This window comes from Nocardia sp. NPDC004168 (genome assembly GCF_040610355.1).
In the GTDB taxonomy this organism is placed as follows: domain Bacteria; phylum Actinomycetota; class Actinomycetes; order Mycobacteriales; family Mycobacteriaceae; genus Nocardia; species Nocardia sichangensis.
The window spans coordinates 1-114,315 of the sequence record NZ_JBEXME010000010.1 but is presented as its reverse complement, the minus strand read 5'-3'; the positions used below and the strand labels follow the sequence as shown (position 1 = coordinate 114,315).

At 68.6% G+C, this 114,315-nt stretch carries 106 protein-coding genes and 1 pseudogene (1 of these 107 only partly in view); 39 read left to right on the top strand and 68 right to left on the bottom strand.

Annotation, left to right across the window (positions count from 1 at the left end):
* The 4 genes from ABZW96_RS19760 to ABZW96_RS19745 form a co-directional block, all read left to right on the top strand.
* Window positions 1-288, top strand: the 3' portion of a protein-coding gene (locus ABZW96_RS19760; RefSeq protein ID WP_355076497.1) for a hypothetical protein. The gene continues 42 nt to the left of window position 1, outside the view; the window shows 288 of its 330 coding nt (coding positions 43-330); its start codon lies off the left edge, out of view; it ends in the stop codon at window positions 286-288.
* The gene (locus tag ABZW96_RS19755) at window positions 285-599 is read left to right on the top strand and encodes a hypothetical protein (RefSeq protein ID WP_355076495.1); all 315 of its coding nucleotides are present in this window, start codon (window positions 285-287) and stop codon (window positions 597-599) included. Before ABZW96_RS19760 ends, ABZW96_RS19755 begins: the two co-directional genes overlap by 4 nt.
* A gap of 578 nt (window positions 600-1,177) precedes the next feature.
* Window positions 1,178-1,657 (top strand): hypothetical protein, encoded by a 480-nt coding sequence (locus ABZW96_RS19750; protein WP_355076493.1) that lies wholly within the window; start codon window positions 1,178-1,180, stop codon window positions 1,655-1,657.
* Between the two features lie 24 nt (window positions 1,658-1,681).
* Window positions 1,682-2,764, top strand: coding sequence for a hypothetical protein (locus ABZW96_RS19745; protein WP_355076491.1), 1,083 nt, complete (start codon window positions 1,682-1,684; stop codon window positions 2,762-2,764).
* 174 nt (window positions 2,765-2,938) lie between these two features.
* Here the strand turns inward: ABZW96_RS19745 and ABZW96_RS19740 are convergent, their stop codons facing one another.
* The 3 genes from ABZW96_RS19740 to ABZW96_RS19730 all read right to left on the bottom strand — a co-directional run bounded on the left by ABZW96_RS19740 (window position 2,939) and on the right by ABZW96_RS19730 (window position 5,756).
* The gene (locus ABZW96_RS19740) at window positions 2,939-3,709 is read right to left on the bottom strand and encodes a glucose 1-dehydrogenase (RefSeq protein WP_355076489.1); all 771 of its coding nucleotides are present in this window, start codon (window positions 3,707-3,709) and stop codon (window positions 2,939-2,941) included.
* A gap of 75 nt (window positions 3,710-3,784) precedes the next feature.
* The gene (locus ABZW96_RS19735; RefSeq protein ID WP_355076708.1) at window positions 3,785-4,486 is read right to left on the bottom strand and encodes a helix-turn-helix transcriptional regulator; all 702 of its coding nucleotides are present in this window, start codon (window positions 4,484-4,486) and stop codon (window positions 3,785-3,787) included.
* 88 nt (window positions 4,487-4,574) lie between these two features.
* Window positions 4,575-5,756, bottom strand: a complete 1,182-nt coding sequence (locus tag ABZW96_RS19730; protein WP_355076487.1) for a hypothetical protein — start codon at window positions 5,754-5,756, stop codon at window positions 4,575-4,577.
* A gap of 247 nt (window positions 5,757-6,003) precedes the next feature.
* On the opposite strand from ABZW96_RS19730, the gene ABZW96_RS19725 reads away from it, so the two are divergent.
* Window positions 6,004-6,150 (top strand): hypothetical protein, encoded by a 147-nt coding sequence (locus ABZW96_RS19725; protein WP_355076486.1) that lies wholly within the window; start codon window positions 6,004-6,006, stop codon window positions 6,148-6,150.
* 204 nt (window positions 6,151-6,354) lie between these two features.
* Here the strand turns inward: ABZW96_RS19725 and ABZW96_RS19720 are convergent, their stop codons facing one another.
* From ABZW96_RS19720 to ABZW96_RS19685, 8 genes are all read right to left on the bottom strand, one after another.
* Complete coding sequence (locus tag ABZW96_RS19720; RefSeq protein WP_355076484.1) at window positions 6,355-8,118, bottom strand: AAA family ATPase; 1,764 nt, start codon at window positions 8,116-8,118, stop codon at window positions 6,355-6,357.
* A 358-nt stretch (window positions 8,119-8,476) separates the two neighbouring features.
* Complete coding sequence (locus ABZW96_RS19715) at window positions 8,477-9,667, bottom strand: cytochrome P450 (protein ID WP_355076482.1); 1,191 nt, start codon at window positions 9,665-9,667, stop codon at window positions 8,477-8,479.
* A 41-nt stretch (window positions 9,668-9,708) separates the two neighbouring features.
* The gene (locus ABZW96_RS19710) at window positions 9,709-10,980 is read right to left on the bottom strand and encodes a cytochrome P450 (protein WP_355076481.1); all 1,272 of its coding nucleotides are present in this window, start codon (window positions 10,978-10,980) and stop codon (window positions 9,709-9,711) included.
* Complete coding sequence (locus ABZW96_RS19705) at window positions 10,977-11,549, bottom strand: ATP/GTP-binding protein (RefSeq protein WP_355076707.1); 573 nt, start codon at window positions 11,547-11,549, stop codon at window positions 10,977-10,979. The genes ABZW96_RS19710 and ABZW96_RS19705 overlap by 4 nt, the downstream gene beginning before the upstream one ends.
* A gap of 52 nt (window positions 11,550-11,601) precedes the next feature.
* Window positions 11,602-11,967: a DUF742 domain-containing protein gene (locus tag ABZW96_RS19700; protein WP_355076479.1), complete on the bottom strand. Its 366-nt coding sequence runs from the start codon at window positions 11,965-11,967 to the stop codon at window positions 11,602-11,604.
* Window positions 11,964-12,380: a roadblock/LC7 domain-containing protein gene (locus ABZW96_RS19695; protein ID WP_355076477.1), complete on the bottom strand. Its 417-nt coding sequence runs from the start codon at window positions 12,378-12,380 to the stop codon at window positions 11,964-11,966. Before ABZW96_RS19695 ends, ABZW96_RS19700 begins: the two co-directional genes overlap by 4 nt.
* The gene (locus ABZW96_RS19690; protein ID WP_355076475.1) at window positions 12,377-13,759 is read right to left on the bottom strand and encodes an ATP-binding protein; all 1,383 of its coding nucleotides are present in this window, start codon (window positions 13,757-13,759) and stop codon (window positions 12,377-12,379) included. Before ABZW96_RS19690 ends, ABZW96_RS19695 begins: the two co-directional genes overlap by 4 nt.
* A gap of 483 nt (window positions 13,760-14,242) precedes the next feature.
* Window positions 14,243-14,659, bottom strand: coding sequence for a hypothetical protein (locus ABZW96_RS19685; RefSeq protein WP_355076474.1), 417 nt, complete (start codon window positions 14,657-14,659; stop codon window positions 14,243-14,245).
* A 175-nt stretch (window positions 14,660-14,834) separates the two neighbouring features.
* On the opposite strand from ABZW96_RS19685, the gene ABZW96_RS19680 reads away from it, so the two are divergent.
* Window positions 14,835-15,242: a TIGR03668 family PPOX class F420-dependent oxidoreductase gene (locus tag ABZW96_RS19680; protein WP_355076705.1), complete on the top strand. Its 408-nt coding sequence runs from the start codon at window positions 14,835-14,837 to the stop codon at window positions 15,240-15,242.
* Window positions 15,243-15,337: 95 nt separating this feature from the next.
* Complete coding sequence (locus tag ABZW96_RS19675) at window positions 15,338-15,769, top strand: nitroreductase/quinone reductase family protein (RefSeq protein WP_355076472.1); 432 nt, start codon at window positions 15,338-15,340, stop codon at window positions 15,767-15,769.
* A 25-nt stretch (window positions 15,770-15,794) separates the two neighbouring features.
* Here the strand turns inward: ABZW96_RS19675 and ABZW96_RS19670 are convergent, their stop codons facing one another.
* From ABZW96_RS19670 to pruA, 6 genes are all read right to left on the bottom strand, one after another.
* Window positions 15,795-17,012 (bottom strand): MFS transporter, encoded by a 1,218-nt coding sequence (locus ABZW96_RS19670; protein ID WP_355076471.1) that lies wholly within the window; start codon window positions 17,010-17,012, stop codon window positions 15,795-15,797.
* Window positions 17,012-17,653: a GntR family transcriptional regulator gene (locus ABZW96_RS19665; protein ID WP_355076469.1), complete on the bottom strand. Its 642-nt coding sequence runs from the start codon at window positions 17,651-17,653 to the stop codon at window positions 17,012-17,014. Before ABZW96_RS19665 ends, ABZW96_RS19670 begins: the two co-directional genes overlap by 1 nt.
* Window positions 17,654-17,950: 297 nt before the next feature.
* Window positions 17,951-19,360: an amidase gene (locus ABZW96_RS19660; RefSeq protein ID WP_355076468.1), complete on the bottom strand. Its 1,410-nt coding sequence runs from the start codon at window positions 19,358-19,360 to the stop codon at window positions 17,951-17,953.
* A 117-nt stretch (window positions 19,361-19,477) separates the two neighbouring features.
* A complete protein-coding gene (locus ABZW96_RS19655) occupies window positions 19,478-20,923 on the bottom strand; it encodes an amino acid permease (protein ID WP_355076466.1) in 1,446 nt (481 codons plus the stop codon).
* A gap of 163 nt (window positions 20,924-21,086) precedes the next feature.
* Window positions 21,087-22,043, bottom strand: a complete 957-nt coding sequence (locus ABZW96_RS19650) for a proline dehydrogenase family protein (protein WP_355076465.1) — start codon at window positions 22,041-22,043, stop codon at window positions 21,087-21,089.
* Window positions 22,043-23,680 carry an L-glutamate gamma-semialdehyde dehydrogenase gene (gene pruA / locus ABZW96_RS19645; protein ID WP_355076463.1) on the bottom strand — a complete coding sequence of 546 codons (1,638 nt, stop codon included), beginning with the start codon at window positions 23,678-23,680 and terminating at the stop codon, window positions 22,043-22,045. The genes ABZW96_RS19650 and pruA overlap by 1 nt, the downstream gene beginning before the upstream one ends.
* A gap of 125 nt (window positions 23,681-23,805) precedes the next feature.
* On the opposite strand from pruA, the gene ABZW96_RS19640 reads away from it, so the two are divergent.
* The 13 genes from ABZW96_RS19640 (at window position 23,806) to ABZW96_RS19580 (ending at window position 46,721) form a co-directional block, all read left to right on the top strand.
* A complete protein-coding gene (locus ABZW96_RS19640; RefSeq protein WP_355076462.1) occupies window positions 23,806-25,053 on the top strand; it encodes a helix-turn-helix domain-containing protein in 1,248 nt (415 codons plus the stop codon).
* Between the two features lie 251 nt (window positions 25,054-25,304).
* Window positions 25,305-27,299, top strand: a complete 1,995-nt coding sequence (locus ABZW96_RS19635) for a serine/threonine-protein kinase (RefSeq protein ID WP_355076460.1) — start codon at window positions 25,305-25,307, stop codon at window positions 27,297-27,299.
* 244 nt (window positions 27,300-27,543) lie between these two features.
* On the top strand, window positions 27,544-28,476 hold the full coding sequence (locus tag ABZW96_RS19630) for a LysR substrate-binding domain-containing protein (RefSeq protein WP_355076459.1): 933 nt from the start codon (window positions 27,544-27,546) through the stop codon (window positions 28,474-28,476).
* A gap of 97 nt (window positions 28,477-28,573) precedes the next feature.
* Window positions 28,574-30,256, top strand: coding sequence for an AMP-dependent synthetase/ligase (locus ABZW96_RS19625; protein ID WP_355076458.1), 1,683 nt, complete (start codon window positions 28,574-28,576; stop codon window positions 30,254-30,256).
* A 95-nt stretch (window positions 30,257-30,351) separates the two neighbouring features.
* Entirely contained in the window at window positions 30,352-31,611 is a 1,260-nt protein-coding gene (locus ABZW96_RS19620; RefSeq protein ID WP_355076456.1) for an NAD(P)/FAD-dependent oxidoreductase, read from the top strand.
* Window positions 31,608-32,213 (top strand): SGNH/GDSL hydrolase family protein, encoded by a 606-nt coding sequence (locus tag ABZW96_RS19615; RefSeq protein ID WP_355076454.1) that lies wholly within the window; start codon window positions 31,608-31,610, stop codon window positions 32,211-32,213. Before ABZW96_RS19620 ends, ABZW96_RS19615 begins: the two co-directional genes overlap by 4 nt.
* Window positions 32,214-32,241: 28 nt before the next feature.
* Complete coding sequence (locus ABZW96_RS19610) at window positions 32,242-38,802, top strand: SDR family NAD(P)-dependent oxidoreductase (RefSeq protein WP_355076452.1); 6,561 nt, start codon at window positions 32,242-32,244, stop codon at window positions 38,800-38,802.
* Entirely contained in the window at window positions 38,799-40,847 is a 2,049-nt protein-coding gene (locus tag ABZW96_RS19605) for a beta-hydroxydecanoyl-ACP dehydratase (protein WP_355076451.1), read from the top strand. Before ABZW96_RS19610 ends, ABZW96_RS19605 begins: the two co-directional genes overlap by 4 nt.
* Window positions 40,847-42,415: a PfaD family polyunsaturated fatty acid/polyketide biosynthesis protein gene (locus tag ABZW96_RS19600; RefSeq protein ID WP_355076449.1), complete on the top strand. Its 1,569-nt coding sequence runs from the start codon at window positions 40,847-40,849 to the stop codon at window positions 42,413-42,415. The genes ABZW96_RS19605 and ABZW96_RS19600 overlap by 1 nt, the downstream gene beginning before the upstream one ends.
* Entirely contained in the window at window positions 42,412-44,094 is a 1,683-nt protein-coding gene (gene accD, locus ABZW96_RS19595; protein WP_355076447.1) for an acetyl-CoA carboxylase, carboxyltransferase subunit beta, read from the top strand. The genes ABZW96_RS19600 and accD overlap by 4 nt, the downstream gene beginning before the upstream one ends.
* Window positions 44,094-44,612 (top strand): biotin/lipoyl-containing protein, encoded by a 519-nt coding sequence (locus tag ABZW96_RS19590; RefSeq protein WP_355076446.1) that lies wholly within the window; start codon window positions 44,094-44,096, stop codon window positions 44,610-44,612. Before accD ends, ABZW96_RS19590 begins: the two co-directional genes overlap by 1 nt.
* Window positions 44,609-45,985, top strand: a complete 1,377-nt coding sequence (locus tag ABZW96_RS19585; protein WP_355076444.1) for an acetyl-CoA carboxylase biotin carboxylase subunit — start codon at window positions 44,609-44,611, stop codon at window positions 45,983-45,985. The genes ABZW96_RS19590 and ABZW96_RS19585 overlap by 4 nt, the downstream gene beginning before the upstream one ends.
* Window positions 45,986-46,118: 133 nt before the next feature.
* Window positions 46,119-46,721, top strand: a complete 603-nt coding sequence (locus ABZW96_RS19580) for a hypothetical protein (protein WP_355076442.1) — start codon at window positions 46,119-46,121, stop codon at window positions 46,719-46,721.
* A 112-nt stretch (window positions 46,722-46,833) separates the two neighbouring features.
* Here ABZW96_RS19580 and ABZW96_RS19575 read toward each other — a convergent pair whose 3' ends face one another.
* The 8 genes from ABZW96_RS19575 to ABZW96_RS19540 are packed head-to-tail and all read right to left on the bottom strand — an operon-like array spanning window position 46,834 to window position 54,581.
* Complete coding sequence (locus tag ABZW96_RS19575; RefSeq protein WP_355076440.1) at window positions 46,834-47,646, bottom strand: carbohydrate ABC transporter permease; 813 nt, start codon at window positions 47,644-47,646, stop codon at window positions 46,834-46,836.
* Window positions 47,636-48,586, bottom strand: coding sequence for a sugar ABC transporter permease (locus tag ABZW96_RS19570; protein WP_355076438.1), 951 nt, complete (start codon window positions 48,584-48,586; stop codon window positions 47,636-47,638). Before ABZW96_RS19570 ends, ABZW96_RS19575 begins: the two co-directional genes overlap by 11 nt.
* A 4-nt stretch (window positions 48,587-48,590) precedes the next feature.
* Window positions 48,591-49,448 (bottom strand): metallophosphoesterase, encoded by an 858-nt coding sequence (locus tag ABZW96_RS19565; RefSeq protein WP_355076437.1) that lies wholly within the window; start codon window positions 49,446-49,448, stop codon window positions 48,591-48,593.
* Window positions 49,445-50,818 carry an ABC transporter substrate-binding protein gene (locus ABZW96_RS19560; RefSeq protein ID WP_355076435.1) on the bottom strand — a complete coding sequence of 458 codons (1,374 nt, stop codon included), beginning with the start codon at window positions 50,816-50,818 and terminating at the stop codon, window positions 49,445-49,447. Before ABZW96_RS19560 ends, ABZW96_RS19565 begins: the two co-directional genes overlap by 4 nt.
* Before the next feature lie 34 nt (window positions 50,819-50,852).
* Window positions 50,853-51,986, bottom strand: coding sequence for an ABC transporter ATP-binding protein (locus ABZW96_RS19555; protein WP_355076433.1), 1,134 nt, complete (start codon window positions 51,984-51,986; stop codon window positions 50,853-50,855).
* A 9-nt stretch (window positions 51,987-51,995) separates the two neighbouring features.
* Window positions 51,996-52,889, bottom strand: a complete 894-nt coding sequence (locus tag ABZW96_RS19550; protein ID WP_355076431.1) for an alpha/beta fold hydrolase — start codon at window positions 52,887-52,889, stop codon at window positions 51,996-51,998.
* On the bottom strand, window positions 52,886-53,410 hold the full coding sequence (locus tag ABZW96_RS19545; protein ID WP_355076429.1) for a YiiD C-terminal domain-containing protein: 525 nt from the start codon (window positions 53,408-53,410) through the stop codon (window positions 52,886-52,888). Before ABZW96_RS19545 ends, ABZW96_RS19550 begins: the two co-directional genes overlap by 4 nt.
* A gap of 10 nt (window positions 53,411-53,420) precedes the next feature.
* On the bottom strand, window positions 53,421-54,581 hold the full coding sequence (locus ABZW96_RS19540; RefSeq protein WP_355076427.1) for an acyl-CoA dehydrogenase family protein: 1,161 nt from the start codon (window positions 54,579-54,581) through the stop codon (window positions 53,421-53,423).
* Between the two features lie 146 nt (window positions 54,582-54,727).
* On the opposite strand from ABZW96_RS19540, the gene ABZW96_RS19535 reads away from it, so the two are divergent.
* Window positions 54,728-55,660: a PDR/VanB family oxidoreductase gene (locus tag ABZW96_RS19535; RefSeq protein WP_355076426.1), complete on the top strand. Its 933-nt coding sequence runs from the start codon at window positions 54,728-54,730 to the stop codon at window positions 55,658-55,660.
* 82 nt (window positions 55,661-55,742) lie between these two features.
* Window positions 55,743-56,438 (top strand): hypothetical protein, encoded by a 696-nt coding sequence (locus tag ABZW96_RS19530; RefSeq protein ID WP_355076424.1) that lies wholly within the window; start codon window positions 55,743-55,745, stop codon window positions 56,436-56,438.
* Window positions 56,439-56,592: 154 nt separating this feature from the next.
* On the opposite strand, the gene ABZW96_RS19525 is transcribed toward ABZW96_RS19530, so the two are convergent.
* Window positions 56,593-56,901 (bottom strand): hypothetical protein, encoded by a 309-nt coding sequence (locus tag ABZW96_RS19525; protein ID WP_355076422.1) that lies wholly within the window; start codon window positions 56,899-56,901, stop codon window positions 56,593-56,595.
* Between the two features lie 356 nt (window positions 56,902-57,257).
* On the opposite strand from ABZW96_RS19525, the gene ABZW96_RS19520 reads away from it, so the two are divergent.
* Window positions 57,258-57,800 (top strand): hypothetical protein, encoded by a 543-nt coding sequence (locus tag ABZW96_RS19520; protein WP_355076421.1) that lies wholly within the window; start codon window positions 57,258-57,260, stop codon window positions 57,798-57,800.
* A gap of 142 nt (window positions 57,801-57,942) precedes the next feature.
* Here the strand turns inward: ABZW96_RS19520 and ABZW96_RS19515 are convergent, their stop codons facing one another.
* The 5 genes from ABZW96_RS19515 to ABZW96_RS19495 all read right to left on the bottom strand — a co-directional run bounded on the left by ABZW96_RS19515 (window position 57,943) and on the right by ABZW96_RS19495 (window position 61,092).
* Window positions 57,943-59,331: an MFS transporter gene (locus ABZW96_RS19515; protein WP_355076419.1), complete on the bottom strand. Its 1,389-nt coding sequence runs from the start codon at window positions 59,329-59,331 to the stop codon at window positions 57,943-57,945.
* An 80-nt stretch (window positions 59,332-59,411) separates the two neighbouring features.
* Window positions 59,412-60,083 carry an SGNH/GDSL hydrolase family protein gene (locus ABZW96_RS19510; RefSeq protein ID WP_355076418.1) on the bottom strand — a complete coding sequence of 224 codons (672 nt, stop codon included), beginning with the start codon at window positions 60,081-60,083 and terminating at the stop codon, window positions 59,412-59,414.
* Between the two features lie 60 nt (window positions 60,084-60,143).
* Entirely contained in the window at window positions 60,144-60,314 is a 171-nt protein-coding gene (locus tag ABZW96_RS19505; RefSeq protein ID WP_355076416.1) for a hypothetical protein, read from the bottom strand.
* A gap of 229 nt (window positions 60,315-60,543) precedes the next feature.
* Window positions 60,544-60,858, bottom strand: coding sequence for a hypothetical protein (locus ABZW96_RS19500; protein ID WP_355076414.1), 315 nt, complete (start codon window positions 60,856-60,858; stop codon window positions 60,544-60,546).
* Between the two features lie 57 nt (window positions 60,859-60,915).
* Window positions 60,916-61,092: a hypothetical protein gene (locus ABZW96_RS19495; RefSeq protein ID WP_355076412.1), complete on the bottom strand. Its 177-nt coding sequence runs from the start codon at window positions 61,090-61,092 to the stop codon at window positions 60,916-60,918.
* 546 nt (window positions 61,093-61,638) lie between these two features.
* On the opposite strand from ABZW96_RS19495, the gene ABZW96_RS19490 reads away from it, so the two are divergent.
* Window positions 61,639-62,829 (top strand): helix-turn-helix transcriptional regulator, encoded by a 1,191-nt coding sequence (locus tag ABZW96_RS19490; RefSeq protein WP_355076411.1) that lies wholly within the window; start codon window positions 61,639-61,641, stop codon window positions 62,827-62,829.
* 129 nt (window positions 62,830-62,958) lie between these two features.
* On the opposite strand, the gene ABZW96_RS19485 is transcribed toward ABZW96_RS19490, so the two are convergent.
* The 5 genes from ABZW96_RS19485 to ABZW96_RS19465 all read right to left on the bottom strand — a co-directional run bounded on the left by ABZW96_RS19485 (window position 62,959) and on the right by ABZW96_RS19465 (window position 66,328).
* A complete protein-coding gene (locus ABZW96_RS19485; protein ID WP_039804574.1) occupies window positions 62,959-63,180 on the bottom strand; it encodes a hypothetical protein in 222 nt (73 codons plus the stop codon).
* 204 nt (window positions 63,181-63,384) lie between these two features.
* A complete protein-coding gene (locus tag ABZW96_RS19480; RefSeq protein WP_355076409.1) occupies window positions 63,385-63,993 on the bottom strand; it encodes a hypothetical protein in 609 nt (202 codons plus the stop codon).
* A 347-nt stretch (window positions 63,994-64,340) separates the two neighbouring features.
* On the bottom strand, window positions 64,341-64,943 hold the full coding sequence (locus ABZW96_RS19475; protein WP_355076408.1) for a hypothetical protein: 603 nt from the start codon (window positions 64,941-64,943) through the stop codon (window positions 64,341-64,343).
* 184 nt (window positions 64,944-65,127) lie between these two features.
* Complete coding sequence (locus ABZW96_RS19470) at window positions 65,128-65,562, bottom strand: VOC family protein (RefSeq protein WP_355076703.1); 435 nt, start codon at window positions 65,560-65,562, stop codon at window positions 65,128-65,130.
* 82 nt (window positions 65,563-65,644) lie between these two features.
* A complete protein-coding gene (locus tag ABZW96_RS19465; RefSeq protein ID WP_355076407.1) occupies window positions 65,645-66,328 on the bottom strand; it encodes a 2-phosphosulfolactate phosphatase in 684 nt (227 codons plus the stop codon).
* Between the two features lie 129 nt (window positions 66,329-66,457).
* Between ABZW96_RS19465 and ABZW96_RS19460 the strand changes: the two genes are divergently transcribed.
* The gene (locus ABZW96_RS19460; protein ID WP_355076405.1) at window positions 66,458-67,285 is read left to right on the top strand and encodes a class I SAM-dependent methyltransferase; all 828 of its coding nucleotides are present in this window, start codon (window positions 66,458-66,460) and stop codon (window positions 67,283-67,285) included.
* Between the two features lie 74 nt (window positions 67,286-67,359).
* On the opposite strand, the gene ABZW96_RS19455 is transcribed toward ABZW96_RS19460, so the two are convergent.
* Together ABZW96_RS19455 and ABZW96_RS19450 are read right to left on the bottom strand one after the other, a co-directional pair.
* Window positions 67,360-68,004: an alpha/beta hydrolase gene (locus tag ABZW96_RS19455; RefSeq protein ID WP_355076702.1), complete on the bottom strand. Its 645-nt coding sequence runs from the start codon at window positions 68,002-68,004 to the stop codon at window positions 67,360-67,362.
* The gene (locus ABZW96_RS19450) at window positions 67,910-69,172 is read right to left on the bottom strand and encodes a YbfB/YjiJ family MFS transporter (RefSeq protein WP_355076404.1); all 1,263 of its coding nucleotides are present in this window, start codon (window positions 69,170-69,172) and stop codon (window positions 67,910-67,912) included. Before ABZW96_RS19450 ends, ABZW96_RS19455 begins: the two co-directional genes overlap by 95 nt.
* 83 nt (window positions 69,173-69,255) lie before the next feature.
* Here ABZW96_RS19450 and ABZW96_RS19445 point away from each other — a divergent pair, with 83 nt between their 5' ends.
* Window positions 69,256-69,837 (top strand): TetR/AcrR family transcriptional regulator, encoded by a 582-nt coding sequence (locus ABZW96_RS19445; RefSeq protein WP_355076402.1) that lies wholly within the window; start codon window positions 69,256-69,258, stop codon window positions 69,835-69,837.
* 127 nt (window positions 69,838-69,964) lie between these two features.
* Here ABZW96_RS19445 and ABZW96_RS19440 read toward each other — a convergent pair whose 3' ends face one another.
* Complete coding sequence (locus tag ABZW96_RS19440) at window positions 69,965-70,924, bottom strand: zinc-binding alcohol dehydrogenase family protein (protein ID WP_355076401.1); 960 nt, start codon at window positions 70,922-70,924, stop codon at window positions 69,965-69,967.
* Between the two features lie 70 nt (window positions 70,925-70,994).
* On the opposite strand from ABZW96_RS19440, the gene ABZW96_RS19435 reads away from it, so the two are divergent.
* Both ABZW96_RS19435 and ABZW96_RS19430 read left to right on the top strand, forming a co-directional pair.
* Window positions 70,995-71,630 (top strand): TetR/AcrR family transcriptional regulator C-terminal domain-containing protein, encoded by a 636-nt coding sequence (locus ABZW96_RS19435; protein ID WP_355076399.1) that lies wholly within the window; start codon window positions 70,995-70,997, stop codon window positions 71,628-71,630.
* Between the two features lie 79 nt (window positions 71,631-71,709).
* Entirely contained in the window at window positions 71,710-73,269 is a 1,560-nt protein-coding gene (locus ABZW96_RS19430; protein WP_355076397.1) for an NAD(P)/FAD-dependent oxidoreductase, read from the top strand.
* On the opposite strand, the gene ABZW96_RS19425 is transcribed toward ABZW96_RS19430, so the two are convergent.
* From ABZW96_RS19425 to ABZW96_RS19405, 5 genes are all read right to left on the bottom strand, one after another.
* The gene (locus ABZW96_RS19425; RefSeq protein WP_355076395.1) at window positions 73,257-74,243 is read right to left on the bottom strand and encodes a zinc-binding dehydrogenase; all 987 of its coding nucleotides are present in this window, start codon (window positions 74,241-74,243) and stop codon (window positions 73,257-73,259) included. The two genes, ABZW96_RS19430 and ABZW96_RS19425, sit on opposite strands and share 13 nt — an antisense overlap.
* 16 nt (window positions 74,244-74,259) lie before the next feature.
* On the bottom strand, window positions 74,260-74,682 hold the full coding sequence (locus tag ABZW96_RS19420) for an organic hydroperoxide resistance protein (RefSeq protein WP_355076393.1): 423 nt from the start codon (window positions 74,680-74,682) through the stop codon (window positions 74,260-74,262).
* A 2-nt stretch (window positions 74,683-74,684) separates the two neighbouring features.
* Window positions 74,685-75,131, bottom strand: a complete 447-nt coding sequence (locus ABZW96_RS19415) for a MarR family transcriptional regulator (RefSeq protein WP_355076391.1) — start codon at window positions 75,129-75,131, stop codon at window positions 74,685-74,687.
* A gap of 81 nt (window positions 75,132-75,212) precedes the next feature.
* Window positions 75,213-76,322, bottom strand: coding sequence for a PQQ-dependent sugar dehydrogenase (locus ABZW96_RS19410; RefSeq protein ID WP_355076389.1), 1,110 nt, complete (start codon window positions 76,320-76,322; stop codon window positions 75,213-75,215).
* Between the two features lie 113 nt (window positions 76,323-76,435).
* Window positions 76,436-77,332 (bottom strand): dienelactone hydrolase family protein, encoded by an 897-nt coding sequence (locus ABZW96_RS19405; protein ID WP_355076388.1) that lies wholly within the window; start codon window positions 77,330-77,332, stop codon window positions 76,436-76,438.
* 185 nt (window positions 77,333-77,517) lie between these two features.
* Between ABZW96_RS19405 and ABZW96_RS19400 the strand changes: the two genes are divergently transcribed.
* Window positions 77,518-79,551, top strand: coding sequence for a CocE/NonD family hydrolase (locus tag ABZW96_RS19400; RefSeq protein ID WP_355076386.1), 2,034 nt, complete (start codon window positions 77,518-77,520; stop codon window positions 79,549-79,551).
* A 3-nt stretch (window positions 79,552-79,554) separates the two neighbouring features.
* Here ABZW96_RS19400 and ABZW96_RS19395 read toward each other — a convergent pair whose 3' ends face one another.
* Together ABZW96_RS19395 and ABZW96_RS19390 are read right to left on the bottom strand one after the other, a co-directional pair.
* Window positions 79,555-80,478 carry an LLM class F420-dependent oxidoreductase gene (locus tag ABZW96_RS19395; protein ID WP_355076384.1) on the bottom strand — a complete coding sequence of 308 codons (924 nt, stop codon included), beginning with the start codon at window positions 80,476-80,478 and terminating at the stop codon, window positions 79,555-79,557.
* A gap of 82 nt (window positions 80,479-80,560) precedes the next feature.
* Window positions 80,561-81,724, bottom strand: coding sequence for a helix-turn-helix domain-containing protein (locus tag ABZW96_RS19390; RefSeq protein WP_355076383.1), 1,164 nt, complete (start codon window positions 81,722-81,724; stop codon window positions 80,561-80,563).
* 355 nt (window positions 81,725-82,079) lie between these two features.
* On the opposite strand from ABZW96_RS19390, the gene ABZW96_RS19385 reads away from it, so the two are divergent.
* The gene (locus ABZW96_RS19385) at window positions 82,080-82,553 is read left to right on the top strand and encodes a gluconokinase (RefSeq protein WP_355076381.1); all 474 of its coding nucleotides are present in this window, start codon (window positions 82,080-82,082) and stop codon (window positions 82,551-82,553) included.
* Here ABZW96_RS19385 and ABZW96_RS19380 read toward each other — a convergent pair whose 3' ends face one another.
* The 7 genes from ABZW96_RS19380 to ABZW96_RS19350 form a co-directional block, all read right to left on the bottom strand.
* The gene (locus ABZW96_RS19380) at window positions 82,554-83,477 is read right to left on the bottom strand and encodes a DUF5995 family protein (protein WP_355076379.1); all 924 of its coding nucleotides are present in this window, start codon (window positions 83,475-83,477) and stop codon (window positions 82,554-82,556) included. It lies immediately after the preceding gene.
* 146 nt (window positions 83,478-83,623) lie between these two features.
* Window positions 83,624-84,418 carry a M50 family metallopeptidase gene (locus ABZW96_RS19375; RefSeq protein ID WP_355076378.1) on the bottom strand — a complete coding sequence of 265 codons (795 nt, stop codon included), beginning with the start codon at window positions 84,416-84,418 and terminating at the stop codon, window positions 83,624-83,626.
* A gap of 152 nt (window positions 84,419-84,570) precedes the next feature.
* Window positions 84,571-86,283 carry a protein kinase gene (locus ABZW96_RS19370; RefSeq protein ID WP_355076376.1) on the bottom strand — a complete coding sequence of 571 codons (1,713 nt, stop codon included), beginning with the start codon at window positions 86,281-86,283 and terminating at the stop codon, window positions 84,571-84,573.
* Between the two features lie 41 nt (window positions 86,284-86,324).
* A complete protein-coding gene (locus tag ABZW96_RS19365) occupies window positions 86,325-87,260 on the bottom strand; it encodes a bile acid:sodium symporter family protein (RefSeq protein ID WP_355076374.1) in 936 nt (311 codons plus the stop codon).
* A gap of 85 nt (window positions 87,261-87,345) precedes the next feature.
* A complete protein-coding gene (locus ABZW96_RS19360; RefSeq protein ID WP_355076372.1) occupies window positions 87,346-88,398 on the bottom strand; it encodes a Gfo/Idh/MocA family oxidoreductase in 1,053 nt (350 codons plus the stop codon).
* 365 nt (window positions 88,399-88,763) lie between these two features.
* Window positions 88,764-89,435: a response regulator gene (locus ABZW96_RS19355; protein ID WP_355076370.1), complete on the bottom strand. Its 672-nt coding sequence runs from the start codon at window positions 89,433-89,435 to the stop codon at window positions 88,764-88,766.
* Complete coding sequence (locus ABZW96_RS19350) at window positions 89,417-91,099, bottom strand: sensor histidine kinase (protein WP_355076368.1); 1,683 nt, start codon at window positions 91,097-91,099, stop codon at window positions 89,417-89,419. Before ABZW96_RS19350 ends, ABZW96_RS19355 begins: the two co-directional genes overlap by 19 nt.
* 155 nt (window positions 91,100-91,254) lie before the next feature.
* Between ABZW96_RS19350 and ABZW96_RS19345 the strand changes: the two genes are divergently transcribed.
* The 4 genes from ABZW96_RS19345 to ABZW96_RS19330 all read left to right on the top strand — a co-directional run bounded on the left by ABZW96_RS19345 (window position 91,255) and on the right by ABZW96_RS19330 (window position 95,368).
* Window positions 91,255-92,061 carry an ABC transporter ATP-binding protein gene (locus tag ABZW96_RS19345; protein ID WP_355076366.1) on the top strand — a complete coding sequence of 269 codons (807 nt, stop codon included), beginning with the start codon at window positions 91,255-91,257 and terminating at the stop codon, window positions 92,059-92,061.
* Window positions 92,051-92,938: an ABC transporter permease gene (locus ABZW96_RS19340; protein WP_355076364.1), complete on the top strand. Its 888-nt coding sequence runs from the start codon at window positions 92,051-92,053 to the stop codon at window positions 92,936-92,938. The genes ABZW96_RS19345 and ABZW96_RS19340 overlap by 11 nt, the downstream gene beginning before the upstream one ends.
* A 2-nt stretch (window positions 92,939-92,940) precedes the next feature.
* On the top strand, window positions 92,941-93,990 hold the full coding sequence (locus tag ABZW96_RS19335) for an ABC transporter substrate-binding protein (protein WP_355076362.1): 1,050 nt from the start codon (window positions 92,941-92,943) through the stop codon (window positions 93,988-93,990).
* A gap of 166 nt (window positions 93,991-94,156) precedes the next feature.
* Window positions 94,157-95,368 carry a nucleoside transporter C-terminal domain-containing protein gene (locus tag ABZW96_RS19330; protein ID WP_355076360.1) on the top strand — a complete coding sequence of 404 codons (1,212 nt, stop codon included), beginning with the start codon at window positions 94,157-94,159 and terminating at the stop codon, window positions 95,366-95,368.
* Between the two features lie 4 nt (window positions 95,369-95,372).
* Here the strand turns inward: ABZW96_RS19330 and ABZW96_RS19325 are convergent, their stop codons facing one another.
* Window positions 95,373-96,128 (bottom strand): siderophore-interacting protein, encoded by a 756-nt coding sequence (locus ABZW96_RS19325; RefSeq protein ID WP_355076359.1) that lies wholly within the window; start codon window positions 96,126-96,128, stop codon window positions 95,373-95,375.
* Between the two features lie 110 nt (window positions 96,129-96,238).
* Here ABZW96_RS19325 and ABZW96_RS19320 point away from each other — a divergent pair, with 110 nt between their 5' ends.
* The gene (locus tag ABZW96_RS19320) at window positions 96,239-97,066 is read left to right on the top strand and encodes an NADPH-dependent oxidoreductase (protein WP_355076358.1); all 828 of its coding nucleotides are present in this window, start codon (window positions 96,239-96,241) and stop codon (window positions 97,064-97,066) included.
* Window positions 97,067-97,072: 6 nt separating this feature from the next.
* On the opposite strand, the gene ABZW96_RS19315 is transcribed toward ABZW96_RS19320, so the two are convergent.
* Window positions 97,073-98,065 carry an LLM class flavin-dependent oxidoreductase gene (locus ABZW96_RS19315; RefSeq protein ID WP_355076357.1) on the bottom strand — a complete coding sequence of 331 codons (993 nt, stop codon included), beginning with the start codon at window positions 98,063-98,065 and terminating at the stop codon, window positions 97,073-97,075.
* A gap of 67 nt (window positions 98,066-98,132) precedes the next feature.
* A complete protein-coding gene (locus tag ABZW96_RS19310; protein ID WP_355076356.1) occupies window positions 98,133-99,317 on the bottom strand; it encodes a serine hydrolase in 1,185 nt (394 codons plus the stop codon).
* 209 nt (window positions 99,318-99,526) lie between these two features.
* Between ABZW96_RS19310 and ABZW96_RS19305 the strand changes: the two genes are divergently transcribed.
* Window positions 99,527-100,963 carry an amino acid permease gene (locus ABZW96_RS19305; protein WP_355076354.1) on the top strand — a complete coding sequence of 479 codons (1,437 nt, stop codon included), beginning with the start codon at window positions 99,527-99,529 and terminating at the stop codon, window positions 100,961-100,963.
* A 14-nt stretch (window positions 100,964-100,977) separates the two neighbouring features.
* Here ABZW96_RS19305 and ABZW96_RS19300 read toward each other — a convergent pair whose 3' ends face one another.
* From ABZW96_RS19300 to ABZW96_RS19265, 8 genes are all read right to left on the bottom strand, one after another.
* Entirely contained in the window at window positions 100,978-101,343 is a 366-nt protein-coding gene (locus ABZW96_RS19300) for a DUF4345 family protein (protein ID WP_355076352.1), read from the bottom strand.
* An 84-nt stretch (window positions 101,344-101,427) separates the two neighbouring features.
* Entirely contained in the window at window positions 101,428-102,837 is a 1,410-nt protein-coding gene (locus ABZW96_RS19295) for an MDR family MFS transporter (RefSeq protein ID WP_355076351.1), read from the bottom strand.
* A gap of 143 nt (window positions 102,838-102,980) precedes the next feature.
* Window positions 102,981-103,382: a DUF779 domain-containing protein gene (locus ABZW96_RS19290; RefSeq protein ID WP_355076349.1), complete on the bottom strand. Its 402-nt coding sequence runs from the start codon at window positions 103,380-103,382 to the stop codon at window positions 102,981-102,983.
* Window positions 103,382-104,899, bottom strand: a complete 1,518-nt coding sequence (locus tag ABZW96_RS19285) for an aldehyde dehydrogenase family protein (RefSeq protein WP_355076347.1) — start codon at window positions 104,897-104,899, stop codon at window positions 103,382-103,384. Before ABZW96_RS19285 ends, ABZW96_RS19290 begins: the two co-directional genes overlap by 1 nt.
* Window positions 104,900-105,005: 106 nt before the next feature.
* A complete protein-coding gene (locus tag ABZW96_RS19280; protein ID WP_355076346.1) occupies window positions 105,006-105,818 on the bottom strand; it encodes a hypothetical protein in 813 nt (270 codons plus the stop codon).
* A gap of 12 nt (window positions 105,819-105,830) precedes the next feature.
* Entirely contained in the window at window positions 105,831-106,208 is a 378-nt protein-coding gene (locus tag ABZW96_RS19275; RefSeq protein WP_355076344.1) for a hypothetical protein, read from the bottom strand.
* Between the two features lie 238 nt (window positions 106,209-106,446).
* The gene (locus tag ABZW96_RS19270) at window positions 106,447-107,001 is read right to left on the bottom strand and encodes a hypothetical protein (protein ID WP_355076342.1); all 555 of its coding nucleotides are present in this window, start codon (window positions 106,999-107,001) and stop codon (window positions 106,447-106,449) included.
* A gap of 568 nt (window positions 107,002-107,569) precedes the next feature.
* The gene (locus ABZW96_RS19265) at window positions 107,570-107,914 is read right to left on the bottom strand and encodes a hypothetical protein (protein WP_355076340.1); all 345 of its coding nucleotides are present in this window, start codon (window positions 107,912-107,914) and stop codon (window positions 107,570-107,572) included.
* A gap of 213 nt (window positions 107,915-108,127) precedes the next feature.
* Between ABZW96_RS19265 and ABZW96_RS19260 the strand changes: the two genes are divergently transcribed.
* Both ABZW96_RS19260 and ABZW96_RS19255 read left to right on the top strand, forming a co-directional pair.
* Window positions 108,128-108,640 (top strand): DUF664 domain-containing protein, encoded by a 513-nt coding sequence (locus ABZW96_RS19260; RefSeq protein ID WP_355076339.1) that lies wholly within the window; start codon window positions 108,128-108,130, stop codon window positions 108,638-108,640.
* 1,058 nt (window positions 108,641-109,698) lie between these two features.
* Entirely contained in the window at window positions 109,699-110,523 is an 825-nt protein-coding gene (locus tag ABZW96_RS19255) for a metallophosphoesterase (RefSeq protein ID WP_355076337.1), read from the top strand.
* A 16-nt stretch (window positions 110,524-110,539) separates the two neighbouring features.
* Here ABZW96_RS19255 and ABZW96_RS19250 read toward each other — a convergent pair whose 3' ends face one another.
* Together ABZW96_RS19250 and ABZW96_RS19245 are read right to left on the bottom strand one after the other, a co-directional pair.
* Complete coding sequence (locus ABZW96_RS19250) at window positions 110,540-111,970, bottom strand: AIM24 family protein (RefSeq protein WP_355076335.1); 1,431 nt, start codon at window positions 111,968-111,970, stop codon at window positions 110,540-110,542.
* 430 nt (window positions 111,971-112,400) lie between these two features.
* The gene (locus ABZW96_RS19245) at window positions 112,401-112,697 is read right to left on the bottom strand and encodes a hypothetical protein (RefSeq protein ID WP_355076333.1); all 297 of its coding nucleotides are present in this window, start codon (window positions 112,695-112,697) and stop codon (window positions 112,401-112,403) included.
* Between the two features lie 408 nt (window positions 112,698-113,105).
* On the opposite strand from ABZW96_RS19245, the gene ABZW96_RS19240 reads away from it, so the two are divergent.
* Window positions 113,106-113,300, top strand: coding sequence for a hypothetical protein (locus tag ABZW96_RS19240; protein WP_355076330.1), 195 nt, complete (start codon window positions 113,106-113,108; stop codon window positions 113,298-113,300).
* 106 nt (window positions 113,301-113,406) lie between these two features.
* Here ABZW96_RS19240 and ABZW96_RS19235 read toward each other — a convergent pair whose 3' ends face one another.
* Together ABZW96_RS19235 and ABZW96_RS19230 are read right to left on the bottom strand one after the other, a co-directional pair.
* Window positions 113,407-114,111 (bottom strand): DUF6081 family protein, encoded by a 705-nt coding sequence (locus tag ABZW96_RS19235; RefSeq protein ID WP_355076328.1) that lies wholly within the window; start codon window positions 114,109-114,111, stop codon window positions 113,407-113,409.
* A gap of 15 nt (window positions 114,112-114,126) precedes the next feature.
* A pseudogene (locus tag ABZW96_RS19230) lies at window positions 114,127-114,315 on the bottom strand (hypothetical protein); the annotation flags it as partial.

The following is a 114,315-nucleotide window of genomic DNA, read 5'->3' as shown; positions in this document are numbered from 1 at the left end:
CCAGCGTGTGGGCCGTGGATCACCGTCGAACAATGCGGCCTGTTCACCTTCCACCACCAGACCGGCGAAATGCTGTCGGTCAAATGCCCGTCGATGAACTGCTTCGGGCAGATGGTGACGGTGGTTCGCGGTCGCATGGCCGACCACGATTCCCCGATGGACATCGCGCTCGGCGGGCAGAAATGCCCGTGGATCGGTATCCGCGTGGTGTTCGATCCCACCCGCTATCCCGACCCCGCCGCCCAGCCTGCGCCGCCGCCAACCCAGCCGCCGCAGGCCGGTCGGTGACCGGGGACCAGGACGCCGAGCGCGCCGACGCCGAACTCGACGTTCTTACCGACGTGATCGGCACGCTGGTAGCCGCCACCACAGACGCGGTGCCCGACGGGATGAGCGACACGACCCGTGTCCGTGTGATGGCGATGGTGGTCTATGAACTGATCAGCAGCGCCCGCGCTGCCGCCGCACCGCACACCGGACGCCTGTATGCCGCACCGGTACTCGATCCGATCATCGACAACATTCCCGCCGCCGACGACATCACCTTTCTGGACCTGTTGATCCCCGCCATCATCGGCCAGCACCTCAACAACACCTGAACCACCCAGACCGCCCCGCACGAAAGGCGCGTCCCCCTGGCCCCTTTGCACCACAGGGAAGCGCGCCACGCGCCGGGGCACCCAAAGGGGAAGGCTGCGCGGACGGGACTCCATCGGTGTGCCCAACCGAACCCGCCCGCCAGCCTTCCCCCGACACGCCGAATTTATTGCGCTACAGCAGCATTCAAACCAGGGTGATCCCTTCACGAAAGGCTCCCATGCAACCCGCAGACGAACCGCACCACTCCATGCACGGCATGACCTCACCTTTGCCGGACGAACCCGACGTGCACCTGATCGTGCGAATGCGCGGCCACCAGCTGCACTACGTGGCGTGCCTGACTGCGGCCCTGGTGTTCCTGTAAGACCAGAGTGTCCGCCGTTGCACCGACGCCGCAGCCGTCGCCAGCGGCGCAACCGACCGGCTGCCCCGGATGCCCTGTGAGCGGCTGTATGTCGAGCGATGATGGCGACACCCCGCCTCCGCACACCGCTTGCCCGGCGACACGTACCGACGTGACACTGTAGTGCTCGAAACCGCGACACGAGACAGCTCGCATGAGGGGAAGGCTTCGCCAGTGGACGACGACCAAATGGGTTTTGATATCGAATTCGACGCCGCAACGGAGGCGTACTTGGATTGGGTTGCGCCGGAACGCATGGAATCGGCCATTCGGAAATTCTTATCCGACACAGTTCCCGGAGTCGCCGCATACACGGATTCGTGGTGGAAACCGCCGTTGACGTTGCAAATCTTGGAAGCCACACAGAGTCGCTTCCACGACCGCGCAAGATTTTTTTCACCGGAGAACCGGGAAGTCGCAGATGAATTCATTCGATTTTTGGGTGAAGCTTGCGTGCGGCGGCATGCTGGGATGACATGGACGAATAGCCCGGACTCCGGTGCTCCTTTGTATTCCGATTTCGGACCCGCTGTGCACTTTTCTGACAGTGGTCTCGGCTGTGAGCTGATATCACTGGCGGAAGAGTTGTTCATGGAGAATTTCGGCCCCAAAGGGGTTGAATACAGTATTCGCATGGCCGGTAGACCTGCCTGATTCGACTGTAAGTGGGGGGCGACAGTGCCCGATGAGTACGATGCCATCCGGCGGCGATTGACCAACTATGAAAAGGGCCTGTACTTCGAACTGGGACGAGCGCAGATCCGGGGCGAGACTCGCGAACGCGGCTGGGTCCGTCAATTCGCAATCAGAATCGGAAAGAGTGTTCGCGTACTAGATTCCGCACGCACTCAGGGCAGGGGCGCAAACGGTGTCGAACGGAAATCGGGACGCGTCAACGAGCGAGAAACGCTCAGGCAACTGAAGACTGAACGCACGGCACTTCAGGCAGGAATACTTACCCAAAGCCGATGGGAGACTGTTTCTGGGGAAAAGGTGCCACGCTCCGTCCTCGAATACATGCGCGAAATAGCCCAGGAGTTCCCGGGCAGGTTTCAGCACGAAGTAGTTTCGAGGTCGGATGCACTTCGCGCGATGCAGCTCGGGCAGTCGCTGGTATCTCAACAATTGGAACTGATCCGGCCGTACGAGCTGCAACGGGCCGATCGGGCGCGGGAACGGCTGGCGAAGATTCGCCAGATCGTGCGGGCGCAAGAACGAGCCGAAAAATTCCGGAAGATCCAGCAATTCCGCGAAGCTGCCGCGCGTGGCCGGGCGGATGCCCCGCATCAGGTCGAACGCGACCGGCAAGCCCGTGTAGAGGCCGAGCGATCCCGGCAGGCACGCCAGACGCCGGAAACCGAGCGGGCACGCATCGAACGAGAAGCCGCCGAACGGGTGGCGCAGGAATTCCCGGTACCCAGCCAGTACCAGGAACGCGAAACCGCCGACACCGCAGAACAAGCGGCCCGCGAAGCGGCCGACGCCGCCACGGTGGAGCGCGAAGCGGCCGAGGCACGCGCGGCAGCAGCCGAGAAGGAACGCGAAGCGGCGTTCAAGGCGCTGGACGAGGCGAGGAACGCCGCGTTCAAGGAGCTGGACGAGAAAGGCCGTCTGTCGGAGGTCGAACGACTTCTGTGGTTGGGACAGGCGCAGCACCCACAAGCGGCGGTGCGGCAGCCGCCCGGTCACGCGCCGGGCGTGGCGCGTGGCGGCACCGGACACGGACAAGACCGCGCACGCGGAATAACTCGTGACCGATAACGTGGGCAGACCGATGCCCGACGTGCGCCGAACCTGGCGGGGTACGCCTGACCACCGCCACGCCGACCCACGCACCCCGGCAGAACTCGGCCTGCTCTGGCGGCCCATCCGGAAAGCCATCATCGAGTCAATGCGACGCGAACGGGTTCCCGCCCGTGACGGGGTTCGGTCCGGTCAGATCACTTCCCGGGAAATGGCCGCGACCAAACCGCCATCGATGATCAGATCCTGCCCGTTGACGTAGGACGCCTCGGCGGACGCGAGGAATGCCACGGCGTCGGCCACGTCCTCGGCGGTGCCGAGTCGGCGGCTCGCCACTTCGGCGAGCACGGCGGTGTGCGCGTCGGGGCTGACGTTGTCGTGGAACATCGGAGTCTCGATATAGCCGGGGCTCACCGAGTTCACCCGGATCCCTCGGGGGCCCAGCTCCGCCGCGAGGCTGCGGGCCAGGTTGTGCACGGCCGCCTTGGTGGCCGCGTACAGCGACGCGCCAGGCAGGCCGCGGTGCAGGGTCCACGACGCGTTGATGACGATCGCCGCGTGCACCGAAAGCAGCGGCAGCGCCTTCTGGACGGTGAAGAACACGCCCTTGAAGTTGATGTCCACGACGCGCGCGAACTCGTCTTCGCTGATCTCGGCGTTCGCCCGGAAGGACGCGACGCCCGCGTTGGCGAACACGACGTCCAATCGGCCGTGCCGGTCGCGGACGGCGGCGGTGAGCGCGTCGAGATCGGCCGAGCGCGCCGCGTCGGCCTGGACCGCGAGGACCCGGTCGCCGCCGCGCAGTGCGTCGACCGCCGCGTCCAGTCTGGCCTTGTCCCGGCCGGTGATGACCACCTGTGCGCCTTCGGCGAGCAGCCGTCGTGCGGTGGCCAGCCCCATGCCGCTCGAGCCGCCGGTGACGAGTGCGATCTTGCCGCCGAATCGGGAGATGTTGTGCGTCATGGGAATCAGCGTGCCGAAGGTCCGGGCGGGCGAACAGTGTCCAGTCCACCTAGGTGTGGCGCCACCAGGCTGCGGTCACCCTGGGGCGGTGAGCGCGACGCGCATCAGATCCTCCACCCGCTCCGCGCTCTCCGGCTGCGGGTTGTAGAGCACCAGGAACCAGCCGGGGTGGTCGGCCACCGCGAGGGTGGTCGTGTCGAACACCAGGTCGCCGGCGTCGGGATGGCGTACCGCCTTCACGGCCTGGACGGCGGCGTCCACGTCGTGGCGGGCCCACAACCGGGCGAATTCTGGGCTCGCGGCGCTGAGTTCGCCGAACACCCGGCCGAATTCCGGATCGTCGGGAGCGTAGGCGGCGTCGGCGCGGAAAGCGGCCACGACGGCGGGCGCGATCGCGGTCCAAGCCACGTGCATGCCGCGATACCGGGGGTTGCGGAAGAAGGAGACCAGGCAGTTGTGGTCGGCGGCGGTGAATCCGAAGACGGTGCGCGCCATGTCGTTGACCGCGAGCAGATTCCAGTAGCGGTCCCGCAGCACGGCGGGCCGCGCTCCCCAAGCGTCGAGCAGTCGGCGCAACTGTGGGGTGACCTCGGCGTCACGCGCCGGGCCCGGCGGCGGCGGATTGAGACCGGCGAGCAGATACAGATGCCGTCGCTCCGGGCCCGACAGGCGCAGCGCCGCGCCGACGGCGTCCAGCACCTCCGCCGACACCGTGATGTCGCGTCCCTGCTCCAGCCACGTGTACCAGGAGACGCCGACCCCGGCGAGTCGTGCCAGCTCTGCACTCCTACCGACTCGAGCTGGCGGCGATCCGCTTGTCCACGAATCGTCAGCGTCTTGCGGTCGAGCCGGTCGCGCCTCCGTGTCATCCTGGAGGTACCGGACGCGGCCGAGTAGCTAGGTATAAGTCAGGATTCTCCTCCAACAGCTTCAGCCAAGTAAGGTTCATCCCTGGGCGCTCTCCAGCATCCGCCAAGCCGCCCAGGAGATCGCGATCATCCAAAGTAGCTGCCACAGAGCCGTTCCCGGCCTGCTGTAAGGGCACCGATATCTCATCGAAGCGGACCAAGTACGCGTAGCCGCGGCCGATATCGTTGGCCATCTGACGCGTGCGCTCAACCCAAGAGTCGCTTACCGCACCCGACCCCTCGACGACGACCCCGCTGTAACCGATGACCTTCCCGTTCTCGATCAATTGGTAGCGGACCTCCCGTGCACTGCCCGGCGGATTGCGGTCCTTCGCCTGCTGCAGAATCCCCACTTTTCTTTTCCTGACGGCGGTGTCCCACGCGGGCCACTGGGCCGAGCGGCGCTCCGATGGGCGACAAGCAATTTCCGAGAGAAACACCTCATACCGGTCCGTACCCATCGGCCGGTACACCAGGTGCCCGGTGGGCAGCTCCGTCTGCGGATCGGTATCGGGAACTTCGACTAAGGACTCAAGCCCGGTGGACTCCGCGAACGCCCACCGAACGACCGGAGGCGCTTCCGCTATCAACTGGGAGTCCAACTGATGGAAGAAGTTCACCGCATCGAAGATCGTGTCGATGACCGGCCGCCCCTCAACCTGCTTGCGGTAGGCATCCCGCGCTTCGGCCCGCGCTCGCTTCGCGCGCTCAGTCGCGGAAGAATCGATGCGAACGTATCCGTCAGGCATGTCTGAGTACTTCGCCCACTCGTAGACCACCCGCATGCGCGTCGGCGCCATGGACAGAGGGACGCCGAACTGAGCTCCGGGCACGAGGAGGTCGTCGAAGACGATAGGTGAGTGCTCCTCGCAGTTGCGAATCAGCTCCAGCCCCATGACAACTCTGCCCAATGCATTTCCCGCTCGGTGGCTCCGGTAAGCGTCTCCGTGAGCGTTGAGGAAAACGGACTCGTCGAGGATGTTAACGGCCGACGCGACTCGGCGTGCTTCTAAAGCCGCAGCCTCCGGATCCTCCATGGTCGCGTACCAGTACGCCTCGATCGCGCGGCGCAACTCCCGCATGTAGCGAAGCCCTTTGGCAACGTGGCCACCCTCAAGGTGGAACTGCGCTTCGGTCACCACGACAGTCTCTCAGCGCAATTGCGGAACTGCCAGCGACTTTCCACCCGAGCACACCAGCCGAGTTGAATCAACTGAGGAGTTACTCGTCTCCACCCCTGACCACCGGCAGGCCCTTGGGTCGCAAAGGAGTGCGTAACCTCCGCGAGCTTCACAAGCCCTCGCCGCTCACGACGGAAAGGCCGTCAGATACGAATCCGCTGTGCGAACCCAGCTGACACCAGATACCCGGGCAGGATCAGCCGGTGTGAATGCCGTGGGGCAACCAGGAACGTCGAGCGCCGAGTTCGCGCAGCGTGCCGAACGAAAGGGGCTGCCGCTTGAAGCACACGAACGTATCGATCGCTCGGCATCGCTCAAAGGTATCGCCGTTGAGGAACAAGCCGGGCGTTGATCCACCGACCCGCCCACACCGCAACATCGACAAGAGCCGCGGACCCGAACTCGGAACAGGCAGCGAACGATAGTGACGTGTGCACCGGCTACGGCAAGCCTGAACAACCGCGGCCGGGTGGGTACCATCGCGCGCTTGGAGTTAAATCCTCCTGTAAAACAGCATCCCTGCGCGGCGCGATTTGTACGCCTATTGACTTCGGGTCTAATACCGCTGGACGCTTCTCACGGCCTCTTCGACCTTCAGGAGTGCGGCACGCATTTCGGTGGGAATTTCATACTCCTGCAGCGCTCCCGCAAGCCGTTCCATAGATATTGCTTTATGCTTCTTCGCCTGGAGTTGACTGTTGATTTTACTAATCAACTCCTTCGGAGGTACAACGCCAACCCTATTTTTAGGATCTCCCCATAAAGCATCAAACTCCGGTTTGAAAAGTTTTGTAACGGAAACCTGATGCTGGTGTGCCGACTTCTGCTCCCGAACCCGCTCATCAAGCATTCTCGCGAAGACATCATTCTGGAGGCTGGCGATCTCGTTATCGAGTATCTTCTGGACCTCTTGCGGATTCGCACCCGAAACCCTCGCCATAGCATCGACAGACAGGAGATAGCTCTCCAACTCCTTCCGACGCCAGACATGGCAGTCGATTCCTACTGCGCGGAAATCCTTCTCGATCTTGGTCGACATGGAGGTGGAACGGTAATCGCTATCCAAAATTAAGAAACATTCGACAGAATTATCTAAGAACTCCTTTACAACCCATTGAAACGGCTCTACAAGGTTTATCTTACTGTAACCCCCCAACGTTATAATGGATACTCCATCCTCCATCGCAAGTCGATTTGCACCGATAGTGCGACAAAGACGACGAAGAATCCGCATATCACGCCCTTCTACCATAAGGATGACTTTGGACCGCATCGCTTTTGCAAGACGCAGATTAAATTGGCTCCCGAGCGATGAACTCAACTTTTCCAGCAACGACTCGTCGCGAATCGATTTTGCCGCACGCTTACCGCGTTCGATCCACAATATGCTGGACTGCGGCATCTCCGAAATTATTTCTGCTGAATGTGTTGCTATGATAGTTTGACCGTGCACTGTCTCCAGCAGCTGAACTAGGCGCCGTTGCAGGTCTGCATGGAGGTACACATCCGGCTCATCGAGAACGACCGTAGCTCGGTCCCGCAACCTATAGATGTGATAAAGAATCTGTAGCCAAACCTGCACACCATCACCTGCCCAGTTCAACTCCTTTGGGATCTTACTTCCGACCTCGGCTAAAAAGACGTCCAGCGCGGTATCGCGCCCCGCTTCATGCTTGTCGATATCGGTTATCGTGATCTCCGGTAACCAAGGAGACGCAAACTGTTTGAAATCTTCGAGCTCGCCCGCTTCCCGAAGCTGATACAGCTGGTTCCTGAAATGACGGCTGCTAAGCCGAGACGCCTGGTTTCGACGAACGTAATCAGTGGTAAGCAGCATTTCAGTATGCTCGGTTGGATTTAGAATTGGGATAATTCCGAGCCTGGGAAAATTCGCTCGGACATCCGCTACGCTCATTGGTCGCTTTCTCGCGCCAGACATCAGATAAAAAGCACCCGCAGATTCGTCCGAGTCATCATGCTCCACAGCAGGCCAGATCGCTACTAGCTTGTTCCCATTTTCCCACAGTAGCTCAAGGCGGACCTCCAACTCGGTATGGAATTCGTGTCGCAGGCTTTCTTTCAGGGTGGGAAATTCCGCAAAACTTACCAGATATCCTTTGCTGCTACCCATCCCATCAATAACCTTCAGATCAGCCTTCCTGGCCCAAGCGGTTGCCAGTAGTGAATCTGCAAGTCTGATGGCAGTTAGAATTGTAGATTTTCCCGCATTGTTTGGACCGACAAGGCAAGCGCTGCCAGAGAATTTTATAGTGAAGTTTTGGAATGACCTAAAATTCTTCAAGCGCATTTCCTTGATCACATCCGACCCCTCAATATCAACAACTCCGGCAAGGAAGCTTGAAGCCTACACCGCTGAGAGGCGAGGATCGCCTAAATTTAGGCGAGGCTCCGCCTCACGGCATTGACGGTCGCGCCGGGCGCGCTCGGTCCTGCCCAGGCGACAAACACGGAGTGTGTAACGAACATGTCACCCCGGCGAGCATCGCGACCTCCTCCCGCCGCAGGCCGGGCGTCCGCCGCTTGCCCACGGTCGGCAGACCGACGTCGCGCGGCGTGAGCGTGGCTCTGCGGGTGCGGAGGAAGTCGCGCAGCTGCGCGCGCCGGTGCGGCGCCGGGGAATCACTGGCCATGGGCACGGTAACAACCCGTGCGCCGAATCAGTTCCCCAGATACACCGGGAACGCTTCGAGGTCGTTCTGGGTGAGCACCGGCAGGTTGCGGATCTGTTCGACCGGCACGGCGAAGCGCAGGCCGGGGAAGCGGGCGAACAAGGCGGGCAGCGCGATGCCCGCTTCCATGCGGGCGAGCGCGGCGCCGGGGCAGATATGCGGGCCGTAGCCGAAAGCCAAGTGCCGGTTGGCCGTCGGGCGGGAGATGTCGAAGTCGTCGGCGTCGTCGCCGTGCACGGCGAAGTCCCGGCCGATCGCACGGTAGGACATGACCACACCCTCGCCCTTTTCGATGACGGTGTCGCCGACGGCGATGTCCTCGGTGGCGAAACGCATGAGCAGATGGGTCACCGGGCTGTCCCAGCGCAGGGTCTCCTCCACCGTGGCGTCCCAGGTGTGGTCACCGGCGTGGACGGCGCTCAACTGCTCCGGCCGCGCCAGCATGGCGCGCACGGTGTTGAGGATGAGGCCGATCGTGGTCTCGTGCCCGGCGGCCACCAGCGCCTTCAGGTTGCCGACCACTTCCTCTTCGGTCAACGGCTCGGTGTCGTCGCCGCCGACGATGAAGGCGCTGGTCAGGTCGTCGGTCGGGTCGGCGGTCTTCTTGCGCACCAATTCGGTGAAATACAGGTCCAATTCGTCGATCACCCGCAGCCGCTCGTCCTGCGGCGTCAGCAGCGAGAAGAACGCTTTGTACCAGTCGAGCAGCATCGGATGGTCGGCGCGGTCCACGCCCATCAGCTCACTGATGACCCGCATCGGCAGCGGATAGGCGAACACCGTCTTGAGGTCGACCGCCGCGCCGTCGCGTCCGGCCTCGGCCAGGTCGTCGAGCAGTTCGGCGGTCATCCGCTCGACCGCGGGACGCAGCGCGTCGAGCCTGCGCTTGGTCAGCGCCTGGGTGGTCTTGATCCGCAGCCTGCGGTGCTCGGGACCGTCGACGGTGAACATGGAACGGCCCGCGTCGACCATACCGATCAGCGGCCACTGCCTGGTCACCGCGCCGGACTGCCACAGCGACCAGGCGTTGATGTCCTTGACCAGCCTGGTGTCGACGAGCAGCTGCCTGGCCAGCGCGTGCCGGGTGACGGTCCAAGCGGGCACGCCGAGCAACTCGATCCGGGTGAGCGGACCCGCGGCGCGCAGCCTGCTGGTCTCTCCGCCCAGGTCGCCGACCATCGGATCGATGACAAGGGCTGCTGCGTGTGGGCATTCTCTGCTCACGGGGTACCTCCGACGGCGCGAACGGGTGTGAAGCGGACGGGCAGGGATGTCATGCCGCGCAGGAAGGCCGACGGTCGCCGGACCAGGTTCTGGGCGGGCACCGCGAGATCGAGGTCGGGCAGCCGGTCGAGCAGCACCTCGATGCCGGTGCGCGCGACGACCTCGGCGATCTCCTGCGCGGGAAACGGGCAGCGGTATTCGCCGTAGCTGAACGCGAAGTGCGCTCTGTTGCCCGAGTGCGCCGGCTCGGCGCCGTCGGAAACATGCTGGCGCACATGGGGATCGGCGTTGGCCGCGGCCAGGCCGAGCAGCAGCATGTCACCGGCCCGGATGACCTTGTCGCCGAGCCGCGTGTCGCGGGCTGCCCACCGTCCGGCGAGGATCTGGGTCGGCGTGTCCTCCCACAGCACTTCGTTCATCGCCTGTCCCACGCTGTGTCGCCCGCCGCCGAGCGCCGCGGCGAACCGGTCGTCGGTGAGCATCAGCCGCACCGAGTTCCCGATCCAGTCGGCCGTGGGCAGGTATCCGGCGGCGGTGATCGCCATCAGGTCCAGGACGTATTCCTCGTCGGAGAACGGACCGGGATGCGCCAGCATCCAGGACACCAAATCGGCGCCTCGCGCGACTTTCTTGGTCGCGAGCAACCGCCCCATGTGCTCGGCGAACTGCTGATGCGCGGCTTGGGCGTCGGCCCCGCCGTCGGCGAGCGTCTTCATCGTCCACGCCAGCCGCGGTCCGTCCGCGTCGGGGAAGCCGAGGATCCGCGCCAGGGCCAGCACCGGCAGCGGTTCGGCGAAATCGGCGACCAGCTCCGCTTCGCCCCTGCCGCAGAACGCGTCGATCAGGCGGTCGGCCAGGTCCTCGCAGGTGCGGCGCAATTCGAAGGTGTCGACGGTCTCCAACGCCGGTTCCACCATCGCCACGTGCCTGCGGTGCTCCGCGCCCGCGGTGAAATAGATCGACGGCATCGGCTGCCCGACCATCGGCAGCAAGGGCCAGTCCGGCGGGATGTTCGGCCACTGGTTCCACCGCCCGACATCGCGGGGGAACAACTCGGGATCGTTGGTCACCTGATGCAATTCGCGGTAGCCGATGACCAGCCACGCGGGGACGCCGCCGGGCAGCTCCACGGCGACCACCGGTCCGTGCTCCCGGCGCATCTCGTGATAGAGCTGATGCGGGTCGGTATGGAAACGCGGGCCGCTCAACGTGACCGGTGCGGTGCGGACGGGGCAGCTGTCGGTGGAACTCGGCGCGGGCGTGGTCATGACGCGGCCTCCGGAGTCGGGAACAAGGGGCGCCGGGCCGCCGGGGACGGCGCGCGGGAATAGAGGTGCTCGACGAGGGTGATGAGGACGCCCTTGCCGGACTCGCGGGAGCGGGCGTCGCAGTCGATCACCGGCACGTACCGATCCAGGTCGAGCGCGTCGCGGACCTCGTCGGGGCGGTGGCCCTCGCCGAAGTCGTTGCAGGCGACGACGAACGGCGTCTTCTGGTGTTCCAGCCGGTCGACCGCGTACCAGGAATCCGCGATCCGGTGCGGGTCGACCAGCACGATCGCGCCGAGCGCGCCGGTGAACAGCCGATCCCAGAGGAACCGGAACCGCTGTTGTCCCGGTGCGCCGAACAGGTACAGCACGTGCTCGTCGTCGATGGTGATGCGCCCGAAGTCGAAGGCGACGGTCGTCGTCGATTTGCCCGGCGCGCCACTGGGATCGTCGATCTCCAGCCCCTCGTCGGTCATGATCGCCTCGGTATCGAGCGGCCGGATCTCGCTGACCGCGCGGACCATCGTCGTCTTGCCGACGCCGAAACCGCCGACGATGACGACCTTCAGTCCCCGCGTGGTCGCACGGTGCAGGGGCGCGTCCGCGCGGGCGGGACGCGGATCAGAGCTTGCGGAGTCCAACGAGCACCTTCTCGAGCGTCGTGGTGTCGGGCAGGCAGTGCCATGGCGAGTCGGACGGACCGGCCTGCGGAGGACGCACGGTGATCTTGCCCGCGTGCAGCAGGTCCGACAGCAGGATGGTCGCGATGCCGACCGGAATCCGCAGCTCGGCCGCGATTTCGACGACGGCGGTCGGAGCTCGGCACAGGTCGAGGATCGCCACGTGCTCGGACTGCATGCCCGGCGTCGGCGCGCACTCGCTGACCACCAGGGTGACCAGATCGAAGGTGTCGGAGTCCGGTTTGCTGCGCCCGCCGGTCAGCGTGTAGAGCCGATCGGGGTCGTCGTCGCGGCCTGGTCTGCTCACGACACGCCCGCTCCCGGGAAGCGCGGCGTGGCCGCCAAGTGTTCGCCGAGCTGTTCCACCAGCTCCCGCATATTGTGCCCGACCAGCCCGGCGTCCGCGTCCTCTGCGGCGACGACCGCGATGTGCGCGCCGAGCCCGGCTTCGACGATGAACAGGATGCCGCCGTAGAACTCCGTCATCGACTGGCGCACCCCGGGCCGGCCGTCGCCGAATTCCACCGACGCGCCGTGCGAGAGGCTCTGAATGCCCGCCGAGATGGCGGCGAGCTGGTCGGCCCCGTCCACGGTGAGTTCGGGCGTGTGGCAGATCTTCAACCCGTCGCTGGACAGCAGCAGAGCGTGCCTGGTGCGCGGTGTGCGGGTGAGCAGCTGTTCCAATAGCCAGCTCAGCTGGGCGGTCTCTGAGGTCGTCATCGTTCGTTCTCCACGGAGACGGAAGGGGCAGGGGGAGTGGTGGCGGCGCTGCCGGTCGTGGGCCCGGACACCGCGCGCTGGAACGCGCCGAGCGAGTCCGGTCGTGCCGGAGGAGGAGTCGGTGCGGCGGCCTCCGGTGCGCCGATGCCCTCGGGATGGACAGCGGCCAGCGTGCTGCCGCGACGCCGCTTGGGCAGCGCTCGTGGCGCGACGGCAGGAGCGTCCGGCGCGGGCGACGGACGCACGGCCTCCGGATCGGCGGATTCGTGGTCGAGCGGCGCGGCCGCGCGAGACCGCTCCCGCGCGACGGGCAGCGTGCCCGTGGTGGTGGCCGGCTGCGGCCGTTCCGCGCGGGTGGTGAGGTCTCGCGGGATCACCACGACCACGGCGGTGCCGCCGATGGCGGAAGGCCGATAGGAGACGGTGAGCCCGTGCTTGCGCGCCAGATTGCCCACCACGGCGAGGCCGAGCCTGGTCCCGGTCAGTGAGGACAGGTCGGCTCCGGCCCCGCGGGCGTCCGGCGCGCCTGCCGAGACCGCCGCCTCGGCCCGGCGCAACGCCGACTCGCTCATGACCAATCCGCTGTCCTCGATGGTGATGATCACGCCCGCCGGAACCTCGGCGGCGTAGACGTGCACCTCGGTGGTGGGCGGGGAGAAGTTGCAGGCGTTGTCGAGCAGTTCCGCGAGCGCGTGCATGACGCCTTCCGCGGCGTGACCGGAGACCGCGATGTCGGCGATCGCGCGCAACCGGACTCGCTGATAGCCCGCCACACGTCCCATCGCGCCACGCAGAATCGATTCCATCGCAATGGGTTTGGCCCAGCGGCGGCCGGATCGCGCGCCGCTGAGCACGGCGATGCTGTCGGCGAGCCTGCCCGCCTGGGCGGTGCGGTGATCGAGCTGCAGCAGATCGGCGAGCACGGTGGGGTCGCCGTGGCGGTGCTCCATCTCGCGCAGCTCCGCGAGCATGCTGGTGGTCATCGCCTGCATGCGGCCCGCCGCGCCCGCGAAGGCCGCCATGGCCGCGGCGCGACGGCTGTCACTGCTCTTCGCGCGCGCTTCGTATTCGGCGACCGCCGCGCTCGCGGCGGTGACCTCGGCCTCCGCGCCGCTGGCGACGAGCGCTCGGTCGTCCCTGGCCCGGGCCGCGTCCCGCCGGGCGTGCCGGGCCTGCCGACGGAAGTGGACGGCCGCCGTGGTGGCGGCGCACAGGGCGACGGCGGCGGCGGTGGCGCCTGCCGCGAGTGGGATCCGGAATTCGGCGGGCGCGTAGTACACCGCCGCCGTGACGACGGCAGCGGTCGCGACAACGCAGGCCCACAATGTCGCGTACGGCGGTTTCGGATGCCGGACGGCGTCTTCGCCGGGCTCACTCACCGCCGGATTCAACAACTCTGACAAGTTCCGTACTTCCGCACTCGCGCTTGCCGCCGGGAAACGGCACAGCTGCCCCCTTCTGCGTGCCTCGGCACCCCAAATATGCAGACCGACAAGCAGTTTCGAAATATCGCGGCCCGAGCATAGCTGGGTGGGCGGTGCGGCGCCACTCGGGCGTATTTCACGGGAAAGCGGCGCGGGCGGATATTCCGCTGCCGTGTCGATGCTCGGATTACGCTGACGACGCGCCGAAAAGTGCTACACGGCGACGCGCTCGGTGCGAAATGGGGAAATTAACGTTTGCCTAGAATTCACTATCGGTATGCCGGGGCGTCCTGTGTGCGGCCGTATTACCGATGCGATATTGCAAGCTTGGATTATCGACGCGTCATGCGATCGTGTCCGCGAGTGGCGGTGGCGCCGGGGCGGTGTGGCCGGCCCGCCGGGCTTCCCGGGGGCCGTAGCCGAGCCGCTGTCGTTCGATCAGAGTTGTGCGGTTTGCTCGCACGGGGGCAAGCCGTCGGCCTGGCGGAGCACCTCGGCGACGGACTCCAGGTACAGCAGGGTGCGCAGCGATACGCCGTTCACGGCCTGTCCGAGGCGGCGCAGGGCCGAATTGTCCAGGTGTGCGATCACTTCGGCGTCGCATGCCCGGTCGGGACCGGGATCGAACACGAAATAGTTGGGGTCGAGCCCGAACACGTGGGCCAGCCCGGCGCGGGTCTGCTCCGGGAGCGTGGCGACCTGACCGCGTCGAACTTTCGTCAGGTGACCTGGTTCCAGGTCGTACCCGGCTGCGGTCACCCATGTCTCGACCGTATCGTCGGCGAGCGGGCGCCCGTGCGCACGCTCCCACATCTCGAACGCTAGGTTCAGCCGGGCAGTGATATCGATTTCCACAACCGCCTCCACCTTCTGACGACATAGCCTCTTGACGGGTCACACATTGACTCGACCGTAGCGTGGTAGTAGTCGATCGCCGTGATTTCACGGCAAATGTCCGGTTGCATAGGGGGCGGAACATACTCGATCCCCGATTTCCGGGGACGGCGAGCTCGAGGAGGCGGGTGTGCGGCTGAGTTCCGAGGAGGCGCGCAAACGATTCGCGACCAGTCCGGTCGCACGGTTGGCAACGGTTTCGCCGCAACTGCGCCCGCATTTGGTGCCCATAGTCTTCGCAGTGGCGGGGGAGGTCGTCTACACCAGCGTCGACGCGAAACCGAAGACGACCACGGCGCTGCGCCGCCTGGACAATATCGCGGCCAACCCCGCGGTCGCCGTGCTCGTCGACCGCTACGGCGACGACTGGACCCAGCTGTGGTGGGCTCGCGCCGACGGTGCGGCCCGCATCGCGGACGGCGCCGAGGCGCAGGCGGCGATCGGTCACCTGACCGCGCGTTACTCCCAGTACGAACAGCAACCGCCACCGGGCCCGGTGATAGCCATCGATGTGGCGCGGTGGTCGGGGTGGTCCGCCCGCTGAGCGAGCCGCGCCGATTCGGGTACAGTCCGATTCGTGATCTCCCGTTGCGGGGGTCGTCGAGCCGAACCACCCGTCGAGCCGATCGTGAGGATCGTATGCCCTCGAATTTCGCGCTGAAGGCCATGAATACGGCGCATCGTGTCCTACTGAAGATCAGCTTCGGGAAACTGGGCAACGACTTCTCCGGCATGCCGTCGCTCGAGCTCACCACCACCGGCCGCAAATCGGGCCGGCCGCACGCGGTGATGCTCACGGCGCCGATCGTCGACGGTGACACCTATGTCGTGGTCGCTTCGCGGGGCGGCGACCCCATCCACCCGGCGTGGTTCCTGAACCTGCGCGACGACCCGGACGTCGTCGTGTCGGTGCGCAACGGGCCGAAAGTGCCGATGACGGCACGGGTGGCCACCGGCGAGGAGCGGGCGGCGTTGTGGCCCCGGGTCACCTCCGCGCAGTCGGTCTACGCCGGTTATCAGACAAAGACCACGCGCGAGATTCCGCTCGTCCTGTTGACGCCGAAGGGTTGAGAGCGGCGCGGCGGATCGGTGACCGTCAGGCGCGATAGTCGCGCAGCACCGGGCCGAGGCATCCGGCCGCCGCGAGCGCGCCCGCACCGAACATCGCCGGATAGCCGAGACCGAACGTGTCGTGCAGGAACGAAAGCAGGGCCGGGGTGCCGAATCCCAGGTAGCTCGCGGAGTAGAACACGGCTGTCAGCCCGGCCAGATCGTCCGGGCGGGCGATGCGTTCGATCTCCTGCAGCCCGGCCACCAGACCGATGCCGTAACCGGCTCCCAGCACCACGGCGGCGGCCACCGTCGCCCACAGGGTCAACAGGCCGGAAGCCGTCGCGGCGAGCGCCATCCCGATCGTGACCGCGATCAGTGCCACCGCCGCCGCCCGCGCGGTGCCGGGCCGGTCGATCCGGCGCGCGACGGACTGGACGGCGAACCCGCAGCCGAGGGTGATGACACAGATCATGGCGGAGAACGCGATCGGCGCCGCGCCGACCCGAGGCGCCATCAGCGCGGGCAGCACCGCGTAGGCCGCCGCCGCGGAGGTGAACAGCCACAACGCGGCAGGCAATGCCACCGTGCGGAAGCGCCGGTGCCCCGCCGCGGGAATGCGCAGGTCGTCGCGGAGGCTCCCCGGATTTCGCCGCCCGGAGACGGTTTCCGGGGTACGCCGGACCCACACGGCGGCGATCAGGCACAGGCCTACGTTGATCAGATACGCCAAGGTGTTCGGCCACGGCGCCCATTGCGCGAGTACACCGGCGCAGCAAGCGCCGATGGCGAAGCCCGCGGTGAGGCTCATCGCGGAGCGGCGCGCGCCCGTGCCCGCGGGTAGCTGCGGACTATAGGGCGGTTGTGCCAGCTCTTTGAGCCAGCTGCCGCCGACCGCCATCGCCAGCCCGAGCGCGATGCCGCACAGCACCCGTCCCGCCGACAGGAGCGGCACCGAAGCGGACCCGAACGCGAGCAGCAGTGAACCTGCCGCGGCGATCAGCGGCGCCGGCCGCAGCAGGGCCCGGCGGCCGTGGCGATCCGACAGCGGGCCGCCGATCAGCAATGCGGGCACGATGCCGAGCACGTAATAGAAAAGCAGCAGGTCGACGGTCGTGGCCGCCAGCCCGTCACTCTTGTACATCACCAGCAGCGGTGTGAATTCATTTCCGCCCCAAGCGATCGCGAACATCGCGGCGGCGACGCCCGGCCATCGGCTCGAGACGACCCGGTCGCGGGGCGCGGTGACGGTGAGTGTCGCCATCACCGGCCTCGTAGTTCCAGTTGGTGCACGCCGGACAGGTGCTCGACCAGCGCGTCGGCGAACCCGTCGACGTCCGAGGACGCGACGAGGTCGGCCAGCCGCGCGTGCTGCTCGATGATCCGGGTGATGTCGACCGGGCCGCGGTGCAGGGCGACGCTGTTCATCCGGCGCTGGCGTTCCCGCAGCGAGTCGTAGAAACCCGACAGCAGCGGATTGCCACCGGCCAGGACGTAGGTGCGGTGGAAGTCGGTGTCGGCGACCGCGAATCCGTCGAGATCGCCCGCGGCGGCCAGCTCGCGCTGCCGCCGGATCGAGGAACGCAACGCCTCGACCAGCATGCCGGGGTCGTTCGCGGTGGCGCTGCGGACCGCGGCGGTCTCCACCACGTACCTGGCGTGCGCGACGTGCTCGGCCTCGTCGGGCGGGATCGGCGCCACCAGCGCGCCGCGCTTCGGGTACAGCTTCATCCACCCCTCGGTCTCCAGCCGCAGGAACGCCTCGCGCACCGGCGTGCGGGAGGTGCCCAGGTCGGCGGCGATCTCACCCTCGCTGATCAGCTCCCCGCCCGCGAGCGCGCCGGACAGGATGCGCTCCTTCACGGCGCGATAGGCCTGCTCAGCGGATGAATACGTCTTAGACACAAGTTGTATCTTAGCCTCGCGTTCGCCAGGAGTTCGCGAGGGGTGGACCGACCGGCCGCGTCCTACCAAGCAGCGATCGCGGAAGGTCCGTGGCGAGCATTGGCATGGCCTACCCGGGCACTGACCGCCCCACGTGCGGTCGGACGAGCAGGACGCGGCGGCCCCCGCGACAGGTGGCTCCGCTCACCGACCGGGGTGGTGCGGCGGATGTCACGTTCGGACAGGACCGCGCATTCGGGCGCGCCGACGCTGCTGCCGGGAACGGTGGGCCTTCCGGCTCTGGCGACGCCGTGCAGGCTAGCGGTGCGAAAGGGCGACCGGGCGGGGATGCGGGCGTGCCTGCTCGAGTTGCGCGGCGACCGGAAGAATCGTCGTCTCGCCGTTCGTGGGGCCCACCAGCTGCACCGACAGCGGAAGCCCGTCGTCGCCTACGCCCGCGGGCAGCGAGGCGGCGGGGTGACCGGTGACGTTCCACAGCTCGGTGTAGGCGACCATCGGAATCGAGGCGAGCTGGGCTCGTACCGTGTTCGCCCCGTCGAGCACGCCGAGCCGCGGCGGGCGGATAGCGATGGTGGGAGTCAGCAGCAGATCACATTCGGTGAAGACGCGGTCCATCTTGCGCGTCAACGCCTCACCGCGCCGGATCGCCCATTCGACGACCGGCCTGCGCGCCCAGGCGCCGACTGCCATCGTCTGCTTGGTGCGGCGTTCGAGCAGTTCCGGATGATCGATCTCGGCCAGTTCCGCGCGCACGCCGCCGAAGAACTGCGGGAAGAACGCGTGCATGGATTCGGGATAGTGCGGGTCGACCTCGGCCACCGTGTGGCCCAGTTCGGTGAGCAATTTCGCGGTGTCGCGGACGGCGCGCACATACTGCGGATCGAGTTTCACCATCAGGGCGTGCGGTTTGGTGCTGTAGCCGATGCGCAACGGACGGGCCGGTTCGCGCGCCGCCGCCTCGAACGAGGTCGGCGGTTCCGGAGCCCGGAATCGGTCGGTGGGGGTGCTGCCGCGGATGACGTCGTAGACGACGGCGGAGTCCAGCACGCCGCGGGTCAGCGGCCCGGCGGCACCCAACGCCCACCACAGGTGCTCGTTCGGGGACATCGGCACACGCCCGCGTTGCGGCTTGAGACCGAATAATCCGCAGCATGCCGCCGGGATCCGGATCGACCCGCCGCCGTCGCCTGCGAGTGCGACGGGCACCAGCCCGGCCGCCACCGCGGCGGCCGACCCGCCGCTCGATCCGCCCGGAGAGCGGCTCGGGTCCCACGGATTGCGGGTGACGCCGAACGTGCTGGACTCGGTGAACGGCCACTGCCCGAATTCCGGCATCGCGGTCTTGCCGACGATGATCGCCCCGGCCGCGCGCAGCCTGCGCACGGCTTCGGCGTCCGCCACGGCGGGCGTGGCATTCGCCCTGGTGCCGAAGGTGGTCACCACACCGGCGACATCGAACTCGTCTTTCACCGCGACCGGCACCCCGTGCAACGGGCCGACCGGCTCGCCCGCCGCGCGCTCGCGATCCCGCTCGACGGCCGCCGCCTTGGCCTCATCCCGCAGGACATGGGTGAACGCGCCGAGATCCGCCGCGGCATCGATTTCGTCGAGCGTCGCCTCGACCAGTTGCTCCGCCGAAAGCGCGCCCTGGGCCAGTAACTCGCGCTGTTCGAGCACACCCGCCGACACGGCCTCGCGCAGGTCCATCCGCCACCGCTCCTTCCGAGCCGCGCGACGTCGCGGCTGTCGCCGATGCCGACGTTTTCGACCGTAAGCAGTCGAGCGACCTTTCCGCAATGGTGTACCCGCCGACGGCCCGCGTGGTCAGGAAGTCGCCGGGCCTTCCGCCGCGGCGGGCCGGGGCCGCTCGAGCCTGGAATGGGTGCGCGAGTAGGTGAAGTAGACGATCAGGCCGACCACCAGCCAGATCACGAAACGCGCCCAGGTCTCCCACGGCAGCGACCAGATCAGATACACCGAGAACCCGATGCCGATCAGCGGCACGACCGGCATGAACGGCAGGCGGAACTCGCGCGGCTCGTCCGGGCGGGTGCGCCGCAGCACGATCACGGCTACGGACACCACGATGAACGCCATCAGGATGCCGATATTGGTCAGTTCGGCCACCACGGTGATGTCCAGCAGACCGGCCATCAGCGCGGCTCCGATCCCGACGATCCAGGTCACTCTGGTGGGCACCTTCCGGACCGGATGGGTCTTGGCGAACCATTCCGGCAGTAGGCCGTCGCGGCTCATGGCGAACCACACGCGGGTGACGCCGAGCATGAAGGTGAGCACCACGGTGACGATGCCGATGATGGCGCCGATCGCGATGATGTTCGCGACGCCCGGCTGCCCGACCGATTCGAACGCGGTGGAGAACCCGCTGGTCGGGCTGATCTCGGTGTACTTCTGCATGCCGGTGAGCACCAGGGTTGCCAGGACGTAGAGGACCATGGCGATGGCCAGTGAATAGATGATCGCCTTCGGCAGATGCTTCTTGCCCTCGGTGGACTCCTCGGCGGCGGTGCTCATCGCGTCGTAGCCGAACACGGCGAAGAAGACGGTGGCCGCGCCCGTCCACACCGCGCCCGTGCCGAACGGGAAGTAGGGGGTGTAGTTCGAGCTGTCGATGTGGAACACGCCGAGCGCGATGATCAGCACGACGAGGGCCACCTTGATGCCGACGGCGACGGTCTCGAACCGGCCGACGCTGCGGATGCCGCGCGAGAGCAGCCAGGCCGTACCGAGGCAGAACAGCATGGCGAACACGTCGACGACGTGGCCGTCACCCGTTCCCGCCGCGCCCAGCATCCAATCCGGCACTGCGATGTCGACCTGTTCCAGCAGGAATTTGAAGTAGCCGGAGACGCCGATGGCCACCACCGCCGCGACCGCGACGTACTCCAGCAGCAGATCCCAGCCGATGAACCAGCCCGCGATCTCGCCGAGCGACACGTATCCGTAGGTGTAGGCGGACCCGGCCTTGGGCACCATCCCGGCGAACTCGGCGTAACACAGCGCGGCGGCGGCGCTGGCCACACCCGCGATGAGGAACGAGATCAACACCGAAGGCCCGGTGACCGAGTGCGCCACCGCGCCCGCCAAGGTGAAGATGCCCGCGCCGATGATGCCGCCGACACCGATCGCGGTGAGCTGCCACAGGCCGAGCGACCGCGACAACTGCTCGTCGGCCGCGGCGGCTTCGTCGTCGACCTCGCCGAGCGGCTTTCGGCGCGTCATCTGGGCGCGTAGGTGAGCGAGGACCATGCTGTTCCTTAAAGCTGTGTTCGTTTTCTCCAGCGCCGACGGCACGTACTCGGTCGAAACCGTGTGTTCCGCCAGTATGGTCGCGTGGTGCCGCAAGTGGCGGCGAAAAGCGTGCCAGTGCTGGTGACTCGGTTCAGTGGGCTTCGTCCGTCCGTGCTCCCGCTCAGCGGTCGCGGAAGGAGCGCAAAAAGAACGCGATGTTGGCGGGGCGCTCGGCCAGCCTGCGCATGAAGTAGCCGTACCACTGGTCTCCGTAGGGCACGTAGACGCGCAGTGTGTGGCCCACTCCGGCCAGGCGCCGCTGTTCGGTGTCGCGGATGCCGTGCAGCATCTGGAACTCGAAATCGCCTGATTTCCGGCCGCTTTCCCGCACGTGGCGCAGCGCGGTATCGATCAGCGCAGGGTCGTGCGTGGCGATCATCGGATAGCCCTTGCCTTCCATCAGAACCCGCAGGCACCGGAGATAGGACTCGTCCACGGCGGAACGGCTCTGATAGGCCACCGACGCGGGTTCGCGATAGGCGCCCTTGCACAAGCGGATCCGCGATCCCGGGCCCGCGAAGGTGCGGCAGTCCTCCTCGGTGCGTTTGAGATAGGCCTGCAAGACCGTGCCGAGCCATGGGAAGTCCAAACGCAGCTCGCGCACGATCGCCAGCGTCGCGTCGGTAGTGGTGTGGTCTTCGGCGTCGACGGTCACCCAGACCCCGGCGGACTTCGCCGCCGTGCAGATCTCGTAGGCGTGCTCCCGGGCGATCGCGTATCCGTTCTGCGGGAGCGACTGGCCCAGCGCGGAAAGCTTGAGCGATACCTCCAGCTGCGGCACCGGAGCATCGTTCACGGCCCGCAGTTCCGCCAGCGCCGACAGCAGCCGCAGGTAGTGCACGACGGTGCCGCGGGCGCTGTCGAGATCGGTGGTGTCCTCGCCGAGGTAGTCGATGGTGACCGAGCGGCCGGAGCCGAGCAGCGCCGAGGTCGCGGCGACCGCGTCACCCTCGGTCTCGCCCGCGATGAACCGGTCGACCACCTTCTTGGTGGCCGGGATGCGGGTGATCGCGCGCTCCACGCGCGGGGAGCGGGAGGCCGCCAGCACGGCGGGCCGCAGCAGTCCGGAGAAGGCCATCACAACTCCTGGTGCGGGTAGCGGTGGTCGGTCGCGGGGACGAAGGTTTCCTTGATCGTGCGAGCGGAGGTCCAGCGCAGCAGGTTCTGTGCCGAGCCTGCCTTGTCGTTGGTGCCCGACGCGCGCGACCCGCCGAACGGCTGCTGGCCGACGACCGCGCCGGTGGGTTTGTCGTTGATGTAGAAGTTGCCTGCCGCGAAGCGCAACCGGTCGGCGGCCGTGGCGATCGCCGTGCGATCCCGGGCGATGACCGAGCCGGTCAGGCCGTAGGGCGAACCACGGTCGATCAGGTCGAGCACGGACTCGAACGAGTCACGGACCGAATCGTCGTACACGTGCACGGCCAGGATCGGGCCGAAGTACTCGGTGCGGAACGCCTCGTCGGCCGGGTCGTCGCCGAGCAGGACGGTCGGCTCGACGAAATAGCCGATGCTGTCGTCGGCGTGGCCGCCCGCGGCGATGGTCAGGCTCGGGGTCGCCTTGGCGCGCGCGAGGGCTTCGGTGTTCTTGTCGAAAGCCCGCCGATCGATGAGGGCGCCGCCGAAGTGACCGAAATCGGTGACGTCGCCGTAGCTGAGCCCGGCCACCCGGTCGATGAACTCGCGGCCCATCCGGTCCCACACCGATCGTGGCAGGAAAGCGCGCGAGGCGGCCGAGCACTTCTGGCCCTGGTAGTCGAACGCGCCGCGGATCAGGGCCGTACTCAGTACGTCCGGATCGGCGGAGCTGTGCGCGACGACGAAGTCTTTGCCGCCGGTCTCGCCGACCAGGCGCGGGTAGGAGTCGTAGCGGTCGAGATGCGCCGTGACGGTGCGCCAGAGGTGGCGGAAGGTCGCGGTGGATCCGGTGAAGTGGATGCCGGCGAGCCGGTGGTCGGCCAGTGCCACCTCCGACACCTCGGGGCCCGCGCCGTGCACCATGTTGATCACGCCTGGCGGCAGCCCCGCCGCCTCTAGCAGCTTCATCGTCCAGTACGCCGCCACCGATTGGGTGAGAGCCGGTTTCCACACCACGGTGTTGCCCATCAGCGCGGGTGCGGTGGGCAGGTTGCCCGCGATGGCGGAGAAGTTGAACGGCGTGATCGCGTAGACGAATCCCTCGAGCGGCCGGTAGTCCATCCGATTCCACACTCCGGGCGCCGAGATCGGCTGATCCGCCAGGATCCGTTGAGCGAAGTGCACATTGAAACGCCAGAAGTCCACCAGCTCGCAGGGGGTGTCGATCTCGGCCTGGTAGGCCGTCTTCGACTGGCCCAGCATCGTTGCGGCGGCGATGGTTTCGCGCCACGGCCCGGCCAGCAGGTCCGCGGCGCGCAGGAAGATCGCGGCGCGCTCGGCGAACGGCAGCGCACGCCACCCCGGTGCCGCGGCGGCGGCCGCCGCGATGGCGTCGCGAACCTCGCCGGGCCCGGCCGTGGTGAGCGTGCCGAGCACGGCGGCGTGCCGGTGCGGCTGCGTCACCGTGACGCGTTCGCCCGAGCCGTGCCGATGCACACCGCCGATGACGTGGGTGACCTCCGTCGGGGTCGCGGCCAGATCGGCCAGCTTCGTCCGCAGGCGCTCGCGTTCCGCCGTGCCCGGCGCGAAGCTGCCCACCGGCTCGTTGACCGGCGGGGGCGGGGACACGACGGCGTCCATGGAACCTCCAGTTGTCAGATGAATTTTTGGTACTGGGAAGTCAACACCGGAAAACTGTCCGGACAATGAGCCGATTGGACAAAGATGAGGCAAATGCGTTGTCGAGTTGGCCGAAGGACGGGAACGTGGGCGGGGATGGTGAGGAAGTCGCCGCGGACATCGACCTGTTCGCGCTGGCGCAGATGATCGCGGACCACGCGGGCGGGATGGTGTCGATCGAGGACCCGCAGTCGCATGTGCTCGCGTACTCGGCGTCCGACGAGACCGCCGACGAGTTGCGTGTGCGATCGATCCTCGGCCGGGAAGGACCGCCGGAGTACCTGAGCCTGCTGCGGCAGTGGGGCGTGCTCGATCGGCTGCGCGACACAGACGAGATCGTCGACGTGCCCGCCCACGACGAGTTGAACATCAAGCGCAGGCTGGCGATCGGGATACGCCGACCCACCGACGCGCGGGCACGCGCTCCGCGCGTGCTCGGCGCGATCTGGCTGCAGCAGGGGGATCGGCCGTTCCACCCGGACGCGGCGGAGATCCTGCGCGGCGCGGCGGCCGTCGCGGGACGCCTGATCTCCCGGAGCCTGGACGCGCCCACCACCGAGGCGCTGCTGATCCGCCGGCTGTTCGGCGCGGGTGCGGCGGTCGACGCCGCGGCAGTGGCGAACGCGCTGCATCTGCCGTCGACCGGTCCGGCCGCGGTGATCGGCTTCGCGCTCGCGTCGGGCGAGCACGCGTCCGGCGCCGACCGGGCCGCGCTGGGTGGCGTACTCCGGTTGCGTGCCAGTTCCTTTCGCGGTGACTCGGTGACCACCGCGATCGGTGACCGCGTCTACGTGCTGCTGCCGGGCTACCGATCCGAGCAGGCGGTGACGGTCTGGACACGTCAGTTGATCGAGCACTTCGACGCGAAGGGGTCGCTGTCGCTGCGGGCCGCGATCGCTTGCCCGGTGCCCGATCTCGGCCGGGTGGCCGACGCGCGCGCCGAGGTCGATCGGGTCCTCGACCGCACCGCCGCGTCGCCCGCGAGCCGGGTGACCACCCTCGCCGAGGCGCGCACCGCGGTGCTGCTCGGCGAGGTGCTCGATCTGGTGGCAGCGCGGGCGGAACTGCGCGATCCGCGGCTCGGCGCACTGTTCGACTACGACCGCAAGCATTCCGCGAACCTGCGCGACAGCGTCGAGACCTATCTGCGCGAACATGGCGACGTGCGCGACGCCGCCGCGGCACTGTGCGTGCATCCGAACACGCTGCGCTACCGGCTGCGCCGGGTCGAGGACATCCTCGGCATGAATCTCGACGACCCCGCCGACCGCCTGCTGCTGGAGATCCAGCTCGCCCTGCACCGCCGCCCGCGTAAGCCAGAGGCATCCGGTTGACGACGGCTGCCGGTGGCGACCACCGCGACGGGTTCGCGTCGTCGCGATGATCGCCACGACCGTGGCGGCAACCGGCATCGGTTCGCGGCATTGGAGGCCCCACCGCGCTGGGACCTGCGCTGATGGCTTCCGGCCGCTGACCGGCCCGCTGTGCGATACGTCCGCCGAAGGGGTTCGCCGGGCTCTACAGTTGAGCGCGGGAAGCCGGGGCACGACCCCCGGAAGTCCGGGTCCCCGTCACGGAGGACGAGATGACGACGCGACGTCAGACGCTCGAGGTGGGGTCGCGATTCGGGCCGTATCGCCTGGATCGCCTGATCGGTCGTGGCGGCATGGGGGAAGTGTTCGAGGCCTATGACACCGTCAAGGATCGCGTCATCGCGCTGAAGGTGTTGCCGGAGCGGTTGCACGACGACCCGGTGTTCCGGGAACGATTCCGGCGCGAATCGCACGTCGCGGCGCGGCTGCAGGAACCGCACATCATCCCGATCCACGACTACGGCGAGATCGACGGCCGGCTCTACATCGACATGCGCTTGGTCGGCGGCGACAGCTTGCGCGCGCTGTTGAAGGCGCAGGGGCCGCTGGAGCCGGAGCGGGCGGTCGCGCTCATCCGGCAGATCGCCGCAGCGCTGGACGCCGCGCACGCCGACGGCCTGGTGCACCGCGACGTCAAACCGGACAACATCCTGCTCACCCCCGACGGCTTCGCCTATCTCGTGGACTTCGGGATCGCGCAGTCGGCGACCGGGGAAAGTCTCACCGGCACCGGCTCGGCGATCGGGTCGTTCCACTACATGGCGCCCGAGCGGTTCCACTCTCGCACGGTCACCCCCGCCGCCGACATCTATGCCCTGACCTGCGTGCTGTACGAGTGCCTGACCGGTTCGCGGCCGTACCCCCGCGACACCGAAGCGCAGATCATCTCCGCGCACCTGTTCGAGCCGCCGCCGCCGCACTCGCACCGTCCCGGCCTGCCCCTCCGGCTGGACGACGTCGTCGCGCGCGGCATGGCCAAAGATCCGCAGGCGCGGTACGGCACCGCGGGTGATCTGGGGGCGGCGGCGCAGGCGGCGGTCGTGGTGGGCCCGGCTACGGGCCCGTCGGAGTCGCTGGAGACCGCGGACGCGCCTGCCGGTGCGGGTAGTCCGGAGGACCGGTCGGGCGCGGCGGGCCGCGGTCACCGCCCGAGGCGGCCACACCGCCGTCGGTTGTTGCGTGTGCTCGCCCTGCTGGGCGTCGTGCTGCTCGCCGCCACGCTCGGCTTCCTGGGCTGGGAGCTGGTCCGGCCTACCTCCGGCACCGCCGTGCCCGACGCGAGCGCGCCGAACGGCGCGGACGTCGAACTGCTCTCGCTGGTCGGCCCCTCCGGCTACAAACGCGCGAATTGTGTGCACGAGACTCCCGACGCTCCCACGGTCGCCGTCGTGTTCTGCGCCGCGAATCCGGCGGCGAGCGACCCCGTGGCGCGATTCCTGCGGTTTCGCACCGTCGACCAACTGCGCGGCTACACGTCGTCGTTGCTGACCGCGCTGCACGGACACAACTGCCCGGGAGATCCGCCGGGGCCGGACGGGCCGATGCTGCGCGACGGCGTGGAAGTCGGCCGCAAGTCGTGTTTCGAGAGCAAGATGGACGATCCCGCCGCGCCGCGGCCCGCGCTGCTGCTCACGGACGAGCGGGCTTCGGCGGCCGCGGTGTACATCTGGAACCCCGACGAGCAGCCGTACCGCGACTATGCCGCCGTGCGTAACCGCCTCGGGTTCCGCATCTCCGACGTCGCCCGCGATCCCGACTATTTCACGCAGGCCGATCATGCGGTGCTGAACCATCTGGCCGGTGATTTCGGGCCGGCCAACTGCCGCCACGCCGACCCGCCGCCCGGTCCGGTGGCCGCGGCGCTGGCCTGCGGGACGAAGGCCGGATTTCCGGCCGCGGAGTTCTTCGGCCTCTCGAACCCGGAGTCCGCGACGGCACTGTACGAGGCCGACCGCGCGCAGTTCTCCGGCCATGTCTGCGGTCGCGGCGACCAAGGTGACGATGTCTGGCGACAGGACGGCAAAGTCCTCGGCCGTTATTTCTGCTATCCGAACACCGACGCGGCGCTCGGCCCGAACTGTCTGCTGGTGATCCATCAGAAGTACGCGGTCATCGGGAATTTCTGCACGCTGCGCGCCGATCACCCGGAACCGGGGCCGAAGAGCGAAGCCGACCTGACGGCGTGGTTCCACCAGTATTTCGGCTAGCGCCCCGGCCCGCGCCGCGGTGGCAGCGCGGTTGCCCCACACCGAGTTTCCGTCTTTCGAGTTGCCCTCCGGCGGGGTTTCGGGGAAGCTGGATGGTCACGGGCGCGAGTAGCACACCCTCTCCTCCCTTCGGCGGCAGTTCACCGATCGGCTACGATTTCGGTGTCGTTCGTCCGACCTCGGTTCATCCTCGGTTACTTGGTGGCGCTACCGTTTCCGGTACGCGGAAAAAGGAGCCGGCGGCATGGAGTTCCGACATCTGGTTTCGTTCATCACGATTGCCGAAGAGCTGCATTTCGGCCGCGCAGCGCAGCGCTTGCATCTCACGCAGCCCAGTCTCAGTGCCCAGCTGCAGAAGCTGGAGAAATCGCTCGGCGTGCAACTGGTCGCACGCAACTCGCATGAGGTCAAACTGACCCCGGCGGGCCGGGAGTTCGAGAGTCAGGCCCGGCTCATCGTGGCGCAGATGGACCGCGCGGCCCAGGCCGCGAAGGCGACCGCCGAAGGGCGGGCGGGCACCCTCAACATCGGGTACAACCTTCCGGCCAGCAGACACGTGCTGCCGGAGGCGCTCACCAGGATGACGGAGCGACATCCCGACATCGTGGTGTCGCTGTGGGAGAAGCGCACGGGCCCGCAGTTGGCGGCGCTCTCCGACGGGTCGCTGGACCTCGCCCTCGTGTACGGCCATCCCAGTACGACCGACTTCCGGTACCGGCGGTTGCTGCACCGGGTGCCGCTGGTCGCCGTGGTCGGGCGCAGGCATCGGTGGGCCGACCGGCCCGGCGTTCCCTTCGCCGAACTCGAGGGCCAGGAATGTGTGCTCTTCGCCAGGGAACAGTGTCCGGCCATGTACGACTCGATCTTCCGGGCGGCGGCGGATTCCAGGATCTCCCTCGCGGTGGCGCAGACCGCCGACGACCCGGGCGCGACGGCGCACATGGTCTCGGTGCGCCCGCTGGTGGGGTTCGCCTCGCTGCCGCGGGCGATTTCGATGGGCATGGGCGGCCCGGGAACGGCTTCGGTCGCGGTGAAACTGTTCGATCCGGTGCCGACGCTCGATTTGTACGCGGTGTGGCGTGCGGACGAGCCGAATCCGGCGGTCGGCTTTTTCCTGGATTGCATCGATTCTCCGGAACCGGCGCAAATCGATATTGCCCGTGCGGTATCGGCCTGACCACGTCGATAGGTGATGACATTCGCGCGGTAGGAACCGCGATATCGGCGGCGCGGTAATTCCGTGCCGCCGACCAGAATTCGACATTGTGAACACAGTGTCTGTCATCGCAGTGTCGGTCGGTGAGAATGGTTTCGATCTGCCGGACTCGGCGAGTTTGTACTCGGTGATTTCCGGCGCGGCTGCCGAGCACCCGGACCGGCTTTCGCTGTGCGACGCCGACGGAACGCGGCTCACCAGCGCCGAGGTGGACCGCAGGGCCCGTGCCCTGGCCTCGGCTCTGGCCGAGCGCGGCGTCGCGGCGGGTGATCGGGTCGCGGTGCTCGGCCGCACGAATCTGTCCTGGGTGCTGCTGGATTGCGCGCTGCTGGCCCTGGGCGCGGTGGTGGTGCCGGTCTACCCCACCTCGTCACCGAGCCAGATCGAGCACATCCTGAGCGACAGCGGAAGCGCGTATTTCGCCGCCGAGAGCGCCGAGGACGCCGAGCGGCTGCGCGCGGCAGGCGCCGGTGAGGTCTGGGCCTTCGAGCAGATCGCGGAATGGGCCACCGGCGCGGTCGATCCGGGCCTGGCCGCGCGCATCGCCGCGGTCCGGCCGGACGACCTGGCGATGATCGTCTACACCAGCGGCACCACCGGCGTGTCGAAGGGCTGCCTGATCACCCATCGCAACATGTTCGTGTCCTCGTCGAACACCGTGCGCCGCACCGGTGCCATGTTCGACGGGACCACCGTGCTGGCCCTGCCGCTGTCGCACGTCTTCGGCCAGACCATCCTGTTCGCCTGCCTGTTCGGCGGCAGCCGCACGCATCTGCTGCCCGGCATTCCGGACCTGGTGCCCACGTTGCCCGCCGTGCGGCCGACCTTCCTCGCGATGATTCCCTACGGCTTGGAGAAGATTCGGAAGTATTGCCGCACCCTGCTCACCGAGACCGAGGAGCGGGAGGCGGTGGAGCGCGGTCTCGACCTGATGCGGGCGCGAGCCACGCCGGAGCCGTCGACGCACCCGGTGGCGGCAGCGCTCGGCGGTGAGCTGCGCTACGTCATCTCCGGCGGCGCCTCGCTGGACGATTCGACGGTCGGGTTCTACGCGGCCTTCGGCGTGGAGCTGCTCAACTGCTACGGCCTCACCGAAGCCGCCACCGCCGTGACGGTGAGCGCCCCCGAGACCAACCGGCTCGGCACGGTCGGCAGGCCGATTCCGGGGACCTCGGTGGCCATCGCCGCGGACGACGGCGAGGTGCTGGTCGGCGGACCGCACGTGTCGCCGGGGTACTGGGGCGCGGCGGCGAGCCAGTCGCCGGTGGACCCGGAGGGCTGGCTGCACACCGGCGACCTCGGCGAAATCGACGACGACGGATTCCTGCGGATCACCGGGCGTAAGAAGGAGATCCTGGTGACCTCCGGCGGCAAGAACGTGGCGCCCACGCCGCTGGAAGACCGGATCCGGCTGCATCCGCTGGTGTCCAACTGCATGGTGCTCGGCGACGGCCGCGATTTCGTGACCGCCCTGGTGACTCTGGATCAGGCGCAGGTGCGGCGCTGGCGCGCCACCGAGCCGGACGGCGATCTCACCGCCTCCGTGCAATCGGCGGTCGACGACGCGAATTCGCTCGTCTCGCGCGCGGAATCGATTCGGGCATTTCGGATCGTGGACGGAGATTTCACCGTCGAGGACGGACTGTCGACTTCGTCACGAAAACTGCGCCGCGCCGCGATCGCCGAAGTCTACGCGGCGGATATCGAACTGCTGTATTCCGCGCCGCGGCCCGCACGATAGCCGCGGCCGATCGGCCGATGAATCAGGGCCCGGCGCGGTGGTCGAGCGCCAGGCACGGCCACAGACTCGAATCGGAATTCGACTACCGGAAAGTGATGCGAAACATGTACGACGTCATCGTTGTCGGAACCCGGGTCGCGGGCGCCCCGCTGGCCATGTTGCTGGCCAGGAAGGGCTACCGGGTGCTCGCCGTCGACCGCGCGAGTTTCCCCAGCGACACCCCCTCGACCCACTACATCCACCAGGCCGGGCTCGGCTTCCTGAAGTCGTGGGGCCTGCTGGACGAGGTCGTCGCCACCGGCGTTCCGGCGATCCGCCACCTGAACTTCTCCTACACCGACATCGTGATCAAGGGCTTCGCCGATACCGCCGCCGACGGCATCGACGCCGTCTACTGCCCGCGCCGCACGGTGCTGGACAAGATCCTGGTCGAGGCCGCGGGCAACTCCGGCGTCGAGGTGATCCAGGGCTTCACCGTCTCCGAACTGGTCTTCGAAGGTGACCGCGTGGCCGGCATCCGCGGGGCGATCGGCGACGGCGCCGAGCAAGAGTTCCGCGCCGAGCTGGTGATCGGCGCCGACGGCTCGAACTCGCTGGTGGCCAAGGCCGTCGGCGCACAGGAGTACGAGGGCTCGCCCGCGGCGTGCTTCGTCTACTACTCCTACTACGCGGGCGTCGACTGGGGCATGCAGCACCGCACCGGATTCGGCGAGCAGCAGTTCGCGTCCTGGCCGACCAACGACGATCTGGCCTTGGTCGCGGTCATGCGCAAGCGGGACCGGTTCCGCGAGTTCCGCGCCGACGCGGACGCCGGCGTGCAGGAGATCGTCGACCAGGTCGACCCGGAGATCGGCGCTCGCCTGCGCGACACCGGCAAGCGGGTGGAGCAGTTCCGCCCGATGCTGTACCCGGACAACTACCGCCGCGCGTCGCACGGCCCCGGCTGGGCGTTGGTCGGCGACGCCGCCTACCACAAGGATCCGTTCACCGGCTGGGGCATCACCGACGCGTTCAAGTACGCGCAGTTGCTCGCCGACCACGTGGACGAAGGCCTGTCCGGTGCGCGTCCGATGGACGAGGCGCTGGCGGAGTATCAGCGCGAGCGCGACGCGCAGAGCGCCAGCACCTACGAACTGACGCTGAGCATCTCGGAGCTGTCGCTGACCCCGTACTACGACTCGGTGTTCCGCGCGACGTCGCTGGACGCGGACTACACCAAGCACTTCTTCGGGCTGATCGCGGGAATCTACTCGCCGGACAAGTACTTCGGCGAGCAGGAGTTGGCCGCACTGTACGAGAAGGTGGACTTCCCGGCGGCGGCCAGGCACGTCAGCAAGGACGGAGTGACCGCATGAGCGCGCCCGTGCTGACCGCGCTTGGTGACAGCTTCGTCGAAGGGCGCGGCGACGCCGCGCCCGGGGGCGGCTACCGTGGCTGGGTTCCGCGTCTCGGCGGCCAGCTCGGGCTGCGGCCCGCGGCGGTGCGCAATCTCGGCGAGCACGGCGCGACGACCGCTGCCGTGCTGGAACGTCAACTGCGCGTGGCGCTTTCGGGCCGTTCCGGCCTGTTCGGCGTCGTGGTCGGCGTGAACGACCTGGTAAGCGATTTCGCCGAAGACCGCTTCGCCCGCAACCTCGCCGAGCTGTTCGGCGGCCTGCGGGCAGGCGGCGCGACCGTGTTCACGGCCAGCTACCCGGACATCCCGGCCCGGCTGCCCGTGCCCGACGGCTTCCGCGCGCTGCTGCGCGAGCGGTTCGCCTTCGCCAACGCGGTGCTCGCGGACGTCACCGCCGACACCGGCACGCTGCTGCTGGACATCGCCACCCAACCCGAATGGGAGCGGCCGGAGATGTGGACCGCCGACGGTCTGCACCCCAGTTCGCTGGGCCACCACCGGTTCGCCGCGAGCGTCGCCGAACTCGTCGCGTCGCGCACCGCGACGACCGTGGCCGCCTGACCATCCACCCGGTTCGAGAGGAATTTCCGTGACAGACGACAGACGCCTGGCGCGCAACCCGATCGCCATCGTCGGGATGTCCGGGCTGCTGCCCAACGCCCACAATCATCGAGAGTATTGGCAGAACATCGTCGACGGCGTCGACTGCACCACCGAGGTCCCCGGGTCGCGCTGGAGCCTCGACGACTACTTCGATCCCGACCCCGCGACGCCGGACAAGACCTACTCGCGCCGGGGCGCGTTCCTGCCCGACATCGAGTTCGACCCCTTGGAATTCGGTCTGCCGCCCAACCAGCTCGAAGTGACCAGCACCATGCAGACGCTCAGCCTCGGCGTCGCGCGTGACCTGCTGCGCGACGCGGGCGCGGTGGACTCCGCCTGGTACGACGCCGGCCGCACCGGCGTGGTCCTCGGCACCACCGGCCCGGTGCCGCTGATGCACCCGCTGGCCGCGCGGCTGTCCACGCCGGTGCTGAAGGAGGCGGCGCGCTCGGTCGGTCTGTCCGACGCGGACGCCGACGCCATCGCCGATCGGTTCGTCGCGGCTTTCGCGCCGTGGGAGGCGAATTCGTTCCCCGGCCTGCTGGCCAACATCACCGCGGGCCGGGTGGCCAACCGGCTCGGCCTCGGCGGCATCAACTGCACCGTGGACGCGGCGTGCGCGGCCTCGCTGGCCGCCTTGCGCACCGCCATCGCCGAACTGCAGGACGGCCGCGCGGACATGATGATCACCGGCGGCGTGGACACCGAGAACACCATCTTCATCTACCTGTGCTTCAGCAAGGTCGGGGCGCTGTCGTCCAGCGGGCGGATCAGTCCCTTCTCCGCCGACGCCAACGGCACGCTGCTCGGCGAGGGCATCACCATGCTCGCGCTGCGCAGACTGGAGGACGCGCGCCGCGACGGCAACCGGATCTACGCCGTCATCCGCGGACTCGGCTCCTCCAGCGACGGCCGCGCCAAGAGCATCTACGCCCCGCGCGCGGGCGGCCAGCGCGTCGCGCTGGACCGGGCCTACGCCGACGCCGAGATCTCGCCCGCCGATGTCGCGCTCATCGAAGCGCACGCCACCGGCACGCCCGTCGGCGACAAGACCGAGCTCACCGCGCTGAAGGAGCTGCTGACCGACGCGACGCCGGAGCGGGCCTTCGCCGCCCTCGGCAGCGTGAAGTCGCAGATCGGGCACACCAAGGGCGCCGCGGGCACCGCGAGCGTGATGAAACTGGCGCTGGCGCTGCACCAGAAGGTGCTGCCCGGCACCATCAACGTCTCGGCGCCCAACGCCGAGATCGCCGCCGTCGACGCGCCGTACTACGTGAACACCCGCACGCGTCCGTGGATCCGTGACCCGCAGCGCCCGGTGCGCCGCGCGGCTGCTTCGGCATTCGGCTTCGGCGGCACCAACTTCCACGTCGTGCTCGAGGAGGCGGACGCCGACCGCGCCGCGCACCCGGTGCTGCATCGCACCGCCCGCGCGCACCTGTGGCACGCGCCCGACGTGTCCGGACTGATCGATGCGGTGCGCAGTGTCGCGCCGTCCGACGGGGGCGAGATCCCGGAGGATCACGCGCGCATCGGGTTCGTCTCGGTGGACGAGGAGAACGCCGCGCATCTGCGTTCGCTCGCGGTGGACGAACTGGTCCGCAACCCCGACGCCGCCGACTGGGAGCACCCCGAGGGCGTGTACTTCCGCGCCGCCGCACTGCCGGATCGCAAGGCGGGCGCGCTGTTCGCCGGGCAGGGCAGCCAGTACGTCGACATGGGGCTGGACGCGGCGGTGAACAATCCCGCGGTCGGCGCGGCGTTCGACGCGGCCAACGAGGTGTTCGCGGGCGCGCCGGTGCGGTTGTCGTCGGTGGTCTTCCCGCCGCCCGCGTTCGACGACGACGTGGCGGCGGAGCAGGAAAGCGTCTTGCGCCGAACGGAATTCGCGCAGCCAGCGATCGGCGCGCTGTCCGCAGGACAGTTCACGGCGCTGTCGGACTACGGCTTCCACGCCGACGGGTACCTCGGGCACAGCTTCGGTGAGCTGACCGCGCTGTGGGCCTCGGGTGCGCTCAGCACGGCCGATTTCTTCGCGCTGGCTCGCGCTCGCGGCGTGGCCATGACGCCTGAGCCGGGTGTCGAGGCGGGCACCATGGTGGCGCTCGGTGCGTCCCGGCAGACCGCCGAGGAACTGCTCGACGGTGTCGAGGACGTCTGGATCTGCAATCACAACGCGCCCGACCAGGTCGTGGTCGGCGGCGGTGCGGAGGGGATCGCGGCCGTCGTCGCGCGCTGCGGTGAGCGTGGCGTGGCGACCCGTTCGCTGCCGGTGTCCGGTGCGTTCCACACGCCCTATGTCGCTCACGCCACCGCGGCGTTCGCCGCCGCGATCACCGAGGTGCACATCGGCGCGCCGGACGCTCCGGTCTTCGCCAACACGCCGGACGCCCGCTACGGCGACGACGTGGCGGCCAACCGGGCCGTGCTGACCGAACAGCTCGGCAAGCCGGTCGAATTCGTGGCCGCGCTCACCGCGATGCGCGACGCGGGCTGCACCGTGTTCGTGGAGTTCGGGCCGAAGCAGGTGCTGACCTCGCTGGTGCGGCGCACCCTCGGCGACGACGTGGTCGTCATCGCGACCGACTCCGGCCCGATCGGCAACAGCGATCTCGCGCTGACCCGCGCGGCGGTGCGCCTGGCCGTGCTCGGGTTCGGCCTGCACGGCATCAACCGCCACACCGCGCCGGAGCCGGAGGCGGCGGTCACCGGTCGCGCCATGACGGTGACGATGTCGGCGCCGGAATACGTGCCCGACACCCGGCGCAAGTCCTACGCCGCCGCGCTCGACGCCGAATACCGGCTCAGCGTGCTCGCGGCGGCTCCCGCTCCGGTCGACAGCGTGGTCGATCACCAGCCCGCCGAGCAGCGGGCCGTGCCCACCGCTTCCACCGCAGCAACGGAGACACCCGTGTACCCCACACCGCAGCCCGCCGACACCGGTTCGGACGCGCTGGAGAGCGCGTTCGTCCAGCACCTGCACACGCACCGCCAGTTCCTGGACGGCCAGCTGGACATGGCCCGCGATCTGGCCGGCGCGCTCGGCGACGGCAGGCTCGACGCCGCCACCGTCCGCGCCATCGAAGCGGTCAAGGAACACGGTGTCGCGATCAGCCACAGCCACGCGCGGGCCAGCGAGGTGCTCGCCCAGCTGGTCGAGCTGGAGAGCGGCTTCGCGCCGGTGTCACGGTCATCGACGCAGGTCACGCGCCCCGCGCCCGCCCCGCGCGCGGCGATCGAGCCCGCGCCGGTACGACGGCCGCTGGCCACCGCCATGGTCGTGGACGAACACCGCGCTCCCGCCCCGGAACCCGGCGCGGCGCCCGCTCCGGCGACGAACGGGCACGCTGCTCCCGCCGACCAGGTGACCGGCGACGCGTTGCGCAGCGCGCTGCGTGAGGTGGTCGCGGAGAAGACGGGCTATCCGGTGGAGATGGTGGATCCGTCGATGGATCTGGAAGCCGATCTGGGTGTGGATTCGATCAAGCGGGTGCAGGTGATCGGCGCTCTGCAGGAACGCTTCCCGCAACTGCCGAACCTCGGCCCCGAGCAATTGGGCACGGTGCGAACGCTGGATCAGATCGCCGAGCTGCTCGGCGCCACCGGCGCGCCGACCCCGGCCGCGCCGTCAGCGACATCGAACGGCACCGCTCACGTGGTCACCGACGACCAGGTCTCGGGTGCGGCGTTGCGGCGCGCGCTGCGTGAGGTGGTCGCGGAGAAGACCGGTTATCCGGTGGAGATGGTGGATCCGTCGATGGATCTGGAAGCCGATCTGGGTGTGGATTCGATCAAGCGGGTGCAGGTGATCGGCGCTCTGCAGGAACGCTTTCCGCAGTTGCCGAGTCTGGGCCCGGAGCAGTTGGGCACGCTTCGCACGCTGGATCAGATCGCCGAGCTGCTCGGAGCGCAGGACGCCGGAACGTCGGCGAACGGCACGGTCGCCCCGGCCGACGCTGAAGTGACGGACGAGGCGTTGCGGCGCGCGCTGCGCGAGGTGGTCGCGGAGAAGACCGGTTATCCGGTGGAGATGGTGGATCCGTCGATGGATCTGGAAGCCGACCTCGGCGTGGACTCGATCAAACGAGTGCAGGTGATCGGCGCGTTGCAAGAACGGTTTCCGAAGCTACCGAGTCTGGGCCCGGAGCAGTTGGGCACGCTTCGCACGCTGGATCAGATCGTGGTGGAACTCGCCGGGACGGCGGGAGGTGATGTCCACCCAAAAGCTGAGGCCGCGGCGGGAACGTCGCGGCACGCCGTCGAACTGGTCGCGCTGCCCGCTCCGGATCGGGCGGTAGCGCCCTACCGGGACGGGGCGCGGGCGGTGCTCGTCGACCTGACCGGCGAAGCGGACTCCGGATCGGACGCGCTCGCGGCAGCGTTGAGCGGGCTCGGTTGGACTGTGCGACAGACGGATTCGGCAGACGGGTTGGACGGCGAGCCGCTCGACCTCTGCCTCGTCCTGCTGGGCGGCACCGCCGACTGGGCGTTGGCGCAACGCCGCCTGACCGACGGCATCCTCCTGGCCGGCCGTACTGTGCCGCTGCTGCGCGGCGGATCGGACCGAGCGGCCTTCGTGACGGTGACGCGGCTGGACGGCGCACTCGGTTTCCACGGCACCGTGCAGCCCGAGCACGCGCTGCTCGGCGGCATCGGCGGCGTGGTGAAAACGTTGGCCGCCGAACAGCCGGAGCTGTTCTGCCGGGCGCTCGACGTCGACCCGGCCTGCTCCGCAAGGCAACTGGCCGAGTTCGTGACCGCCGAGCTGTTCGATCCGGCTCGCGACACGCTCGAGGTCGGCATCGACACCACGGCGCGACGATGGACTCCGGTGCCGAGCGGGCACGCGCCCGCACGCACCGTTCTCCCGGTGCGCACGGGCACGGAGCAGGATGCCACCGTGCTCACCGCCGAGGACGTCCTGTTGGTCACCGGCGGCGCGCGCGGCGTCACGGCAACCTGCGTGCTGGCGCTGGCCGCGCGCAGCGAGGCACGCTTCGTGCTGCTCGGGCGTTCCGAACCGGCCGCCGAACCGGATTGGGCGGCAGGGGTTTCCGATGCCGATCTCAAGGCCGCCGCAGTACGCGCGCTGGCCGGTTCCGGCGCGAAGCCGCGCGATATCGAGCGTGCCGTGTCCGGAATCCGCGCAACACGCGAGATCCGGGAGACGCTGACCGCGCTCGGCTCCCGCGCCGAGTACCTCGCGGTCGACGCCACGGACGAGCAGGCGGTCGCCGCCGCGCTCGCACCGTGGCGGGACTCGATCACCGGCGTCGTGCACGGAGCGGGAGTGCTGGCCGACTCCGTGATCACGGACAAGACGGCCGAATCGGTCGCGCGCGTGCTCGATCCCAAGATCGCCGGACTGGCGTCGGTGCTCGGCGCGCTCGGCGAACTGCGTCATCTGGTGCTGTTCACCTCCGTGGCCGGGCTGTTCGGCAATGCCGGTCAGGCCGATTACGCGGCAGCGAACGAGGCGCTCTCCCGATTCGCGGTGAGCCTGCGGGCGCAACGGCCGAATTGCCATGTCACCGCGATCGACTGGGGTGCGTGGGACGGCGGCATGGTGACTCCCGCCTTGCGGGAACACTTCCGGACGCGCGGTGTCGAACTGCTCGACCCGCAGGTGGGCGCGGCGGCGTTCACCGAGCAATTCACCGAGGCGCGCTCCGCGGACACGGTCGTGCTCATCGGACCCGCGAAGTCGTTGTCGGACACCACGTCCGCCACCGGCACAGTCCGGGCGCGGCGGACGATCACCGGGATCACCGCGGACCCGATCATCGCGGCGCACCGGATCGGTGAGCACATCGTGCTGCCCGCGACCTTCGGGCTCGGCGCGATGATCAACTTCGCCGAACGCGGCCTGCCGGGCCGCACGGTGGTCGGCGTCCGGGACTTCGAAGTGCTCAAAGGCATCGTCTTCGAACGGCCGCTCGACGAATTGGAACTGGAAATCGCGCCGGAAGAGGGCGCGTCCACTGTGCGGGCGACGGTGCGCGGCGAGAATGCCGTCCACTTCCGCGCGACCCTCGTGCTCGCCGAAACGCCGGATCGGCCACCGCGCAAGCCGGTGCCGGGTGGTTCTGTCGGCGAGGCGACCATCTATCGCGACGCCGTCCAGTTCCACGCGCCCGCGTTGCAGGGACTGCGCCGGGTCCGGGCGGTCTCGGACGACGCGATCGTCTTCGACTGCGAACTGCCCCCCGCGACCGTGGCGGGCGGAGCCTACGCCGGGCGGCTGCACGATCCGGTCCTGGCCGACCTGATCCTGCAGGGGCCGCCCGTGCTGGGCCACCGGCTGCTCGGCAGCGCCTGTCTGCCGCTCGGCGCCGGGCGGATCGACTACTTCCGGCCACTGCCCGCGAGCGAGCCGTTCGTGCTCACCGTGGACAACCCGCGCGCCGGTCGTGTCGACGCCCGGATCGACGCCACCGCCACAACGGCGGATGGCACTGTACTGCAACGTTTCTCGGACGTCACCGTGGTGACGACACCCGATCTGACGGAGAAGTTCCAGACCTCGGTGAGGCGGTGGATGGCATGACAACCCTGGAATTCGACGGGATTCCGTTCGATCCGGTGACGGCGCTCGCGGAAACGGGGGAGGGCGTCGACGAGGCGCCGACGCTTCGGCCGGGCTCCGACGACACGGTCACGCCGGCGAGCCCGTTCGCCGGGTACGCGGAGACGGCCCCGGCCGCCGGTCTCGCGGTCACCGGAACACAACCCGAGGCGCGGGCGGCGCATGCCGACGGCTCCGCCTCGCGTGCGGCCGGTCCGCTCGCCGAAATCCGCACCGGCGTCGTCGCCGCGCACCGGGCGGCGTTGAGCGCGCAGCTGGCCATGCAACGGGCGGTGTGGCAGCGAGCGCTGCGCCGTTCGTCGGTCACAGCCGAGGCGGCCGGTCACGTCCACGAAGGACTGGAGGCGTCCGGCGTCCGGGGCGAATTCACCGCCGCCGAGTCCGCCTTCAAGCCGCCTGCTCGCACCGACCGCACGCGCCTGGATCGAGCGGACCTGCTCCGTCTCGCCGAAGGTGAGCTGAGCGTCTTCGGCTCCGCGTACCGGCGCCCCGGCACTGTGGCGGCGGCCCGGCTGGGCGGTTCGACCCGGCTCGCGCTCACCGAGGTGACCCGCATCGAGTTGTACGGCGGCTCCGGCAAGGGCAGCGTCGAAGCACGATTCGAGGGCGACCCGCACGCGGCGGCGACGCAGGTCGCGGAGGTGTTCGCGCTGTATCTGGGCCTGCCGCTGGTGCTGTCGGGCAGCTCCCTGGTCGCCGAATGCACGGGTACGGTTGCGGGTGCCGCGTCCGGCACGATCACGCTGACGGTGACCGCGCTCGACTTGGCGCCCCGGCCGTACGTCACCGGCACCGTCCGCGTCGCGGGCGCGGAAGGCGCGCTCGACGTCACGGTCACGGTGGTGGAGCGTCCGGGCAGCGGGGTCGGCCCCGGCCAGGTTTCGGAAAGCCTGCTGCTCAACGAGTTCCACATGGCCCACCTCGCCCGGGGTGACCAAGGAATCGCCATGGGACCGGAATTCGCGGAGTACACCGGGGTGCGGGCGACCCGTCTGCCGACCGGCGGCCTGCTGCTGGTCGACCGGGTGCTCGACTTCGACGGCAAGCGCGGGAACCTGGACGGCGCGTCCTACACCACCGAATACGACTCACCCGCCGACTCCTGGTACTACGGCGACACCGCGAACGACTCCATGCCGCACTTCGTCTACATGGAGACCTCGTTGCAGGCGGCGCTGCTGATGGGCTATTACGCGGGTCCCACGCTCACCCAGCCCGGCACCACCCTGAGCCTGCGCAACCTGGGCGGCACCGCCACCGTGCTGCGGCAGCTCGATTTGCGGGACAAGACGATCAGCCAGTCCTCTCGGCTGCTGTCCACCACCATCCTGCCCGGTTCGTCGCTGCAAACCTTCGACTACACGCTCAGCGTGGACGGCGAGCCGTTCTACACCGGCGAGACCATGTTCGGCTACTTCAGCGACGAGGCCTTGGCCAACCAGACCGGACTCGACGCGGGACGCCCCGCGCCGAGCTGGCTGGCGGAGAACCCGGGCGCACGGGTGCGCACCATCGATGTCGCCGCCCGCCGCGCGAACCCGGCCGCCCGCCTGTGCTCGAGGCGCACCCTGGCGCTGATCGACCGGGTCGAGGTGGTCGACGGCGGCGGCAGCTACGACTCCGGATATCTGCATTCGCTGCGCGAGATCGATCCGTCCGACTGGTATTTCGCCCGGCACTTCCACCTCGACCCGGTGATCCCTGGCTCGCTCGGTGTGGAATCGGTGATCCACGCGATCCAAGAGTGGATGATCGACGCCGGATTCGCCGACACGATCGGCGATCCGGTCTTCCGCATCCCCGCAGGCCGGACGTTCAGCTGGCGCTACCGCGGGCAGTTCCTGCCCACCGACGGCACCGTAGAACTCGAGGCCCACATCAAGGAGATCCACCGCGGCCCGCGCGGGGTCACCGTCGTCGCCGACGGTTCGCTGTGGAAGCCGGGGCTGCGCATCTATGAGCTGACCGATCTCGCGGTCGAACTCGTCGAGCGGGAGGAGCGCTGATGACCACGTCCCGGGCCGGTACTCTCGCCGACACCGCCGACGGCATCACCGCCGTCCTGTCCGACCTGACGCGCCCGTGCTGGATCGTGCGCCACGACGGCCGGATGGGCGCGACGTCCGACGAGCGCACCGCGGCACACGCGGAGGTGCTCGCGGCGGTGGCTCCGCTGCCGCCCGAGCAGCTCGGTGATCGGCGATTCGCCGCCGCCCACGGCGTGCGAGCGGCCTACGCGGCGGGCGCGATGGCGAACGGCATCGCCTCGCCCGCTCTGGTTTCGGCGATGGCGCGGGCGGGATACCTCGCCTCCTACGGCGCGGCGGGCGTTCCACCCGCCGCGGTGGACGCGGCACTGGCCGAGCTGAGCCGCACGCTGGTCGGAAAACCGTTCGCGTGCAATCTCATCCACAGCCCCTCCGAGCCCGCCTTGGAGCGCGCGATCGTCGACGCCTGCCTGCGGTACCAGGTTCGCTGCGTGGAGGCGTCGGCGTTCATGGGCCTCACCGGTGAGGTCGTGCGTTACCGGGCGGCGGGGCTGGCCGTCGACCGGCGAGGACGCGTCGAGGTGCGCCACCGCCTGATCGCGAAGGTCTCCCGGGTGGAGGTGGCCGAGCCGTTCCTGCGTCCGGCTCCCGCACGGCTGCTGCGCGCACTGGTCGAAGCCGGTGACCTGACGCCCGAGCAGGCGCGGCTCGCCGAACAGGTGCCGATGGCCGACGACATCACGGCCGAAGCCGACTCCGGCGGTCACACCGACCGCAGACCACTGCTGGTACTGCTGCCCGAGCTCATCGCGGCACGGGATCGACTGGCCCGCACCGTGCCCGCCGCCGCGGCCGTCCGCGTCGGCGCGGCGGGCGGCATCGGCACCCCCGCAGCCGCGGCCGCCGCCTTCGCGCTGGGCGCCGCTTACGTGGTGACCGGTTCGGTGAATCAGGCCACCGTGGAAGCCGCCCAGTGCGACACCACCAAACAGCTGCTCACTCAGGCGGATTTCGCCGACTGCGCCATGGCGCCGTCCTCGGACATGTTCGAGCTCGGCGTCCAGGTGCAGGTGCTGCGCCGCGGCACCATGTTCGCCACCCGCGCGCAGCGGCTCTACGACACCTACCGCGCCTATGACGGCATCGACGCGTTCCCGGCCGAGCTGCGCCGCGAGCTCGAGGCCACGCTGTTCCAGCGGCCCCTCGACGCCGTGTGGAAGGACTGCGTCAGCTACTTCACCGAACGCGATCCGGCCCAGCTCCCCGGCGCGGACGCGGACCCGAAACGCAAGATGGCGCTGGTGTTCCGGTGGTATCTGGGGCTGTCGTCGGGGTGGAGCATTCGCGGCGAGGCCGGTCGCGTCGCCGATTACCAGATCTGGTGCGGGCCCGCGATGGGCGGGTTCAACAACTGGGCGGCCGGAAGTTATCTGGCGGCGCTGCGCAACCGGCACGTCGCCGACATCGCCGACCAGATGATGCTGGGCGCGGCCTACCTCACCCGCGTCGCCCAGCTGCGCACCGCGGGCGTGCGGCTACCCGCCGACTGCGCCCGCTTCGTACCCCGACCGAGGGAGGAACGATGACCGCACTGGAGACGGGTCCGGACACCCGGACCTGCTGGATGGTGTGCCCGTCCTGCGCCGCCATGCTCTACGCCAAACGCTACGAGCGCGCGGGCCGGGTCTGCCCGGATTGCGACGGGCACGGCATGCTGACCGCGGACCAGCGCATCGAGGCGCTGCTCGACCCGGGATCGGCGCGGCACATCCAGCCGTCCGCCACCGCGGTCGATCCGCTCGGCTTCACCGACTCCCGGCCCTATCCCGAGCGGCATGCCGAGGCGAGCCGTCGCACCGGGCTGCCCGACGCCATCCGTTGCGTGCGCGGCACGATCGGCGGCGCACCGCTGGTGCTGGCGGTCATGGACTTCCGCTTCCTCGGCGGCAGTCTCGGCGCGGCCGTCGGCGAAGCGGTCACCGGCGCTGCCGAGACCGCGCTCGCGGCGCGGGTGCCGCTGGTGCTGGTCACCGCGTCCGGCGGCGCCCGCATGCAGGAGGGCATCCTCGCGTTGATGCAGATGGCCAAGACCAGCCAGGCGCTGCGCGAACTCGACGACGAGGGCGTGCTGACCATCTCGGTGATCACCGATCCCACCTACGGGGGCGTGGCGGCGTCTTACGCCACGTCCACCGACATCATCATCGCCGAACCCGGCGCGCGTCTCGGCTTCGCCGGACCGCGGGTGATCCAGCAGACCATCGGCGAGACGCTGCCCGCGGGCTTCCAGACCGCGGAATTCCTGCTCGAACACGGTGTGGTGGACATGATCTGCCACCGCTCGGCCCTGCGGGACCGGCTGGCGCGCCTGCTCGCGCTGGCCGCCGACAGCTCGCGTCCCGTCGCGTTCGCCGACGACGAGAATCCGGTCCGCGCCGACGCGACCCAGCTCGCCCCGCGCGACGCCTGGCAGAGTGTGCGCGCCGCGCGCGAACTCGCCAGGCCGACCACGCTGGACTACTTGGCCGCGTCGTTCGACGAATTCGTGGAGCTACACGGCGACCGCTTGTCGGCCGACTGCCCGGCCATGATCACCGCGCTGGCCCGCCTCGACGGCGCGCCGGTCGTGGTTATCGGCACCCAAAAGGGTCACACCGCAACCGAATTGGCGCAGCGCAATTACGGCATGCCCACCCCGGCCGGATACCGGAAGTCGGCCCGCGTGCTGCGCCTGGCCGCCAAGCTGGGCATTCCGGTGATCACCCTGGTCGACACCGCGGGCGCCTACCCCGGTGTGACCGCCGAGGAACAGGGGCAGGCCGTCGCCATCGCGGAATCACTCAAACTGCTCGCCGGGCTACCCGTGCCGGTGGTCACCGTGATCACCGGCGAGGGCGGCAGCGGGGGAGCGCTCGCGCTGGCGGTGGCCGATCGAGTGATCGTCTGCGAGAACGCGGTCTATTCGGTGATCAGCCCGGAAGGGTGCGCCTCCATCCTGTGGAAGGACGCTACCGCCGCACCCCGCGCCGCCGCCGCCTTGCGGGTGGACTCGACCTCCTTGCTCGAACTCGGCGTCGCGGACGGCGTACTGCCCGAGCCGCCGGGCGGCGCACACCGCGATCCCGCCGCGGCCGCCGCCGCCCTGCGTCAGGCGCTGCGCCACGCCGTGTCCGATCTGGCGCGACTCCAGGCGGCGCAACTGCTCGACCGGCGCCACCACCGTTTCCGTGTCTTCGGACTGTCCACGAACGATCAGGAGAAGTGATGACCGAGTCCGTGACCACCGAGCCCGCGGGCCGCGCGCTGAATCCGGTCGACGCCGACCAGGCGCTGACCGTGCTGTCGCGGCACGCGCTGTCCGTGCGGGCCGAGACCGCGCCGACCTCGGTGACCGTCGCCAACGGCCCGCTGGTGCTGCGGATCAGCTGGGATGGGCACAACGGCACCAGTGGGCCGGTCGCCGTCGCACCCACGGCGGCCGCCCCGGTCCCCGCGGCGCCCGCAGAGTCCGCGCCGCAGGACACTCGTTCGGACGCGGATACTTTCACGCTGACGGCGGAAACCGTCGGCGTGTTCTATCGCGCGCCCGAACCCGGCGCGGCGCCGTTCGTCGCCGAGGGCGACCCGGTGCGGGCCGGTCAGCAGGTCGGCATCGTCGAGGCGATGAAGCTGATGATCCCGGTGACCGCGACCAGGGAGGGCCGGGTGGCGGAATTCCTGGTGGAGAACGGGGAAGCGGTCGAGCACGGCGCGCCGCTGCTGGTGCTCGAGGTGGTGCGATGACCGTGCGGCCGATCCGCAAGGTGCTCGTCGCCAATCGCGGCGAGATCGCCGTGCGGGTCATCCGCACCTGCGCCGAACTCGGGATCGCCACCGTCGCGGTGTATTCCGCGGCCGACGCCGACTCGGCCGCCGTCCGGCTCGCCGACCAGGCGTTCCGGATCGGTCCCGGGCCCGCGAAGCGCAGCTACTCCTACATTCCCGCGATCATCGAGGCCGCCAGGGCCACCGGCGCCGACGCCATCCACCCCGGATACGGATTCCTCTCCGAGGACCCGGATTTCGCCGAGGTGTGTGAGGCGGAGGGGTTCGTGTTCGTCGGCACCCCCGCCGCGATCATGGCCGATCTCGGCGACAAGTCGACGGCACGGTCACTAATGGCCGCGGCGGGGCTGCCGCTGCTGCCGGGCAGCCGTGAGCCGCTCGACACGGTGGACGAGGCGCACGCCCTCGCCGACGACATCGGCTACCCGGTGATCATCAAAGCGGTCGCGGGGGGCGGCGGCCGCGGGATGCGGGTCGTGCGTGACTCGGCGGACTTCGCCGCGGCCTGGCAGGAGACCCGCGCCAACGCCACCGCCGTGTTCGGCGACGGCCGCCTGTACGTGGAGCGCTACCTCGACTCGGCGCGGCACATCGAAGTCCAGATCCTGGCCGATCGGCACGGCACGGTGCGGCATCTCGGCGCGCGCGACTGCTCCTTGCAGCGGCGGCACCAGAAACTCGTCGAGGAGTCGCCCGCGCCGGGGCTGTCCGAGGAACTCGTCGCCCGGATCGGGGCAGCGGCCGTGCGCGGCGCCGAAGCCGTCGGCTACGTCGGGGCGGGAACCTTCGAATTCCTGTTGGATCAGCGGGGCGATTTTTACTTCATGGAGGTCAACTGCCGGCTACAGGTCGAGCATCCGGTCACCGAGATGGTCACCGGCATCGACCTCGTCGCCGAGCAGTTGCGCATCGCCTCCGGGCTGCCGCTGGCGTTGTCCGCCGACGTCGCCACGCCGCGCGGTGTGTCCATCGAATGCCGGATCAACGCCGAGGATCCGGAGCGCGAATTCGCACCCGCCCCAGGCACGCTCGCCGATTGCACGCTGCCCGGCGGACCGTTCGTCCGGATCGACACCCATGTCGGCCCCGGCTATGCCATTCCGCCGCACTACGATTCGCTGCTCGCCAAGATCATCGTGTGGGCTCCCGACCGTCCCGCGGCCATCGCGCGGATGCGCCGGGCTCTGGCCGAGACCAGAATCCATGGCAGGGGCGTGGCCACGACGACCGAATTCCTGCACGACATCCTCGATCACCCCCGATTCCGCGCCGCGGATCACGACACCGCCCTCATCGGGACCCTCACCACGGTGTCGCGCGTCGCCTCATGAAGCCGCCGCCATCGGACGCGGTGACGGCCCGCGTCCGATGGCGGCGGCCTTGCCTCCGTCGCGTGAGAAACAGACACGGCCGCTCGTTCGATGAGACCATTGTGCTGCTCGGTGGGCCCAGGAGGAGGCGAGCATGATCGACGGAATGGCGATTGCCGCTTATTTGGCCGCAGCGGTAGGGGGAGCGAGCGGAAGGTGGCTGAACACCCAACTGGACGAGGCGTTCAGTGCCCTGACCGCGACAGTGACGCGGAGGCTCGGACGTCAGCCCGTCGAGATCCTTTCCCAGAACCCGGACAGTATCCAGGCGCGCCGCCGCGTCGCCACTGCGATCGAGCGCGAAGCCCTGATCGACGAGCAATTCGCCCGGGAACTGTCCGAAATACGCGCTCGGCTGGATCAGCTGGACGCGCCGAGTGTGGTGGCGCAGCTCGAACAGGGCGGTCAGGTCGTGGTGAACAACCGGGGCCAGGTGGTCGGGCGCGACTACATCAGCACCAACACCAACATCGACGTTCCCCGCCCTGATGACCTCTCGAGAGCCCCTGCTTGGGCGAAAGCGTGCATCTGGATCGGCGGGGCGATCGCGGCCGTCGGTTTCGCGCTCTTCATGTCGGCGCTCTTCCAGCACAACGCGGAACCCGGGACAGAGTTCGCGATCTTCGCGATCGGAGGCGGTGTCATGGCCGTCGGCCAGCTCGGCGCGAACACATCGACTCCCCGGCCGCGGCGTTGATCGGCGACCACCACCAGCAGTGCCCGTCCGGATGATGGGAATACCCGGTCGACGGCGGCATCGCCGACCGGGGTTCTCGAAGTTATCCGACCTCGAAAACCCCGTCGACGATCTATTTCAACCCCGACCGCACGAACGCGTTGACGATGTGCCGTTGCAGCAGTAGGTACATCAGCAGCACCGGCAGGCAGGCGAGGCTGGCCACCGCCATCATCGGACCCCACTGATCGCCCTCGGTGCCCATGAAACTGCGCAGACCCAGCTGCAACACGCTGTTGGACTGGCGCAGCACCACCGCGGGCCAGAAGTACTCGTTCCACGCGTTGATGAAAAGCAGGATTCCCAAGGCCGCCAGCGCGGGGCGCAGATTCGGCACGACCACCGTCCACAGGATCGACCAGGAGGAGCGGCCGTCGATCTTCGCCGCCGCCACCAGCTCCTTCGGGAAGCTCGCCATGTGCTGGCGCAGCAGCAGCACCGCGAGCGCCGAGCACAACGTCGGCAGCACCACGCCGACCAGGGAGTTGATCAGCCCGAGTTTGGTCAGCAGGACGTAGTTGGGCAGCATCGTCACCTGGAACGGCACCAGCCAGGTGCCGACGAACGCCAGGTACAGCACCTTCTGGAACGGGAAGGTGTACATCGCGAACGCGTAGGACGCCAGCAGCGCGATGAGCAGTTGCCCCGCCGCCGAGAGCGCCGCGACGAAGAAGGTATTGCCGATCAGGGCCACCACGTCGACTTTGTCGGCCGCGTCGGCATAGTTGGCGAACGAGATCGGCCAGGGGATCGGCGACAGCGAGGTGACGTCCTCCGGCCGCCGCAGCGACGTCGCGAACAGCCAGTAGATCGGGAACGCGCACAGCACCGCGGTGACGGCCAGCAGCAGATGGCTGCCCGCAGTGCGCAATCGGTCAATCGTCATGGAAGGCAACCTTTTCCGAGACCCACACCAGCACACCCGCGATCACGCCGAACCCGGCGAACAGCAGCACACCGGCGGCGGCGCTGAGTCCGGCGTCGAAGCTGTGGAAGGCGTAGTCCCACAGCAGGTAGTAGATATTGGTGGTCGCTTGCGCCGGACCGCCCTGCGTCATCGAGTCGATGAGCGGGAAAGTCAATGTCGGACTGAGCAATACCGTGGTCAGCACCAGGAACAGCAGTGTGGGCGACAGCAGGGGCAGGGTGATCCACCGGCGGATCTGCCGGGTGCTCGCCCCGTCCACCTGGGCGGCTTCGTCGTAGTCACCGCTGATACCCGCCAGCCCGGCCCAGATCACCAGGACGGCGAAGCCGAGCAACTGCCATCCGGTGATCAGGATGATCACCCCGTGCGCGGTGTCCACGTCGTAGACCCAGTTGCGATTCGAGCGCAGAACCTGATCGACGAAGCCGCTGCCGGGATGCAGCAGCCAGCGCCACACCGCCGCCGCCGCGACCGGCGCGACGAGGAACGGCGCGAAGACGAACGCGTGGTAGACCGTCCGCACCCGGCCGTGCACCCGTCGGCTGGCCAGCGCGATGAGCAGCGGGAGCAGCACCGTGAACGGCAGCATGCCCACGATCAGCACCCCGGTGCGGCCCACCGAATCCCAGAAGGCCGGGAGATCCAGCAGCCGTTCGTAATTGCCGGTGCCGACCGGCTTCATCGGTGAGGTCGGCAGCAGGTTCCACGAATACGTGGACAGCTCGACCGCCTGGACCAGCGGCCGGTAGATCCACACGACCAGCAACGCCAGCGCGGGCGCCAGATACAGGTACGGCATGGCGAACCGCCCCGCCCGGCGGAACCGGGCGGGGCGATGCGACGGGTTGACCGTTTCGGCCGCTTCCGTGGCAGGCAGCGGCGATTCGACGACGAACATCGAGTTACCCGGCCTCCGCGGCCAGCGCGGCGAGTTGATCGAGCACGTCCTGCTCGGGCCGGTCGTAGAGGGTCTCGGCGGGCGTCGCCTCGATCGCCGTGGCGACCATCGTCGAACCGAGCAGATCGATGCGGCTGTAGCCGAAGCCGATCAGTCCCCGATGACGTCCCGCCGGTGCGATCGTATCGATCCGGTAAGCCAGCGCCGGACCGATCCAGACCGGAATGCCCGCCAGCGCCGCCGCCCCGGTGAGATGGTTGTGCCCGCAGACGATCAACCGCACATCCGAACCGGCCAGCACCTCGGCCAGCAACTCCGGCCGTTCCAGCCGCAGGTACTCGGTGGCCGCGACGGGCGAGGGGATCGGCGGGTGGTGCAGCACCAGCAGCGTGCCGCGCGCCGCCGGTTCGCGCAGTTGCTCGGCCAGCCAGTCCAGCTGGTGCTCCTCGAGCCGTCCGTCGTGCCGTCGCGGCGTCGTGCTGTCCAGCGCGATCACCCGCAGACCCGCCACGTCGGCCACCTGGTCGTGGGTGGTGTCCGGGTCCAGCGCGGCGGGGTCGGCCCCGAGCAATTCGGTGGCGAAGGCGGTGCGCTCGTCGTGATTGCCCATGACGTACACCGTCTGCGCGCCGAGTTCCTCGGCCACCGGCTCGACCGCGCCGCGCAGCCGCCGGTAGGCCTCGGGCGACCCGGTGTCGGTCAGATCGCCCGAGAGCACCAGCGCGTCGATGCGCTGCCGTGAGGCACGCAACTGCTGCAGCACGTGGGTGAGATTGGCGTAGGTGTCCACCATCCCGTGCACCCGTTCCCCGGCGGGCCGGATGTGGGTGTCGGTCAGCTGGACGATCGTCACCTCGCTCATGACGTCGGCAGGAGTTTGGCGCCCTGATCGCGGGCGGCGGTGAGAGTGGACTGCGGGTCCTTGCCCTGGAACACGATCGCCTCGACGGCGTCCATCATGCCGTCGCGGATCTGCAGGTAGTTGGTGCCGGGCATGGAGATCCACGGTTCCATGTTCGCCAGCTGGGCGACGTTCGGCCCCAGCAGCGGATTCTCCTTCGACCAGGTCTGCAACCCCTGTGGGTCGTCCATGAGGCCGGTGCGCAGCGGCAGGTAGCCGATGCCCTGCGAGATCTTGGTGTAGGCGGATTCGCTGGTGAGGAACTTGATCAGTTCCCACGCGGCGCGCTGCTTGGCCGGGTCGTTGGACAGGATGTGCAGCGAAGCGCCGGAATTCGTAGGCACGGTCGGCTTGCCCGCGAAGCTGGGCATCGGCGCCGAGCGCAGGTCCCATTTGTCCTTCGCGCCGGTCACGAAGGTGCCCTGGATCGCGCTGGTCTCCAGGATCATGCCGATCTCACCGCGGGCGAAGGCCTCGTAGCCCTGTTTCTGGTTGAGCTTCGGCATGCCGCCGGAGTTGACCAGTTGCCGGCTCATCGCGGCGACCTCGACCGCGGGAGCGTCGGCGAAAGTGAGCTTGGTGCGGTCCTCGGAGATCACCCGGCCGCCGTTGGAACGCACCATCGACTGGAAGCACCAGTCCTTGGCGGTCTTGGTCAGGCAGTCGACGTAGATGCCGCCCTTGCCGGTCTTCCCGGTGATCACCGTCGCGGCCTCGGCGACCTGCTGCCAGGTGGCGGGCGGCTTCGCGGGATCCAGGCCGGCGTCGGCGAACAGCGAAGCGTTGTAATACAGCACGGGCGTGGAGAACACGAACGGCACGCCGTAGGTGTGACCGTCCCAGTCGGCGAGTGTGCGGGCCTTCGGCGCGAAGGGGTGCTGGGCCCCGTCGAAGTTGTGCTGCACTTCCTGCTTGCCGACCAACGTGTCCAGCGGCTTGGCGCCGAGTTGGTGGATGGTGAAGTCCAGGTCGCTGAAGCCGAGCTGGGCGACGTCCGGCGGCGAGCCCGCGACCATCTGGTTCTGGATGCTGGAGATGGTGTCCGTGGCCGGGTTCGGGCTGTTGCCCTGCGGCTTCTGCGCGGTCACCGTGATGTTCGGGAACTTCTTGCGGAAATCGGCGATCAAGGAGTTGAAGGTGTCGGTCCAGGCGCCGGCGAGTCCGTAGTTGTAGGACTCGAACACGATCGACACCTGCTGGTCCGGCTTCAGTTCCGGAATCCGCGCGCTGTCGGCGTTCGAGTCGGTGGTGGTGCTCCCGAGTCCGCCGCAAGCGCTGAGCGCGACGGTGGTTGCGAACACCAGGCCCAGAATGGGCGCGGTGCGTTTCACGGTATTTCTCCTCATCGAGTAGGGGTGTTCGGGTTCAGGCGACGGCGACGGGTTCGCCCGCGCTGTCGGCGGCGGCGTCCTGCCGCGTCTCCTGCCAGGTCAGACGCAGCCCGGAGGTGGCATGGAACAGGTGGATGTGCGCCGGGTCGACGCGCAACGCGATGTTGTCGTCGACCGCGACGCCCGCGGGCCGCGGCGCTCGGGCGCACAGGACGCGATCGCCGGTGGTGAAGTGGATCAGTTCTTCGCTGCCGAGGTTCTCCACCATCGTCACCCGGCCGCGGATGTCGGCGCCGGTCGGATCCAAGCGCAGCTGTTCCGGGCGGATGCCCGCGACCACTTCCAGGTCGTCGTCGAAACCCTCGACGCCGATGGCCAATTCGGTATCGATCCCATCGGCTACCACGCGCAGCGAGCCGTCGCGCTCGGTGACGACGGCGGGGAACAGGTTCATCGGCGGCGCGCCGAGGAATCCGGCGACGAAAGTGGAACGCGGACGATCGTAGAGTTCGGTCGGTGTGCCGACCTGCTCCACCCGTCCCTCGTTGAGTAGCGCGATCCGATCGGCCATGGTCATCGCCTCGACCTGGTCATGGGTCACGTACAGGAACGTCGCGCCCAGCCGCTGATGCAGCCCGATCAATTCGGCGCGCGTCGCGCTGCGCAGCTTCGCGTCCAGGTTCGACAACGGCTCATCCATCAGGAACGCGCCGGGATCGCGCACCATGGCGCGCGCCAGGGCCACGCGTTGCCGCTGCCCGCCCGACAGCGCGGACGGCCTGCGGCGCAGCAGCTCGGTCAGCCCGAGCACCCCGGCGACCTCCGACACCCGCTCGGCGATCCTCGCGCGCGGCGTGCGCCGGGCGCGCAGCGGGAATCCGATGTTCTTGGCGACGGTCAGGTGCGGATAGAGCGCGTAACTCTGGAACACCATGGCCAAGTCCCGCTGTTGCGGCGCGTGATGGGTGATGTCCTTGTCGTCCAGCAGGATTCGCCCGTCGGACGGATCCTCCAGACCGGCGATCATGCGCAGCAGAGTGGATTTGCCGCAGCCGCTCGGGCCGAGCAGCACCATGAACTCGCCGTCGGCGATGTCGAGGCTCACCTCGCGCACCGCGTTGGCGGCGCCGAATCGCTTCGACACCGCTTCGATTCGCAGTCGTGCCACCGTCGCCCCTCAGCCCGGCAGCTCGCCCGCGACGATCCAGGTCGCCACCCGGGCCGCGATCGCGGGGGAGTCCTTGATCCACAGGAAGTGGTCGCGATTGGCCACCGGGGCGTTCTCGTCGATGTGCCAGTGGGTCACCCGGGCGTTCGGCATCCGGGAGACCAGGAAGTCGACGTTGGACTTCGGGCCGAGCACGTCGTCGGACAGCGAGATCGCCAGCACCGGCGCGGTCATGTTCCGCAGCAGGGTGTTGTATCGGCGCTTGCTGCCCTTGGGGCGGTAGTAGCTGGTCAGCGAGTGCATCGACCAGTCACGCATGACGCCGCCCGGCATCGGGGCCGGGATGAGCACACCACCGGGCCAGTGACCCTTCCACCGCGAGACCAGGCCGATCCACTGGATCTGGCTCAGCGCCTCCCACCAGCGGCGCGCGCCGAAGGCCCACCAGAAGACCGTGCCGGTGCCGATGACGGTGACGCCCGCGATCCGCTCCGGCTCCGCCGCGGTGAACAGCAACGCGAGCTGGCCGCCCAGGCTGTGCCCGAACAAGTGGAGCGGCGCCTCGGGGAACCGCGCCCGCACCGCCGCGACGAGGGCGGGCAGGTCGGTCTCGATCATCTCGCGGTAGCCGAAGTCGCGGTGCAGCCCGAGTCCGGGCTCGGCCTCGCCGTGCGCCCGCAGGTCGGTCAACGCCACCGAAAGACCTTGCGAATGCAGCTCTTTCGCGAGAAACAGATAGTTCTTCGCCTTCATCGCCATGGCGGGCAGGATCAGCACGACCGGTGAACCCGGCTTCTTCGACTCCAGGAAGCGGACGGTGAAGGTGACCCCGTCTCCGGTCGGCACCGTGGCCGATTCCAGGGTGGTGAACTCCGAACGGTTCTGCGGCGCCGCGGTGGTCATCGCTCGTCCTCCGCGAGGGTGATGTCGCAGACGTAGTCGAAGGTGAACTTCGCGACGACGACGTCGCCGTCATCGAGCAGGGCCGCCTTGCCGGACAGCTCGAAGCGCTGCGCGGCCGTCGCCGCGAGCACGTCGGCGAGTTCGCGCTGGTCGACGGTCGCGATGGCGCGGATGCGGCCGACGGCGGGTTTGCGGTAGGACGCGCTGCCGCCGCGCAGCACCAGCCGCTCGACGGTGCGCAGGCGGGTGGCCGCCGCGCCGACGAACGCGGCCGCTCCGCCGATGTCGGCGGCGGTGAACAGCGCCCCGGCGTGCACGGTGCCCATGTGGTTGCGGACCGACCCGGCGGCGGGGATTTCGACGACGGCGCGTTCCGGGCTGATCTCGGTGATCAGCGTGCCGACGTGGCGGCCGAACGGAACCATCTCCTGCGACACCGCCCGCAGGTACTCGTAATCTACGGCGTCGCAGTCGAGTTCGGGATAGGCCGCCGCGAAACCGGCGATTTCACGCGTGGTCATGACGTCTCCTTCAGCGTTTGGTGCGCAGGGCGCGGCGAGCGATGGACCAGCGCAGGACCTCCGAGGGTCCTTCGTAGATGCGGAAAGCCCTGGCCTCGACCAGGAATCGAGCGACGAGGTGGTCTTCGCAGACACCGAGCCCGCCGTGCAACTGGACCGCCCGGTCGAGCACCCGCCAGACCGCCTCGGAGACGAACGTCTTGGCGATCGACGCCTCGTGCCGCGCCTGCGAGGAGGTCGGCCCCTGCGCGTCGATGGTCTCGGCGGCGGTGCGGATCACGCCGCGCGCGGCGGCGATGTCGATCTCGTTGTCCGCGACGAGGCCTTGGGCCATGCCGTGCTCGGCGATCGGGACGCCGAACGACGTGCGCGTGCCGATGTGCTCGATGGTCAGCTGGTGCGCCCGCACCGCGAGCCCGAGCCAGTTCATACAGAACACCAGCCGCGAGGGCGCGAGCCGGACCTGCGCGAGCGCCAGCCCCTGGCCGACCTGGCCCAGCACGGCGGAATCGGGCACCTCGCAGTCGTCGAAGGTCACCTCGCAGTGGCCGCCGGGCGCGCTGGTGTGGTCGAGCGTCGGCATCCGGCGACCCACCCGCAATCCGGGGTTGTCCTGGTCGACCAGGAACATGGTCGGGCCGTCACCCGTGCGCGCCACGCAGATGGTGAACGCCGCCCCCTGCGCGCCCGTGGTGAAATGCTTGGCGCCGTTGATGACCCAGCCGGACTCGGTCTCCTCGGCGACGGTCCGCAGCATCCCGGGGTCGGATCCGGCGCCGGGGGCGGGTTCGGTCATCGCGATCGCGGAACGGACGTCGCCCGCGGCCAGCGGCGCGAGGTAGCGCTGCTGCTGCTCCTCGTTCGCGACGTGCGCGAGCAGGTGGATGTTGCCGTCGTCGGGCGCCCACGCGTTCACCGCGATCGGGCCGAGCAGGCTCGCCCCCGCGGCTTCGAGCACCTGCGCCTGGGCTCGGGTGTCCAGGCCGAGGCCGCCGTATCGCGGATCCGACAGCGGTCCGAAGACGCCGGCCTCCTTGGCCTTCTTCTGCAGCTCGAGCCGCAGCGCGTCGTCCATCACCCGCCCGTCCACGACGACCTCGCGTTCCACCGGAACGACCTGGTCCCGAATGAACTGGGTGGTCTTGTCCACCAATTGCGCCACAGTGGTCATGGCGTCAGTCTCGGCGCGCCGCGTGTGCGGGCGAGGGGGCGATAGTCAACGTCGATTGCGCGAATCGACTGCCCATTCGTCCGGTGCGTGGGCGGCACATCTCGGCGACGGTGATCGCGGAGACGTTGCCGGGCTAGGGGACGGATATGACTGACACAGCGGTGCGAGTATGGTGCCGCCGCGACGAGGCCGCGGGCGTGTTCGCGCTCGACCTGGCCCCGGTCGACGGCGGCGAACTGCCGTCGTGGACACCGGGCGCCCACATCGATGTCGCGGTCGGCGCGGCGGGCGTGCGGCAGTACTCACTGTGCGGCGACCCGGCCGACCGGGCGCGCTGGCGCATCGCGGTGCTGCACGAACCGGACGGGCGCGGCGGCTCGGCCTATCTGCACCGCGCCGCGCAACCCGGCTCGGTGCTGCGAGTGTCCGCGCCGCGCAACAACTTCGAACTCGTGAGCGGCGACAGCTATGTCTTCCTCGCCGGAGGCATCGGGATCACGCCGATCCTGCCCATGGTCGCCGCCGCGGAAGCCTCGGGTGCTCGCTGGTCGCTGTACTACGGCGGCCGCACCCGACGACACATGGCGTTCGCCGACGCCATCGCCGAGCGTTATCCGCTGGCGAACTTGTTGCCGCAGGACGAGCACGGCCTGCTGCCGCTGCGCGAGATCTTCGCCGATCTCTCCGACACCCCCGTGTACTGCTGCGGACCCGAGCCGCTGCTGGCGGCGGCGGAGGCCGAAGGCGCGCGCGCCGGGGTGCCGGTGCACGTGGAGCGCTTCGTGCCGCGGCAGTTGGAGTTCGCCCCGAACGAGCCGTTCGAGGTGCGCTTGGCGGCCAGCGGCAGGACCTTCCGCGTCGGGGCGAACCAATCCATCGCCGACGTCCTGGAATCCGCCGGGATCGGCATCGTCACCTCGTGCCGCGAAGGCACCTGCGGCAGCTGCGAGACCGCGGTGTTGTCCGGCGACATCGAGCATCGGGACGAGCTGCTCACCGACGAGGAACGGGCGCGCGGCGACACCATGATGCTGTGCGTCTCGCGGGCCAGGTCGGGCCCGCTCGTCCTCGACCTCTGACCTGCCCGCTGCGACCGCGGTGGGTGTGCGGCGCGCTCGTCGCGACCGCTTCCTGTGAGAAACCGAGAGGAAAGAACCAAGGATGAGGAAAATCGTTGCGGTGGCCGCTGGTCTGGTCGCCGCAGTCGGGATCGCCGCCGGCTCGGCCGGTGCGCAGCCCGGCAGCGAGGACGCCGTCGACTTCACCGCCTACGCCACCGACACCCAGTCCATCGTCACGACCGATGCCGGTTCCATGGTCGTCGAGGACGGGCTGTTCAAGATCAAGGCCGCCAACGGCGCCGTGCTCACCGGCATGCCGCTGAAGTTCCGGGTCGATGACTTCGAGTTCCCGATCGTGGCCGACATCGCCGATCGCACCGCCACTTTGACCCCGCAGTTCGACATGGCGCACGCGGCCTACAAGCCGGTCGCCCTGCCGTTCGAGGACAAGGCTCCGTGGAAGAACGAATACGATCGTGAGCAGGCCGCCTGGTCCCGCATGACCAGCACCATCACCATGGGCGCCACCCTCGGCACCCTGATCGGCGGCATCGGCGGCGGCGCCGTGGGCTGCGTGCTCGGCGGCATCGCCGGCGCGACCGTCGCTTCGGCGGCGATCGTCGGCCTGTTCGGCGCGTTCATCCCGGCCGCGGCCATCGGCTGCCTCGGCGGCATCATCGCGATCGGCGCCCTGGGCACCATCGCGGGCCAGATCCTGGTCACCGCCCCGGTGGCGATCGGCGCCGCCATCCAGTACTTCACCACTATCAACCAGCCTCCCGTCCAGGCGAAGTAGATAGCGGCGAAGAACCCGACGTCTCGTTCGTTGGGGGACACCCGACCCCGTCCGGCTTCACCGCCGGGCGGGGTCTTTCCCGTTCGGTGGCGGTCCGATCAGGGTGCGTCCCGAATTCGCCGCGGCGCACCGGCGCGGAGACGCCACCGGGCGTTCACCTCGGTGTGGCGCACGGACTCGGAAGCGCCGACCCGGTGGCCAGATCGCAGACGCCACCGGTGAATATCTGCAAGGGCGCGGTGACCAAGAGCACGAGAATCCCGATGACGTCACCACGCTGGAGGAAGTACACGGCCGATTGCGCCGCCGCCGCCCCGGAATCCACCGCCGACGAGCCGGTTCCGGCCGCGACAGCGGTCGCCGGGGCGGAGCTGATCGGTTCGGCCGTCGCACCGGCCGCGGTGACGACGAGGGTCGCCGCCGCGACCGAGGCGGCGGCGAGGCGAAGGGGGGTACGCATCATTGCGCTCCTATGTTGAAGAATATTGGTTCACATAGTAACTATAGTGCGGACTGTTGTACGCGAGATCGCCGGAGCAAGTTCCGCTGCATGCGGGCGGTATCTCGCTGTGGACTCGCTGCTTCGTCTTCCGTATGCGTGTTTTAACTGCGTGTTTCGTGCGCAGAAGTCCATAAGGTGGCAAGGGGGAAGTCCTCCGACCGCATCGCATCCGTCGAGTGGCGGTTGGACTCATATTCTATGAATGCTGCATCACTTAATGCGGCGGTTCCGCGTGCTCGTCGGGCTCGTCGGAGTGAGCGCGAACCAGCGGAACCCGCGCCGAGCTACTGAGCGGCTGGGCGGGTCGCGAGTGTCCCATGAAGTTCGTCGAGCTCGGCGAGGAGTTTTCAGTTGAGGCGGCCGGGTCGTTCGTCGAGGATGGCGTGATGTCGGGTGTGAAGTTCGTGCGGCGGGTGGACGGGTTGACCTATGAGTTCGCCCGCGAGGGGGAGATGCATGGATTCCCGTCGTACAAGCGTGTCGACCTCGACATCTGGTGTCGGCGACTGCCCGGCTTCGGATGGGTAGTGTGCTCGGAGTCGGGTGAGGTGTCCAGCCGCCCGTTCGACGACGCGGGGCGAGGCGACCTGCCGCCCGAGGGCGTGTGGGTGAGCCGGAAGGGTGACCGTTCGTATGTGTACGACCTGATTCGCGACGACGGCGACGCCACACCGACGCTCCCGACACACGACTGGCATATCGAGGCCCGTGAGTACGCTCGCCACGAATCCCGCCGCGGACGCCGGTTCGCGTATCCGGAGCTCGATCCCGAGCGCACCGCTTTGGCCGTGATCGACATGGTGCCGCTCCACGTCTCCTCGGATGTGCTCACCATGCTCGACATCGCGACCCAGATCTGATGGATTGCCATGGCCCGCCGACATCCGCTCGACATTGTCGCGGCGCCGATGTTTTCGCCGGCGGAGGTCCGGGCATCCGATCTGCCCGGACGTCGCTATAGCTGGACCCACTTCGTCCGCAGCTCCGACCGTGTCCTCGCATTCAGACCTGGACGGTCGGCCGCTTCGGAAGAAGGAAGACGACAACGCCCGCTACGACAGCGATGGCGAACGTCCCGAAGGACGCGACCGCGAAGGCGTGGCCTGCGGCGGCGACCCTGCCGACTTCGGCCGGGTGGAACGAGCTGAAGTAGACCGCTCCGATGACGGCGACGCCCAGCGCTCCGCCACACTGCTGGGCCGTGGACAAGGCCCCTGACGCGACACCGGCCGACTCGGGCCGGACACGGCTCAGCACCGTGTTGAGCGCCTGCGTAATAACCAGTCCGCCACCGACACTCTGCAGAATCAGGGTGGGGATCACGAGCAGCGGAGTGATCCTGGGGCCGGACACCAGCAAGAGACCGGTCGCCAGGTAACCGGTCGCCAGTATGATCGCCCCGACCTCGAGGACGCGTCGTCCATACTTCGGAACCATCCGGCTCGCCACCATGCTGAACACGAAAAACGTTATGGCGGCGGGCGTGTAGACCAGACCCGCGCCGAGCGCCGACATGTCGAGGCCTTGCTGCATCGTTACCGACAAGGCCAGATAATACGAGTAGATCAGCGCATACAGGGCGAGCACGAGAACGATCCCGAGCGAGAACGAGCGCTGTCCGAACAATGTCAGCGGTACCAGCGGATCCCCGCCGCGCCGTTCCAGGCGCCGCTCGATCGCGACGAACAGGCCGAACGCGACCGCGCTGCCCGTGAAACAAGCCCAGACCCACCCCGGCCAACCCGCCTCCTGCCCCTGGATGAGCGGCAGCACCAAGAGGAACAGTGCCGTGCTGAGCACCAGGACGCCGGACATGTCCAGCTTGCGGTCGGCGGCCGAGCCTGTCTCCGGCACGAATCGCACGGCGAGCAGGAGCATGACGATTCCGATCGGCGCGTTCACCCAGAACACCAGGCGCCAGCCGGAGTCGAACAGGTTGGCGCCGATCAGCAGTCCGCCGATGACCTGTCCGCCGATGGTGGCCATCCCCATGACGATGCCGAGCACGCCGTAGACGCTGTGCCGCTTCGCCGCGGGCACCAGCACCGTGACGTACGCGAACACCTGGGGAATCATGAGGGCGGCTCCCAGACCCTGGACGACACGCGCGGCGATCAGGCTGCCCGCGTTCGGTGACAGCGCGCAAGCGACCGACGACAGCGTGAACAGGACCACCCCGAGAAGGAAGATCCGCTTGCGGCCGTACATGTCGGCCAGGCGCGTAGCGGTGATGATGAAGACCGCGTAACTCAGCTGATAGCCCGCCAGCACCCACTGGACATCGCCGTCGGACGCGTGCAGGTCCGCCGCGATCGAGGGGTCGGCGACCACGACGATGAACGAGTCGAGCACCGCCATGAACAGGGCGGTCAGAAGAATCGATACCGTCATCCACGCAATCGCGTCCGCTTCCGCGACTGCTACCGGCCGACTGGCTGCTTGCTGACTACTTGCCACGATGAGAGCCCTCTTCATTTGTCGGTGCCAAGGGATTCGGCCAGCTTCTTGACCATCTCGGCCGCCATGACGGCCTGACCCGAGGTCGAGAAGTGGATACGGTCCGCGCTGAGCAGGTTGTCGCGGTCGTTGATCGGGTGGTCCCACATGTCCACCACGAGGGTGTCGTATTCCGAAGCCAGCCCCCGCACGATCTCGTTGACCGTGGCGATCCGCTCCGGCCAGTCCGGGAAGACCGGGACGACGTACGCTCTGCCGAGCGTGAAAGTGGTCAGCAGGGCGCCGGTTCCCTTCGCCAGGTCGTACATCTGCCGCAGCGTTCGCTCTATCTCGCCGAAATCCGGCCTGCGCCGCGCGATGTCATTGGCCCCGCAGGGCAGGTGGAGCAAATCAGGGGAGAACTCGAGCATGCGGGCCGCCTGCTTCTCGAGCGTCTGGGCGGTTGTCGCCCCGATCTCGGAGACGTTGAGGTAATCCAGATCCGGCCGGACGGACCGCAAGACACCCGCAACTCGGTCCGACCAGCCCTGATCTCGGTAGCCCAGGGTGGGATCGCCGGTTCCCGCCGAAAGACTGTCGCCGACAACGGCATACCTGCCCCACGGGGCTCCGGCCAGCAAGGCCACGGCGTCCGCCTGGTCCAGGCAGAACGGGTCGGTCTCCTCGGTGAGGACGTTGTGCTCCATGCGGAAAAATATACGGTCGACCGTATGTTTTTATCAAGCCGTCTCCGTGCCGGCGCGCGGTCACGGTTGCAGATACAAGCGCTTGTTCGGCAGGCGCGGATAGGTAGAGGTATCGCGCAGATCGACGGTCACATCGTCGGCATAGCGGTGGGTCTGGTGCTCGTGCACGCAAACCAAAGCCGCCGAGAGGCATACGGTGAAGTCGAACCGCATCCCCCGCAGCGAGATCATCAGGTGGACGTCCGGCTCGTGCGGTCGCGGCTACCGGTTCGTAGCCCGGGTCGGGTGGGCCGAATCGTCGGCCGCGGTGACGAAAAGCTTCGGCGGCCAGAACATGCAGGCGACGAGCCGGTTTCGGCACACCGATGTGGAGACCCGCTTATGCGGAGTCCCCTGGATGCCCCGACGCTTGCGCTCCTCCCCGAGAGGAGCGCAGCCTACGAGAGGCGGTCAGTTCTGTTCAGATACCGCCGACGTGCTGGCCGATGAGCGCGGGTATCAGCAGATCCAGCAAGGTGATCTCGTCAGCGGCGGAGGTGTTCTCGATGATCGGATCGAGCACCGCGGCGGCATACAGCCGCCCGGTGTGGGGCGCTGCGGCGGTGCGGGCGCTGGTGATCAGGACATAGATCACCTTCGCCATCACATGGGCGCGAGCGGCCTCGGTCATCCCGTCACGTACCGCGTCCGCGGTGGTGGTCACCAGCGTGCCGATCACCTCGGTGAGTACATCGAGTTCGGCGGCGGAGCGCTCGGCCTCCTGATCGCCGCTCACCGGGAGAGCCGCGATGGTCGATCCGGCACGAGAACCCCACTTGCGGCGCTGATGTCGTCAGGCATGTGCCACCACCCGCTGACGCCGCCGCGTGTGCTCAGCGGCGCATCCCCGTATCGCTTCGACCACGATCCGGCCGGTGGGCCGGTAGGCGTCGCACGGCGAGTGCACCCATGCTCGGAACAGGCCGGGACGCTGACCGGGACCGGGCAACGCGATGGTTCCACCGCTCACAATGGACACACTGAACCGCGACATCTCCGCGAACAACCGAATGTCCTCGGGCAGGTCGGGCCCGGTCAAAAATGTCCAGCGCTGGGACCGAGGATGCGTCAACACCGGCCCGGCCCGGTGACCAGCGCGGTGCATCCAAGCTTTGACTTCCGAACCGATGAACGCGGGCATCATCAACCCGCGCACCCGACCTACCCGTAGGACGATGCGCCCTAAATGAGGCGGATCCACCTCGGCAGGCAAGTCACACACTTCGCGGTAGAAGTGGCACACCGCCAACGGCGTATCCCCGAACCGATCCGGCGCATACACAAGCGTCTCCCCTCGCTCGAACGATTGGTGTGCACCCGACACCGAGGTCGAACCGCCGCTGGCTATCGGCAGTCGGCGGGCCGGGATAAAACCGGCGGCACCCGACGTCGGGGCTACATCGAGGGTCGCGCCCGGAGGCGGGCCTGGGCAGTGGCACTGGGGAGTGGCATCGTGCCCGGGGTCACTATTCGGCTGTGGCTCGCTGGCGCGTAATAGTGGCATCAGTAGTGGCAGATGGAGCCGGAGGTGCTGTTAGTCCTTCCGCGCGATGTGGAAACGGGAGATGATCGGCCTATGGGTGTGGGCGAGTTGATCCGTGAGCTCCGGAAAGCACGGGGATGGTCGCAGGGGCGGCTGGCGGACGAGTTAGCGGCTCATTCGGGGGCGAATATCTCTCGGGAATACATCTCGAGGCGTTGGGAGAACGGAGACACAGTGCCCAGCCGATTTTGGCTACGCCATCTATCGGCGGTGCTGGACGTGCCTCTGGCTGTTTTCGAGGACGATGACATGAACAGACGAAAGTTCTTGGCTCAGGTGGCGGCGACCAGCGTCGCGCCGATAGTGGCGTCCGATCTGCTGGCTGCCGGTTTCTCGGCGCGGCTGGACCATGCCGGGCCGAGCACCGAGGCGTGGCAGGAGAAGCTCAGCGCCTACGGCACCGACTACATGGCACTCGGTGCGTCGGATATCCAGCGGCGTTTGGCCGTTGACTTGGCAATCCTGCAACAGCAGTTGGACAGTCCGCAGATGTGGGGAGCTGCAGCCCGGCTCATGACGCTGTACTCGAAAACTTTTCCAGGGTCGGACGGCACGAAGGCGGTCACCTGGTATCGAATGGCCGCCCAAGCCGCAGACCGCTCCGAGGATGAGCAGACCCGCGTGTGGGTGCGGGGGCGTGCGGCCATCGCCCTCGGCTACGAGGGTGCGGCGTTGGGAGTCGCCGATCTTTTCGCCGACCAGGCGCTGGCGTTGTCGGACAAGCCGAGCTTGGGTCGGCTCAATGCGATCATGGGCAAGGCTCATGCGGCAGTGTTGCGAGGTGATGGCGAGACGGGGCGCGCTCTCGTCGAAGAGGGACGCCGGGTGTTCGACAAATCGGGGTCCTACGAGCAGACCTCCGACTACGCCGTTCCGTGGTGGCGCATGAACGTGTTCCTCTCGCTGCTCGCTGCGCGGCTCGGCGATGAGAAATCGGCGGTGGCCTCGCAAGAGCAGGCGCGAAGAGAGCTTCCGGCCGAGTTGCCGCGTTTTGCAACGCATCTGGAGATGCATCGCGGTCTGATGCTGGTCAGAGCGGGTGATCGAGCCGAAGGAATTCGGGCCGCACGCAGCGCGATGGATGCCCTTCCGCCCGAGAAACACTCCCTGACCCTGCGGATGCTGATGGACGAGATCGCCGGGTTGAGCAATGATGCAGTCTGAACCTACGCACAGGGAGCGCTCCGCGTGCTCTCGACGTGTCGCTTTCCGTTCGTAGATTGCATTGATGAAGCGGCACTTTCGGGAGAATCCGAAAGTGCCGCCTCAACTGACAACCGTGGTCGTGAGTGCCTACGAGCAGTCGACCTGGTTTGTCCGACCGTACTTATCGCTCAGGATGTATCCTGCGCCGTTGCCTCGTTCGCCTTCGATCTTCCACTGCTGGCCGTGGATATCGACTTTCTGGCCGTAGTGATACCCGTGGCCGCATACCGCATCACGCCATACGTCGGCCTGGGCTGGTCCGGCGATCACGACGGAGCCGATGCCTACCGCGACGGCGACGATGCCCATGCGAAATACTGATTTCATTACCCCCACCTCGAATGCGTTGTCGGAACTTGATCTTCGACGGCCGCGAGTCCCAACATAGCACAGCCGAACGCAATGCCGCATCAGCGTTGGTCGTGGCCTCCGCACGTATCCGGTCTATCGTCCAGGGCCTGCGGTGAGGAAGTGGCCGCGTCCATCATTCGGAGGTGGGGCGATGGGCTGGCGTCACCGCCGCCGTCGAGGTGTCGACGTGCTTGCGCCGTATTGACCCACCAGCGCGATACCGACTCCGATCATGAAGACCACGAATCCGTTTGTGGCATCGTTCATGTGCCCCGGTGTGTGCTGGGCAATCGCGATTCCGGCGATCGCCCAGCCGATCACTCCGATTGTCGTGCCGATCCAGATCAGGACCCTGCTCCACAGAGGTGCCCCCGACAGATCCCCGGGGGCCGGAGAATCGTAGGTGGTGTTATGGATGTCGTCTCCAGCGGTCATGCCGTCCCCGCCGGTGACGATCCGGCTGCCGTGAGTGGCGGTGTTGATGATGGTCGGGCCGTTCATCCGGTCGAGTCTGTCTCGGAGTTCGGCGAGCTCGCGGGCGAATTCCGCGTCGGCGGCTGCCGCGCGTTCGATCTCATCGGCGAGTTGGCGGCGTGCCGCCATGCTGGCCGGGTTTCGGTCCAGGTCGTCGAGCGCGCGCCGTCCCAGCCTGCGTGTGACCGCGCCGGTGAGCGCGGTCAGTCCTTGATCCAGTGATCGGTCGACCAACCTTCCACCGGCTGCCCCCAGTGCCGCGGCCACATATGCGGCAACGACCATTCCGTCGATCATGTCAGTCTCCTCCACAGCCGCCCCGGCAGCATAACCATCTCATCGAACGAGCCACCGGCGTTGTTTCACACATTCCGACTGAAAATTCATCTCGCTGATTTCTGGTACGACCCCCGAGGTAGCGGTCTGCATGCCAGGAGTTGGGCATGATCGCGCGGGTGGAAATCGAAAACCCATAAACCGCAGCATGTTTTGATCCGACGGGCGGAAGAGGCCTTGATCCAGCTGTTTTCCAGTAAACCGCCGCACATCCGACAAGCTCTGAATTCTCCTGCGGATCTCACTAGTCGGGGTGACGACCTGGCTGTACCACCGCAAGGCGACCGAGCGGGCGAACTGCTTCCGACCTACCGGCGGCGTCGAGGTGTCGACGTTCTCGCGCCGAGCTCGGCGAAGGTCATGAGGACACCGCCGATGAGGAAGAACGGCAGCAAGTTGAACTGCCCCGACACCGACGCGCCTCGAGACATGCCGATCAGGCCACCGACGAAGCCGATACCGACGAACACCAAGCCGATCCACAACAGTGCCTTCGTCCAGACCGGAGCTCGGGACAGATCCTCATCCGACGCGATGTCGTATGTGGTGTTGTGAATGCTGCCACCAGCCGTGATGCCTTTGCTGCCGGTGACGATCCGGCTGCCGTGGGTCGCGGTGTTGATCACGGTTCCGCCGTTCAGCCTGCCGAGCGTGGCTTGCAGGGCGGCGAGTTCGCGGGCGAATTCCGTGTCGGCGGCTGCCGCGCGTTCGATCTCGGCGGCGAGTTGGCGGCGTGCTGCCATGCTGTGCGGGTTCTGGTCGAGGTCATCTAGTGCGCGTCGTCCGAGCCCGCGTGTGACCACACCGGTGAGCGCGGTCAATCCTTGATCCACCGATCGGTCCACGGGCCGTCCGCCCGTTGCCCCCAGTGCCACAGCCAGGTGAGTGGCAACGGCCATTCCGTCGATCATGTCAGCTTCCTCCGCGGCCGCCCCGGCAACATAATCGTCTCATCGAACGAACCACCTGTGGTGTTTCAAAATTCCGCGCCCAAAGTCGTTCGTAAGCAAAGCTAATGCGCTTGGGTGCCTTGCCAAAGCGTGGAGAATGCAACAGCGGCGAAGCTGGAGGCGGGTAGTACCGGGGTCGCGTCTCTCAGTCGAGACAGAACTCGTTGCCCTCGATGTCTTGCATCACGATGCACGACTCGTTGTGGTCATCGGCGGAAAGTAGCCGCACGCGTATCGCGCCGAGGGCGATAAGTCGTGCGCACTCGGCTTCGAGTGTGGCGAGGCGCTGTTCACCCACGAGGCCGGTGCCGACCCGCACATCGAGATGCACTCGATTCTTGACGACCTTCCCTTCGGGAACGCGCTGGAAGTACAGCCGAGGGCCCACTCCCGAGGGATCGACGCAGGCGAACGACGAACCCTGAAGCTGAGGCGGCCGCGAGCGATCGAAATCCTCCCACGTAGCGAACCCCTCTGGTGGCGGCGGTACAACGTAGCCCAACACCTCGCACCAGAAGCGAGCGACGCGCTCGGGTTCTGCGCAGTCGAAGGTGACCTGGACCTGCTTGACCGATGCCATCGGTCCACCATAAGGGCGTGTGCCGGACATCGAGATCCCAGACATCGCCTGAAGCGTGAGGAGCGTCACCGTCGACGTTGGATCAGGGCTCCTCGACGCCCAGAGTCATCCCCCATATGTCGTTGGTCGCGGTCATCGCGAATGCGTAAGTGTCGACCTCCAGGCATAGCTGTACGTCGTCAGGATGAACTCCTCGGTATCCCTTGTCCACGCCTTCCATCAGCTGCCTCGCGGCGGTCGAGTGCAGGGCACGTTTCGTGAACGGACGCGGATCGACGTCGTCGGCCGTGAGCAACGCGGCGATGTATTGCGCGCACGCCGAATCTTCCTCGGCGCTTCCGTTGTCTCCGGTGATCACGAAGACGACGTGCTCGGGTGCCAGCTTCCGCAGGTGTCTCGCGGTCGCCTGCGCGACAACGAAACTCGCGCACAGAACCACGTCGGCGTCGGCGACGCCCAGCGCGCCCGCGGTACCCGCGGTGGTCTTCATCACCAGGGTGCGGCCTCGCAGATCCTGTGTGCTGAGCTGTCCGGGCGAGTTCGACAGATCGAATCCCGGCGCCGGTGCGCCGTCACGCACAGCGAGCCAATCCGGGTGGCGCGCCTTCAGTTCCAATGCCGCGTCGTCGGTGTCGGCGAAGACGATCCGGTCGGCGGAACCCGCAAGGGCGTACGCCGCTGTGGTGAACGCGCGCATCACATCGATGACGACAGCTACTCGGGGCACGGCACTCAACTGCGCCACGCCGGTGAAAGTGAAACGCACGCACACATCGTGCATGAGAAGGATCGGTCACCGACGTGAGCGCGCGTCGGCCAGGAACGACGTAACGCGTCATCGGCTGCCGGTAAACCGGTGGCGACGGGGTGGGCGAGCCTCGTAGCTTGTCCGTTCGTGACCGACGATCGGAAGACGGACCCGAATCGACACGACCTCGGCCGAGTGTTCAACGAGGTGCCGCAGCTCTATGACCGAGTCCGGCCGGGATACCCTGACGAGCTGTTCGCGGATTTCTGCGACATCACCGGCGTGACCGAAAGGTCGGCGGTGCTGGAGGTGGGCTGCGGTACCGGTCAGGCGACGCGCTCGCTGGCAGCGCTCGGCTGCTCGGTGACCGCGATCGAGCCGGGCCAGGACATGGCCGCATTCGCTCGGCGGCGGATCGCTGGTTTGCACAACATCGAAGTCGAGACGTCGACGTTCGAGGAGTGGGACGACCGTGGCCGACGCTTCGACGCCCTCGTGGCCGCGTCGTCGTGGCATTGGGTGAACCCGTCGATCGGCTGGCGGCGAGCCCACGACGTGCTCTGTCCCGGAGGCTGGATGGCGCTGCTCGGCAACGTCGTCGTCCGCAGGCCGGGCGAGCCGGAGGTCTACGCCGAGACCGCCGATCTGCACGAGCGGTTCTACCCCGGCAACCCCGGCTGGGGTCATCCGCCACTGGAGGATGACGTGCGCGCCACCGGCGAGGGTTGGGGCCTGGTGGAGGATCCGGGAGCATTGTTCGGCCCGACGATCGTGCGTTGGTACCCAACCGTTCAGTGGTTCGACGGGGACGGCTTCGCCGATCTCCTTCGCTCGACGTCGCTGTATCGCAGGCTTACCCGCGACGTCCGTGAGCCCCTGCTCGATGCCGTCGCCGAGCGCATCCGTACACGGATGGGCGACCGGGCGTCACGCCGTTATCTGAGTGTCCTGCGTGTCGGACAGCGCCTCGAGTGAGGTCGGGGACCGGTCGGGGGCGGTCCGGCCGGGGATGGCGCAGGCCGAGGCCGACCGATTGGATCGCTTGGACGTCAGTGCGATTCGGCGACGTCGAGCAGTATGCGCAGCAGGTCTTCGGGAGCGTCGCGCATCAGGTTGTGTCCGCCGTCGAGCGCGTGAGTCGTCCACCCGGCGTCGTCCCGCAATCGCTGGTAGGTGGCGGTGAACGGTGAGGGTGTTTCCCATCCGGCCGCGTAGACGTAATCCCTGCGCCGGATGTGGCCGAGATCCCCGGTGAGCGTGAGTGGTTGGAGAACCGACGCGAGCGGGTGCGCTGTGGCTCGCGGATCGAAGAAGGGCAGCGGGCGGACCGCGTCGCCGGTGTCGACCACGTCGAGGTACCACCGCCGCTCTTCCTCGGAAACCAGTGTGAAGCAGGAGTCCCCGTGCCCGGGAACCACGGCGTCGAGGTACACCAGCGCGCTCACCCGGGTCGCCGCGCGATCGGCGGCGCCGGTGATCACCATGCCGCCGTAGCTGTGTCCCACCAGGACGGCGTCGGTGATGTGCTCGGCCGCCAGCGCGGCGGTGACGTCCTGGATGTGAGTGTCCAGATTCACGCCGTGGCGCAGATGAACGCGCTCACCGACCCCGGTGAGGGTCAGCGGAAACACGCGATGGCCGCGCGTACGCAGCTGCTCGGTGAGCTGCTCGAAGCACCAGCCGCCGTGGCACATGCCGGGGATCAGGACGAAAGTCGTCATTGTCGTTCTCCTTCTGGTCGGGGGAGTGAGGGGGTGGGATGGCGGCGCTACCTGACGCGGCGACGCATGCGATCGCTGTGCAGGCGAGTGCGGCGTCGGTGGACGTGTGATCCGCGACGATCCCGGCGATCCAAGGTCCTGCGGTCTGCCCGACGGCGAACACCGTCGTGAAGGCTGCCAGCGTCGCGGTCCAATCCACCGGTACGGTGTTGTTCTTGACCAAGGCCGTGACCGCGGCGGGGACACTCATGAAGGTTGCCCCGTAGACGACTGTGGAGGCGAGCAGGACAGGTGGTGCGGGAGTCGCCAAAGCCAGTGCCGCGCCTGCGCCCAAGACCGCGAGCAGGACGCACAATGCCCTGCTTCCCGGCCAGCGGCTGATCGGGCGGCTCCACAGAACAGGTGCCGCGACGACGGCGAGTCCCATCGCGGTCCAGGCCGACATCACCTCGAGCGTCGAGGCGTGCCGATCGACCAGGTACGCCGACAGGAAGGTGATGTAGGTGATGTATCCACCCGCGAACAGCAGATACGCGAGCGCTGTCGGCCACAGTGGCCGCAAGTGCGCGTGTCCGGCGACTTTCGGAGCCGGTGAGTCGACGCGGGTGGCGGTCCAACTCGCCAGGGCCGCAAGGCCTGCGGCGATACCCAGGCCGACCCACGCCATCCGCCAGTGATCCCCCGCCAGCGGTACGGTTGTGCCGCTGAGCACTATGCCGACCCCGGTGCCCGCGAAGTAGACGGCGATGGGCGTGCCGGATGACGCGTGCGTGGCGATATGCGAGGCGATGACGCCGCCGGTGATGAAGACGACCGCACCCGCCGCCCCGGCCACGGCTCTGGTCGCGAGCAGGAAGAGATGGTCATTGCCGACGGCGGTGGACGTCAACGCCGTTGCGGTCAGCGTCATCCCGGTGCGGAACGCGGCTGCCGTGCCAAGGCGGCGAACCACTGCGGGTGTCGCCACGGCGCCGACGAGATAGCCCAGTCCGTTTGCGGTGCTGAGCATTCCGGCATCGGCCAGGTTCCAGCCGAGGTCGCTTCGCATGGCGGGTAACAGCAAGCCGTATGCGAACCGTCCGAAACCCAATGCCGACGCGGTGCCGAGGGCGAGGCGCGCGGCTTGCCATATCGGGGTCATGAACGCGGGCCTTTCCAAGGTCGAACCGATCGGTACGACCTTGGATGCTAGCAGGTGATCGAACCAGCCGTTACCATCTATGTATGCCCGTGGCCAAAGGCTCGACGATAGACCCGGCGCGCACCCGCGCCGCCATCCTCGAAGCGGCGGAACCGCTGCTGTACGAGCGCGGCCTCGACGGAATCGGTGTAGCCGAACTGTGCGCGCGGCTCGGGGTGTCCAAGGAGACCTTGTATCGCCACTTCGGCACCAAAGACGGGCTCGTGCGAGCGATGCTGGAGTCGCGCAGTGAAAAGGTGGGTGGGTGGCTGGCGAGTGCGGTGGAGTCGGCCGGCGACGACCCCGCCGAGCAGTTGGCCGCGGTCTTCGACGCGCTCGGCGAGTGGTACGCACAACCGGCCTTTCGCGGCTGCGCCATGGTGAACGCGTCGGCCCAGCACTACGACGACGAGGTGCGGACCATCACCGCGCGGCACCTGCAGCGCTATCTCGACCTCTTCACCGGCATCGCCGCCCGCGCCGGAGCAGAGGATCCCGCCGTGCTGGGCCGTCAGCTGCTCATGCTGGTGGAGGGCGCGACCGTCGTCGCGGCGATGCATGATCCGGCCGGTGTCGGCGGGCATGCTCGCGCGGCCGCGGTGGCCCTGCTCACCGCGGCTACCTGACCGAGCCCTGTTCTCGGCCTATAGCCGAAGACCGCAAGGCATTCCCGCAGTCGAGCGACATCCCGGCGGCCAACCGCGACATCGAAGCCGTATCTGCCCGTTTCCTCCCTTCTCGCGCCGGGTCCGGTCAGTCCGGGACGACGACGGCGCGGGTGCGCCCTTGATGCGCCCAGGCCTCGGCGACGCGGCTGAGTGGGTAGTCGGTGTACGGCGCGTCGAAGGTGCCGTCGGCGAACCTGGCGAGGACCTCGGGCAGCTCGGCGATCATCGCGGCCTTCGAAACCGAGCCCGCGCCGCTGCCGCTGATCCGGATCCGCCTGCTGCGCAACAGAGCCGCGGGCAACGCCGCCTCGGCTCCGGCGAGCGAGCCGATCTGCACGTAGTCGATCGCCGTGCCGTCGTCGTCCATGCCGCCCTTCGCCAGTGCGGCGAAGGTGGCCTCGGCGACGGGACCCCACACGAAGTCGAGCACCAGCGTGGGCTGCGCCTCGGCGACAACGGCGGCGAAGGCGGCCGCCCCGGCGTCGGGTGTGGCGGCCGCGAGCGGAACGGTGACGGCGCCGAGGCCTCGCAGTCGTTCCAGCGCCTCGTGATCGCGCCCGGCCGCGATGACCTGTTTCGCGCCGAGAGACATCGCCGCTCGCACGGCCAGGCTGCCGGACATGCCGGTGGCCCCGAGTATCAGCACGGTGCCGAGTTCGCCTGTCTTCTTGCGGTGGGTGGTCAGGGGCATCCAGCCCGACAAGGCGGGGTTCACGCCGGCGGCGGTCGCGAGCGGATCGGCCCCGGCGGGCAGCTCCACCTCGAACGGGGTGACCAGCCATTCGGCCATCGTTCCCCACGGCGACCGGGCGAGGCCCGTGTAGACCAGCCGCCCGTCGTCGGTCCTGGCCACGGCGTCGACGCCCGGCACGAGGGGGTAGGCATGGTCGCTGCCGTAATGCCGGCCGGATGCCAGCCCGCGGACGACGTGGTGCAGGCCCGCGCCGACGAGTCTCAGCGGCGCCCGGCCCGGCCGCTGTTCCGGGTCGGGGAAGTCCGCGCAGACCGGTGTCGCTCCTGCGGTGTCGACGACTGCAGCACGCATGACAAGCTCCTTAACTAAGTTAGATCAACCGCATCGCCCACCTTTCCTGAACTTTGTTAAGGTGTCAACCGTGGCAAAGGGCATCACCCGGGAACGGATCGTGGCGGCGGCACTCGAGCTGCTCGACGAGAAGGGCATGGATGCGCTCACCGTCCGCGCGCTCGCTTCCCGGCTCCAGGTGAAGGCCCCAGCGCTGTACTGGCACGTCCGCGACAAGCAGGAACTGCTCGACGAGATGAGCACGTTCGTGATGCGCCGCGTCACCGACGCCCTCTCGGCGATCGCTTCCGGCGCCGACTGGCGCGACGACGTCGCCGCCTACGCCCGCGTCTTGCGCGCGGAATACCTGCGCCACCGGGACGGCGCGCGCATCTTCAGCGGCACGCGCTTCTCCGACCCCGAAGTGGTGCGGGCGAAGGAATCCTGGCTCGCGCGCTTGACAGCGGCTGGGTTCGCACTGGCGGAGGCGGACGATGCCCTCGACCTGGTCACCGCGTACGTCGTCGGCTTCGTTATCGAGGAACAGGAGCGCAGCCAGTCGGCCGACGTCGACCCGGCGCGGTACTCGCTCGCCGAACGTGATGAGTGGCTGGGTGAAGGCGCCGAACTGGTCAAGGCCGCCGGGCACCTCCGCGACGACGGTGACAGCAGGTTCGAACGGCAACTCGGCGTCGTCCTCGACGGGCTCGCGGCCCGACTGCGCTGACGGCCCCGGCCGGATCGCCACGCCGTGGCGGTAGGCGTGGACGCTGTCGCCCGACGCCGATTCGTGCTATCGAGAATCCATGACGCCGACGCGCTCTTCCTACGATGTCGTGATCGTCGGTGGCGGGCACAACGGGTTGGTGGCCGCCGCGTATCTGGCTCGGGCCGGGCGGTCGGTGCTGGTGCTCGAACGGCAGCCGCATACCGGCGGGGCGGCGGTATCGGAGCGGGTGTTCGCGGGCGTCGACGCGCGGTTGTCGCGGTACTCGTATTTGGTGAGCCTGTTGCCGTGGTCGATCGTGACGGACTTGGGCTTGCGGTTCGAGACGCGGCGGCGGGAGGTCTCGTCCTACACGCCGGTACGGGAGGGCGGTCTGCTGGTCTCGTCGGCGCAGGCCAGGACGGAGGCGAGTTTCACGCGGCTGACCGGCTCGGATACGGAATTCCGCGCATGGCAGCGGTTCTACGCGAATATGGGGGAGTTGGCCCGGCGGGTCTTTCCGACGCTGACCATGCCACTGGTGTCGAAGGAGGCGTTACGGCACATCGTGGACGACGCGGCCACCTGGGAAGCGCTGTTCGAGCGGCCGCTCGGTGAGACGATCGAGTCGACCTTCGCCGACGACACGGTGCGCGGCGTGGTGCTCACCGATGCGCTGATCGGCACGTTCACCCATGCGCACGATCCGTCGCTGCGGCAGAATCGCTGCTTCCTGTACCACGTGATCGGCGGCGGCACCGGCGACTGGGACGTGCCGATCGGCGGCATGGGCGCGCTCACCGACGCACTGGCCACGGCCGCGCGGGAAGCGGGCGCGGAGATCGTCACCGACTGCACGGTGACGAGCATCGAAACCGACGGCGACACAGCGGAAGTCGGATACGAAGAAGGAAAGATCGGAGCGCGCCACGTCCTGGCGAACGTCGCGCCGTATACGCTCGCCGGGCTGCTCGGCGAGCCGCTGCCACCGAAGCCCGAGGGTGCGCAGTTGAAGATCAATATGCTGCTGCGCCGCCTCCCGCGATTGCGCGACGCCGAAGTCGAGCCACGGGACGCATTCGCCGGTACTTTCCACATCGGCGAGTCGTACGCCCAACTCGACCGCGCCTACGGCGAGGCCGCGATCGGCCGCATTCCGTCCGCGCCGCCCGCCGAAATCTATTGCCACACATTGACCGATCCGACGATCCTGGCACCGGACCTGGCTGAGCAGGGTGCGCATACGCTCACCCTGTTCGGACTGCACGCTCGCGCGAAACTCTTCGCCGCCGACCACGCGTCGGCGAAAGAAGAGTTCGTGAAAGCGACCTTGGCGCAACTCGACTCGGTGCTCGCCGAACCGATCGCGGACTGCTTGGCGAGAGACGAGAACGGCGCGCCCTGCCTGGAGGCGAAGACGCCGATCGAACTCGAGGGTGAGGTCGGCCTGCCCGGTGGACACATCTTCCACCGGGACCTGGCCTTCCCCTACCTCCCCGAGGACGCCGACCCGGCCGACCCCGGCGCCCGGTGGGGCGTGGCGACCGGCCACCGCAACGTGTTCCTGTGCGGTGCGGGCGCCATCCGGGGCGGCGGCGTCAGCGGCATTCCCGGGCACAATGCCGCGATGGCCGTGCTGAACGCCGGTCAGGCGGGCTGACCCCGCAGCGCGATCTTGGCGGCGCGGCCCGGCGTCTCGGTGGCGACGGCGGCGTCCGCCGCGGCCTCGAGCGGGTAGGCGGCTTCGATGTCCAGCCGCAGCTCACCGCGAGCGGCGAGATCGATCAGTTCGCTGATCAGCCGTCCGCGCTGGTCCGCGCCGATCTCCTCGATCCGCTTGGAGCCCCAGAAGCCCTTGACCACGGCCTGGCCGAAGATGAGACTGCCCGGATCGAGCGTCAGCGGCTTGCCCGAGAGCGCGCCGAAGGAGATCAGCTGACCGCCGGGCGCGAGCAATGCCAGTTCGTCGGCCGCGGCGCGACCGCCCACTTGATCGACGGCCCGGACGATCGGCGCACCGGAGGTGGCGGCGTCCACCTGGTCACGCCAGCCCGCGCTCTCGGTGTCGAGCACCGGCTCGTAGCCGAGTTCCCGCAGCGCCGCGACGGAGCCTGGGCCGCGAACGAGATTCAGCACGCGCAGACCGCGCTGCCGGGCGAAGACGTTGACGAGCCTGCCGACCGCGCCGTTGGCGGCGTTGATCGCCAGCCACTCGCCGGACCGCAGCCCGAGGTCCTCGATGAGCATCAGCGCGCTCAACGGCATGGCCAGCAGTTGGGCCGCGGTCTCGTCGGAGACCGTGTCGGGCAACGGGATGACCTGGCGGGCCGGGACCACGAAGTAGTCGGCCCACACATTGATCGCACCGGACACCGTCACGCGCCGTCCGACCGACATGTCGGTGACGCCGGGACCCACCGCGTCTACCCGCGCGACCGCCTCGCTGCCCGGGATGGCGGGCAGCTCGGGCCGGTAGCCGTACACGCCACGCACGATGGCCAGATCGTGATTGTGGATCGGTGACAGGATCAGCGCGAGTCGCACCTCGCCCGGGCCGGGCTCGGGGACCGGGCGTTCGGCGGTGGTCAGTACATCCTTCGGTTCACCGAACCGTTCGATGACTACGGCACGCATATCCGCTCCTTCTCGATCAGTCCTCGGCTACGAGGACCTGGACGTCGATGTTGCCGCGGGTCGCGTTGGAATACGGGCAGACCTGGTGTGCTTTGTCAGCGAGCGCTTGCGCGTCCTCCCTGGACAGATGGGGGAGCGATACCTCCAGGGTAACCGCAAGGCCGAAGCCGCCCGCGTCGTTCGGCCCGATCCCGACCTTGGCGCCGACCGCGGAGTCGTCGATGTTCGCCTTCACCTGCTTGCCGACCAGGCGCAGCGCCGAATGGAAGCAGGCCGCGTACCCGGCCGCGAACAGCTGCTCGGGATTGGTGCCCTCGCCGTCGCCGCCCAGTTCCTTGGGAGCCGACAGATTCAGGTCGAGCTTGCCGTCGGTGGTGCGTGCGCGGCCGTTGCGTCCGTCGCCGCTGGCCAGGGCCTCGGCGGTGTAGAGGATCGGCATGTCTATTCTCCTTCGTTCAGCTGAGATTTCAGCGAATCGGTCAGTCGGCGCAGGATGTCGCGCAATGCGGCGATGTCGTCCATGGACAAGCCGCTGGCCTCGCCCATCTGGGCCGGGATGTCGCCCGCCTCGGCGCGCAGGGCGCGTCCTCGGTCGGTGAGCCGGATGTCGACGCGGCGTTCGTCGGACGCCGACCGCCGCCGCTCCACGAGGCCCCCGGCCTCCAGCCGCTTGAGCAGCGGGGAAAGCGTGCCGGAATCCAGGTCGAGCGCATGGCAGACGTCGCCGACGCTGCGTTCGTCGCGCTCCCACAGCGCGAGCATCACCAGGTACTGCGGGTAGGTGAGCCCGAGCCGTTCCAGCTTCGGGCGGTAGACCGCGGTCATCGCCCGGGACGCCGCGTAGAGCGGGAAGCAGAGCTGCTCGTCGAGGGTGAGGTGATCGGTCATGAGCAATAATGTAGTGAGCAATTCGGTTGCGCACAACATAAGTGTCCGTGGTGCTCGTCACACCGCGACCGTCGGCGAGGCTCAGCGGGCCGGGAAGCGAAGGGCGCGGTCGTCACCGCTGACCGGTTCGCCCCGACCGTCGGTGTTGGAGGTGGTGAGCCACAACGCTCCGTCCGGCGCGACCGCCACCGTGCGCAACCGGCCGTACCGGTCGCGCAATTCGGCACGGGGTGCACCGGTGCGGCCGTCCGCGAGCGGCACGGTCCACAGCCGACGGCCGCGCAGCGCGGCGACGTACAGGGTGTCCCCGGCGATGGCGATCCCCGACGGTGAGGCTTCCGCGGTGGTCCAGGTCAGCAGCGGATCGGTGAAGCCGCGGTCGGCGCCACCCGACCCCTCGACCTCGGGCCAGCCGTAGTTGTGGCCGGGCTCGATCAGATTGATCTCGTCGAACCGGTCTTGCCCGAATTCCGCCGCGAACAATCGCCCGTCGCGGTCCCATGCCAGACCCTGCACGTTGCGGTGGCCGAGACTGTAGACCGGCGAGCCGGGATACGGATTGCCCGGAGCCGGGCGGCCTTCGGGCGTCACACGGAGGATCTTCCCGTTGAGATTCGCCGGATCCTGCGATCGTCCGGATTGCCCGGCGTCGCCGGTCCCGGCGTAGAGCATGCCGTCCGGCCCGAACGCGATTCGCCCGCCGTTGTGATTCCCGGCCTTCGCGATCCCGGCCACCAGCACCTCCGGTGGGCCGTCGAGCCGGAACCGGACGATCCGGTTGTCCGTATCGGCGGTGAAATAGGCATAGACATAACGACTTTCGGCGTAGTCCGGCGCGACGGCGAGCCCCAGCAGTCCGCCTTCGCCCCGGGCGGTCACGCCGGGCACCTGATACACCTGTTGCGGCGCACTGCCGGTACCGATACGCAGGATCCGTCCGGAGTCCCGCTCGGCGACCAGCGCCGCGCCGTCGGGCAGGAAGGCCAGCCCCCACGGCACGTCGAGGTTACCGGCGATTTCCTCGGCGGCGTCGAGGTCGGGTCGTCCGGCGGGATTGCTCGGCGCGGCGGTGCGCGTCGCCGGAGGCGTGCTCCTCGGTGCGGTCGAGCTGTCGTTTCCGCAGGCAGTCAGCGCCGCGCCGAGCAGGAGTGCGGCGATGGTCGTGCGGGTATGGCACCGTCTCGGTGCCACAAGCCTCCTGTCGCAAGCGTGCGCGTGCCGGGCGGACCAGCGGAACCGCCGGTCGGAATCCGGGCCTGTGAAGAGGCTCCGGACGCCGAGAGAACGGCCCGATCCGGTTCGCATCAGCCGAGATACGTTCCGTACCAGTCCAATACGCGCCGCCAAGCCTCGGTGGCGGCCGTCGCGTTGTACCGCTGACCGGTGTCGTTGAAGAAGGCGTGGTCGGCATCGGGGGCGGTGAAGATCTGATGCGGGTTGCCCGAACGGGCCAGTGCCGCTTCCGCGGCGGCCCGGGAGGCGTTCACGCGGGCGTCGGCCGCCGCGTAGATGCCGAGCACCGCGGCTTTCGACGCGGTCAGATCGCCGTTGTCCGGGAACGGCCCGTAGAACGGTGTCGCCGCGGCCAACTGAGACGGGCCCGAGGCCAGCAGCAACCAGGTCAGGCCGCCGCCGAAGCAGAAACCGGTGGCGCCGAGCTTCTTTTCCTCGACCCGCCGCTGCAGTTCGTCCAGTCCGGCGCGCAAGTCGGCGACGAGCTGGTCCTGCGGGATCCGGCTCAGCTCGGCGGTCGCCTCGGCGGGATCGGCGAACGTCGCGGTTCCGCCTCGTGCGGACAGCAGGTCGACCGCGAGCGCGGAATATCCGGCCCCCGCGAAACGCCCTGTCACCGAACGGATGTGGTCGGTGAGACCTTTGTTCTCGTGGACCACCAGCACACCGCCCCGTGGTTGCGGCGCCGCCGCCCACGCGGCTTGCAGCGTCCCGCGGGGACCGGCGAAGGTGACGGCGCTCGTCGGAAGCGCGGTGGCGGATCCCGGTGGCGTCGGGGGCGACGTGGGCGAGGGCGAGTAATCGGTGATACCGGTGTCGGAGTTCGCGCAGGCGGCCAGCAGGGTGGCGGCGGCCGTGGCGCCGAGCCCGAGCAGCCCCAGCCTGCGCACCGCCTCTCGCCGGGTGAGCAGCCCGTCGGCGTGATCGGCCGCGATCTCCTCCGCGATGTAGCGCTGCAGCGGCGTCATGTGTCCCACCCTAAGCCGCATCGTCGGTGGCGACGCGGCATTCACCGTCTGTTCGCTCGCGACAAACCGGCCCGACCGCACCTCCCGCGTTATTCGCCGGAAGATTGCTACGTTGTCGCCCAATCGGGCGATCGATAGTCGGTCCGCACACCGGTCGAGGGAGCGAGATGGCAGCGGGGCGTGGCGTGAGACGAACGACGATCAGGGCGATCCGGACGATGGCCATGGTCGCGGTAACGGCGACCGTGGGATTCGTGTCGGTGCCCGCGGCCGCGGAGCCGTCGGTCGATGCCCACAGTGTGCGGTGGACGGCGTTGCACGACGGTCCCCAACCGTATGCCGACGTGCACATCGACTGGGATGTGCCGATCCGGATGAGCGACGGTGTCGTGTTGAAGGCCAACGTCTACCGGCCGGTGAAGGAGGGCGGCGAGGTAGAGCGGCAGCCGCTGCCGACCATCGTCAATCTCACGCCGTACACCAAGCTCATGACCAACCTGATCGACACGGCGCTCGCGGTGCCCGGGTTGCAGCCGTTGACCGTGCGGCTGGTCAATCGCGTGAATCTGTCACGCACGCCGGTCAGTGGTTTCGGCGATCTGCTGCACGCGGTCGACGGCGGCACCGTGCAGACGGTGCTCGGTCTGGATCGCGATCTGATCCGCGCCGGATACACGCAGGTCGTCGCCGACGTGCGAGGTACCGGTTTCTCCCAGGGAGCATGGGACACCCTCGGCGAGCGGGAACAGCTCGACACCCGCGAGGTGATCGAGTGGGCGGCGGCCCAGCCTTGGTCGAACGGCCGGGTCGGGATGAGCGGCGGCTCCTATTCGGGAATCAACCAGCTGCGCGCCGCCGAGAACGCCCCCGCGCCGTTGCGGGCGATCTTCCCGGTGGAGCCGGGCAGCGACCTCATGCGCGACGTCGTCGCGCCGGGCGGCGGCGTGGGGACGACGTTCCTTCCGATGTGGCTCAGCACGGTCAACCAGCTGAAGCTGATTCCCGACGTGCAGTCGATGTTGAAGGGCACCTTCGACTGGGGGTGGCTGCAGGAACGGATGTCCGATCCGGCCAGCAACGTGGACCTGCTGACCCAGGCGCTGCTAACACCGTCGCTCGATCACGTGCCGCCCGCGCTGGCCGACGCGCTGGACGAGAACAGTTATTTCCGGCGCGGCATCGAGGGTCATCCCGAGCGCATCACGGTGCCCACCTTCGTCTACGGCGGCTGGCACGACATCTTCGCCAACAGCGCGACGAAACTGTACAACGCGATTCCGCTGCCCGCGGGACAGAAACAATTGGTCGTCGGCGACACCTATCACGCGAATCCCGGTGCGGGAACCGGTATTCCGGGGGCGCCGCCGCGGCTGGACGTGTTGCAGCGCATCTGGTTCGACAAGTGGTTGAAGGACACCGACCACGGCTTGGGCGATTTCGGGCCGATCACCGTGTGGGAACAAGGCGGCGGCTGGATCTCCCTCGGCCAGTTCCCGCAGAAAGATCTGAACCACCGCCGCGTGTATCTGTCGGCCGAGCCGAGCGGCACCGCCGGAAAGGCCGTGTACGACGGATCGTTGACGATGACCGCTCCCGGCGAACGGCAGACGCTGACGGTGGCGCCGGGCGTCGCCTCGGCGTGTTCCCGCGATACCGCGCAGGGCTCGGCCGGGATGGCGGCGGTGCTGGACGTGTGCGCGAAGGACTCACGCATCGCCGAGCGCAACGCGCTGACCTTCACCAGCGCGCCGACGACCGAGCCCACCGTCATCTCGGGGCCGGTGAACGTGCATCTGAACGCGGTGCACGACGCCACCGACGGCTACTGGAGCGTCACCATGAACGACGTCGCGCCCGACGGGAGCTCGAAGGTGCTGTCCACCGGGCAGCTGACCGCATCGCTGCGCGCCGTCGACGAGCAGAAGAGCAGCCGCACACCGACCGGCGACCTGACCGAACCGTTCAATCCGATCACCTTGGACAGCGTGCGGCCGGTCGTGCCCGGTGAGCCGGTGGCGCTGGACATCGCGGTGATTCCCACCCAAGCGGTGCTGCAACCCGGCCACCGGCTGCGGATCGACGTCTTCGCGGGTAACTCGCCGAAGGCGCTGGCCTTCCGGCCGATGCTCAACAACACCGAGCTGAAGCCGCAACACCTGAAGCTCGACCCGTCGGCGCCGAGCTTCGTCGTGGTGCCGACCAACCGTCCGCTGGACTGAGCGCTACGACAACTGCGACTGCACCTGCGCGGAGATCAGCTCGAGGTGCTCGAGATCGCTCAGGTCCAGTACCTGCAAGTAGATGCGGCTGGTGCCGATCTCGGCGTACCGGCCGATCTTGTCCACCACCTCGGCGGGTGAGCCGGCCAAGCCGTTGGTCTTCAGCTCGTCCACCTCGCGGCCGATCGCCTCGGCCCGGCGCGCCACGTCGGCGTCGTTCGCGCCCACGCAGGCCACCAGCGCGTTGGAGTAGACCAGGTCGTCGGCGGCGCGGCCGTATGCCTCGGCGGCGGCGCGCACCCGGTCGAACTGCCGCGTGCTGTCCTCGATGGAGGAGAACGGCATGTTGAACTCGGAGGCGTATTGCGCGGCCAGCCGCGGGGTGCGGGTGGCGCCTTGCCCGCCGATCACCACCGGGATCGGGTCCTGCACCGGCTTGGGCAGGGCGGGGGAGTCGGTGAGCTGGAAGTGCTTTCCGTCATAGCTGAAGGTGTCGCCGGGTTTGGTCGCCCAGAGCCCGGTGATGATGGCCAGCTGTTCTTCCAGCCGGGCGAACTTGTCGGCGGGGAACGGGATGCCGTACGCGGCGTGCTCCTCGGCGAACCAGCCGCTGCCCAAACCGAATTCGACTCGGCCGCCGGACATTTGGTCTACCTGCGCCACTTGGATCGCCAGCGGGCCAGGCAGCCGGAAGGTGGCGGCGGTGACCAGTGTGCCCAGCCGGATCCGCTTGGTCTCCCTGGCCAGACCGGCAAGCGTGATCCAGGCGTCGGTGGGGCCGGGCAGCCCGTCGGCGCCGCCCATGCTCAGGTAGTGGTCGGAGCGGAAGAACGCGTCGAAGCCCAGGTCCTCGGTGGCCTTGGCGACGGTGAGCAAGGTGTCGTAGCTCGCACCCTGCTGCGGCTCGGTGAAGATGCGTAGTTCCATGTCGATGACCCTAGTCGGTCGGCCGGAATCCGAATCGGGGCGTTCGCGGCGCGGTCGGCCCGGTGATGCGGTCGCTGAGAGATCATCGCGCGGACCGTTCGGGCCCCGGCGGTTGCGTGTAGGTCCGTGCGATGAGCGCGGCGCGCAATCGGTAGAGCGCGTGCGGAACGGCGGTGTCCAAGCCGGTGAGGCGGCCGATGCGCTTGAGCCGATGGTCGACGGTGTTCGGGTGCAGATACATCGTCCGGGAGGTGCGCCTGCGGTTGAAGTCGTTGCGGATGTGTTCGCGCAGGGTTTCGACCAACTCCGGATGCCCCTCCAGCGGATCGAGCAGGGCGGCCAGCCGGTCGCGTCCCGGGCCCGGCCGGGTGAGCTGGTATTCGAGGGCCAGATCCTCGAAGCGGTACAGGCCGGGTGGGCTCTGCAGGCGACGAACCATGTCGAGCAGTTCGTGCGCCTGGTCGGCGGCGCCGGGAATCTGCTCGGCCTCGGCGGCGATGGCGGCGGCGGTGAGCGGCGCGGGCACCACCGCGGCCAGCGCGGCGACCAAGTCGGTGAGGCGGTCCGCGGCGACCGGCGCCGCCGGTACCAGGATCGTTCCGCCGATCGCGCTGAGCAGGCTGGGCACGTGCCTGCCGCAGTGCACCGCGAGGCAGAGTTGCATGCGTTGCCGGATGCTGTGCCCTTCCGCGGGGCGGCCGGGATTCTCCTCGGTGGGCCGGTCGACCGCCACGGCGAGCACGGTGTAACGGTCGGCGACCGGAATGCCGTACTCCCGGTAAACCTTCGCAGGGTGGTGTCCGCGCAGCAGTGCGGCGGCGACGGCGTGCGGAGCGGTCTGCTCGTCGGCGGGGGCGACGGACAGGTAGGCGAGCGAGACGGTCGTGGTGACCGCGTGGAGGGCGTCGAAGAGCCTGCGTATGTCGTTGTGCCGCGGCGTGTTCGAATCACGCAGGTACTCGTCGAGATACAGGCGGAAACCTTCGTGGACCAGATGCTGGACGGTGTCCATGCGCACCCCGACGCCCGCCCACCGGGTGGCGGCCGCGAAGATGCCGACCGTGCGGGCCGGTTGTGCGGGGGCGAGGGAAGTGGCCAGGTCGAGGCAGTGGGCGACGGTGGCGCGGATCTCCTCCCGCAGCAGATTCCCCTGTTCGACGTGCCGGCGGGGAATGATGCCGAGCAGGTGTCGCACGATGTGTTCGGTGGCCGGGACGGGCTCGGCGGTGCCGCGTGTGGGTGGCATGCCGGTCCCTCAGCGACCGCCTCCGCCGCCGACCATGTGTGGGTCGAGCGCGCGGTCGCGGTTCGGATGTCGGACCAGGCCGGTGCCTTGCGTCGTCGCAAACATTCGGTACTTCCCATCCAGTCGTCCGCGCGTTTCACGAAATGGCGTGATACGAAGTCGAATTCGAATTCACAGAAGGTCGTGACATCGCACAGTCTCGGTCCTTGAAATGTATCGGCGGCGGCGCGAATCGTCACTGCACGGGCCGACGAAGCAATCAGCCGCTACGTTGTTGCGGATGACAATGCGGCACGAAGATCCGTCACCATCAGGGAAGAAGGTTCGAGTGCGCGATGTGCCGATGATTGTCGTGATGGGGGTGTCGGGTTCGGGAAAGACGACGGTCGGTACCCGCTTGGCCGACGTATTGGGGGTCGAGTACGCCGACGGCGACGATTTCCACCCGCCCGCGAACGTCGCGAAAATGGCGGCGGGGACGCCGCTGGACGATGCCGACCGCGCACCCTGGCTCGACGCCTTGGCCGCCTGGATGGCCGGGCGATCAGGGAAGGGAGCCGTAGTCACGTGTTCCGCGCTGAAACGGATCTATCGCGACCGGCTTCGCGTCTCGGCGCCCCACGCGTTCTTCCTGCATCTGGACGTGCCACGGCAGGAACTCGAGCGCCGTATGGCGGGCCGCGGTGGGCACTTCATGCCACCGAGCCTGCTGGATTCCCAGCTGGCCACGCTGGAGCGGCTCGCGGCCGACGAGCGCGGCGCCACCCTCGACGCGACACGACCGCCCGAGGACGTGATCCGGGACGCCGTGGCGGCGCTGAAGAGGTAGTCAGAGGCCGCCGAGGCCGGACAGGAGATCGAAACCGAGATCGAGCCCGCGCCACAAAGCGTCGATCTCGGCGGTGACGGCGGGTGCCGCCGCCGGGTCCTGCAAGGCGATCCCGTTCGCGAAGATGACGACGTTGGCGCCCGCGTCGGCCAGCCGGAGCAACGGACCGGTCGCCACGCCTCGGCCGAGCACCGCGTCCAAGCCCTCCCCGACGAAGTAGAAGCGCCACAGCGGTCCCAGGTCACCGCCGTAGAACGCCTTGGTCTCGTCGACGATCAGCGCGCCCTGCTGGGCGATCGAGTCGACGATGCGGAAATAGTCGCGCGCGTTGGCGGCGGTGCCGCCGACCGCCGCGACGGAATAGGACAGGTCGACGGTCAGATGCGCGTCGTAACCGGCCATCGCCACTCGGGCCGGGGGCAACTCGCAGCGACGGGTCAACTCGAAGTAGTGCGCCCAGTGCGGTTCGGCGGGTGCGCCGGTGAATTCCGCGTGCAACGCGCGCAGGAAACGCGACAGCAGCTCGAGACTGATCCGGTGCGCCCATTCGGGGTCGTCGAACGACGCGGGATCGCGCTGGAGCGGCAGGACGGCGGCCTGCTCGACCGCGTCGAGCCCCAAGGCGAACACACCGCGCAGGTCGCGGTGGCGGACCAGGATTTCGGTGATCTGCCGGTGGCGGTCGATGGCCTGCTCCAGCTGCCACAACGAGGAACCAGCCGGTGCCTCGGTATCGGACAGCCGCGCGATCGCGGCTGTCTCCTCTGGTGTCAACGGTGTGCCGCAGGCGGTGTCGGCCGTCGCGGCGAGGCCTGTGGCCGGATGGAACGCAATCGTGGCGAGCAGCGCGGTGACGGCCATGGCCAGTATCGGAAATCGTTGTCGCGCAGTGCTGATCGGTGTGCGCGCGAGAAGGTTCGCCATGCTGGCTCCGGAGGTCGTGAATCGCGAACTTGCGTCGGACGGCCGAAGCGGGTGCGCATCGGCGACGCGCCATCGCCGTAGGTAAGGCGTTGGCACAGGGCGAGTTCGAAGCCTAACCGAGCCGACCGGACCGCGCAGCGCCGCGATCAGTGAGCGGCGAAGCAGGACCCGGAGGGCGCGCCCGGCAGGCAGACTTCGGCGATGGCGGAGACGAGCAGCCACGCGCCGAGCGACAACGCACCCACGGCGATCGCGCCGAACACGAAAACCCACAGCAGGCCGGGCAGCCGGGTGAGCCTGGCGAGTTGATCGGCGTCGGAGTCGACCTCGTGATAGCGGGCACGTTGCTGCCGGGAGCGGCTTCGTTGCAGCTCCAGCACCGGCCGTGCCCCGGCGAACAGCAGGAACCAGGCCCCCAGGTAGGCGAACCCCGCTTGCAGCGTGTCGGTGCCGAACCAGGAGACCACGAAGACCACCGCGCCGAGGCCGAGCACGGTGATGGCGCCGTAGACGTTCCTGATCTTGATCAGCAGCGCGGCGAGCAGAACGATGGCGGTCCAGAGCATCAGCGTGATCCGGCTCGCGCCCAGCAGCGCGGCGAATCCGAGACCGAGCAGCGGCGGTGCGGGGTAACCGGCCATGGTGGTGAGGATCATCCCGAGGCCGTAGGGTTTCCCGCTCGACACGGTGAGCCCCGAAGTGTCGGAATGCAGTCGGATGCTGTTGAGCTTGCGGCCGGTCAGCAGGGCGACCAGGGCGTGCCCGCCTTCGTGCGCGATGGTGACGATATTGCGGGTCAACCGCCAGATCGGGGTGTAACCCACCAGCACGAGCGCCGCCACCGCGGCCGCCACCACCAGCCACCACGGCGGCTGCGCTTGCGTCGTCGTCAGACGATCGGCGATGGAAGCGCCGCGCTCGAAGAATTCCGCTCTTTCCACCGCCGCACCTTAACCGCCCGCGGACGACAGCGCTCGGGGCATGGGTTCGACGCTGGGACGCCGGAGCCGAACGCGTGCGGCCCGCCTCGCCGCGTCCTCTCGTGGAGGGCCGGTGCGCCGCTCGTCGCCCCTGAATCAGTCGCCCGCGCCGTTCAGCCGGTGCGATCGAGGGTGCCGGTCATATCCCCTGCCACACCCTGGGTTCGGTACGAGAGCGTCCCGTCAGGTCGCAACTCCAACCGGGACGTCGCGCCGTCATCGTTGCAGCCGCCGGGATCCTTGGTGAGTCTGGCGGTCAGCACCACACCGTTGGCCGTGGCGGACGTGAGCGTTTCGGACCGGCCGCATTGCAGATGCGCGAATCTGCCGGTATTGGTCGATTCTCCGACCTGCTCGCCGACGTTCCCAGGATTGATCCGCACGACGATGTCGTAGCTGCCCAGAATGTCCCGCGCGACACCCTGCCATTCGCCGACAAGTGCGTTCGGAACGCTCTTGCCCGACGGGCCTGCGCTGGTCGGCGTCCCGTCACCGGCTTGCGTGGCGGTAGCCGTCGGAGCGTCGCCGCCGCCTCGGGTGGTGGACGTCGGAGAATCACTGTCGGTCGGCGTCGCGGTCCGCGCGATCGAGTTCGCGGTATCGCGCCGTAGTTGCGCGCCGACCACGAACGCCGCCACGGCGACCGCGATGCCGACGACGAGGGCTCCCGCGACCAGCAGGACGCGGTTCGGACTGTGTGCGCGAGGTGCCGGGGTGGTGACCGGACCACCGGGCGAATCGTATTGCGCGGGTGGTTGAATCCGTTGCCCCATGGACGTGGCGGCCGCCTGCGGCGAGCCGGGATAGTGCGTCGGTCTGTGTGCCGACCCTCCGGGATCGCCCTGCGCGTACCGCGGATAGGTAGGTGGCGCGGGGCGGACCACGGTGTCGGCCGTACGCGCCCTATCCGCGGGCGCGGAGAACTGGCTGCGGTCGAATGCGCCGGAGTCCAGGTCCAATAGCTCGACCGCGCGTCGGCCGACCTCCTCGAGCACCGGCGCGGGCAGCCAGCCGCCGCGGTCGGGGATGCCCAGTGCGGTGAGCTGGGCGAACAGCTCGTCCGGAGTCGGGCGAGCCGCGGCGTCCTTGATCAGGCAGGCGGCCACCAGCGGGCGCAGCCGCTCCGGCACGTCATCCAGCTGCGGCTGCTCGTACACCACCCGCCACAGCATCTGCACCGTCTCGCCGACGCCGAACGGTCCGTGGCCGGTCGCCGCGAACACCAGGACGCCGCCCAGCGCGAAGACGTCCGCGGGTGGGCCGACCGGATCGCCGGTCACCTGCTCCGGGCACATGAATCCCGGTGAGCCGATGACTTTTCCGGTCGTGGTGAGCTTGCTGTCGTCGACGGCGCGGGCGATGCCGAAATCGATCACCTTGGGACCGTCGAGGGCCAGCAGAACGTTGGACGGTTTGAGGTCGCGGTGCACCACACCGGCCCGGTGGACGGCGGTCACTGCCTCGATCAGCCCGTGCGCCAGCACGAGCAGCGCGTTCTCGGTGAACGGTCCGTACCGGTCGACCGCGTCGGCCAGCGAGAATCCCGCCACGTAACCGGTGGCCAGCCACGGGGGATCGGCGTCGACGTCCGCGTCGAGCACCGGCGCGGTGAACTGTCCGCCGACCCGGCGCGCGGCGGCCACCTCGCGCCGGAAGCGCTGCCGGAATTCGGCGTCGATCATGTCCGGGCGGATGACTTTGACCGCGACGGTGCGCCCTCCTGGGTTCCGGCCGAGGTAGACCCGGCCCATACCACCCGCACCGAGGACGCCGAGCAGGCGATAGTCCCCGATCCGGGCCGGATCGTTCGTGCCGAGCGGTTGCATCGCGCAGCTGGCTCCCTTCGTGGCGTCGACCCTCCGAGAGGCTACCCACCGGGACCGCCCATGTCCGCGCGGCGAACTGCCCGGGCTAACCCGCCATGCTCGGCGCGGGCGCGGGGCTGCTCTCGTCGCGCCCGCCTGGCCAGCAGATACGCGGCGATCGCCGCCGGGATGTTCATCAGAACCCCGTACACCGCGCCCGGAACGGCCATGGTGTCGTTGTCCAATACCGAAGCGGCGACGGCGATCGCGAGCGCCGCGTTGTGCACGCCGATCTCCATGGCCGAGGCGATCGCCTGATCGGCTTCCACCCGCAACAGCCGGGGCAGGAAATAGCCCACGGCCAGACTGATCACGGCGAAGGTCAGGCAGATCGCGGACAGCTCTCCGATGTGCTCGGTCAGGATGTCCAGGTTCGAGCCCACTCCGGCCGCGATCACCAGCGCGAGGACCACGACGGACAGGATCTTGACCGCACCGCGCATCCGCCGCGACCACTCCGGGAACCGCCGGTGCACCACCATGCCGATCGCGACCGGCACCAGCACGATGGCGAAGACCTGCGCGAATTTGTCCGGCCGCAGTCCGACCGAACCCTCGCCGTCCAGGAACAAGGCGTAGGACAGCGCCACTACCACGGGCAGGGTGAATACCGCGAGCACCGAATTGATCGCGGTGAGTGTGATGTTCAGCGCCACGTTCCCCCCGGCGACGTGACTGAACAGGTTGGCCGACGCTCCGCCCGGCGACGCCGCGAGCAGCAGCATGCCCGCCGCGAGCGCGCCTTCCAGTCCGAACAGGCGGATCAGGCCGAGGCACACCGCGGGCAGCAGGACCATCTGGCACGCCAGCGCGATCACCGCCGCTTTCGGATACCGCAGCACGCGCGCGAAATCGTCGGTCGTCAAGGTCAATCCGAGCCCGAACATCACCAAGGCCAGCGCCAACGGCAGCAGCACGGCGAAAACCGTTGTACCCATTCGGGTCTCCTCTCACAGGGCGGCCCGGACCGGCCGATCCCGGGGACCGACGTTATCGAGTCGCGGCGAAGGTGGCCAGCCCCGATCAAGCGGTGACGGTCACACCCAGCGCCGCCGACTCGCGTGCTTTCGTCAGCAGGCGCAGGGTGGTGACGGCGTCGCGCGGGTCGACGGGCACCGGAGCGCCGTCGAGCAGCGCGGCGGCCATGGCGGAGTAGAAATCGGGGTATGCGCCGGGTGCGGTCGGCACGGGGGCGAAGTCCGGTTCCGCGCCGAGCACGCCCCAGCGCTCGGCATCCACTGTGCCCCACAGGGAATCGTTTCCCGGGCGACGACCGGATCGGAGTGCTTCCTCCTGCGGGTCCAGCCCGTAGGTGACATACCCGGCTTCCGATCCGAGCACCCGGAAACGCGGGCCGAGTTGCGCGGCGACGGCGCTCATCCAGAGATGGGAGCGGACACCGCCGCTGTGGGTGAGCGCGACGAACGCGTCGTCGTCGGTGGTGATCCCTTCCCGCCGCCGGTCCAGCTCGCAGTACACCGAAGCCACCGGGCCGAACAGGGTCACGGCTTGGTCCACCAAGTGGCTGCCGAGGTCGAGCAGGATGCCCGCGCCCTCCTCGTCCGTGCCGACCTCCCGCCAGCCGCCCTTCGGCACCGGACGCCACCGTTCGAACCGGGACTCGAAACGCCGCACCCGGCCCAGTCTTCCGGTCTCGACGAGTTCACGCACCGTCCGGAAGTCGCCGTCCCAGCGCCGGTTCTGGAAGACCGACAACGCGAGGCCGGACCGCTCCGCGCGCTGGACGAGATCTTCGGCGTCGTCCACCGCGACCGCGAACGGCTTGTCGACCACGACGGGCAGCCCGGCCTCCAGGGCCTGCCCGGCCAGCGGCGCGTGCGTGTGGTTCGGTGTCGCGATCACAGCCAGATCGATGCCGTCCGGCGTGGCGAACAACTCCTCGGCGTGCGGCACCACACGCACACCGGGATGTTCGGCGCGCGCCCGCTCGGCACGCTCCTCCGAGGAGGTCACCACGGCAGCGACCCGCATCCGCGGTTGCGCGGCGATCAGCGGAGCGTGAAAGACCGATCCGGCCAGGCCGTAGCCGACAACGGCGACCTCGATGATGCTCATACCCCGACGCTACCGCCGCTGAAGACCGCATCAGGCTTCACCACGTAGGCGCTGGTCGGCCGAGGAGCGCCACCTCGAGCGGCGCGCCACCGAAGTGGATCGGACCGTTCGCTCTTGTGCTGCCGCAACCGGTGGTCCGGTGACGATCGGATCGTATGTCCGGCAGACGGAGACGCATCGGCCCGGCCGTGTAGGTGCCGCGTCGTGCGCCGGTCGAGCGGATGTCGGCCGCCGATGGTCCGGCTGTCGACCTGCGACGTTCTGGCGCGTGCGGCGATGGTGGCCGGTGGACACTGCGCGAGGTTCGGGACGACCCGCCGGACCGGCCGCGCGCGGGCCGGTTCTTCCCGCCCAGCGCGGTCGGCTCAATGCGGCGGCGCGGCGGAGTACTCCTGTTCGGGCCGCCCGGTGCTGCCGTAGCGCAGGCTCATGCGCACCGCGCCGCCGGCGACGAGTGCGGCGAGATAGCGCTGGGCGGTGGCCCTGGAGATGCCGATGGCGCTCGCTACCTCTCCTGCGGACAGGGGCGTGCCCGCATCGAGAATTGCTTGCAGGACAGCGTCTTTGGTGGGGGAGACCACGGTCGCCGCCGGGCTCGCGGTGACCGAAGGGCGCAGCGCGTGCAGCGCTGCGGCGACCCGGGCGTTGTCGACCTGTGGCACGGCGAGAATGCGCCGGTAGCGGGCGTAGGCGGCGAGCCGGGCGGCGAGTTCGGTATGCGGGAAGGGCTTGACGAGGTAGGACACCGCACCTGCCGCGACGGCGGCGCGCACCGACTCGCTCTCGGTCGACGCGGTGAGCACCATGGCGTCGCAATGCAGCTCGCGGACGAAATCGATACCGGATCCGTCGGGCAGGTAGACGTCCACCAGCGCCAGGTCGATCGGCCGCGCCGCGACGAGTTCCCGCGCGGCGGCGAGGGTATTGGCGGTGCCCGCCACCGTGAAACCCGGGATGGCCTGCACGATCCCGGCGTGCAGATTCGCCACCCGGAAGTCGTCGTCGACGATCAGGACGGTCAGGGACGGCGGGGCCATGACACCTCGCTCTGCACGAGCACCCCGGGGATGCGTGCGATGAATTCCGCGCCGGTCAGTGGCGGCTCGCCGCCGCCGGGACTCGACAGACGAACGTCGCCGCCGTGGGCGCGCACGATCTGGCGGATCAGGGCGAGGCCGACCCCGCGCCCACCGGGGACGCCGAGGTCGTCGCGGGTCGAGATCCCTTCGGTGAACAGCGTGTCCACCAGGTCGGGCGCGACACCGTCGCCGCTGTCGGCGACGGTGATGTGCAGCGTCGAATCCTCTTGCACCAGTTCCACTTCCACCTGCCGCACCGGCCGCTGCCGAGCGCGCACGGCCTCCATGGCGTTGTCCAGCAGATTGCCGAGCACGGTGGTCACATCCACCGGATCGGCGAGATCGCCCTCGACCCAGGTGTTGGGCCCGAGCACGAGTTCCACCCCGTTCTCCCTGGCGTGCGCGGCCTTGGCGGCCAGGAAAGCCTGTAGATACGTGTCGTGGATGGCATCGATGCCCGGCGTCGCCGGACCGAGCGGACCCGCCCCGATCAGCTCGTCGACCGACCGCGCCGCCTCCTCGACGTGCCCGCTGTGCAGCAGCCCGCTGACCAGGTGCATCTTGTTGGAGAACTCGTGGCGCTGCGCGCGCAGCACCGTGCTCATCGACTGCACCGCGTCCAGCTGCCTGGTCAGCGATTCCACGTCGGTGCGGTCGCGCACGGTGAGCACCGCGCCGAGATCACGGCCGTCCCGGCTGACCCGCCGCGCCGAGACGATGACGACGTTCGCGCCGACCGTCGCCGAGGCGGGTTGCCGATCGAGGTCGCGGAACACCTCCAGCACTCGCGGGGTGAGCCCGATCTCGTCGACCGGGCGCCCGATGTCCGGCGCGATGCCGAGCAGCCTGGCCGCCTCGTCGCTGACGAAGGTCGTGCGCCACGACGCGTCGACGGCGAGCACGCCGCCGCCGATGCCGTGCAGCACCGCGGCCTGCCCCCGGACCAGTTCGGCCAGCTCGTCGGGTTCCAGCCCGAGCGTCAGCCCGCGCCAGCGGCGGGCGAGCAGGATCGATCCGGCGATGCCGACCGCGAGCGCCACCGCGACCAGGCCGCCCGCTGTGCGCAGGTCGCCGAGCAGTTGCTCGTGCACCGCGTCGGTGGCGATGCCGACGCTGACCGCGCCGACCACACGATCGGAGCCGGGCGCCGTGACGGGGACCTTCGCGCGCACCGAGTCGCCGAGCGTGCCGCGTTCCTCGGTGATCGACTCGCGGCCCGCGAGCGCCTCGGATGGATCGGTGCTGACGTGCTCGGCGAGCCGTGCGGCGTCCGGATGCGCCAGGCGGATGCCCGCGTCATCGGTGATCACCACGAACAGGGCGTTGTTGCGCTGGGTCGCGTCCACCGCGAGCCGCTCCAGCGGGCCGGTGGCCAGCTCCTGGCGCACGCCCGGATCGACCGCGCCCGGCGCGTACCTGGCCACCTCGGCGCGCACCACCGGGTCGGCGGCGACGGTGCGCGCGACGGCAAGCGCGCGCTGACCGTAGGCGTCGCGCAGCCGCTGATCACTGAGATAGCCGAACACCGCGAACGCGACACCGAGCGTCAGCGCGACGACCAGGATCTGCGACAGCAGAACCTGGGTCCGCAACCGCACGGCCCGCGCGCCCTCAGTGGCCATGGCCGCAGCATAGGCGCAGACCACCGCGCGCCGCGCATGAGCAGAATGCGCAAAACCCGCATATCCCGCGTTTGTGGCGGTTGTGCGCACAAGCTCCGGCGTGTGACCGGGGCCACGTACGTTCGCCCTACCCGATCTCGCAGAAGTAGGAAGCAATGACGCAATCCCTCATCGAGCTGCGGAACGCGACCAAGCGTTTCCCCGGCACCGGCGGTGGCATCCACACCGCCGTGCGCAATCTGAACCTCACGGTGCGCCCCGGCGAATTCGTCGCCGTCGTCGGCCCCACCGGATGCGGTAAGTCCACCACGTTGTCGCTGGTATCCGGGCTGGAACCGGCCTCGGCCGGGCGAACGCTGGTGCGCGGCAAGGACGTCGACGGCATCCCCGAAGGCATCGGCTACATGTTCCAGCAGGACGCGGTGCTGCCGTGGAAGAGCGTGCTGGACAACGTCGCGCTCGGCCCGCGCCTGCGCGGCGCGTCGAAGGCCGAGGCGCGGGCGAAGGCGTCCGGATGGGTGCGCAAGGTCGGTCTGGCCGGGTTCGAGAGCTACTACCCGCACCAGTTGTCCGGCGGCATGCGCAAGCGCGTGGCGCTGGCACAGACACTGGTCAACGAGCCGGAGATCCTGCTGATGGATGAGCCGTTCAGCGCGCTGGACGTGCAGACCCGGCAGCTCATGCAGGACGAGCTGCTGCGCGTCTGGGCGGGCACCAACGCGGCGGTCGTCTTCGTCACCCACGATCTGGAGGAGGCGATCGTGCTCGCCGACCGGGTGGTCGTGATGACCGCGAGCCCGGCCACCGTCTGCGGAGACTTCACGGTGGGCCTGACACGGCCGCGCAGTGTCGAGGACGTGCGGCTGACCGCCGAGTTCCGCGACATCTACAAGGAGATCTGGGAGACGCTGCGCGATCAGGTCGAGGCCGCTCGGGCGAAGGGAGCCTCCCGTGTCGCATGACGTGCTGGTGCAGGACGCCGTCGACGAGCCCGCGGTGGAGAACGAGACCGAAACACAGATCCTGGCCCGGGTGCGTACCGCCGCGCGGCGCGCCCGGATCCGGACTTGGGGCCTACGCGTCGCGCTGGTAGCGCTGTGGCTGGGTGCGTGGGAGCTCACCGCCACGGTGTGGATCGATCCGTTCTTCTACTCGAAGCCGTCGCTGATCTGGGCACGGTTGGTCGAATGGTTCACCGAGGGGACGCAATTCGGCTCGATCTGGCTGCAGATCTACACCACCGTGCAGGAGGCCGTGCTCGGTTTCGTGATCGGCACGGTGGCCGGCGTCGTGCTGGGCGTGCTGCTCGGCCGCAGCCGGTACTGGGCCGAGGTGCTCGCGCCGTTCATCAAGGCGCTCAACGCGGTTCCGCGCATCGTGCTGGCGTCGCTGTTCATCATCTGGTTCGGTCTCGGCCTGAGTTCGAAGGTCGCGACCGTGGTGGTGCTGGTGTTCTTCGCGGTGTTCTTCAACGCGTTCACCGGTGCGCGGGAAGTGGACGGCAATGTGATCGACAACGCCCGTATCCTGGGCGCGAGCCGCAGGCAAGTGCTGGTGTCGATCGTGCTGCCGAGCGCGACCACTTGGATCCTCTCCAGCCTGCACACCGCCTTCGGTTTCGCGCTGATCGGCGCGGTGGTGGGCGAGTACGCGGGCGCGAGCAAGGGCCTGGGTCTGCTGATCAGCAACGCGCAGGGCACCTTCGACTCGGCGGGCATCTACGCGGGCATGATCATCGTCACCGTGGCCGCGCTGATCGCCGAGTGGGGGATCGGCATGGCGGAGAACCGGTTGCTGAAATGGCGGCCATCGCAGGCGACCTCGAACCACGGGATCTGACCATGAGGCATCGCAAGCAACTCGCGCTCGTCGCCGTCGTGATCGCGGCACTGTTGGCCGCCACCGGATGCCGGGACTCCCGCGCCATTCCGACGGCCGACGGCCGACCGCAGATCACCATCATGGTGGGCGGGCTGGAGAAGGTGATCTACCTGCCCGCCGTGCTGACCCGGCAACTCGGCTTCTTCGAGCGCAACGACATCGACGTGAAACTGCTCGGCGAGCAGTCCGGAGCCACGGCCGAGACGGCGTTGCTCACCGGCGACGTGCAGGGCGTGGTCGGCTTCTACGACCACACCATCGATCTGCAGGCCAAGGACCAATGCATCCGCTCGGTGGTGCAGATGTCCGACGTGCCCGGTGAGGTCGAACTGGTGTCGAAGGCGGACGCGGACATCACCTCGGTCGCCGATCTGCGCGGCAAGAAGCTCGGCGTGACCTCGCTCGGCTCGTCGACCGACTTCCTCACCCAGGCGCTCACCGGCCAGGCCGGGATGAGCACCGCCGATTACACCCGGGTGAAAGTGGGTGCGGGGCAGACGTTCATCGCGGGCATGAACCACGACGGCATCGACGCGGGCATGACCACCGATCCCACGGTGGCGCAGATGGTGAACTCCGGCGATGCGCGCGTCCTCGTCGACCTGCGCACCGAGGCGGGCACCAGGGCCGCGCTCGGCGGGCTGTATCCGGCGACGTCGCTCTACATGAGCTGCGCGACGATCGATGCCCACCCGGACATCGTGCGCAAGCTCGCCGCCGCGTTCGTGCAGACGCTGCAGTGGATCCGGACGCACACGCCCGAGGAGATCGCCGAGAAGATGCCGCCGCAGTACGCGAGCGCGGGCAAGGACCTCTACGTCCAGTCGATCCGCGATTCCATCGGCATGTTCAACGGCGACGGGTTGATGAAACCCGAAGGCGCGCAGAACGTTCTGGAGATCCTCGGCAAGTACTCGAAGAACGTGCGTCCCGTGCGCGATCGGATCGACCTGTCCGAGACCTACACCACGCAGTTCGTGGAGGAGGCGTTGCGCGCGCCGCGACCGTAGCGGCCGGTGAACCATGCCCGGCCGCCCGGAATCGTCCCGGGCGGCCGGTCGGCGGCCGGTGCGCCGACAGCCGCGCCGAGCTTCTCAACTGTGGAGACACCGCACCATAAACCGACATGAGAGGTGCTCCCATAAGCCGAAGTACGTCACGGCAGCCGAGGTGCGCGTGCATCATCTGATCGGATTCGCCGGGCTGATGTGCTTCCTGCTGCTGGCCTGGCTGCCCAGTACCGACCGCCGCGCCGCCGCCGCTCGGCTGCCGCGGATCGTCGTCCTTTTGATCGTGCAACTCGCGCTCGGTTTCCTGTTGCTGAAGACCGGGATCGGAGGCACGGTGATCCGCGCGGTCAGCGACGCCTTCGCCCACATCCTCGGCTACGCCGCCCAGGGCACCGCGTTCGTATTCGGCGACCTGCCCGCCGTCGGCAGCGGCGGGCCCGCGTTCCTGTTCGCGGTGCTGATGCCGATCGTGCTCGTGTCCGCGCTGATCGGCATCCTGCAACACCTGCGGGTTCTGCCGTTGATCATCAAGTACCTCGGCCTGCTGCTGGCCTGGGTGAGCGGCTTCGGCAGGATCGAATCGTTCAACGCGGTCGCCTCCGCGATCCTCGGCCAATCAGAGGTGTTCATCTCGCTGCGGGCCATGCTCGACGACATTCCGCCGCAGCGGATGTACACCCTGGCGGCCTCGGCGATGTCGACGGTCTCGGCGGGCATCCTCGGCGCCTATATGGTGCTCATCGACCCGAAGTACGTGATCGCGGCCATCGTGCTGAATATGCTGGGCGCCTTCGTGGTGTGCTCGCTGATCAACCCCTACAAGGTCGGCGCCGCCGACGATGCCCGGCTGATCGGCGAGGAGATCGCCGACAGCCGTAAGCGGCAATCGTTCTTCGAGATGCTCACCGAATACATCCTGGTCGGCTTCAAGGTCGCGTTCACCGTCGCGGCCATGCTGATCGGATTCATCGCCTTGCTCGCCATGGTCAACGGAATCTTCGCGGCGCTGTTCCACGGCACCACGTTCCAGGACGTGATGGGCCACGTCTTCGCCCCGCTGGCCTGGTTGACCGGCATCCCGTGGGACGAGGCGGCGGCCGCGGGCCGGTTCATGGGCACCAAGCTGGTGTCCAACGAAGTGGTCGCCATGCAGGAACTGAACCGGCAACACGCCGGACTGTCGGACCACACCGTCGCGATCGTCTCCACCTATCTGGTGTCGTTCGCGAACTTCTCCACCATCGCCATCGTCACCGGCGCGGTCCGCAGCCTCAGCGAGAAACAAGGCACCGTCATCGCCCGCAACGGGCTTCGCCTGCTCTACGGCGCCACCTTGGTCAGCTTCCTGTCCGCCACCATCGTCGGACTGCTGAGTTGACGGTTCAGCCGTTGGCCCCCTCGACCGCCCGCAGTTCGGCCTTCCACTCTCGGAAGCCCTCCTCGGTGCGGCCGCGGCGCCAATATCCGGAGATCGACGCCGCCCACTCGGCGGAAACGCCGCGATCCTTGCGGATGTAGCGGCGCAGGTCTTTCATGACCGCTTCGGCTTCGCCGTGGATGAACACCTGGACCTGCCCCGGCGTCCACGGCGCGGAGCGAACGGTCTCGGCGAGCACCTCGCCAGGGGGCCGCGCGCCGCGGTGCAGCCAGGTCAGCTCGATGCCGTCCGGCTTCTTCACCGGCAGTTCGTCGTCCGGACCTGCGACTTCGACGAACGCCAGCCCCGTCGCCTCGCCGGGCATCGCCTCGAGCGCGGCGGCGATGGCGGGCAGCGCCGCCTCGTCACCGGCCAGCAGATACCAGTCGGCGTCCGGGCGCGGGGCGTAGGCGCCGTTGGGGCCATGGAAATCGATGGTCTCGCCGGGCTGGACCGCGGCAGCCCACGGTCCCGCGATGCCCTCCGCGCCGTGGTAGACGAAGTCGACCGCGATCTCTCCGGCGACGGGGTCGACGGACCGGACGGTGTAGGTGCGCAGCACCTCGTTCCCGTCCTGCGGGAAAATGAATTTCACGTACGAGTCGGTGAACTCGCTGGGACGGAACGCGGCGAAGCCGGGACCGCCGAGGTACACCCGGATCAAGTGCGGGGTGAGCCATTCGGTGCGCTGCACCGTGAGGGTGGTGCGGGGACGTGCCAAGAGAACCTCCGATATAAATAATTAGGATTGCCTTACTTACCCTACCTGTGTTCCGCTCAGGCTGCGGCCAACCGCTGACGGCGCGCCGTCCTGGCGAAAGGATGATGCCCATGACGCAGTCCGTGCTGACCCCGACCCACGCCGTGCAACAGCGCTACCGCGACCCGCAACCGGTCGAACCCGCGCAGTGGAACCAGGTCCTGCAGGTGCTGCACGAGCATCGCTCGGTGCGCCGCTACCTGTCCGACCCGGTGCCGGACGCCACACTGCGGCTGCTGATCTCCGCGGCGCAGTCCGCGCCGACCTCGTCGAATCTGCAGGTCTGGAGCGTCATCGCGGTGCGTGACCCGCAACGCAAGGCGCGCCTGGCCGCGCTCGCGGGCGATCAGGCCCACATCGTGCAAGCGCCGGTGCTGCTGGTCTGGACGGCCGATTTCGCGCGCCTGCGCCAGCTCGCCGAAGACCGGAGCGCGCCGCTGGAGGGCGCGGACTACCTGGAATCGAGCTACGTCGGATTCATCGACGCCGCGCTCGCGGCGCAGAACGCGGTGGTGGCGGCGGAATCGCTCGGGCTCGGCACCGTCTACATCGGCGCGCTGCGCAACAAGCCGGAGGAAGTCGCCGCCGAGCTGGGATTGCCGCCGCAGGTCTTCGCCGTCTTCGGCTTGCTGGTCGGTCACCCGGATCCCGCCGAGGACGCGCGGGTGAAGCCGCGCCTGCCGCAGGACGCCGTCCTGCATCGGGAGACCTACGATTTGGACGCGCAGCGGGTGCACGTGGCCGAGTACGAGACCCGGATCGCGGAATTCTATGCCGAACAACGGCTCTCGCATTCCTGGACCGAACGTGTGCTGGCCCGGCTCGCCTCCGCGGCGGCACTCAACGGCAGGCATCGGTTGCGGGAATCGCTGGCCAACCACGGCTTCCGCTTGCACTGACCCGCCTCAGGCCGCGACCTTCTCGGTGAGCAGTTCGAACGATCGGGCGCGGTCGTCGATGTCGTAGACCAGCGTGTTGATCATCAGCTCGTCGGCCTGGGTGCGGCGCAGCAGATCCTCGAGCTGACCGCGCACCGTCTCCGGGGAGCCGAGCAACTGCCCGGCCCGGCGCTGCCGGATGAACGTGCGCTCCTGTTCCGACGGACGGAACGCGGCCGCTTCCTCCGGCGTGGCCAGTGCCTGCGGTGTGCCGCGCACCAGGTTCAGGAAGGCCAGGTCGCGCGGGCCGGCCAGGATTTCGGCGCGCTCGTCGGTGTCCGCGCAGATCGCCGCGACCGCGACCATCGCATGCGGGCGCTCCAGGCGCTCCGAAGGCCGGAAGTGCTCGCGGTAGAGCGCGAGCGCGGGCTCGGTGTTGTCGGGGGCGATGTGGTGTGCGAAGGCGAACGGGACCCCGAGCAGCGCCGCGACCTGGGCGCTGTAGCCGCTGGAGCCGAGCAGCCAGACCTCCGGTTCCTCACCGCGCCCGGGCGTGGCGGCGATGCCGCCGGGGTCGGACCCGCGGAAGTAGCCCAGCAACGTGGCCAGTTCCTGGGGGAACGACTCCGCCGACAGTCCGTCCGCGGTCCGCCGCAGCGCCCGTGCGGTCGCCTGGTCGGTGCCCGGCGCGCGTCCGATGCCCAGGTCGATCCGTCCGGGATGCAGCGCGTGCAAGGTGCCGAACTGCTCGGCGACGACCAGCGGCGCGTGGTTGGGCAACATCACCCCGCCGGAGCCGACGCGGATGGTCGAGGTGGCCGCGGCCAGGTGGGCCAGCAGCACGCTCGGCGCCGAACTGGCGATGCCGGGCATGTTGTGATGCTCGGCGACCCAGAAGCGGTGGTAGCCCAAAGCCTCGGTGCGCCGGGCCAATTCGGTGGTCGCGTCGAGCCCCTCGCCGACGGTGCGGCCGGACTGCACCGGCGCGAGATCCAGTACGGACAGCGGGACGTCGATCATGGGTCTCCTCACAGTGGCGATCTCCACTGCCAACGTCGCGGGTCCCCGGTGTATTTCGCCGGCCGGCTCAGCCGCGCGCGATCGCGCGGAACACCTCGATGGTCTCCTGCTCGTCCTGGGTGGTGCCGTAGTCGCTGAGTTTGACGATGACGGTGCCGCTGGGCGGGTCGACGTAGACGTACTGGCCGTAGACGCCGACGGCGGTGAGATCGGCGCCGTCCCCACCGGTCGGGTGCCACCACTGCGCGCCGTAGGGCCAGTCGCCCACCCGGTGGACCGGGGTGCGGATGCGTTCGATCCAGGCCGGCGGCACGATCTGCGCGTCGCCGACGCGCCCGCCGTCCAAGACGATCTGACCTATCTTGGCGAAGTCGCGGGCCGTCGCGTTCAGGCAGCAGAACGCTTTCTCCTGACCGCCCGCGCGATCGAGATTCCACAGCGCGGCGTCCTCGGCGCCGATCGGAGCCCACAGGTCGCGTTCCAGCAGTTCACTCAGTGGCAGGCCCTCGGCCCGCGCAAGCGCCATGCCCAGCAGCTGGGTGTCCACGCTGCGGTACTCGCCCGCGCTGCCCGGCGGAAACCGCAGGCCCTGATGCTCGCGGGCGAACCCGGCGAGGTCCTCGGTGAGATACATCCGGGCGGTGCCGGTCAGCGGCATGTACTTGTTGTAGTTCTCGTCGACGTCTACGCCGGAGGCCATGTCCAGCAAGTCGCGGATGGTCACGGTGTCGTACGGGCCGCCGGTGGTCAGCTCGGGCAGGATTCGCACCAGGCGGTCGTCTTCGTTGAGCCGCCCCGCCGCGATGGCGCGGCCGGTCAGCAGTGACACGACGGACTTCGCTACCGACCACGAGGACTGGCGGGTGGTGGCCGTGACGCCGTCGCGATACCACTCGTGGGTGAGAGCGCCGCCGCGCAGAACGAGGAACGAATTGGTGTGCGTGGCGCCGAGGAAGTCGGCGACCGAGATCTGCGAGCCCTTCCACGGCACCCCGTCGGGCAGCGGCCGCGGTGCGACCGGCAGCGGACGCGGCGTGGGGGAGGCGGCCACCGTGCGGCTCTCGAACAGTTCGCCCTGTGTCGAAGGCGGGTCGGTCAGCAGTCGCAGCAGCGTCGGCGGGGCCGGGATGTGCAGGACCGCGGTCGTCGCGAACGCCGCGCCGGCCAAGACGGCGACGACAGCGAGCAGGACGACGGCGGTGCGGAGCGCGTAGCGGCGCGTTCGCGTGCGCCGGGACGGCGATTCGGTCATGACGGGAACCCATCGTCGGGGAATCCGATGATGGCATGCCGGACGCCCGTCCGGTAACCGCGCACGACCGCCGCGGTCGGCCCGGAGACGACGCGCGCGCGGGCGGGGCGGTAGCGTGACCACGTGCTCCGGACCGGACGTGCGATGATCCGACGTCGCGTGTTCGGCGACCGGATCGTCGCATCGCTGCCCAGCGAAAGGACCGCAGTATGACAGCCTCCGACCGTCACCTCCAGGACGCGGGACCATCGGTTCCGGCGGACACCGGCGACTCGGAGGGTTATGCCCGGGGCCTGAGCCCGCGCACCATCCAGATGATCGCCATCGGCGGCGCGATCGGCACGGGCCTGTTCTACGGCGCGGGCGGCGCGATCGAGCAGGCCGGCCCCGGCCTGATCCTGGCCTACCTGGCGGCGGGCCTGGCCATCTTCGTGATCATGCGGGCGCTCGGCGAACTGCTGACCTACCGGCCGATCTCGGGGAGTTTCGCCGAGTACGCGCACGAGTTCCTCGGCCGCTTCGCCGGCTTCGTCACCGGCTGGTCGTACTGGGCGGTGTGGGTGGCCACCTGCATGGCCGAGATCACGGTGGCGGGCAAGTACGTGGAGTACTGGTTCGACATCGCCCCGTGGGTCACCGCGCTGGTCGTGCTCGCGGTGATGTTCTGCGCGAATCTGATCTCGGTGCGGCTGTTCGGCGAGGGCGAGTTCTGGTTCTCCACCATCAAGGTCACCGCGATCGTCGGCATGATCCTGCTCGGCATCGGCGTGCTGCTGTTCGGCTTCGGGCACGCGACGAACCCCACCGTCACCAATCTGTGGGCCGACGGGGGCGTGTTCCCCAACGGCATCGGTCAGTCGCTGCTCGTTTTGCAGATCGTGCTGTTCGCCTACGTCGGCGTGGAGTTGGTCGGCGTCACCGCCGGGGAGGCGCGCGAGCCGCGCAAGACTCTGCGCAAGGCGATCAACACGCTCCCCTTCCGGATCGGCCTGTTCTATGTCGGTGCGCTCGTTGTGATCATGTCGGTGTCCAGCTGGCGCAATTTCCACGCGGGCAAGAGCCCGTTCGTGGAGGTCTTCGAGCTGATCGGCATCCCGGGCGCGGCGGGCATCGTCAACTTCGTGCTGCTCACCGCGGCGCTGTCATCGTGTAACTCGGGGATCTACTCCACCGGCCGGATGCTGCGCACCTTGTCGCTGCACGGCGAGGCGCCCGCCCGGCTGAACAAACTGAGCGCGAACGCGGTGCCTTATGTGGGGATCTCCGTGTCGGCGGCGGCGATGGTGATCGGCGTGATCGTCAATGTCATCTCCCCGGACAAGGCCTTCGCCTACATCACCTCGGTGTCGACCATCGGCATCATCTTCGTCTGGGGCGTCATCCTGGTCTGTCACCTGCTCTACCGGGCCAAGGTCGCCCGCGGCGAACTGCCCGCCAGCGACTACCGGCTGCCCGCCGCGCCCTACACCACCGTGCTCGCGCTGGCGTTCCTCGGTTTGGTGGTCGTGCTGCTGTTGTTCACCGACAGCGGGCGCACGGCCCTCGTCGTCGGCGCGGTGTGGGCGGTGCTGGTGTCGGCCGGATACTTCGTGCTGCGCAAACTCGGCAGTTCCAGCACGCCGACCGACGTTACGCACACCAGCTGACGGCCCGTTTTCCGCTAGACGGCGAGGAAGAGCGCGGCGGCGCCGATCGCCTCCACCGCGCCGTAGAACCAGGTGGGATAGAACGCGGTTCGCTCATCGAGCACGGCCGAGAGCACCCGGCCGAGGGCCATGCCCGCCAGTGCCGCGCCGATCGCGACCATGATCCCGCCGCGCAGCCCTGCGAGGTCGATGGCGGCCACCGCGAGCACGGCCGCCATCGCCAGTCCGAAGCCGCCGTAGACGGCGCGCACCTCGTAGCGCGCGCTCGGTTCGGTGAGCCGGATGCCGAACGGTTGAATCAGAGCGGCGGGCGCGGCGAGCGCGTAGATACCCATACCCAGGAAGAACACGCCGACTATTACGCATACGGCCTGCGCCACTGCGACCTCCAGAATCTCGTTCGGTTGGAACGCCAGCTTGCGCCGGCCGCGGTTCGAACGCTTCCGAAAACCCGCTGTCTCGCCTCAGGCGTTCGCCGAACGCCGGGGCATCATGGCCGAGGCGACGAGCAGGACGACGGCCATCGCCGCGATCGTGACGAAGACCAGATGCACCGCCGAGGCCAGTGTGGCGGGCTCCGGATGATCGGTGTGGCCGACGCGCGAGTTCACGATGGCGCCGAACACCGCGACGCCCACCGCACTGCCGATCGAGCGTGCGAACATGTTGGCCGAGGTGACCACACCCCGCTCGGTCCACTCGGCGCTGGTCTGCGCGGCGATCAAGGTGGGGGTGGCGACCAGTCCCATCCCGGTGCCGATCACGAAGCAGGACGCCGCGACCTGCCACAGGGTGGAATGCTGCGTGATGAACAACGTGCTGGTGGCGCCGAGGGCGGCCAATCCGCTACCGATCAAGGCAGTGGTGCGAAAGCCGAAGCGCAGGTACACCTTTCCCGCTTGGGACGCGGCCAGCGGCCACCCCAGCGTGAGTGCGCCCACCGTCAGACCCGCGACCAGCGCCCCGGTGCCCAGCACGCCCTGGGTGAAGGTGGGGACATAGGAGGTCGCGCCGAGAACGACGGCGCCGACCAGCACCGACGCCAAGCTGCTCGCGATCACGACGCGCCGGGTGAACACCCACAGCGGCAGGATCGGATTCCGCGCTCCGCGTTCCACCAGCCCGAACAGCACGAGCACGACCGCGCCGCCCGCGAAGATCCCGATGCTCGACGGAGACGACCACGCCCAGGCTTGCCCGCCTTCGAGCAGTCCGAGGATCAACGCGCCTGCGCCGAACGTCAGCAGTGCCGCGCCCAGATAGTCGACGCTCTGCCGCTGCCGGGGCGCGCTCTCGGCGAAATTACGCACCAGCATCCATCCGGCGAGCGCGGAGAGCGGAAGGTTGATCAGGAAGATCCAGCGCCAGCTGACGTACTCGGCGAACAGGCCGCCCAGCAGCGGGCCCGCCACACTCGACATGGCCCACACGCTGGCCAGATAGCCCTGGACCTTGGCACGCTCGGACAGCGTGTACAAGTCGCCCGCGATCGTCATCGTCATCGGCTGGATCGCTCCCGCGCCGATACCCTGGACGGCGCGGAAGACGATCAGTCCGAGCATGCTGGTCGCGACGCCGCACAGCAGCGAACCCAGCGCGAACATCGCGATGCCGAACAGGATCACCGGTTTACGGCCCACGGTGTCGGCGAGTTTGCCGTAGATCGGCACCGTCACCGCCTGCGCCAGCAGATAGATGGAGAACAACCAGGGGAACTGCGCGAAGCCGCCGAGACTGTCGGTGATGGTGAGCACCGCCGTGGCGATGACCGTCGAGTCGAGCGCGACCAGCGCGGTCGCCAGCATCAGCGAGCCGAGAATGGCACCGCGCTCGGATCGGAAACCCACGGACACCGTCGCGGTCTCGGTCGCCACCCGCGGCCCCTCTCGTTCGCCTGTCTAACCACCTCGAACGACCGTATCCGGTTGCCGACTATTCCCGCATGGAATTTTTGTCCGCCCTGTGAACCGGGAAGGGCTGCTCACCGGAGCTTCGGTGAGCAGCCCGTGCCCCGATCTCAGTGGGACAGATCCGCCCCGGTGGGTGGCGGCTCGGCTTCGAGCACGGCGAGTTCCTCGTCGGTGAGCAGCCGCGAGCGGATCAGGAAGCGCACGCCTTCGGGCGCTTCCAGGGAGAACCCGCTACCTCGGCCGGGCACCACATCCACGGTGAGATGGGTGTGCCGCCAGTAGTCGTACTGGTCGGCGCTCATCCAGAACGGGGTATCCGCCGCCGGGTACCCGAGCAGCAGGTCCGACCCGCCGACCCGGAACTCGCCGCGCGGGTAGCACATCGGTGCGCTGCCGTCGCAGCAGCCGCCGGACTGATGGAACATCACCGGACCGTGCTGTTCGATCAGTCGGCGCAGCAGCGCTTCCGCGGGTCCGGTGAACTCGACGCGGCGGACCGGCTGCGGCATCAGAAGAATCCGAGCTTGTCCGGCGAGTAGCTGACCAGCAGGTTCTTGGTCTGCTGGTAGTGGTCGAGCATCATTCGGTGGTTCTCGCGTCCGATGCCGGACTTCTTGTACCCGCCGAAGGCCGCGTGCGCGGGGTAGGCGTGGTAGCAGTTGGTCCACACCCGGCCCGCCTTGATCTGGCGGCCCAAGCGGTAGGCGGCGTTGATGTCGCGGGTCCACACACCCGCGCCGAGTCCGTAGAGGGTGTCGTTGGCGATCTTCAGCGCCTCGTCCACGGAGTCGAACGTGGTCACCGACACGACCGGTCCGAAGATCTCTTCTTGGAAGATCCGCATGTCGTTGCGGCCGGAGAAGATCGTGGGCTCGACGTAGAAGCCGCCGGGGAACTCGTCGACCTTGCGCGGGCCGCCGCCGGTGAGCACCTCGGCGCCTTCCTGGCGGCCGATGTCGATGTAGGACAGGATCTTCTCGAACTGGTCGTTGCTGGCCTGCGCGCCGATCATGGTGGCCTCGTCGAGCGGATTGCCGCTGCGGATGGCCTTGGTCCGCTCGATGCACCGGGCGATGAACTCGTCGTAGATCGAGGAGTGGATCAGCGCGCGGGACGGACAAGTGCACACCTCACCCTGATTGAGCGCGAACATCACGAAGCCCTCCACGGCCTTGTCCAGGAAGGCGTCGTCGGCGGCCATGATGTCGGGCAGGAAGATGTTGGGACTCTTGCCGCCCAGTTCGAGCGTGACGGGGATGATGTTCTCGCTGGCGTACTGCATGATCAGCCTGCCGGTGGTGGTCTCGCCGGTGAAGGCGACCTTGGCCACGCGCGGGCTGGCCGCCAGCGGCTTGCCCGCTTCGACGCCGAAGCCGTTGACCACGTTGAGGACTCCCGGCGGCAGCAGATCGGCGATCAGTTCGACGACCTTCAGGATCGAGGCCGGGGTCTGCTCGGCGGGCTTGAGCACCACCGCGTTGCCCGCGGCGAGGGCGGGCGCGAGCTTCCAGGTGGCCATGAGGATCGGGAAGTTCCAGGGGATGATCTGGCCGACGACGCCGAGCGGCTCGTGGAAGTGGTAGGCGATGGTGTCGGCGTCGATTTCGCTGATCCCGCCTTCCTGGGCGCGGACCGCCCCGGCGAAGTAGCGGAAGTGGTCGACCGCCAGCGGCAGGTCGGCGGCCAGCGTCTCCCGTACCGGTTTGCCGTTCTCCCACGTTTCGGCCACCGCCAGCGCCTCGAGGTTGTCCTCGATCCGGTCGGCGATCTTGTTGAGGATATTGGCCCGTTCGGTCGTCGACGTCGCGCCCCACGCGTCGGCCGCCTGATGCGCGGCGTCCAGGGCCAGGTCGATGTCGGCCGCCGAGGACCGCGCGACCTCGCAGAACGTCTGGCCGTCCACCGGCGACGGGTTCTCGAAGTAGCGGCCTTCGACCGGCGCGGTCCACTCACCGCCGATGAAGTTGTCGTAGCGCGTGGCGAATTCGACGACGCTGCCCTCGGTTCCCGGCTTCGCGTAGCTCATGGCGGGTGACTCCTCGCTGGTTGCGGACGTGATGCACACGGCGGGTCGGCCGTGATGCGGGTCACTATGCCCCGCGAGGGTTGACGAAACGTTGAGGCGCGCGAGCTCAGTCGCGCAGCGCGCCGTGCAAACGGGCGACCGCGAGCGCCCGGCGCCCGTCGCCCCGGGGAAGCAAGCGCAACGCGTGTTCGTGGATCTCTATGTCGTGCGGTGCGCGCTCCCCGTAGCGCAGTGCGTGCTCGACGTTTCCGCTGGACAGCACCGCGGTGCGCACACCGACTTCCAGGTACTCGCGCCACTGCACGATGCCCGGCGTGTCCGAATCCGGCAGCAAGGGGCCGCGATACAACTCGACCGCCGTCGCGGTGTCGCCCGCTTCGAGCGCCGCGAGCACGTCCACGGCGTCACAGGACAGGGGGCTCACCAGCCGATAGACCCGGCTGGCGATGTCTCCGCCGGTGGCGCGACGCAGATAGGACATCTCCGATTTGAGCGTGCTCGTGCCGACCGGCCGGTCGCCGTACACCGCGAAGTGCAGGCGTTCGTGGGTGAAGCCCTCGGGCTCGAGCGCCAACAGCGTCAGTAGCTCCAGGTGCCTCGGGCGTAGCCGGACGGGTGCGCCGTCCCGGATCAAGCGGGCCGCGCCGAGGCAGGTCAGCCGGACCCCGGGCGCGGCCATCCGGTGGTGCAGCTTGGTCTCGATGGCGGTGACCAGGGTGCGGGCGGTGGACATGGCCAGCGGGTGGGCGCGGTCCCAGGTGGTGGACAGGTCGAGTACGCCGAGCTGGCGACCGTCCGCGCCACGGATGGGTGCGCAGTAGCAGACCCAGCCGTGCAGTGCGGCGACCAAGTGCTCGGCGGAGAACACCGTGTGCGGCTGTTCGGTGCGCAGCGCCAGCGAGAGCGCGTTCGTGCCCATGTGCGCCTCGTCCTAGCGACCGCCCGGCGCGAAGTTCACCTGTTCGGCGCGGCGGCGCATCACCGGACCACCGTGCGACCAGAGGATGGTTCCGGTCTCGTCGGTGATCGCCGCGACGTAGCCCGCGCCCTCGGTGATGTCGCGCAACTGATCGGTCAACTCGGATACCGGTGTGCGCAAAGAAGACGCGGCCCAGCGCGCGGTCACGTCGGCGTCGGCGACTGGCGCGTGCTCGCAGGACGGATCGACGGTGCGCAGCGACCGCAGCCATGATTGCGCCACCTCGCTGCGCAGCGCGGAATCACCCTGCGGTGTCCCGGCCGGTATCCATCGGGACCACTCTTGTTCCAGTGCAGCGCGCCGCTGCGAGAGGGAACTGCGCTGTGCCATCTCGCGGATCCTGTGTCTCGCTCCGATCGTCTCCGTGCCATCCCATCATGCCCCAGCGCACGGCCGGGCATTTGGTTTTGGCTCGCGGTCCACGGGGCTGGACGGCAACCATCGACGGTCGGATCGCCGCGTCCCCCTCGGCGAGTGGCGCGCGAGCGCACGCGCCAGGGAATCCCGGCGGTTCGACCGGCGATCGGTGTGCGGTCGCCCTGCGGCGGCCGCACACCGAACCGGCCGACTACGGCGTGGAGAAACCGATCAGCGCACCGATGCCCGCGCCGATCGGGATGGTGACCAGCGCGCCGACCCCGCCGAGGAAGAAGCCGAGCACGGCGCCGATCCCCGCGCCGATGAGGGCGCCGATCCCGGCGTTGTACTGCTTGCGGGCGAGCGTCTCGTCCTCACCGACGAACTGGTTGAGGCGCTCGGTGGTGGCGGGCGAACCCACCGGCGTCACCGTGAGGGTGCGGCCCGCGTCGGTGATCGCGGGGGCCAGCCCGTGGGTCGCGCCGGAGGCCTGGAACGCCAGCGGCAGCGTCGCGACGACCTGTCCCGTTTCGCTCCGCAGCTCGACCGCCGCGGCGTCGGCCGTCAACGCGAAGGTGCCCGCGTCGAGGGTTGTGACCACCCCTGTCCCGTCGTCGGCGGGAGCCGAGGTGAAACCGAGGCCCTGCTCGACACCGTGCACACTGACCTGCGCGGGCGTGGCGGGCTGGGCGTGCGCGACGCCCGTCGCAATTGCGGTGGCCCCGACCGCGAGTAGGGCGGTTGCGGCGAATCTATTGACTCTCATCGTATTTCCCCACTTAGTCGTGTCGGCCACGAGTGCCGACGAATCCCCAAGATGCCGGTTCTCGGCCCCACCATTCTGGCCGCAGTGGATTCCCGAAGCAATCGTTCTGCGAATTCCGTGGAAAAATCCGTGCCGCGCTCGCGACGAATGCGCGCATGAATTATGCGGGGACACTGTTGGTTTCGTCGATACGATGCTGTCGATTGCCGAATATGTGCTATTGGCCTGCGGCGCAGCAAAATTGGTCGAGCGCGTGGGGTGATTTCAGCAAAAAGTCCTGGTTCCGAGAGCGATTCAGTCAATAGCGACAGCTGGGCGCTGCGGGGATGCTGCGTCAATGCCCCCACTGCACTCAGGTGAGCGGTGACCGCGGCGCCGGTAGTGCGTGGTCGCGGTCGTCGCGGCGGCGCTCATCCCGCGGGCTATCGCTGATGCCTCGAGCGTAGGGGTGCCGGCAGCGAAGTGGGATCGGCGATCGTCTCGCCCCCGGCGGCAGATGATTCCGGTTCCGCACGCGCGATGCCGCGCGGAGCCGGGATCACCTGGCCGACTGTGCGGATCGCTAGTCTCAGAACGCGCTACCGGAGCCGGGCAGCAGCCAGGCGATGCCAGGCCAGACGCCGAACGGGCTGCCCCAGTAGCCGAACGGGCTACCCCAGTAGCCGCCGTAGCCGCCCCATCCGCCGTAGCCACCCCAGCCGCCGTAGCCGCCGTGGCCCCACCCTCCGTGGCGGTGCCAGCCGCCGTGGATCTCGTCGGCCTGGGCCACCTGTGTAACGGTCGGCTGCGCCACAGCGGGTGCGGCGACCGCGGGCACGGCGGCCGCGGCAACGGGGGTCAGTGCGAGCGCGGCGACCATCGCCACGCGGACAACCGCTCGCCGGGCGCGTCCGGTCTCGACGTCGTGAATCATCGGTACTTCCTCACTTCGGTACGTCATCGTCCGGTCGGTGACCGATTCGGAAGGTCATCGACCCAATCTCACCACCACACATCGTACCGTTGAATAACGGTACGTTCAATGTGGTTCGGTCGTGCGAAAATTCGCGGCACGTATGTCGGCGCTCGTGCCGGGCGGTCACGCTGGGTACCGTCGGGTCAGCGGACACTCGAGAGGAGTCGACTGATGGCGACCAGTGCCGACGTGCTGACCGACGCTTACGAGCGGATCAGGGAGGTGGTGCACGAAGCGGTCGACGGACTGGGGGAGGACATCCTCGCTCACCGGATCGATGCCGGCGCCAACTCGATCGCGTGGTTGATCTGGCATCTGACTCGTGTGCAGGACGACCACATCGCGGATGTGGCCGGTATCGAGCAGGTCTGGACCGCCCATGGCTGGTACGACCGCTTCGGGCTACCCATCGACAAGGGCGCGACCGGCTACGGCGACCAGCCCGCCGACGTGGCGGCGGTCCGAGCGCCCGCCGAGTTGCTCACGGGGTATTACGACGCGGTGCACGAACAGACGCTGCGCTTCGTCCGGGGACTGGTGGACGGCGATCTGGACCGCGTCGTGGACACCCGATGGGATCCGCCGGTGACCCTGGGTGTGCGGCTGGTCAGCGTGATCTCGGACGATCTGCAGCATGCGGGTCAAGCGGCATTTCTGCGCGGCGTGCTGGAACGAACGAGATAACCGGCACCGGGAAGTCGCCGGCCCTGCGCGGCCCGCGCTGTGACGTAAGTTGATGCCGCGCAAGCCGAATGTTCACAGAGAGTGCCGCCGTGGTCGTGAAGAGTGTTCTGGTCGGTGTCGCCGTGCTCGTTCTCGTGGGAGTCGTCGTGCTCACGGTGGTCGGCGCGCACTGGTATATATGGCGGCGACTCGTGCGGGACACGACCACAGCGGGTTCCCGCACGCGTCGCGTCGGTACCGCCGTTGTTTTGGCAGGACCCTTGCTGCTGTTGGGCACGACGGTGGCGGAGTTGGCGTCCGCTCCGTTCGCGTTGATCCGGATCATCGCCTGGCCCGGCTACCTGTGGGGCGCGTTGTTCATATACCTGCTGCTCGCGCTGGTGGCCGGCGAGCCGATTCGAGCTTTGGCGCTGCGCTGGTCTGATCGAGGCCGGGTGCCACGCGAACCGAAGACACATGCGGAAACCGGGTTCGCGTCGGAGTCCGTGGCGGGAGCCGGGTTGGGACCGGGTTCCTCGGCGGGAGCCGTGCAGGAGTCGTTGGCGGGGGCCAGGTCTGAGCTGGAGCTCCCAGCGGGAGCCGGGCTGGGGCCCGAGTCGTCGGCGAGGCCGGAGTCGCTGGCGAGGGCCGGGTCTGAGCTGGAGCTCTCAGCGGGAGCGAGGCTCGGGCCCGAGTCGTCGGCGGGGGCGGGGTCTGGGGCGGAGGCCCCAGCGGGCCCGGAGTCGTTGGCGGGGCCCAAGTCTGGGCTGAAGCCGTCAGCGGGAGCTGGGTCAGCGCCGGAGTCGTCGGTTGGAGCTGGGGCTGGGCTGGATTCGTCGGTTGGAGCTGGGGCTGGGCTGGATTCGTCGGTTGGAGCTGGGGCTGGGCTGGAGTCGTCGGTTGGAGCTGGGGCTGGGCTGGAGTCGTCGGTTGGAGCTGGGGCTGGGCCGGAGTCGCTGGCGAGGGCCGGGTCTGAGCTGGAGTCTTCAGCGGAAAGCGGTTCCACCTCGGCGAGAACCGTCTCCGCTCCGGAGTCCCCGCGGGGCACGACCGCTCCGGCCGAGTCCCCGCTGAGCCGGGTGCCGCGCCGTGTCTTCGTCGCGCGGGTGATGGGTGGCGCCGCCGTCGCGGCGGCCGCGACCACGGTCGGCATCGGCGCCCATGGCGTGCTGGACGGACCCAGTGTGAAGCGGGTCGCCGTGCCGCTGGCGAAGTTGCCGCGCCGAGCGGACGGGTTCCGCATCGCGGTGGTGAGCGACGTGCATCTCGGCCCGACCCTGGGACGCGGCTTCGCCGAACGCGTGGTGCGCACCGTCAACGACACCCGGCCCGACCTCATCGCGGTCGTCGGCGACCTGGTGGACGGCAGCGTCGAACACCTCCGCTCGGCCGTCGAGCCGCTGGCCGGACTGCGTGCCCGCCACGGTGCGTTCTTCGTGACCGGGAACCACGAGTACTTCTCCGGCGCCGAGCAGTGGGTGGAGCATGTTCAGGAACTCGGCATGCACCTGCTCGCGAACGCCCGTACCGAACTGCCCGGCTTCGACCTGGCGGGCGTGAACGACGTGCAGGGCGAGCGAACCGGACAGGGCCCGGACTTCGGCAAGGCGCTCGGCGACCGCGACCGCACGCGCACCGCCGTGCTGCTGGCGCACCAGCCCGTGCTGATCGAGGACGCGGTGGCGCACGGCGTCGACCTGCAGCTGTCCGGCCACACCCACGGCGGCCAGCTCTGGCCGGGCAATTACCTTGCGGGCCTGGCGAATCCGACCGTCGCCGGGCTGGAACGGTACGGCGACACCCAGCTGTACGTCACGAGAGGGGCCGGGGCGTGGGGCCCGCCGGTGCGGGTCGGCGCACCGTCGGACATCACCGTCGTGGAACTCGTATCGCTCCAGGCTTGAACGCCGAACTCGCGGGTCAGCCGAACAGGCCGCCCAGCACACCGCCGCTCTGGCCGGCCTCCTGCCCGCCGCCGGTGCCTCCGACGAAACCGCCCGGCGGCAGCTCCGACGGCTGCACGATGACGAAGCCGCGTCCGGAGAACGACAGCGTCATCCCCTCGCCGGTGCTGCGGCCCATCAGCCTGCCCAGCCCGAACGAATCATTGCGTTTGATGCCGGTCTGCAGGCTCGACGACCACGCCACCGCCGCCTGCGGATCGGCGTAGGTCGGCTGGTCGACGTTGAGCACCACGGGCGTACCGTGCGTGGTGATGGCGATGCGGCCGCGGCCGGTGAAGACGCAGTTGAACAACCCGGCGTTGCTCGCGAATCCGGCGGCGCCCTGCACCATCCGGATGTCGTAGCGCAGGCCGGAATCGAAGGCGAGCACATTGGCGCCGTTGATGGTGAGGCCGTCGGTGCCGTCCAAATCAATGGTGTGCACGTCGGCGGCGCCGTTGGCGACGAACAGGTCGCCGCGCCCGGACACCTTCATCAGCGGAACGCCCTCACCGGTCAACCGCTGCTGGATCGCCCGGCCGATCCCGCCCGCGCCGAGCGCCTGGAACTGCAGATCGCCCTGGTAGGCGACCATCGATCCGGCACGAGCCATGACCTCGCCGTTGACGGCCACCTTGATCATCTTGCCGCCCTGCTTCTGGATGCCCGCGCCGGTGACTTCGGCGTGGCTGGGGGCGAACAGTTCGCTCTGCATCGGCAGCGCTCCTTGCTGAGGTGAGGGCATCGGTGGTGGCGGCACCGCGGCGGCCGGCGCGGAATAGGCCGGTTGCGGTGGATAGGCGGGCGGGGGCGCGGGCTGGTACGCGGGAGGTGGCGCAGGTTGTTGTGCCGGGGGCGGCGCAGGTCGGTATGCCGGTGCGGGAGCGGGTGACGAGGTCGGCTGGGCCGGTTCATCATCGATGTTCACACCGAAAGCCGTTGCGATACCAGCCAAACCGTTGTCGTACCCCTGGCCGACCGCACGCACTTTCCATCCGCCGCCGCGGCGGTAGATCTCGACGCACACCACGGCGGTCTCGGTGCTCAAACCCGTCATGGGAAAGGCGAGTGTGCTCGACGAAGACGCGATTGTCGCGCGCAGTGAGCCCGCGGCGGCGAAAGTCGGTGGCCCGCTGCCGTCGAGGCTCGCGGTGACCACGACGCGGTCCACGTCGCTGGGCAGCGCGCCGGTCTGGATGTCCACCACGTCGCCCGCGCCCTGGCCGTGCCGGTAGGTGACGCCCGGGGCGACCGGTTGATTGAAGAACACGAAATCGGCGTCGGAGCGCACGCGCCCCGCCGAGTTCAGCAACAGCGCCGATACGTCGACGGGAGCCGAGCAGGTGACGGTGACCGCCAGCCGGTCGCCGGGCGCGGGGCGGTTCTCACCGCGGGCGAGATCGGTCACGGCAGGCCGTCCGATCCGCGGCGGTGCCGGGTTGACATGCGATTCACGGGCTCCAGTGTGTCGTGCGCCCGCAACCCGCGCCACACGCGTACCCGGAATGGGCAGCCACCAGGCGTTTTCTTGCCACGCAGCCCCATTCGCTCGGGCCGGGCTTGCTGGTCGGGTGCGGTACCGGCAACTGCTGCCGACCGGACCGAACAGGGACAACAGCGTCGCATGGCGCCCGCGTCGACGTGAGCCGGCGCGAGGTCGCCACGACGCGGGCGGATCGCCATCTGTGCGCGAGCGGCAGGGAACGTATCCGCGCCTTCATCGCGTGATGGGGGAGCGCGCGGTAGTGATCGAGCGGAGGTGCCGAATCCGCCTGGCTGCTACGGCGAATCCCCGTGACCCGGAAGAGCCCGGCCGGGTCTGCCGGGCTCGAGGCTGGTCAGAGGACTTCGGCGTACATGGTGCCGTCGAGGATGCCGAACTCGACCTGTCCGGGGAACAGGGGCAGCGCGCCGGTGGCGTGCTTGGTGTGGTTGAGGGCGATAGTTTCGGTGGCCCACCGGTGCAACGGCTCGGGTAGCCGCAGAACCCGGTGGTCGGTGCAGCGAACATAGGGATAGGTGATCTCGCCCGGCCGGGCGAGCGGGTTGTGGATGTCGAGCGCGGCGATGTCCAGGACCAGGCCGGTCTGCTTGGCGGAGGCGACGGTCGGTGGCTGCAGTTCGATGTCGTCCATGACCGAAGACGGTAGCTCGAAGGATGCCCAATGCGGGTGATTCCCACTGAATGTCCTTCGGATTTCATAGAAAATGGGGGACGGCGAGGTTCATCTATTCGGGTGAACCCCACCGCTACCACCAGCGATCGCGGCACGCTTGGGCGTGCGGTGCCGCGCCGGATGTCCCGGAGCCACCGGGACGGTGACGAGCCTAAGCGACGCTGAAGATTCGCGGAGGCGTTTCCGCGGATTCGGCAGGAGTTGCCGACCGTCCCGCATCCGGGGGCGACCGGTCGGTAACCGCCGTCGGAATGTCCGGTTTCCGGCAGCCAGGCTTACTATGCCAGCGGCGTGAAACAAGCTGTGCGCGTTGCTTATCCGGCACGGCTGCGTGCTGTTCGGTCTATTTTCAGGAGGGTGGAAGACGTGCTCTATGTAGTCATCGCGGCCATTGTCGTGACCTTGTTGGCCGTGTCGGCCGTGGCGATGGTGTGGGATCCGCGCCGCCGTGCGGAGTCGGACGAATACGACTACGAGTACGACATGAACGAGGACGACGCCCTGGCGGACGAGTACGCCCGCCCGCGCAATGTCGAATGGCCGCGCAAGGAGAGCGTCTGATCGGCGGCAGCGGCCGCCCCGCAGGCGGTGGCAACCCTGGTGCCCAGCCGAGTGTGGCTGGGCGCCATTCTTTTTCGGCGAACTCCGCGCGAAGATTGGGATCCGGTCACGCCACGGTGAAGTCGCGCCACGACGCGTGCAGTCCCTGCCCGCGCAGCGACGTGCTGCGCCCGTCTTCGATCGGATGCAGGGTGATGATGCCGAAACCGATCTGCACCGTCTCCGGCAACTGCGGCGCGCGCGTGGTGTACACCGGGATGTCGTCGACGTACCAGCCTGCGGTGCCCGCGGCACGGTCGATGGTGACGCTGTAGCGGTGGAACTCGCCGGGTTTGATGTCGACCCCTGCCAAGGGAGCGTGCACGACGTGGGTGAACGCCTCCTCCGCGGGGACGACGCCCGGCACGAACAGCCGCTCGTGAATGGCGTACGCGTGCCTGCTCGTCGCGATGAGGTCGAAGACCTGGGCGCTGCTCATGTCGAGGACGTTGAACGCGGCGAAGCCGTCCCGGTAGTCCTCGCCGGTGACGCCGATGTTCTCCGCCGCCAGCTCGACCGCGAAGGTCCGCGGTCCGCCGGTGAGATCGAATGTTTCGGTCGACACCAGCAGATGCTTCGGGTTGTCCAGAATCTGGACCTCGGCGTGGGATCGGGTGAAGGCGTCGATCCGGACCGATACCGCGCCCTCGCCGACCTCGGTGCGGGCGGCCGGGTCGGCGTAGCGCCACGTCTGCTCCGGTCCGAGGGGGACTTCGAGGAAGCGCCACCGGTCTTCGCGTAGATCCGGTCCGCTCAGGTCGTCGTATATCATCGCGGCAGTTACCTTTCAGCCGATTCGTTCGGGGGGATCCGATAGGTCGTCCTCGGTCGCCCGGCGGCGCAGGGGGGTCACGACGCCGTTCGACGATCCGGACTTGTAGCCGACGCCGCCGAGCAGCAGACGTTCCTCCGTCAGCCGCGGCCGCAGCGCGGGCCCCATCGGCCACCAGTCGTCGAGTTCGACCAGACCGGGCTC

Coding starts and splice junctions, on each gene's coding strand:
- ABZW96_RS19740 (WP_355076489.1), bottom strand. CDS start 3,709: ATGACGCACAACATCTCCCGATTCGGCGGCAAGATCGCACTCGTCACC.
- ABZW96_RS19715 (WP_355076482.1), bottom strand. CDS start 9,667: ATGGTCGGCGACCTGGGCGGAGAGACCAGCAGGCTGCGCGCCGCGGGT.
- ABZW96_RS19710 (WP_355076481.1), bottom strand. CDS start 10,980: ATGACCACGCCCGCGCCGAGTTCCACCGACAGCTGCCCCGTCCGCACC.
- ABZW96_RS19695 (WP_355076477.1), bottom strand. CDS start 12,380: ATGACGACCTCAGAGACCGCCCAGCTGAGCTGGCTATTGGAACAGCTG.
- ABZW96_RS19675 (WP_355076472.1), top strand. CDS start 15,338: ATGCCCTCGAATTTCGCGCTGAAGGCCATGAATACGGCGCATCGTGTC.
- ABZW96_RS19670 (WP_355076471.1), bottom strand. CDS start 17,012: ATGGCGACACTCACCGTCACCGCGCCCCGCGACCGGGTCGTCTCGAGC.
- ABZW96_RS19660 (WP_355076468.1), bottom strand. CDS start 19,360: ATGGACCTGCGCGAGGCCGTGTCGGCGGGTGTGCTCGAACAGCGCGAG.
- ABZW96_RS19655 (WP_355076466.1), bottom strand. CDS start 20,923: ATGGTCCTCGCTCACCTACGCGCCCAGATGACGCGCCGAAAGCCGCTC.
- ABZW96_RS19650 (WP_355076465.1), bottom strand. CDS start 22,043: ATGGCCTTCTCCGGACTGCTGCGGCCCGCCGTGCTGGCGGCCTCCCGC.
- pruA (WP_355076463.1), bottom strand. CDS start 23,680: ATGGACGCCGTCGTGTCCCCGCCCCCGCCGGTCAACGAGCCGGTGGGC.
- ABZW96_RS19635 (WP_355076460.1), top strand. CDS start 25,305: ATGACGACGCGACGTCAGACGCTCGAGGTGGGGTCGCGATTCGGGCCG.
- ABZW96_RS19630 (WP_355076459.1), top strand. CDS start 27,544: ATGGAGTTCCGACATCTGGTTTCGTTCATCACGATTGCCGAAGAGCTG.
- ABZW96_RS19620 (WP_355076456.1), top strand. CDS start 30,352: ATGCGAAACATGTACGACGTCATCGTTGTCGGAACCCGGGTCGCGGGC.
- ABZW96_RS19615 (WP_355076454.1), top strand. CDS start 31,608: ATGAGCGCGCCCGTGCTGACCGCGCTTGGTGACAGCTTCGTCGAAGGG.
- ABZW96_RS19605 (WP_355076451.1), top strand. CDS start 38,799: ATGACAACCCTGGAATTCGACGGGATTCCGTTCGATCCGGTGACGGCG.
- ABZW96_RS19600 (WP_355076449.1), top strand. CDS start 40,847: ATGACCACGTCCCGGGCCGGTACTCTCGCCGACACCGCCGACGGCATC.
- accD (WP_355076447.1), top strand. CDS start 42,412: ATGACCGCACTGGAGACGGGTCCGGACACCCGGACCTGCTGGATGGTG.
- ABZW96_RS19590 (WP_355076446.1), top strand. CDS start 44,094: ATGACCGAGTCCGTGACCACCGAGCCCGCGGGCCGCGCGCTGAATCCG.
- ABZW96_RS19585 (WP_355076444.1), top strand. CDS start 44,609: ATGACCGTGCGGCCGATCCGCAAGGTGCTCGTCGCCAATCGCGGCGAG.
- ABZW96_RS19580 (WP_355076442.1), top strand. CDS start 46,119: ATGATCGACGGAATGGCGATTGCCGCTTATTTGGCCGCAGCGGTAGGG.
- ABZW96_RS19575 (WP_355076440.1), bottom strand. CDS start 47,646: ATGACGATTGACCGATTGCGCACTGCGGGCAGCCATCTGCTGCTGGCC.
- ABZW96_RS19570 (WP_355076438.1), bottom strand. CDS start 48,586: ATGTTCGTCGTCGAATCGCCGCTGCCTGCCACGGAAGCGGCCGAAACG.
- ABZW96_RS19565 (WP_355076437.1), bottom strand. CDS start 49,448: ATGAGCGAGGTGACGATCGTCCAGCTGACCGACACCCACATCCGGCCC.
- ABZW96_RS19550 (WP_355076431.1), bottom strand. CDS start 52,889: ATGACCACCGCGGCGCCGCAGAACCGTTCGGAGTTCACCACCCTGGAA.
- ABZW96_RS19545 (WP_355076429.1), bottom strand. CDS start 53,410: ATGACCACGCGTGAAATCGCCGGTTTCGCGGCGGCCTATCCCGAACTC.
- ABZW96_RS19540 (WP_355076427.1), bottom strand. CDS start 54,581: ATGACCACTGTGGCGCAATTGGTGGACAAGACCACCCAGTTCATTCGG.
- ABZW96_RS19535 (WP_355076426.1), top strand. CDS start 54,728: ATGACTGACACAGCGGTGCGAGTATGGTGCCGCCGCGACGAGGCCGCG.
- ABZW96_RS19530 (WP_355076424.1), top strand. CDS start 55,743: ATGAGGAAAATCGTTGCGGTGGCCGCTGGTCTGGTCGCCGCAGTCGGG.
- ABZW96_RS19525 (WP_355076422.1), bottom strand. CDS start 56,901: ATGATGCGTACCCCCCTTCGCCTCGCCGCCGCCTCGGTCGCGGCGGCG.
- ABZW96_RS19520 (WP_355076421.1), top strand. CDS start 57,258: ATGAAGTTCGTCGAGCTCGGCGAGGAGTTTTCAGTTGAGGCGGCCGGG.
- ABZW96_RS19515 (WP_355076419.1), bottom strand. CDS start 59,331: ATGACGGTATCGATTCTTCTGACCGCCCTGTTCATGGCGGTGCTCGAC.
- ABZW96_RS19510 (WP_355076418.1), bottom strand. CDS start 60,083: ATGGAGCACAACGTCCTCACCGAGGAGACCGACCCGTTCTGCCTGGAC.
- ABZW96_RS19505 (WP_355076416.1), bottom strand. CDS start 60,314: ATGATCTCGCTGCGGGGGATGCGGTTCGACTTCACCGTATGCCTCTCG.
- ABZW96_RS19490 (WP_355076411.1), top strand. CDS start 61,639: ATGGAGCCGGAGGTGCTGTTAGTCCTTCCGCGCGATGTGGAAACGGGA.
- ABZW96_RS19485 (WP_039804574.1), bottom strand. CDS start 63,180: ATGGGCATCGTCGCCGTCGCGGTAGGCATCGGCTCCGTCGTGATCGCC.
- ABZW96_RS19480 (WP_355076409.1), bottom strand. CDS start 63,993: ATGATCGACGGAATGGTCGTTGCCGCATATGTGGCCGCGGCACTGGGG.
- ABZW96_RS19475 (WP_355076408.1), bottom strand. CDS start 64,943: ATGATCGACGGAATGGCCGTTGCCACTCACCTGGCTGTGGCACTGGGG.
- ABZW96_RS19470 (WP_355076703.1), bottom strand. CDS start 65,562: ATGGCATCGGTCAAGCAGGTCCAGGTCACCTTCGACTGCGCAGAACCC.
- ABZW96_RS19455 (WP_355076702.1), bottom strand. CDS start 68,004: ATGTGCCACGGCGGCTGGTGCTTCGAGCAGCTCACCGAGCAGCTGCGT.
- ABZW96_RS19450 (WP_355076404.1), bottom strand. CDS start 69,172: ATGACCCCGATATGGCAAGCCGCGCGCCTCGCCCTCGGCACCGCGTCG.
- ABZW96_RS19445 (WP_355076402.1), top strand. CDS start 69,256: ATGCCCGTGGCCAAAGGCTCGACGATAGACCCGGCGCGCACCCGCGCC.
- ABZW96_RS19440 (WP_355076401.1), bottom strand. CDS start 70,924: ATGCGTGCTGCAGTCGTCGACACCGCAGGAGCGACACCGGTCTGCGCG.
- ABZW96_RS19430 (WP_355076397.1), top strand. CDS start 71,710: ATGACGCCGACGCGCTCTTCCTACGATGTCGTGATCGTCGGTGGCGGG.
- ABZW96_RS19425 (WP_355076395.1), bottom strand. CDS start 74,243: ATGCGTGCCGTAGTCATCGAACGGTTCGGTGAACCGAAGGATGTACTG.
- ABZW96_RS19420 (WP_355076393.1), bottom strand. CDS start 74,682: ATGCCGATCCTCTACACCGCCGAGGCCCTGGCCAGCGGCGACGGACGC.
- ABZW96_RS19415 (WP_355076391.1), bottom strand. CDS start 75,131: ATGACCGATCACCTCACCCTCGACGAGCAGCTCTGCTTCCCGCTCTAC.
- ABZW96_RS19405 (WP_355076388.1), bottom strand. CDS start 77,332: ATGACGCCGCTGCAGCGCTACATCGCGGAGGAGATCGCGGCCGATCAC.
- ABZW96_RS19395 (WP_355076384.1), bottom strand. CDS start 80,478: ATGGAACTACGCATCTTCACCGAGCCGCAGCAGGGTGCGAGCTACGAC.
- ABZW96_RS19390 (WP_355076383.1), bottom strand. CDS start 81,724: ATGCCACCCACACGCGGCACCGCCGAGCCCGTCCCGGCCACCGAACAC.
- ABZW96_RS19385 (WP_355076381.1), top strand. CDS start 82,080: ATGGGGGTGTCGGGTTCGGGAAAGACGACGGTCGGTACCCGCTTGGCC.
- ABZW96_RS19380 (WP_355076379.1), bottom strand. CDS start 83,477: ATGGCGAACCTTCTCGCGCGCACACCGATCAGCACTGCGCGACAACGA.
- ABZW96_RS19370 (WP_355076376.1), bottom strand. CDS start 86,283: ATGCAACCGCTCGGCACGAACGATCCGGCCCGGATCGGGGACTATCGC.
- ABZW96_RS19365 (WP_355076374.1), bottom strand. CDS start 87,260: ATGGGTACAACGGTTTTCGCCGTGCTGCTGCCGTTGGCGCTGGCCTTG.
- ABZW96_RS19360 (WP_355076372.1), bottom strand. CDS start 88,398: ATGAGCATCATCGAGGTCGCCGTTGTCGGCTACGGCCTGGCCGGATCG.
- ABZW96_RS19355 (WP_355076370.1), bottom strand. CDS start 89,435: ATGGCCCCGCCGTCCCTGACCGTCCTGATCGTCGACGACGACTTCCGG.
- ABZW96_RS19350 (WP_355076368.1), bottom strand. CDS start 91,099: ATGGCCACTGAGGGCGCGCGGGCCGTGCGGTTGCGGACCCAGGTTCTG.
- ABZW96_RS19345 (WP_355076366.1), top strand. CDS start 91,255: ATGACGCAATCCCTCATCGAGCTGCGGAACGCGACCAAGCGTTTCCCC.
- ABZW96_RS19335 (WP_355076362.1), top strand. CDS start 92,941: ATGAGGCATCGCAAGCAACTCGCGCTCGTCGCCGTCGTGATCGCGGCA.
- ABZW96_RS19320 (WP_355076358.1), top strand. CDS start 96,239: ATGACGCAGTCCGTGCTGACCCCGACCCACGCCGTGCAACAGCGCTAC.
- ABZW96_RS19315 (WP_355076357.1), bottom strand. CDS start 98,065: ATGATCGACGTCCCGCTGTCCGTACTGGATCTCGCGCCGGTGCAGTCC.
- ABZW96_RS19310 (WP_355076356.1), bottom strand. CDS start 99,317: ATGACCGAATCGCCGTCCCGGCGCACGCGAACGCGCCGCTACGCGCTC.
- ABZW96_RS19305 (WP_355076354.1), top strand. CDS start 99,527: ATGACAGCCTCCGACCGTCACCTCCAGGACGCGGGACCATCGGTTCCG.
- ABZW96_RS19290 (WP_355076349.1), bottom strand. CDS start 103,382: ATGCCGCAGCCGGTCCGCCGCGTCGAGTTCACCGGACCCGCGGAAGCG.
- ABZW96_RS19285 (WP_355076347.1), bottom strand. CDS start 104,899: ATGAGCTACGCGAAGCCGGGAACCGAGGGCAGCGTCGTCGAATTCGCC.
- ABZW96_RS19280 (WP_355076346.1), bottom strand. CDS start 105,818: ATGGGCACGAACGCGCTCTCGCTGGCGCTGCGCACCGAACAGCCGCAC.
- ABZW96_RS19275 (WP_355076344.1), bottom strand. CDS start 106,208: ATGGCACAGCGCAGTTCCCTCTCGCAGCGGCGCGCTGCACTGGAACAA.
- ABZW96_RS19270 (WP_355076342.1), bottom strand. CDS start 107,001: ATGAGAGTCAATAGATTCGCCGCAACCGCCCTACTCGCGGTCGGGGCC.
- ABZW96_RS19265 (WP_355076340.1), bottom strand. CDS start 107,914: ATGATTCACGACGTCGAGACCGGACGCGCCCGGCGAGCGGTTGTCCGC.
- ABZW96_RS19260 (WP_355076339.1), top strand. CDS start 108,128: ATGGCGACCAGTGCCGACGTGCTGACCGACGCTTACGAGCGGATCAGG.
- ABZW96_RS19245 (WP_355076333.1), bottom strand. CDS start 112,697: ATGGACGACATCGAACTGCAGCCACCGACCGTCGCCTCCGCCAAGCAG.
- ABZW96_RS19235 (WP_355076328.1), bottom strand. CDS start 114,111: ATGATATACGACGACCTGAGCGGACCGGATCTACGCGAAGACCGGTGG.